Source organism: Mastigocoleus testarum BC008 (assembly GCF_001456025.1).
GTDB lineage: Bacteria > Cyanobacteriota > Cyanobacteriia > Cyanobacteriales > Nostocaceae > Mastigocoleus > Mastigocoleus testarum.
Genome location: NZ_LMTZ01000110.1, coordinates 1 through 99,202, shown reverse-complemented (window position 1 = coordinate 99,202; position 99,202 = coordinate 1). Strand labels below are relative to the sequence as shown.

Annotated in this window: 74 protein-coding genes; 40 read left to right on the top strand and 34 right to left on the bottom strand. The window is 36.4% G+C overall.

What is annotated here, in order from left to right; all coding sequences use genetic code 11:
* Positions 1 to 110: 110 nt before the first annotated feature.
* Complete coding sequence (locus BC008_RS27485; RefSeq protein ID WP_036268704.1) at positions 111 to 887, bottom strand: FkbM family methyltransferase; 777 nt, start codon at positions 885 to 887, stop codon at positions 111 to 113.
* A gap of 269 nt (positions 888 to 1,156) precedes the next feature.
* Here BC008_RS27485 and BC008_RS27480 point away from each other — a divergent pair, with 269 nt between their 5' ends.
* The 5 genes from BC008_RS27480 (at position 1,157) to BC008_RS27460 (ending at position 9,373) form a co-directional block, all read left to right on the top strand.
* Complete coding sequence (locus BC008_RS27480) at positions 1,157 to 2,377, top strand: glycosyltransferase family 4 protein (protein ID WP_036268706.1); 1,221 nt, start codon at positions 1,157 to 1,159, stop codon at positions 2,375 to 2,377.
* Positions 2,378 to 2,446: 69 nt separating this feature from the next.
* The gene (locus BC008_RS27475; RefSeq protein ID WP_027846646.1) at positions 2,447 to 3,796 is read left to right on the top strand and encodes an oligosaccharide flippase family protein; all 1,350 of its coding nucleotides are present in this window, start codon (positions 2,447 to 2,449) and stop codon (positions 3,794 to 3,796) included.
* 1,590 nt (positions 3,797 to 5,386) lie between these two features.
* Positions 5,387 to 6,412: a hypothetical protein gene (locus tag BC008_RS27470; protein ID WP_027845325.1), complete on the top strand. Its 1,026-nt coding sequence runs from the start codon at positions 5,387 to 5,389 to the stop codon at positions 6,410 to 6,412.
* 460 nt (positions 6,413 to 6,872) lie between these two features.
* Positions 6,873 to 7,934, top strand: coding sequence for a glycosyltransferase family 4 protein (locus tag BC008_RS27465; protein WP_027845324.1), 1,062 nt, complete (start codon positions 6,873 to 6,875; stop codon positions 7,932 to 7,934).
* A 365-nt stretch (positions 7,935 to 8,299) separates the two neighbouring features.
* On the top strand, positions 8,300 to 9,373 hold the full coding sequence (locus BC008_RS27460) for an acyltransferase family protein (RefSeq protein ID WP_082650513.1): 1,074 nt from the start codon (positions 8,300 to 8,302) through the stop codon (positions 9,371 to 9,373).
* 317 nt (positions 9,374 to 9,690) lie between these two features.
* Here BC008_RS27460 and BC008_RS27455 read toward each other — a convergent pair whose 3' ends face one another.
* The 5 genes from BC008_RS27455 to argZ all read right to left on the bottom strand — a co-directional run bounded on the left by BC008_RS27455 (position 9,691) and on the right by argZ (position 14,965).
* Positions 9,691 to 10,197, bottom strand: coding sequence for a DUF2085 domain-containing protein (locus BC008_RS27455; RefSeq protein ID WP_036267217.1), 507 nt, complete (start codon positions 10,195 to 10,197; stop codon positions 9,691 to 9,693).
* A 267-nt stretch (positions 10,198 to 10,464) separates the two neighbouring features.
* Positions 10,465 to 11,439, bottom strand: a complete 975-nt coding sequence (locus tag BC008_RS27450; protein ID WP_201026095.1) for a hypothetical protein — start codon at positions 11,437 to 11,439, stop codon at positions 10,465 to 10,467.
* A complete protein-coding gene (locus BC008_RS27445; RefSeq protein WP_027845321.1) occupies positions 11,436 to 12,035 on the bottom strand; it encodes a hypothetical protein in 600 nt (199 codons plus the stop codon). Before BC008_RS27445 ends, BC008_RS27450 begins: the two co-directional genes overlap by 4 nt.
* A gap of 67 nt (positions 12,036 to 12,102) precedes the next feature.
* Positions 12,103 to 12,372: a hypothetical protein gene (locus BC008_RS27440; protein ID WP_027845320.1), complete on the bottom strand. Its 270-nt coding sequence runs from the start codon at positions 12,370 to 12,372 to the stop codon at positions 12,103 to 12,105.
* Between the two features lie 481 nt (positions 12,373 to 12,853).
* On the bottom strand, positions 12,854 to 14,965 hold the full coding sequence (gene argZ, locus BC008_RS27435; protein ID WP_027845319.1) for a bifunctional arginine dihydrolase/ornithine cyclodeaminase: 2,112 nt from the start codon (positions 14,963 to 14,965) through the stop codon (positions 12,854 to 12,856).
* A gap of 273 nt (positions 14,966 to 15,238) precedes the next feature.
* On the opposite strand from argZ, the gene BC008_RS27430 reads away from it, so the two are divergent.
* The 21 genes from BC008_RS27430 (at position 15,239) to BC008_RS27330 (ending at position 41,193) form a co-directional block, all read left to right on the top strand.
* Positions 15,239 to 15,439, top strand: a complete 201-nt coding sequence (locus BC008_RS27430; protein ID WP_058184057.1) for a hypothetical protein — start codon at positions 15,239 to 15,241, stop codon at positions 15,437 to 15,439.
* A 326-nt stretch (positions 15,440 to 15,765) separates the two neighbouring features.
* Positions 15,766 to 16,686 carry a ribonuclease D gene (locus BC008_RS27425; RefSeq protein WP_027846857.1) on the top strand — a complete coding sequence of 307 codons (921 nt, stop codon included), beginning with the start codon at positions 15,766 to 15,768 and terminating at the stop codon, positions 16,684 to 16,686.
* A gap of 545 nt (positions 16,687 to 17,231) precedes the next feature.
* Positions 17,232 to 18,074: a tetratricopeptide repeat protein gene (locus BC008_RS27420; RefSeq protein ID WP_027846856.1), complete on the top strand. Its 843-nt coding sequence runs from the start codon at positions 17,232 to 17,234 to the stop codon at positions 18,072 to 18,074.
* Positions 18,075 to 18,582: 508 nt separating this feature from the next.
* Complete coding sequence (locus BC008_RS27415) at positions 18,583 to 20,064, top strand: hypothetical protein (RefSeq protein WP_235595824.1); 1,482 nt, start codon at positions 18,583 to 18,585, stop codon at positions 20,062 to 20,064.
* Positions 20,065 to 20,310: 246 nt separating this feature from the next.
* Entirely contained in the window at positions 20,311 to 22,731 is a 2,421-nt protein-coding gene (locus BC008_RS27410; RefSeq protein WP_058183417.1) for a HEAT repeat domain-containing protein, read from the top strand.
* 202 nt (positions 22,732 to 22,933) lie between these two features.
* Positions 22,934 to 26,425: a CHAT domain-containing protein gene (locus BC008_RS27405; protein ID WP_058184056.1), complete on the top strand. Its 3,492-nt coding sequence runs from the start codon at positions 22,934 to 22,936 to the stop codon at positions 26,423 to 26,425.
* A gap of 107 nt (positions 26,426 to 26,532) precedes the next feature.
* Positions 26,533 to 30,948 (top strand): CHAT domain-containing protein, encoded by a 4,416-nt coding sequence (locus BC008_RS27400; RefSeq protein ID WP_058184055.1) that lies wholly within the window; start codon positions 26,533 to 26,535, stop codon positions 30,946 to 30,948.
* 16 nt (positions 30,949 to 30,964) lie between these two features.
* Complete coding sequence (locus BC008_RS27395) at positions 30,965 to 31,321, top strand: hypothetical protein (RefSeq protein ID WP_058184054.1); 357 nt, start codon at positions 30,965 to 30,967, stop codon at positions 31,319 to 31,321.
* Between the two features lie 164 nt (positions 31,322 to 31,485).
* Entirely contained in the window at positions 31,486 to 32,862 is a 1,377-nt protein-coding gene (locus tag BC008_RS27390) for a hypothetical protein (RefSeq protein ID WP_058184053.1), read from the top strand.
* 238 nt (positions 32,863 to 33,100) lie between these two features.
* Entirely contained in the window at positions 33,101 to 34,627 is a 1,527-nt protein-coding gene (locus BC008_RS27385; RefSeq protein ID WP_036266698.1) for a sensor histidine kinase, read from the top strand.
* Positions 34,615 to 35,292 (top strand): response regulator, encoded by a 678-nt coding sequence (locus tag BC008_RS27380; RefSeq protein WP_027844869.1) that lies wholly within the window; start codon positions 34,615 to 34,617, stop codon positions 35,290 to 35,292. Before BC008_RS27385 ends, BC008_RS27380 begins: the two co-directional genes overlap by 13 nt.
* Before the next feature lie 271 nt (positions 35,293 to 35,563).
* Positions 35,564 to 35,902, top strand: a complete 339-nt coding sequence (locus BC008_RS27375) for a hypothetical protein (RefSeq protein WP_058184052.1) — start codon at positions 35,564 to 35,566, stop codon at positions 35,900 to 35,902.
* A gap of 114 nt (positions 35,903 to 36,016) precedes the next feature.
* Positions 36,017 to 37,174, top strand: a complete 1,158-nt coding sequence (locus BC008_RS27370) for an LptF/LptG family permease (RefSeq protein WP_027844868.1) — start codon at positions 36,017 to 36,019, stop codon at positions 37,172 to 37,174.
* A gap of 184 nt (positions 37,175 to 37,358) precedes the next feature.
* Positions 37,359 to 37,607 carry a hypothetical protein gene (locus tag BC008_RS27365; RefSeq protein ID WP_058184051.1) on the top strand — a complete coding sequence of 83 codons (249 nt, stop codon included), beginning with the start codon at positions 37,359 to 37,361 and terminating at the stop codon, positions 37,605 to 37,607.
* 168 nt (positions 37,608 to 37,775) lie between these two features.
* The gene (locus BC008_RS27360; RefSeq protein ID WP_027844867.1) at positions 37,776 to 38,078 is read left to right on the top strand and encodes a hypothetical protein; all 303 of its coding nucleotides are present in this window, start codon (positions 37,776 to 37,778) and stop codon (positions 38,076 to 38,078) included.
* A gap of 62 nt (positions 38,079 to 38,140) precedes the next feature.
* Entirely contained in the window at positions 38,141 to 38,425 is a 285-nt protein-coding gene (locus BC008_RS27355) for a hypothetical protein (RefSeq protein WP_058184050.1), read from the top strand.
* Positions 38,426 to 39,105: 680 nt separating this feature from the next.
* Complete coding sequence (locus BC008_RS27350) at positions 39,106 to 39,372, top strand: hypothetical protein (protein WP_027844865.1); 267 nt, start codon at positions 39,106 to 39,108, stop codon at positions 39,370 to 39,372.
* Between the two features lie 319 nt (positions 39,373 to 39,691).
* On the top strand, positions 39,692 to 39,991 hold the full coding sequence (locus tag BC008_RS27345; RefSeq protein ID WP_027844864.1) for a hypothetical protein: 300 nt from the start codon (positions 39,692 to 39,694) through the stop codon (positions 39,989 to 39,991).
* A gap of 40 nt (positions 39,992 to 40,031) precedes the next feature.
* Positions 40,032 to 40,268: a hypothetical protein gene (locus BC008_RS27340; protein ID WP_027844863.1), complete on the top strand. Its 237-nt coding sequence runs from the start codon at positions 40,032 to 40,034 to the stop codon at positions 40,266 to 40,268.
* Between the two features lie 89 nt (positions 40,269 to 40,357).
* On the top strand, positions 40,358 to 40,654 hold the full coding sequence (locus tag BC008_RS27335; protein WP_027844862.1) for a hypothetical protein: 297 nt from the start codon (positions 40,358 to 40,360) through the stop codon (positions 40,652 to 40,654).
* 203 nt (positions 40,655 to 40,857) lie between these two features.
* Positions 40,858 to 41,193, top strand: a complete 336-nt coding sequence (locus BC008_RS27330; RefSeq protein ID WP_036266695.1) for a hypothetical protein — start codon at positions 40,858 to 40,860, stop codon at positions 41,191 to 41,193.
* A gap of 129 nt (positions 41,194 to 41,322) precedes the next feature.
* Here the strand turns inward: BC008_RS27330 and BC008_RS52505 are convergent, their stop codons facing one another.
* The 8 genes from BC008_RS52505 to BC008_RS27290 form a co-directional block, all read right to left on the bottom strand.
* Positions 41,323 to 43,143, bottom strand: a complete 1,821-nt coding sequence (locus BC008_RS52505; RefSeq protein ID WP_027844861.1) for a S8 family serine peptidase — start codon at positions 43,141 to 43,143, stop codon at positions 41,323 to 41,325.
* A 576-nt stretch (positions 43,144 to 43,719) separates the two neighbouring features.
* Positions 43,720 to 44,058, bottom strand: coding sequence for a hypothetical protein (locus tag BC008_RS49725; protein ID WP_027844860.1), 339 nt, complete (start codon positions 44,056 to 44,058; stop codon positions 43,720 to 43,722).
* A gap of 582 nt (positions 44,059 to 44,640) precedes the next feature.
* Positions 44,641 to 44,892, bottom strand: coding sequence for a hypothetical protein (locus tag BC008_RS27315; RefSeq protein WP_027841883.1), 252 nt, complete (start codon positions 44,890 to 44,892; stop codon positions 44,641 to 44,643).
* A 602-nt stretch (positions 44,893 to 45,494) separates the two neighbouring features.
* Complete coding sequence (locus BC008_RS27310; RefSeq protein ID WP_058184048.1) at positions 45,495 to 46,283, bottom strand: peptidylprolyl isomerase; 789 nt, start codon at positions 46,281 to 46,283, stop codon at positions 45,495 to 45,497.
* Between the two features lie 125 nt (positions 46,284 to 46,408).
* Positions 46,409 to 47,836, bottom strand: coding sequence for an HlyD family efflux transporter periplasmic adaptor subunit (locus tag BC008_RS27305; RefSeq protein ID WP_027841884.1), 1,428 nt, complete (start codon positions 47,834 to 47,836; stop codon positions 46,409 to 46,411).
* 108 nt (positions 47,837 to 47,944) lie between these two features.
* The gene (locus BC008_RS27300; RefSeq protein ID WP_036264896.1) at positions 47,945 to 51,145 is read right to left on the bottom strand and encodes a peptidase domain-containing ABC transporter; all 3,201 of its coding nucleotides are present in this window, start codon (positions 51,143 to 51,145) and stop codon (positions 47,945 to 47,947) included.
* Between the two features lie 65 nt (positions 51,146 to 51,210).
* A complete protein-coding gene (locus BC008_RS27295) occupies positions 51,211 to 51,777 on the bottom strand; it encodes a helix-turn-helix domain-containing protein (RefSeq protein ID WP_235595944.1) in 567 nt (188 codons plus the stop codon).
* Between the two features lie 860 nt (positions 51,778 to 52,637).
* The gene (locus BC008_RS27290) at positions 52,638 to 53,222 is read right to left on the bottom strand and encodes a hypothetical protein (protein WP_201026184.1); all 585 of its coding nucleotides are present in this window, start codon (positions 53,220 to 53,222) and stop codon (positions 52,638 to 52,640) included.
* Between the two features lie 130 nt (positions 53,223 to 53,352).
* Here BC008_RS27290 and BC008_RS49720 point away from each other — a divergent pair, with 130 nt between their 5' ends.
* Both BC008_RS49720 and purB read left to right on the top strand, forming a co-directional pair.
* Positions 53,353 to 53,499 carry a hypothetical protein gene (locus BC008_RS49720; protein WP_161938163.1) on the top strand — a complete coding sequence of 49 codons (147 nt, stop codon included), beginning with the start codon at positions 53,353 to 53,355 and terminating at the stop codon, positions 53,497 to 53,499.
* 36 nt (positions 53,500 to 53,535) lie between these two features.
* Positions 53,536 to 54,831: an adenylosuccinate lyase gene (gene purB / locus BC008_RS27285; protein ID WP_027841887.1), complete on the top strand. Its 1,296-nt coding sequence runs from the start codon at positions 53,536 to 53,538 to the stop codon at positions 54,829 to 54,831.
* Positions 54,832 to 55,158: 327 nt separating this feature from the next.
* On the opposite strand, the gene BC008_RS27280 is transcribed toward purB, so the two are convergent.
* Both BC008_RS27280 and BC008_RS27275 read right to left on the bottom strand, forming a co-directional pair.
* On the bottom strand, positions 55,159 to 56,889 hold the full coding sequence (locus tag BC008_RS27280) for a diflavin flavoprotein (RefSeq protein WP_027841888.1): 1,731 nt from the start codon (positions 56,887 to 56,889) through the stop codon (positions 55,159 to 55,161).
* A 262-nt stretch (positions 56,890 to 57,151) separates the two neighbouring features.
* Complete coding sequence (locus BC008_RS27275; protein ID WP_027841889.1) at positions 57,152 to 58,876, bottom strand: diflavin flavoprotein; 1,725 nt, start codon at positions 58,874 to 58,876, stop codon at positions 57,152 to 57,154.
* Between the two features lie 307 nt (positions 58,877 to 59,183).
* On the opposite strand from BC008_RS27275, the gene BC008_RS27270 reads away from it, so the two are divergent.
* Positions 59,184 to 59,930: an SDR family oxidoreductase gene (locus BC008_RS27270; RefSeq protein WP_027841890.1), complete on the top strand. Its 747-nt coding sequence runs from the start codon at positions 59,184 to 59,186 to the stop codon at positions 59,928 to 59,930.
* 24 nt (positions 59,931 to 59,954) lie between these two features.
* On the opposite strand, the gene BC008_RS27265 is transcribed toward BC008_RS27270, so the two are convergent.
* Positions 59,955 to 61,367: an MATE family efflux transporter gene (locus BC008_RS27265; protein ID WP_027841891.1), complete on the bottom strand. Its 1,413-nt coding sequence runs from the start codon at positions 61,365 to 61,367 to the stop codon at positions 59,955 to 59,957.
* Positions 61,368 to 61,640: 273 nt separating this feature from the next.
* Between BC008_RS27265 and BC008_RS52805 the strand changes: the two genes are divergently transcribed.
* Positions 61,641 to 61,790 (top strand): GNAT family protein, encoded by a 150-nt coding sequence (locus BC008_RS52805; protein ID WP_407657082.1) that lies wholly within the window; start codon positions 61,641 to 61,643, stop codon positions 61,788 to 61,790.
* A 49-nt stretch (positions 61,791 to 61,839) separates the two neighbouring features.
* Here the strand turns inward: BC008_RS52805 and BC008_RS27260 are convergent, their stop codons facing one another.
* Positions 61,840 to 62,505 (bottom strand): SDR family oxidoreductase, encoded by a 666-nt coding sequence (locus BC008_RS27260; RefSeq protein ID WP_027841892.1) that lies wholly within the window; start codon positions 62,503 to 62,505, stop codon positions 61,840 to 61,842.
* Positions 62,506 to 63,046: 541 nt separating this feature from the next.
* Between BC008_RS27260 and BC008_RS27255 the strand changes: the two genes are divergently transcribed.
* Positions 63,047 to 63,295, top strand: a complete 249-nt coding sequence (locus BC008_RS27255; RefSeq protein ID WP_027841893.1) for a hypothetical protein — start codon at positions 63,047 to 63,049, stop codon at positions 63,293 to 63,295.
* A gap of 120 nt (positions 63,296 to 63,415) precedes the next feature.
* Here the strand turns inward: BC008_RS27255 and BC008_RS27250 are convergent, their stop codons facing one another.
* Both BC008_RS27250 and BC008_RS27245 read right to left on the bottom strand, forming a co-directional pair.
* A complete protein-coding gene (locus BC008_RS27250; RefSeq protein WP_027841894.1) occupies positions 63,416 to 64,234 on the bottom strand; it encodes a peroxiredoxin-like family protein in 819 nt (272 codons plus the stop codon).
* 72 nt (positions 64,235 to 64,306) lie between these two features.
* Positions 64,307 to 64,942, bottom strand: a complete 636-nt coding sequence (locus BC008_RS27245) for a TetR/AcrR family transcriptional regulator (RefSeq protein WP_027841895.1) — start codon at positions 64,940 to 64,942, stop codon at positions 64,307 to 64,309.
* A gap of 267 nt (positions 64,943 to 65,209) precedes the next feature.
* Here BC008_RS27245 and BC008_RS27240 point away from each other — a divergent pair, with 267 nt between their 5' ends.
* Positions 65,210 to 66,640: a flavin monoamine oxidase family protein gene (locus tag BC008_RS27240; protein ID WP_153009670.1), complete on the top strand. Its 1,431-nt coding sequence runs from the start codon at positions 65,210 to 65,212 to the stop codon at positions 66,638 to 66,640.
* A 45-nt stretch (positions 66,641 to 66,685) separates the two neighbouring features.
* Here the strand turns inward: BC008_RS27240 and BC008_RS27235 are convergent, their stop codons facing one another.
* From BC008_RS27235 to BC008_RS27225, 3 genes are all read right to left on the bottom strand, one after another.
* Entirely contained in the window at positions 66,686 to 67,288 is a 603-nt protein-coding gene (locus BC008_RS27235; protein ID WP_027841897.1) for a hypothetical protein, read from the bottom strand.
* Positions 67,289 to 67,418: 130 nt separating this feature from the next.
* Positions 67,419 to 68,981, bottom strand: coding sequence for a cytochrome P450 (locus BC008_RS27230; RefSeq protein ID WP_161938162.1), 1,563 nt, complete (start codon positions 68,979 to 68,981; stop codon positions 67,419 to 67,421).
* Positions 68,982 to 69,537: 556 nt separating this feature from the next.
* Positions 69,538 to 69,984, bottom strand: a complete 447-nt coding sequence (locus BC008_RS27225) for an Hsp20/alpha crystallin family protein (protein WP_027841899.1) — start codon at positions 69,982 to 69,984, stop codon at positions 69,538 to 69,540.
* A 491-nt stretch (positions 69,985 to 70,475) separates the two neighbouring features.
* On the opposite strand from BC008_RS27225, the gene BC008_RS27220 reads away from it, so the two are divergent.
* Together BC008_RS27220 and arfB are read left to right on the top strand one after the other, a co-directional pair.
* On the top strand, positions 70,476 to 70,934 hold the full coding sequence (locus tag BC008_RS27220) for a DUF1499 domain-containing protein (RefSeq protein WP_027841900.1): 459 nt from the start codon (positions 70,476 to 70,478) through the stop codon (positions 70,932 to 70,934).
* 747 nt (positions 70,935 to 71,681) lie between these two features.
* The gene (gene arfB, locus BC008_RS27215; protein WP_027841901.1) at positions 71,682 to 72,098 is read left to right on the top strand and encodes an alternative ribosome rescue aminoacyl-tRNA hydrolase ArfB; all 417 of its coding nucleotides are present in this window, start codon (positions 71,682 to 71,684) and stop codon (positions 72,096 to 72,098) included.
* 16 nt (positions 72,099 to 72,114) lie between these two features.
* On the opposite strand, the gene BC008_RS27210 is transcribed toward arfB, so the two are convergent.
* Complete coding sequence (locus BC008_RS27210) at positions 72,115 to 72,723, bottom strand: Uma2 family endonuclease (protein WP_027841902.1); 609 nt, start codon at positions 72,721 to 72,723, stop codon at positions 72,115 to 72,117.
* A 71-nt stretch (positions 72,724 to 72,794) separates the two neighbouring features.
* Entirely contained in the window at positions 72,795 to 73,139 is a 345-nt protein-coding gene (locus tag BC008_RS27205) for a 2Fe-2S iron-sulfur cluster-binding protein (RefSeq protein WP_027841903.1), read from the bottom strand.
* A 207-nt stretch (positions 73,140 to 73,346) separates the two neighbouring features.
* Between BC008_RS27205 and BC008_RS27200 the strand changes: the two genes are divergently transcribed.
* On the top strand, positions 73,347 to 73,640 hold the full coding sequence (locus BC008_RS27200; protein WP_036264898.1) for a peptidoglycan-binding domain-containing protein: 294 nt from the start codon (positions 73,347 to 73,349) through the stop codon (positions 73,638 to 73,640).
* Between the two features lie 343 nt (positions 73,641 to 73,983).
* Here BC008_RS27200 and BC008_RS27195 read toward each other — a convergent pair whose 3' ends face one another.
* Both BC008_RS27195 and BC008_RS27190 read right to left on the bottom strand, forming a co-directional pair.
* Positions 73,984 to 74,436: a YlqD family protein gene (locus tag BC008_RS27195; protein ID WP_027841905.1), complete on the bottom strand. Its 453-nt coding sequence runs from the start codon at positions 74,434 to 74,436 to the stop codon at positions 73,984 to 73,986.
* A gap of 42 nt (positions 74,437 to 74,478) precedes the next feature.
* Positions 74,479 to 76,452 carry an AMP-dependent synthetase/ligase gene (locus BC008_RS27190; RefSeq protein ID WP_027841906.1) on the bottom strand — a complete coding sequence of 658 codons (1,974 nt, stop codon included), beginning with the start codon at positions 76,450 to 76,452 and terminating at the stop codon, positions 74,479 to 74,481.
* Positions 76,453 to 77,325: 873 nt separating this feature from the next.
* Here BC008_RS27190 and BC008_RS27185 point away from each other — a divergent pair.
* Positions 77,326 to 78,138 carry a hypothetical protein gene (locus BC008_RS27185; protein WP_153009669.1) on the top strand — a complete coding sequence of 271 codons (813 nt, stop codon included), beginning with the start codon at positions 77,326 to 77,328 and terminating at the stop codon, positions 78,136 to 78,138.
* 324 nt (positions 78,139 to 78,462) lie between these two features.
* Here BC008_RS27185 and purF read toward each other — a convergent pair whose 3' ends face one another.
* The 4 genes from purF to BC008_RS27165 form a co-directional block, all read right to left on the bottom strand.
* Positions 78,463 to 80,016: an amidophosphoribosyltransferase gene (gene purF / locus BC008_RS27180; RefSeq protein ID WP_027841907.1), complete on the bottom strand. Its 1,554-nt coding sequence runs from the start codon at positions 80,014 to 80,016 to the stop codon at positions 78,463 to 78,465.
* 384 nt (positions 80,017 to 80,400) lie between these two features.
* On the bottom strand, positions 80,401 to 82,800 hold the full coding sequence (purL, locus tag BC008_RS27175) for a phosphoribosylformylglycinamidine synthase subunit PurL (protein WP_027841908.1): 2,400 nt from the start codon (positions 82,798 to 82,800) through the stop codon (positions 80,401 to 80,403).
* A gap of 362 nt (positions 82,801 to 83,162) precedes the next feature.
* Entirely contained in the window at positions 83,163 to 84,245 is a 1,083-nt protein-coding gene (gene psbA, locus BC008_RS27170) for a photosystem II q(b) protein (protein WP_058184047.1), read from the bottom strand.
* Between the two features lie 379 nt (positions 84,246 to 84,624).
* A complete protein-coding gene (locus tag BC008_RS27165; protein WP_027846063.1) occupies positions 84,625 to 85,554 on the bottom strand; it encodes a hypothetical protein in 930 nt (309 codons plus the stop codon).
* Positions 85,555 to 86,114: 560 nt separating this feature from the next.
* Between BC008_RS27165 and BC008_RS27160 the strand changes: the two genes are divergently transcribed.
* From BC008_RS27160 to BC008_RS27145, 4 genes are all read left to right on the top strand, one after another.
* Complete coding sequence (locus tag BC008_RS27160; RefSeq protein ID WP_058184046.1) at positions 86,115 to 91,706, top strand: nSTAND1 domain-containing NTPase; 5,592 nt, start codon at positions 86,115 to 86,117, stop codon at positions 91,704 to 91,706.
* Between the two features lie 124 nt (positions 91,707 to 91,830).
* Positions 91,831 to 92,178 carry a hypothetical protein gene (locus BC008_RS27155; RefSeq protein ID WP_027845849.1) on the top strand — a complete coding sequence of 116 codons (348 nt, stop codon included), beginning with the start codon at positions 91,831 to 91,833 and terminating at the stop codon, positions 92,176 to 92,178.
* Between the two features lie 90 nt (positions 92,179 to 92,268).
* The gene (locus BC008_RS27150; RefSeq protein WP_027845848.1) at positions 92,269 to 92,853 is read left to right on the top strand and encodes a hypothetical protein; all 585 of its coding nucleotides are present in this window, start codon (positions 92,269 to 92,271) and stop codon (positions 92,851 to 92,853) included.
* 255 nt (positions 92,854 to 93,108) lie between these two features.
* A complete protein-coding gene (locus BC008_RS27145) occupies positions 93,109 to 95,940 on the top strand; it encodes a LuxR C-terminal-related transcriptional regulator (RefSeq protein ID WP_058184045.1) in 2,832 nt (943 codons plus the stop codon).
* A gap of 174 nt (positions 95,941 to 96,114) precedes the next feature.
* Here BC008_RS27145 and BC008_RS27140 read toward each other — a convergent pair whose 3' ends face one another.
* The 3 genes from BC008_RS27140 to BC008_RS27130 all read right to left on the bottom strand — a co-directional run bounded on the left by BC008_RS27140 (position 96,115) and on the right by BC008_RS27130 (position 99,106).
* On the bottom strand, positions 96,115 to 96,960 hold the full coding sequence (locus tag BC008_RS27140; protein WP_027845846.1) for an RpnC/YadD family protein: 846 nt from the start codon (positions 96,958 to 96,960) through the stop codon (positions 96,115 to 96,117).
* Between the two features lie 240 nt (positions 96,961 to 97,200).
* Positions 97,201 to 98,349: a S1 family peptidase gene (locus tag BC008_RS27135; protein ID WP_027845845.1), complete on the bottom strand. Its 1,149-nt coding sequence runs from the start codon at positions 98,347 to 98,349 to the stop codon at positions 97,201 to 97,203.
* Positions 98,350 to 98,572: 223 nt separating this feature from the next.
* Positions 98,573 to 99,106: a carboxymuconolactone decarboxylase family protein gene (locus BC008_RS27130; protein ID WP_036267647.1), complete on the bottom strand. Its 534-nt coding sequence runs from the start codon at positions 99,104 to 99,106 to the stop codon at positions 98,573 to 98,575.
* Between the last annotated feature and the right edge of the window lie 96 nt (positions 99,107 to 99,202).

Genomic DNA, 99,202 nt, shown 5'->3' with positions numbered 1-99,202 from the left:
CAAGCTATGATTTTATCCTTGAAGCTCTATTTTATGAAGCATTATTATATGCATCTTCATAGAGAATTGGTATAATAGGAGTGTGAGTTCCTTAATTTATTCGGCTTCATTTAATTTTTTTTAAATGCCAAAAAATTAAATGCTTTGAACGGATATTGCATGGCTTGAAAGAAATCCTCATAAGATAGAGATTCATTATCAACTAGCCAATCTTTGATTAAATACACTGAGTAGGAATGCTCCTTTACCAAAAATTCATAAATATCTTTAGGTCTAATGTCAAAGGCAGTTAATCCACTTTGCGTACATTCAAATAGTATCGGAGGATGAAAGTCTTCTAATATTCTTGGTGCACCACGTAATGCGGCAAGTTCTCCACCTTCAACATCTATTTTGATAAAGTGAATAGGGCGGTCTTGGGGTACTATGTTATCCAAGCGCTGACATTTAACTTGTAAGTGCTCCACTTTTCCATTGCTTTTATGTAGTCGTAGTCCACTGTAACCAGAACGATGCGGTTGTACAAAAAACTCTTGTTCTCCTGTTGTATCGCTAAGGGCAATTTGCATGATTTCAACATCGGGAAATTTTTTCCGTAACCAGTTCGCTTTATAAGGAATTGGCTCGATTGCAATATGATTACCTTGGGGTGAAATCTTTCTGATACTTGCTAGTACGGAGCCAAGGTGACAACCAACATCGATACAATTTGATGAACTGCTAATTATCTTTTTCAGTAATTGTTCAATGCGGGCTGACTCTAGGTAAAGCTCTTTGAGCTCTGGATGTTTTCGCCGCTGCAGCGATAACGTTAAGAGACGAGCAAACCGAGCACTTGACTCCAATGGAGTATCAATAACCAGATGGGCTAAATACTCTTTAAACATACAAAACCTAATATATTTTGTAGAACTTTACTAAAAATACAAACAAATACAATCGAGTACGTTCTAGAATCCAATATGAGTTACTGATTCTTGCAAAAGAATAGCTACACGGCAAATAACCGTATTGTAATAAGTTGTCAGTAAGCAAATATTTCAACTTAATGCCGAGCGTATTATAAAACTATATGGCTTTTAATTGTAAGCACTAAGTCAACTTAAATGTGGAGAAAGAGGGAAGAATAGCCTAATGTGTGCATCTAAAGGTGATGATGAAAATAGCTTATTTAGTTAATCAATATCCTAAAGTCAGCCATAGTTTTATTCGTCGGGAAATTGCTGCTGTTGAAAAATCAGGATTAACAGTAGAAAGATTTTCGGTCAGACAATGCGAGTCCGAACTCATAGACCCCGATGATAAAAGTGAATTTCAAAAAACAAAAATTATTTTAAATGCCGGTGCTAAAGGCTTATTGATACAGCTATTTACAGTAGCCCTCAAAGCTCCTATTCCTTGGTTGAAATCTTTATGGTTAGCAATAAACATTGGTAGAAGCTCACAGCGAGGCATTTTTTACCATTTCATCTACTTTGCTGAAGCCTGTGTTTTACTTGGGTGGCTGCAAAAGGCAGATATTGACCATCTTCACGTCCATTTTGGAACCAACTCAGCCACAGTTGCGATGTTATGTAATGCTTTGGGTGGTCCCCCCTATAGTTTTACGGTTCACGGTCCAGAAGAATTTGATCGAATTAAGGATTTAGCGATCGCACAAAAGATTAATCGAGCAAGCTTTGTTGTTGCTATTTGCTCTTTTGGTAAAAGTCAGCTTTATCGGTGGTGCGACTATAAGCAATGGTCAAAAATTCATGTTGTTCATTGTGGAGTCGATGAAAACTTTTTGAATCAAACAGTTAAGGATATTTCCCCTGAACCACATTTAACCTGTGTTGGGCGCTTATGCGAACAGAAGGGACAGTTACTATTATTGCAAGCAGTGGGCCAATTGTCACAGGAAGGTAAAAAGTGCAAATTAACTTTGGTCGGTGATGGGGAACTGCGACCGGAAGTTGAAGCCTTAATTGCAGAATATGGATTGGAAGAACAGGTGACAATTACTGGATGGGCTAGCGGTGAAGAAGTCAAAAATCATATTGCGAATGCTCGAGTTTTAGTGTTACCAAGTTTTGCAGAAGGCTTACCAGTTGTGATTATGGAAGCATTAGCATTGGGACGTCCGGTCATCAGTACTTATGTTGCAGGTATTCCAGAACTGGTGAATCATGGGGTTAATGGTTGGTTAGTTCCAGCAGGTTCCATAGAAGAACTTAAGAACGCCATTCGAAGTGCTCTGGTGTTACCAGCAGAAGATTTGGCAAAAATGGGTCGAGCAGGATCGGAGTCAGTATTTCTCAGACACAATATTGGACGAGAAGCTGATAAATTAGTTGAACTATTCCATTCTTATTCCAAAACACTCGGCAATCTCTGAGCAATCAATGATGGGTAAGTAACAATAAAACCAGAGCTTTAACTGGTCAGATAACTATAACAACAAAATATGACATCGATTAAAAAGCTTGCCTATAAAGGCGCATTTTGGACAATAGCTGGTTTTGGATTCTCCCAAGGTCTCAGATTTGTTAATAATATTATTTTGACTCGCCTACTAGTACCGGAATTTTTCGGTCTGATGGCTGTTGTCAACACATTATTAATTAGTTTAGAGCTATTTTCCGATGTTGGTATCGGTCAGAGCATTGTTTCTAACTCCAAAGGTGAAGAACCTGAATTTTTGAATACTGCTTGGACAATTCAAATTATTCGGGGCTTTGTTTTATGGTTAATTTGCTTAGTTATTACCGTACCTGCTGCTCAGTTTTACGAAGATGAGCGGTTGTTGTGGTTACTTCCGTTTGTTGGTTTTTCTTCAGTTTTGTCTGGTTTTGCTTCCACCAATTTATCCGTACTTAACCGACAGTTGGCTTTGGACAAACTAATGCTATTTGACCTGAGCGCCCAGGTTTTTTCAATGGGTGTAATGTTGGCTTTAGCTTGGTACAAACCAAACATTTGGTCTTTGGCTATTGGTGGAGTTTCTTTGCACCTATTTCGAATGGTGGTTTCACATCAATTAAGTAACAAGTTTCGTAACCGCATTTGTTGGGATAAAAGAGCCCTTAAAGAGATTTTATCTTTTGGAAGATGGATGTTTGTGGCAACAGCATTAATGTTTCTTGCAGAACAAGCTGACCGTCTAATTTTAGGTAAGTTACTATCTTTCCAAATGTTGGGTGTTTATACGGTAGCTTATACTTTGGCTGCGATGCCACGAGAAATCATTAAAAAACTAGGTAACCGAGTTATTTTCCCGACGATTTCGAGACATAAGGATCTACCCAGAGCAACTCTAAGAGCAAAAATTCTCTATCAGCGCCGCAAAATACTGATAGGATTTGCACTATTTTTAGCCGGTCTGGTAAGTGTCGGGGATTTAGTTATTAAGGGACTCTACGACGATAGGTATATTCAAGCTACTTGGATGATGCCAATTTTATGTACAGGTATTTGGTTTTCTGTTTTATTTTATACTAACAGTTCTGCTTTGCTAGCAATTGGTAAACCTTTATATTCAGCCCAAAGTAATTTTGTTAGGTTTCTCATGATTAGCTTTGGATTACCTTTAGCATTTAACTTTGTTGGTAGCTTGGGAGTAATAGTTGTAATTGCTATGAGTGATTTACCGTTGTATTTGGTGAATATATACGGTCTTTGGCAAGAAAAGCTTTTATGCATTATCCAGGATATTTGGGCGACAGCTCTTTTTGTCGGAACCCTTACTCTGCTTATATTAATTCGGATGTATTTGGGTTTGGGCTTACCGATTCAAGCAATCCCAGGATTCAGTTGAATTCTCATCAATAATAAGAATTTTAGCCCTGAAAATAAAAATTACAATATATTACCAATTGGATAAATCCAAATATTCTAAATATATATGAAATGCTGGGTCGTGATAGACCCATTTTTTTAGACCCATTTTTTTTAACAAGCAGCCTACCTTTTCTTTTCGTTCAAGTAGGTATAGCTCTTCTGCGCTTACACCGGAAGACATTGGCTAATGTCCGGGTTAATTACCCCTTTTTAGAATGAGAGAGGGAAGTGTGGGAAGTATGGGGAAAAATCCCAAAGAATATAAAGGGGTTTTAAAAATCGAACTTGGTATAAGATCCAATACCTATAGCTAGCTAAGAAAAGCTAAAACTCGTAGCTTTTAGCGCATTTACGACGTTAGCGGATCTGTAGGACAAACAAACGAGATTTACCAATTTCCTAACCTTATTGCGTAGTCCATAAAATATCTAGGAATGCTTGAAGTCACATACTTGAAGATTTATATATTTAAAATGTTTACAGTATTTTTTATAATGAATTAATATTTACTTGTAAATATATTCCTGCATATAACTTGATTTATGTTTATATACTTACCCTTTGAGTAAAAAATAAAACTATTATGGAAACAAGTAATAGCAACTTCATAAATTATTTTCTGTTTAAATCCGCTCAACTAGCTTGATTTGAATTCAATCAACAAAATACTTATTTAAGGATGATTTAGATTAATTGCTTGAAGTCAGTAATTAAATTTACATGATAAATCAAAGAGAAAAATGAAAATAAATTAGCGCTAAAGTGCCTGATATTTACAGCTTGACAAATATTTCAAAATAAGAGCTAGTCGGTAATTCCTATCCGATAAGTTGACTAAAAATTTAACAAATAGAGAAAAATAGTGTACTATGCAACTCAATAAGGTACTGAACAATGTTACTAACTAAAAAGTACACTCACAGTAACATTAATTACTTGTGTAAATAGTGACTGCGATTATTATTTCTATGTCAGTAAACTTTCTAGTAATACCTTGTCACTAATATTGTTTACCCAATCATTCAATAAGCATTGATATTAACTTCCGAGATAGTCATGTTATGAATTTTAGGAGTCCAATGTTATTCCTGAAAACAGATAACACTTGAAAGTTCTATTTGTTAGAAATTATTTATTCAGGATTGTATTGATTTGGGACTACGTAGCATTACGTTTTTTGTTATGACATTTACTGCTTAATTACTACCTCCTTTTTGGAGAATTGGGATATCTCAAGCAATAAGTCTAATGGCATATACTTAAAATTTCTTCGTATATCGAACTTGATTATATATAGTTTGCTATGGGAGTTTGAAGTTGAAATAAGTAAAGACCTTACTTATATCTTTGAACTACTCACATAACGAATAGAAAATCAAAATTCATATTTGATTTAAATTCTGTAGTACAAAGCGTCCAAAAAAATACCTTCATAACACTTGTGCATACTTTTAATAAAATTCCGATGATAAAAAATCAAGATCATACGAGCTAAGTTAGCCCTGTCGCTAGAAATAAATTTTAGACTCACTACAAAAAGCACCAAGTATTTTGTAAGGGAATTATCATGCTAAAAATACCAACTTTATCCAAATGGTCTTATATTCAGTGGAATAGATCTGTCAAAAAACCCATTGATGGTTACACGATTTTACTTCCAGTCCCTGGTGATTTACCGGTCTTCCTAAAAATTGCTTTAGAAGTATCTGCTACTCAGGACTCTGAAGGTCTAGTTGAAACTCTTGTAATCCCTGATCGTAAAGTGAGTGGTTTTACTGAATGTTTTAATGAATGGAAAACAAAATTTGATATCAGTCCAATTCGTTTAATTAATCCTAATCCTATAGAACAGCTAATTTCTCTTTATCAAAACAATCCCCACAATAATCATTGGTTACAAATTATTAGAGGTATAAATGCGAGTGTTAGTACTCATGCTTTATTGCATGATGCTGATTTATTTGTTACCAAAGATGATTTTATGAAAACTCACTACCAGACTTGTGTTCAACGTAATTTGATGTGTTTAGGAGTTAGTCCCGTATGGGATTGCTGGTATAAAGAACAGGGGATAGATCATCTAACTGCAACTTGGGAAATAATATTTGATATTAGCTGGGCACGTCAATTCCAACCTTGGAAACATCGAGGTCATAACGATGTAATTAACGGTAAAGCACATACATTTGATACAATGCTTTACCCCCAATGTCAAACAGAACCCGATAAAATAGATCGTCACAAACAGGAATGGGGATTTATCCATTTTAACTATGTAATTTGCACCTACCGTTGGTTTCAAAAGAGTAATGGTCCTTTTGAAGACGATTATTTCCGAATTTTGTTAATTAGATTGTTAATTGATGTATTCGATCCATCAGAGTGGTCATATTCTGTGCCAACTTTAGATGTGTTAGAAAAAGGTATTACAGATAAATCGAATCGAGTTACTTACTGTGGTAAATATACTGCAGAACATTATTCAGAATTTCGTTCCAAGTTAGAGAAATTAATCACAAGTGGAATTATAGATGGACAAAAGGCTCATATTCTGCACAAGAGTATCCGTAATTTCGATCTTGCCTTTGGTTGATATTTTCAAATTTTATTTGTCAAATTTTGTTATTTATTATGTGCAAAGGTTTGATTAATAGTTGATAACTTAGAAGATGTCTATAAATAATGTGTATAAATAAACTCTAAAGAAGGGTGTGTTGGATATGAAGATAATGTTTTTTTAGTTACCTTTATCACCGCGCCATAACGCACTAGCATATAATATTAATATACAAGCGATCGTAATCAACAATATCTGTAAAATTAACGATGATACGATGATTTAAAATTACTATATCTGGTTGCGAGTCTGCGGTCAGATTATAGTAAATTATTTTTATGTTTAAAGTTAATTAAATATAATTTCACAAAAGAAAATTTATATAAAGTCTGTTTTTACAGGCAAAGACTTTACATTTTCTTTTTACAAAAATAGACTCTAGAACTTATTATTAGCAGAATAATATAATGCTCAATAAATCAGCTAGGAAATCGTTTTGAAATACCATATTGCACTTAGCCGGCAGTTTGACCTCGAGGGGATACATCAAAATGCCCAAGCAGGAAAACGCCCTTGCCACGTAATGTGGGATATAAGTCAAACTTTAAGAGCAACTGTTTATCAACCAGGTACAGAAGAGGTTTTACCTCTAGATAAGGTACGCGCCAAGGTTATCAGTAGTCCACAACATTGGGCACTAGCACGTCGATTAGCGCACAATCTTGGAAGCAAAGATGTAATTTTCTGTGCTGGTGAGGATGTGGGATTTCCAGTTGCAACTCTTTGTAGCAGTAAGCAAGAGAAACCAAAGATAATAGTTTTTGTTCACAATGTCAACCGTCCAAGATCTCGTTTCGCGTTAAAAATGCTGGAGATGAGTAAACGTGTTGATTTGTTTATGACTTACACTCCTTCTCAAGCAAATTTTCTGAGTGAATATCTGAATTTGCCACAAAATCGCATCTGCTTGTTTTTAGAACAACCTACGGATATATCTTTCTTTAAACCTGGATCGATTTCTCAGAATAAACGACGCCCTTTGATTGCTAGTGGAGGACTAGAAAAACGCGACTATTGTACTTTAGCTAAAGCAACCCACGATTTGGATCTTGATGTCAAAATTTGTGCGGTTTCACCGAATGCAGCTGCGTGCAAGCGAGCTTTCCCGGAAGTTTTACCGGGTAACATGTCTTGTCATGCTTATGATTGGGGAGACTTATTGCAACTTTATCGCGATTGCGATCTAGCTGTTGTAAGTTTGTTTGAAAACAATTATCAAGCTGGATTAACTACTATGTTTGAAGCACTTGCTTGTCGTCGACCTGTTGTCATTACTCGTTGTCCGGGAATCATCCAAGACCTGATTGACAGTGGAGTAGTGCTTGGGGTTGATGCTGAAGATGACGAACAATTACGCCAAGTGATTCTCAAGTTACTAAATAACCCCAAACAAGCCCGAGTCCAAGCCGAACGAGGCTATCAACTGATGATAGAAAAATATAACCACCGTAAATATGTTCAATCTTTCGTGGAACAAATTACTGCCTTTGAAAAGTAAAGTCCTAAAGTAATGCAAATTTATATTTGATTTTTATTTTTTAATTTTTTCGTAAACCAAAAATTATAGTTTCTTCGGTAATGCATTTTGTGTAATCGGTATCGATTTCATGCTTTGTATTACTTTTGTGCTTTATGTAATTTTCATATTTTATGTAATACGATGATTCTATAATCAGCTTCGAGACTAAAAAACGCTTTACTTACCAACGATAAGAAACTGAAAAAAGAAACTGAAAAGTAATTAAATAAAGGTTTTTAATTTAATAGTTATCTTACTTCGTAATCCTGTATCTCATAGTATTGGATTCTCATAAGTTGGTTTTGTTTGCCTTATTAGTTGATAAAGTAAATTGATTTTTTTACATGGCTCGGGAAGCATCTTCAAGAGAATTAGCATCATCACAGTTCAATTCGGGAAAACAACGGAAACAAAAACGTTTGCTCTGGGTTGATTATGCAAAAGGTATTGGTATTTTTTTAGTTGCAGTTGGACATGTCCTCAGGGGTTTAATTAACAGTTCAATTATTCCTAATTCTCCAACCTTAGAATTTATCGATCACTGGATTTATGCTTTTCATATGCCCCTATTCTTTTTTATTTCGGGCTTGTTTGTTCAGCGATCATTATCTAAACCGTTTAAAACGTTTATCCTAGATAAAGTTTATGTAATAGCCTATCCGTATTTTGTTTGGTCCATATTCCAAAGTATACTGCAGTACATAGCATCCAATTATACGAACAGTGATTTATCCCTTACTGATATTTGGAAAATAGTTTATCAACCCCAAATGCAGTTTTGGTTTCTTTATACACTGTTTGTAATTATGCTGTTGTATGGCGTGTTATATAAGCTGAAAGTAACGCCCGCAGTCTTTTTTGCCATCTCTGTTGGGGTGTATTGCTTGCATGTTTTGGATGTGAGTTTTGGACCCTGGGGTATATTATATTTAGCACGTCGTTATGCCTTATATTTGGCGCTGGGAATAATTATCGGTAAATATATAGATCATCATGATTTACTTGCTGCGAAAAATCGATTGAGTCATCTTATATTGTGGTCAATTGCTTTAGGTGGGTATTTAGCATTAGGTATAGCTACAAGCTTTAGGATGACTGAAAATATCGCAACTGTTCCTTTGGTCGCAGCTGTTGGAATTCTTGCTTCGGTTGTTTTGGCAAATATCTTGGCGAACTTAAGTATCTTACCTTTCCTTTCTAGATGGGGAACTTTATCTCTAGAAATTTTTGTCGCCCATAGCATTTTTGCATCTGTTTTAAGAATAATTTTGAGCAAAGGCTTTGGACTGAATGAACCGATCGCCCATATAGTTTTGGGAGTTGCTATCAGTATCTATGCACCAATTGCTTTAAATGATATTTGTCAAAAGCTTAATTTCCAATATTTGTTCACTCTACGCCAACTAAAAGCCAGATAACTACATGCATATCTATCAATATAGTTTTATTGATTGTATTTAGGTATGGAAAAATTGAAAAATTGAAACTTTTAACTAGCATATTTTTAAACCCTTACACAGCAGAGCTTTTAGCCAAAGTCATAAAATGCGCTAGTTTCATTTGCTGGGAGGGGTTTTAATTAATTTTGCTGTGCTAAAGCCCCACTCTGTTAACGCCAAAGGCGCAGTCTGTTTTAACTTATGTCCTACGGACACGCGCTTAGTCTAACGTCGACGCCATAAAAGCTCTAGCTGCGCTACCTACAGTACGCTAATGACTTCCCCTCTTAGAGCGCTCACTTCTGATTATTATGTAATATTGGCATAGTGAATAACCCCCAGGCTAAACCTGTAATTAAACCGAATAAGAACACCACGTAATTATTAAAGTTCCACCACCCAAACACTTCTGCTGCTAGTTCTAAGGGATACGCCATCATTAAGGTGCTAGCTCCTGCTGCACCAATCCATCCGTATTGATGTAACCAATAAAAACCCTGACCTCTTGTAGGTATATACTGCAAGCGTGTAAGTAATAAGCCGGTGATAGTTCCGTAACAGCGCATACATACAGCCATAAGGAAAGGAGATTTAAGAGCTATCCCCATTTCTGGTTGTGGGCACACGTGATGACCCATAAAATAAATAATCTCTGCAATTATGGGTAACTTTGTCACACCTGAAGCAGCTAGAAAAGGAGCAGCCAGAGGACCAACTACCATACCCGTTAGGAGAAAATCTGCGATAAAGCTAACCCAGTTAACGGTTTCTATTTGCTTTCTGAAAGTTATTCCCTGCAGCATTTTTGGTTTGAGTAAAATTTAAATTCTATTTTTTAAAAATTTTAACAGTTTATGGAAAATTGTTAAGGAAGTTGAACCAAATTTACCATTTATTTCCTATCCATCTGATACCAATTTAGAAAAATAATGAGACAGATAGATTTATGTAGAGACGTTGCAATGATTTATTGAGTTGGTATAATGCCTAAGTCTCCGTCAATTTATTGCGGAGAGTGGCTCAAGCTAAAAAATTAAGCTGCGGTGCTAAAGCACAGCTACAAACTTGGGTCAATATCTCAACATCAGATTTTCCCAGGGAAGACGGGCTAACTGTAGTAGTCCAAATAAGCAAAGATAGGTCGTTCGTACCCGGATATGCTTAGCAGGACACTGAGCTAACCCCATAATTACCAAGACATAAGCAAATCCTAGTACTGGTAGCAAGAAGTAGGTGGTAACAATGAACAGTATTAGTAACCAATCTCGAAAACGGGATAGCCAATGGATTCTCCCTAGCAGAAACGCAACTGCTACTATCCCTTCAATGAAAAGTGTCCAATAGGAAGCTGCTAACGTAAAAATTCTTAGTCTTTGACTAGTACCTAAAGTTACCTTCGCTCCTTCTTGGGGAATTAGCTTCAATGTAGATTCCAAAAGCTGATTTTGTGATAAAACGTCTGGGTTGAGTCCCCCAATAAATGTTGCGATCGCTTCAACACGACCATCGGTAAGAAAGGTATAGTGCAAAAATGACCCGTCCCAATATTCTCCAGCTAAAATTTTCCAACCAGTGGCGAACAAAAATGTTAGACCGATTAAAATACCGCCATTCCAAGCTAAGACACGGTCAGGATTTTTACTAGAAACCCCAATAGCACAAGCAAGACACCAGTAGCTAATCAAGAATTGATGATTATCAATCCACAACCAATCAGTGGCGTTCACCCACCATATCATTCCACAAATAATTACCCACATCCACCGATCAGTAAGTAAGGGAGGTGAGATTAACATCAAGCCACAAATTACTCGTAAGGGAACGTCTAGGATGACACTACTAGAACCGTAGAGTAGAAATAGGAGGATGGTCAAACGTAGAACGAGCAGATAGCGCGGCTGATTGAGGAGGTCGTCTAAGATGGACTTGACCCGTGTAGCAGCTATAAGTGCAGCGCTGTTAAAACCTTGGAAGATTGGATTAAGGTAACGGACAGCAAAGCCACGGATATGACTTCTTTTTTGTCCAACTTGTTGATGGTTCATGACCAATTTCCAGCTTCTACAGGTTCACCTAAAGGTTCAGCTAACAAGCGATTGTGATTTCTATCAAACCGCAAAGACCACCATTGGAGGCGAATTGCTTTTAAGGTTTTGACTGAATCATTTAATAAAATTGGATCTTCAGGCGTTTTGAGGCGATAGATCGGTTGGTTCTTTAGCAAGATCCCACTAACCTGAATAGCAAATTTCGGGTTTTCTCTCCGCAGTCGTTCAAGGGTAGTTTGACGTTGGACGTTTTGAGGTACAAATTTTTCCGATATCAACTCAGATGCAATTTGTTCTAAATGAATCTGTCTGGGTAGGGAGAGGATGCGACGAATTGTTGAGTTATCCAAGGAATCCAAAGCATCTAAACGTATCAATTGACCACCTTCAGCTAAACCTTCAGCTGCTAACACTCGCATGGAAGGAGAATCGACTGCTGCAAACATACCAAAACCACCACCTTTCCACGGTGATAGATTAGCTGTGTGGGCGAGATAAAATTGCAGCAAAGCCACCAGAATTAAAATTGTAGGAACTAAAAAGCGCTCTAAAAACCAAGTACCTCGATTGTTGGTGTCTTTGAGAGGCAACATAATGAAATGATAGTTATCATATTCTCAAATTTATTCTCAAAAAATTTATTCTCAATTTTTTTCAATACTATTCAAAGGATTCTTCTCGGTTCTCTCTGAACTCATCTCTTCGCTCTTTTCGGTTTTCTCGTCGCTCTTTTCTGTACTCCCGTCCCTCTTTTCGCCGTTCTCGTAGCTCACCTTGTTCAAAATTTTCCCATTTTTCCTCGCTCTCACCTTTAAAATCTATAAAATGAGGTTTGTTTCCCTTAACCTTTATTATTCTTGCATACCCAACGTAGGGAGCAATTAGGAGCACAGACACGGAAATAATTGCCAATAAAATAAATCGCGTCATGGGTTTTTTCTCTCAAAAGTTCAGAGTTTAAGAGTTCAGCTTTAAGAGTTCAGTTTCAAAAACTTAAAAAAAGAATCTATTAACTACTAACAACTCCCCAGAGTACTTTTGTTAAACCAAAAAAATTCGCCACAATTACAATGAACCCCGTAAAGCTATAGTCTCGGTTACATCTTGATAAGGTGCAAGCAGCATCTAAAATTACTAGGCTGATGCTGTCCGACTAGATACAATCTAACACGTTCTTGTTGTCTTTTGCCTGGGACTTTAAAGTTTTATTTTATACAACAAAGTAACAAGTCAAAAATATAAACATAAATATTTTGTAGAGCAGACCAGGAGGGGCTGGTTTTCCCCTCCAACAAAATAAACTGACGCTCACAAAATCAAAATGTAGGATTTTATAAGCTTTCGAGCGCAAGTTTATTGGGAGACGTCCCAGAGTTGGAGACCTCATATCGGAACGTCCCTAGAAGCAAATTTAAATCACCTCAGCAGTGTAAGGACTCGTCAACTTATCTAACTGCTGTACCAACAAACTCAGGAATAAACCTACATCTGTCACCACACCAACAGATTCTACTGAACCGCGATCGCTTAATTTTGTTACTACTGCTGGGTTAATATCTACACAAACCATTTTTACTCCTGCAGGTGTCATATTACCCACACCAATAGAGTGCAACATGGTGGACAACATTAAAATCATTTCTGTCCCCTCGAGCAATTCGGCATACTCAGTTTGTGCTTTGATTAGATCCATTTGGGTATCCGGTAGGGGACCATCATCGCGAATAGAACCAGCCAGGCAAAAAGGTACATTATTTTTTACACACTCATACATTACGCCATTGGGAATAACTCCGGCTTCTACTGCTTTAGCGATGCTACCGTGAGCGCGAATTGTATTGATTGCTTTGAGGTGATGGCGATGTCCGCCTCGTACCGCTATACCCCGACTCATATCCACGCCAAGGGATGTTCCCATTATCGATTGTTCGATATCGTGAACGGCGATCGCATTTCCACCGAGTAAAGCTTGGACATATCCTTCTCGGATCAAATGAGATAAATGTTCGCCACCACCTGTGTGGATTACTACTGGTCCTGCTGTGACAACTACTTTACCACCAGTGTCTCTGATTTTACGCAATTCCCAAGCAACTTGTTCCACAACTAATTCTACGCGACGTTCGCTGGAAACACCTGCCGACATAAAACTGAATTCTTCTGCATTACGTTTTTCCCGAGATTCAGTTTTGCGAATGGTACGGATTCCTTGGACATCTACAACTACTTCTTCCCCTACTTCTAAATCTCGAAGAATTTTACATTTAGCGACTAGACCTTTTGGGGTTTGAGTAACTGCGATCGCGCCATCCATACGCTGATTTTTTACCTTTACCCATTCACCATTGATTCGAACTTCTGTAGGATAAATGGTACTAACATAAAAATCATCTGGTGCTACGCCATTTTGCTCGACAGGTTGGAGCTTTGCGTCGCGTTCATCTTCCGGTAAGTTCACCGCACCCAAATCAATTAGGTGGGAGAAAATAGTTTCCATAACCTCATGGGAAGGTGCAGAAACACTTACTTGTGCATCCGACGTACTTTGTCTTTGCTCTCCCAAATGGAAATTTAAAACTTTGAAACTGCCACCATTGTCTACAATCAAATCTAAAGCACGGTTAATTAAACCAGAATCAAGTAAATGTCCCTGCATACGGATAATGCGACTTTCTACTTGGGTGGTAGCATGAATTTCTTCACGAACTGGTTCAGTTACTCGTAGTGTTAAACATTTTGCTGCACCACCAGCTTTCAAAAATTCAGTTAATGGAGTTTCAATTACTTGAAAATTAACTTCGGCTAAACGTGCTTTGAGATTATCCGAAGCTTTATTCATGATGACAATGCTTTCTACGTTCACCGCATTGCAAGCAAAATTTATCGCATCTGCTTCTTTAATTGCAATGCGTTTTTCCGGTGCGACTCGCATTTCAATTAAGCGGTTGGAATAGGAGTCAAAAGCGCCGGGATAATAAAGCAAGTAGCCATTTGCTAAGGGACAAAAACAAGTGTCGAGATGATAAAATCTTTCGTCAATGAGTCGTAAGGATAATACTTCAATATCAAGCCACTTAGCTAAATATGGGTGGGAGTCTAACTCCGAACGAAAACCATAACCCGCCCATAGCCAACGTCCTTCTCGATCTAAAAGTGCATCTCCCGCACCTTCAAAGGGTAAATCTTGGGGTAATTCGTGGACCGTAAAACCGTTATTTTCAAACCATTTCTTAAAATGGGGTTCCTCTCCCTGGCGCTCTTTATGTAAAAAGCGACTTAAAACTGCGTTTTCACCTAACACCAATCCAGCATTAGCTGTAAATACCATATCAGGCCAACCTTTTTCCGGTGGGACCAAGTCAACTATCGCCTTATCCTTGAGAACATGGTAAAGTTTCTGCCACTGTTCCACAGCGCGTTGTTGCGATGACTTGTGAATATTCCCTTCCATCCAAGGGTTAATGACATAGTCAACATCATAGTGTTCGGGAGAACACATTAAAAAGCGAATCGGCGAACTCATAAAAGTTGAACCAGAATATTTGATTGCTACGATTTTCCAATGTATACAGAGTGACGCAGATGTAATTTAACTAGCAAGTATTGCTTTAGTTACACTGCGGGCAGTTACGACTGATACAAAACATGTTCTATTTTACGATCGGGAGAACTCCAACTAGTAATGTATTCTCTGAATAAAAAGAAAACTTGAGAAATTATAAAAATTGTTGATGAAGAGTTATAAATTAGCGCTCATCTATTGCAGAATTGTGTGCGGTAGCTGACCGCTTTTCTAATGTTTAGAAAGAAGTCAGAAGTCAGGAGTCAGAAGTCAGGAGTCAGAAGTCAGGGGTCAGGAGTCAGAAGTCAGGGATCAGGGTCAGAAGTCAGGAGTCAGAAGTCAGGAGTCAGAAGTCAGGAGTCAGAAGTCAGAAGTCAGAAGTCAGGGATCAGGGTCAAGAGTCAGAAGTCAGGGGTCAGGAGTCAGGAGTCGTAGAGACGTAGCATGCTACGTCTCTACAGAAGTCAGGAGTCATAATGAATCCGATTTTAATTATCCTTTTTAAGAATGGGAAGAGTGTAGGAAATCTGGGGGAGTGCGAAAGGTACGGGAGAAATTCCCAGAGATGAAGGGAATACATACTGGGGATCGAAAAACATATAACATTTATGGATTAAACCGAAGTATTTACACGCACATGAAAATTTAAAAAAAATACATAAATGGGATAATTAGTATCAAAATCTACTCAATAATAGCAATAAGAAAATGTTAATGTGAACAATCGACTGCGCTGTAATTAATTCTTATAAACTCCTAAAATGCCATATCTAACATCAGCCAGTGAAATCCGTTCTCTGATTACAAAATATACTCATTCAAAAACTTTATGGATGGATACGGAAGTTGCTGATTACCAGAGTCGAAATCCCAAATTATCCCTAATTCAAATCTTGGATAATGCCAACGATCTGAGTGGTAAATGTACTTATATTTTAGATGTGTTGAATAAAACAGAATTAGTTGATGAGTTTATAGAACTCGTGATGCTAAATCCCGCAGTCGAAAAAGTATTTCATAATGCTAGCTACGATTTAAGATTTTTAGGGAAAAAGAAAGCTAAAAACGTTACCTGTACCTATCAATTAGCCAAAAAAATTCCTTACTACATTTTACCGCTGCCTAATTATAGACTTGAAACTTTAGCGGTAAAACTTTGTAATTTTCAAGATGTAGATAAAGAACAACAAAGTAGTGATTGGGGACAAAGACCACTCAGTGAAGAGCAAATAGAATACGCTTATCTTGACTGTATCTATTTGGCTCAAGTTCATTTACGCTTGCAGGAATTAATGGAACAAATATCACCTAGTCCTGCTAGCGAAGATTTACTCTCATTGGGTGAACGATATATCCAAGTCGAAGAACAACTCAAACTCCTAAAGTCAGAATACGAACACTTGCAAGAGCGCATGAAATCAGCAATGCAAGAACAAAATTTGTCGGAAACAGCCCATCTTCAATTACTTGATTACGAACGCACTACAATGAAAGTGCAATTTCAAGAACTGGTTAAATTTGTCGAAAATCAAGCAATTAATTTAGATTTTCCGATAAATTTAACGCAAAAATTGCAAAAAGATTTAGGGATTAATCTTGAACAATTACCCCTACAGATAGACAAAACTAGTCATTTTCGTCTGAAGCCAAAAAATCAAGACAGCCAATCTGAAGATGATTAAGGGAAGAATAATTAAAAATTACTAGTAACCCTATTACTAGTCACCCTAGGCTTGCAATTAAAATTACAATTTTCCCTTTTTAATTCTTATATATATTTGCTTTATTTCCACAGCACTATACTATGTCGTTCCTAAATCATCCATAAAAATTGAGTTTGTACGTAGATTTTGTGGAACTTTCCTACGGATATTACATGTTCAAAAATAAAATAATAACGCCATAGTAATTTATGGATTAATTATGGTATATATTACTAGGAAATAAATCATAAATAAATCAAGTAATTAAAAAATGTTTTTGTATTCCTATATACTTATGTCTTAACTATTTATCGTTTTGTCTGAAATTTTACTTTAAATGAGATTTATTCAAACGAAAATCTCTGCAAATAATAAAAATATAAATTACTTATTATAAATAAACTCAGACATTTTTATTTGCTTAAAGCTATCTGAATTATTACTCCATAACTAAAAAATAAATCTAATAGATATAAATATTGTGTGTAGATATATTTATTTATATTGAAAAAAATATATTGAAAATGAAATTATATTATTCAGGGTATAAATTAATTTATTGTAGAAAAATATTTTGCCTAGCTGCATCAATATTATTTGTTGCTAGTGCATCTGTTTCTTGTAGTAAAACTGAGGATGTTTTAGTAACCGAAATCGAACTAAATAAGCCTTCAAGTCCTAGAGTTCCACGCGGTAGCGCAACGGAATTCTACGTTCAAGGTAAGTATAAGCATGTTAGAGGGGACTTAAAAGGTGCGATCGCATCTTACAATGAGGCAATTAAGCTTCAACCTGACTATGGCGCAGTCTACAATAGTCGCGGACTTACCAATTTTGATTTGGGTAATAAAAAAGAGGCGATCGCAGACTATAGTTTAGCGATTCGTATCAATCCGTACGATGCAGAAGCATTTAATAACCGAGGAAATGCTTATGCGGCTCAGGGAAATAATCAAAAAGCTTTCAGGGATTACACCACAGCGATTAAACTGAATCCCAACTATGCAGAAGCTTATAATAACCGAGGTAATGCTCGGGCGTCTCAGAGAAATAGAAAAGAGGCGATTGCAGATTATACTAAAGCGATCGAAATAAATCCCACTTATGCAGTTGCTTACAATAACCGTGGAAATGCACATGCTGCTTTGGGAACCATAAGTAAAGCGATAGAAGATTACAATCAAGCTGTACGTCTCAGTCCGAATTTTGCTGCAGCTTATAACAATCGAGGTAATGCTTATGGGGTGAAGGGAGAGAAACAAAAAGCGATTAAAGATTTACAGCAAGCTGCGAATTTATTTGAAAAACAAAATAACCAACCACTCTACGAACGGGTACAGGTTAATATTAGGGATTTGCAGTCTTAAGGATGAGTAAGAAGTCAGGAGTCAGGAGTTAGGAGTAAGAAGTCAGGAGTCAGGAGTCAGGAGTTGGGATTTGGGAGTAAGATGCTTTTTACACCTATTTTATAGCTAGATCCTGTAGAGAATAACTACTTGACACTTTTATAGTATTTTTGTACTATATAGATATGAGTTTGAGATGGGGGTGTAAGAAAAAGTGGAGTTGTGTTTTTTGCTCCTGTACCCCTACATATTTTTTGTTTGTGATATTTGTTCTCATACAAGATAAGTCACTTTTGTAGGGATGCAGAAATGAACTAGCAGAGTGAGGAATATTGCAACGTAATTTTTAGTCATAATTTATTCCTCATGAATTATTTCTCATAAGTTATTGATAAAGTCATGCACTATGGTTGTGAGAATGAATCAGATTTTTCAGCCATTTCACAACTGAAGACAAAGCTTTAAAAACTAAATATTGCAAAACCAAATAGTACAAATTACTTCATACTCTGACTGGGTAGAGATTGTTATGGTTAAGAATTCATCAAAAAATGCGGTTACTGACTTGGTCGAAAATCAGGTTGCAGAAAATCAGGTTGCAGAAAATCAGATTGCAGAAAATCAAGTCATAAAATATCAAGATAAGTCTCTTCAAATCTCGATTGTTGAGGTGATGGAAATTTTAGAAAAATATCGTGAACGGATTATTCTCAATATTACTAAATTACGAGAAGATTATTGTAGACAAACTGTGAAGCGGTTTATCGGTTATCGTGATAAAGATGGTAATTTAACTGAACCTTGGTTAAAAACAAAGCCCATTGATAATAGCAATTATGTTGATATGGGAAAATTTGTCATTAACCATAATACAGCTACGATTAATCTTTTGGTAGAACAGAGAGTTCATCTAATTAAAGCAGAGGATGAAACTATCGCGCTCGAAGTTGCAGGTTTGCTATTAAACGATCTGAAGACTTTCAATAATTATACTATTGTGAAAAATGGGCAAGTAAATGTTAGATCGCTACAAGTCAAAATTAGTAGTAAAAAGCTCTTTGACTTACTGCAAAGAAAGGGTGTACTAAAAAAGGATAATCTACCTGCGACAACATTTGATTTTGATAGTGAGTATACGATCAAACTTGATGGTTTACCAATAGTACCTTTAAAGCAGAAAAAGCGTAAAATCGATGGTTTATTCCAGCGGTTAGCAGAAATCAAAGTGATTTCTAGTATTCTTTCTGCTTGTTTAAAAACTAATTTGGATACTTTTGTCCCAGAACAGTTAACAGAACTGCAAAAAAATTATATTTCTCCCAACCTGTATCTTAATTTTCCGAAAACGAAATCTTTCGAGTTTTTAGATATTCGTAAGAGCCAGAGAATTGATATTGGTAGCAAAGAAATTCTCAATTTATTTAAATTGTATTCTGCAAATAAATTCCTGGAGAGAAGATATCAAGTTTACAATACAGAAACTGGGGAGATTTTATCTAAACCTAACTTTAATATTCTGTTTGAAAACAATATCGCATGTCGTCAAAAATCTATATCATCTCGGATGAAAATTACAAAAGTAGATGATTTCATGAAGCCAATCTTTGATGACTTTATAGGAATAGAAGATAACGGTAAGACTACTGCTATTTTGTCTAAAGTTGGTGCGAAGGATTTGATGCGGTTGCTACAAAAAAGAAATCAAGGTAAATCAATTGACAAGCAGGAAATACTTGTTGCAATGAGAAAAGCACAAACTCAATTGAAGCAATATGCAGAAAAGATTTACCGAGATAAAATTTCTCCTTTAGTATTACATGTGGGTTCCACTGGAGTGTTACCAAAAGGAATGAGAACTGCGGCTTTAACTGCAACTGAATTAGCCACGAAATATCCAGACTTACAGTTCTCTTCAGCAGAGAAGGAAGGAATATTTTTTGAAGTTGGTGAAAGTATTATCAGCATTTATAACAAGGATGAATATTATCCTGTTAAACCTGTTGAAGTTTAGATTATTAGGATTTATTCCTGGCTTTGGTAACAAATAATTTTCATCTAGATAATCAATAAAACACTGGGTGGGTTACAGATAAAATTGGTAATCCACCCTACAATTATTAAAATTTACAGTAAAATTTGTCATTGATAAAAAGATTTAAATTAGGTATTTATTTTGTAGGTAATAAGTATAAAAAAATGTTTAATTATTAATGTATTTTCATTACTATGGAAAGAATGGATATACAGGGTAATGTTAATGATTAAAAACACTTGGAAAGACTTTATAACAAGGATTTATTTGAGCATAAATTTCATTGGTGGTTTAGTATTCATATTTATTATATTATTATTATCGGCTGAAAATACTTTGGCAAAAAAGCCCCAAGAGATAGAAATTATTAATTTGGTTGAAAAATTAGATGCAGATAATAAAACCGAACGAGAAAAAAGTATTAAAATATTAAAAGGAATTGAAAAATATGCAGTTCCCCAAGTAGTAGATACTATTTTAAAAGAAAATAATTCACAAGTTAGACTAAAGCTAAAAAATATAATTCATACTATTAGTGATCGCGTTGTAGATACTTTAATTCAAGCTTTAAAAAATCCAAGTTCACAGGTACGTCGTAGAGCAATTATTTTACTTAGAGATAAAAATTGGCGACTAAAATCAAAAAATTCAGATACCGCATCAATATTTGTCAATCTCCTCAAGGACAAAGATGCAAAAATACGGGGTGGTGCAGCTGAAATATTGGGAAGATTTGGAGAACAAGCTGAACCTGCGGTTCCAGAATTGATTAAGCTTCTGAGGGATTGGGATGTGATGGTACGTTATAGTGCTGCGAGTACCTTAGGAAAAATTCGTGAGAAAGCTGCACCAAGTGTCCCTCAGTTGATTGCACTGCTCAAAGATGAAAATATTATAGTGCGTTATGGTGCTGCAATCGCTTTAGGAGAAATAGGAGAAAAAGCTGCACCTGCAATTTCCCAATTGATAGAGTTGCTTCAAGACTCTGATGGAGATGTTCGTTCTAGTGCTGCTGATACCTTAGGAGAATTCCGAGAAAAAGCCCTAAAGGCTGTAATACCATTAACTAAATTACTTCAAGACTCCGATCCCTATGTTCGTTCTAACGCTGCTGAAACCTTGGGAGAAATCGGGAAAGAAGCTAAACCTGCAATTCCAGAGTTAATTAAACTTTTCAAAGATAAAGATCCCAAGGTTCGTTCCAGTGCTGCTAATGCTGTAGGAAAAATTGGAGAGTCAGCAACACAAAGCATTCCCCAATTAATTAAACTTCTCAAGGATAAAGATCCAGGTGTGCGTGGAACTGCTGCTAGTACTTTGGGAAAATTTGGAATTCAAGCGAAACAAAGCGTACCCCAATTAGTTCCACTTCTCAAAGATAAAAATTCATATGTTCGTTCCAGTGTTGCTATTGGGTTGGGAGGAATCGGAGAGTCAGCAGCAAAAAGTGTTCCTCAACTAATTGAACTTCTCAAAGATAAGGATTTAATCGTACGCTACAGTGCTGTTAATGGTTTGAGGGGTATGGGAAAACAAGCTGCACCTGCTTTATCTCCCCTAACTCCAATGCTTCAAGATCGGGATGCTATCATCCGTTCGAGTGCAGCAAATGTTCTGGGGAAAATTGGTGAATCAGCAACACTGGTACTACCACAACTAATTCAACTATTGGAAGATGAAAATGTAGTTGTTCGCTCCAATGGTGCTGCTGCGGTAGAGAATATTGCATCCATTATTAGGGATAAAGCGGTGAACAATCGCATATCTCTATCGGAATTAAATCAAGTCGTTCCTCACTTAAACAAAGCTGCAAGAATAATCCAAGAACCTGCAAATAATTTCTCCAATCGCTCCATATATAGTTTGCAAAAGCCTTTGCTATTTCTCCAAGAAAAAAGAAATGACCTCTTTTGGAAATGGTTGATTTCCCATCCTTTTATTTTAGGTTCATCATCTTATCTTTTCTTCTTTCTATCTTTGTGGTTGATTATTTACTGGTTAAGTCCTCTATCTTTACTGAAAATCAACAAGTTTTTGCAACGCTACGAGTTTCGACTTCCCAAGCAAATTGGTGGTGCATATATGCGTTCTCGGGATTTACTCTTGTTTAGTTTGTTTAAATCTCGACGTCGAATCATGAGTGCGTGGGTTAGGAAAAATATTATTCCTTCCCAGAAACAACTCAAACAAGCCCAGAAATTAGAAATAACTCAAGTTGAAGCAGATAAAAATATACATGTACCGGCGCTGAAAATTCCTAGGGTCGCTAACTTAAATGAACAGGATTCAATTAATTTTGAGTTGATGTTGTCATACCTCAACGAGTTCAATGACAATGTGGTTGAGAATCAATCGGATAATCATAACATTCATCAAGATGCGAAAACTATTGCTTGGGAATGTTTTAGACAGAATGATAAGCCAGAACCGATTACACGGGAAACTGCGTTAAATGCTTTGGGTGGAAATGATGCGGAAAGTCGGTTAAATCATTTGGAACATCACCTGAATTTGATTCGTAGTAGTGGTGAGAAGAAAGATTTAATTAGTTTTGTTATCAATCCTTTGGCGGAATATTTGGCTGGTTTGCATCAGCTGGAAGTTAGTGGCGATCGGTCTGTAGAGTACGTGCAAAGCGATCGCTAATGGTAAGTTACATCATGTCATTGCGAACGAAGTGTCAGCGCAGGGTCTCCCAAAGGGAGAAAGCAATCACCAGGGTTTGGGATTGTCCACTAATTTCCAGGGACGTCTTCGATGAACATTTGCAGTGAAAACGTTATATGAAATCCGAAATTCGTCGTAGAGGAAATGAATAAGATTAAGGTGTATTCATTTCCGTGCTGATATGAAGGAACAGCGTCAGGAAGCTTATCTGCAATTTTTAATGGAAGCGTTGCAAGCGACAGCAGAAAGTAACGGTAATGCAAAGATTGTTTACCCATTACTTAAAGCAAATATAGATAAACTCAATCATATTTTCGCTGAAATGTTGCGGTATTGGGTAAATTATAAATTTGAGCAAGTAGAAGCGAATAAGACAGAATATATCGTAGTATTTATTGGTGAGTTTAGTAATCTAATTCAGCAGTTTCCTCTGGGTGATAAAGCTAGCAACATGGAAATTGCGATCACAGGTTATGAAAGCTTACTTAATCCCTACACCCGTCAAGCTTTCCCCCGAAAATGGGGTTTAATCCAAAATAATTTGGGCATTGCTTACTGTAGAAGAATAGTAGGAGATCGGAGAGAAAATATTGAAAAAGCTATCGATTTCCACAATGCCGCTTTACAAGTTCAAACACGCCAAGCTTTCCCCCAAGATTGGGCTCGAACCCAAAATAATTTGGGGCTTGCTTATGCTGACAGAATATTAGGAGATCAGAGAGAAAATATTGAAAAAGCTATTGGTTCTTACAATGCTGCTTTGCAAGTCTACACCCGCAAGGCTTTCCCCCAAGATTGGGCAATGACCCAAAATAATTTGGGGCTTGCTTATGCTGACAGAATATTAGGAGATCAGAGAGAAAATATTGAAAAAGCTATTGGTTCTTACAATGCTGCTTTGCAAGTCTACACCCACCAAGCTTTTCCCCAAGATTGGGCAATGATCCAAGATAATTTGGGGATTGCTTATGCTGACAGAATATTAGGAGATCAGAGAGAAAATATTGAAAAAGCTATTGGTTCTTACAATGCTGCTTTGCAAGTCTACACCCACCAAGCTTTTCCCCAAGATTGGGCAATGATCCAAGATAATTTGGGGATTGCTTATGCTGACAGAATATTAGGAGATCGGAGAGAAAATATTGAAAAAGCCATTGATTCCTACAATGCTGCTTTACAAGTCTACACCCACCAAGTTTTTCCCCAAGATTGGGCAAAAACGCAAAATAATTTAGGCAGTGCCTACATAAATAGAATCAAGGGGGATAAAGCCGAAAATGTTGAAAAAGCCATTCAAATATTCAATTCTGCTTTGCTAGTTAGAACCCACGAAGCTTCCCCCAAGGATTGGGCAATGACTCAAAATAATTTAGGCGTAGGTTACTGTGAGAGAATAGTAGGAGATCGGGGAGAAAATATTGAGAAAGCCATCCAATCATACAATACCGCACTACAAGTCTACACCCACAAAGCTTTTCCTCAAGATTGGGCAAAGACGCAAAATAATTTAGGCAGTGCCTACATAAACAGAATCAAGGGGGATAAAGCCGAAAATGTTGAAAAAGCCATTCAAATATTCAATTCTGTTTTACTAGTTAGAATCCGTGAAGCTTCCCCCAAGGATTGGGCAATGACTCAAAATAATTTAGGCATAGGTTACTGTGAGAGAATAGTAGGAAATCGGGGAGAAAATATTGAGAAAGCCATCCAATCATACGATACCGCACTACAAGTCTACACCCGTAAAGCTTTTCCTCAAGATTGGGCAAAGACGCAAAATAATTTAGGCAGTACCTACATAAACAGAATCAAGGGGGATAAAGCCGAAAATGTTGAAAAAGCCATTCAAATATTCAATTCTGCTTTGCTAGTTAGAACTCGTAAAGCTTTCCCCAAGGATTGGGCTGCAACACAAAATAATTTAGCTACTGCTTACAGTGAAAGAATCAAAGGAGAGAAGGCAGGAAATATTGAAAAAGCCATTCAAGCATTCCATGCTGCCTTGCAAGTTAGAACTCATGAAGCTTTTCCTCAAAATTACGCAGAAACCTTATTCAACCTGGGCATGATTTACCAAGATGGAAGTAGATTTACTTCTGCTTACAATACCTATAAATCTGCCATTTCGACAGTAGAGTTATTGGGGGGTGAAGTTATTTATGGTGAAGAAACCAAACGCAAGCAAGTTGAGGAGTGGAATAAACTTTATCAGCGCATCGTAGAGGTGTGCTTGGAATTGGGAGAAGATAACCAAGCAGTAGAATATATCGAACGTAGTAAAACACGTAACTTAGTTGAACTTATCCTCGAACGCGATTCTAAAACTATTTTTCCGTCAGAAGTTGTCACTCAATTAGAACAACTGCGAGATGAAATAGCTAAGGGACAGTATAAAATCCAAAATGGTACAACCGACAATACTACAGCCTTAGCTCAATATATTCAAGAGTTACGACAACAAAAGAATAATTTACAAGAGAGGTATTTACCTGTTGGTTCAAGTTTCAATTTTGAGAAATTCCAAACAACTTTAAAAGAAAATACAGCTGTCATTGAGTGGTACATTACGAATGAAGGTTTGGAGACTTTTATAATTACTTGTGATACCGTCAAAAGATTGAACTCATATACATCCACTCATGAATTACAAGATTTAGAAAATTGGATTAATGAGTATTTAAATGCATATAACAATAATAAAATCGAGTGGATAAGTGGTCTCGATTCTCGTCTAACTCAACTTGCGACAATTTTACAAATAGAAGATATCCTGAAGCTAATACCAGAAAATTGTTCGCGTCTTGTCCTTATTCCCTATCGTTTCCTACACCTTTTTCCTCTTCATGCATTACCTTTAGCTGGTGGTAGTTTTTTGTGCGATTGCTTCTCAGATGGTGTAAGTTACGCTCCTAGTTGTCAGCTTCTACAACAAATAAATTTAAGACAACGCCCTAATTTTAAATCCTTATTTGCTGTTCAAAACCCTACAGAAGATTTACTCTATACCGATTTAGAAGTAGAAACTATTTCATCCCTGTTTAGTGAAAAAGAAGTTTTACAGAAAAAACAAGCAACTCAAACCGCTTTATCTCAAGCTTCCTCTCAACTTCAAGAAGCGAATTATCTCCATTTTTCCTGTCACGGTACATTTAACGTCATTTCACCTCAAGATTCTTGTTTATTATTAGCAGGTGCAAATAAAACCGATGAATTAGATTTAAGTAAATGTTTAACTTTAGGTAATTTATTTGAACGAAATTTCAACCTTAGTCAATGTCGTCTTGTCGTCCTTTCTGCTTGCGAAACTGGCTTAATTGATTTCCAGAATACCAGTGATGAATACATCGGTTTACCTAGTGGTTTTCTATATGCTGGTAGCTCAAGTGTAGTAAGTAGTTTATGGACTGTAAGCGATTTATCAACGTCTTTTTTGATGATTAAATTCATTCAAAATCTCAAAGCAGTAGAAAATATTTCTGTACCTGTCGCCTTGAATCAAGCTCAAGCTTGGCTGAGAAATGCAACTAAGGAAAATTTACAGGAATGGGCGAGTAATTTACCTTTAGATGCTACAAAGAAAGGAAAAATACGCCGTCAGCTTAGAAAAATAGATTTAGAAAAACCGTTTAATTCACCTTTTCATTGGGCTGCATTTACTGCAATTGGGAAATAGAAAAATTATTAATTATGATGTTTGATCGCAGATCCTTTGAGATAACATCCGAAATCTAGGGTAAGGAAACTGAATAACATTAATGTGTATTCATTTCCCTACTGACCATGGACGAACAGCGTCAGGAAGCTTATCTTAACCTAATTCAACAATTGCTGAGTTGTTCTATTACAGAACAAGCGAAAATTTTACAGAGAAATCTAGATTTACTTGATGCTGATTTTTTGCAGTTTGTGGAATCTATGGCGGAGATGATGTCGGAGAAAGGCGATGAAAATACCGCCAACTGGTTGGGAAGTTTGGGAAATGCACTACAAACGGTATTGAATCCAAATGTCAACTCCTCCCCGAGAACCGAACAAGTTTATGTACAATTTTTACAAGAAATTTTACGAGCAATACTAAAAAGTAAAAATGCTGGGAAGGTTATTTACCCATTACTTGCAGCAAATACAGATAAACTTGACAATGTTTTCGCTGGAATCTTACGACTTTGGGGAACAAGTTTCTTTGAACAAGAAGAAGCAGATGCTGCTGAATCTCTTGCTTGGGTTATTTTTTATTTTGGTAATTTGATTCAGGAGTTTCCTCTGGGTGATAAAGCTACCAATATAGAAATTGCGATCGCTAGCTATGAAACAGTCCTGCAAGTCTACACCCGTGAAGCTTTCCCCGAAGATTTGGCTCGAACCCAATATAATTTAGGCAATACTTACAGTGACAGAATAGTAGGAAATAAAGCCGACAACATTGAAAAAGCTATTAATTCCTACAATCGTGCATTACAAGTCTACACTCACAAAGCTTTTCCCCAACATTGGGCAATGACCCAATATAATTTAGGCAATGCTTACAGTAAGAGAATAGTAGAAGATAAAGCACAAAACATTGAAAAAGCTATTAATTCCTACAATAGTGCATTGCAAGTCTACACCCAACAAGCTTTTCCCCAACATTGGGTTCAGATCCAGAATAATTTAGGTAATGCTTATAGTAACAGAATAGTAGGAGATAAAGCCGAAAATATAGAAAAAGCCATTGATTCCTACAATCGTGTATTGCTAGTTAGAACCCGTCAAGCTTCCCCCCAGGGTTGGGCGATGACCCAATATAATTTAGCCAATGCTTACAGTGACAGAATAGTAGGAGATAAAAGCGAAAATATAGAAAAAGCCATTGATTCCTACAATTGTGCTTTGCTATTCCTTTCTAGTGAAACTTTACCCCAAGATTGGGCTGAAACCCAATATAATTTAGGCAATGCTTACAGCAACAGAATAGTAGGAGATAAAGCACAAAACATTGAAAAAGCTATTGATTCCTACAATCGTGCATTGCTAGTTATAACCCAGGAATCTTCTCCGCAAAATTGGGCTGGAATCCACAATAATTTAGGTAATGTCTACTGTAACAAAATAGTAGGAGATAAAGTCGAAAATATCGAAAAAGCCATTGATTCCTGCAATCGTGCATTGCAAGTCTACACACGTGAAGCTTTTCCTCAACAATGGGCTAGTACCCAAAATAATTTAGGCAATGCTTACAGTAAAAGAATAGTAGGAGATAAAAGCGAAAATATAGAAAAAGCCATTGATTCCTACAATCGTGCATTGCAAGTCTACACCCAACAAGCTTTCCTCCAACAATGGGCTAGGACCCACAATAATTTAGGTGCTGCTTATAGTAACAGAATAGTAGGAGATTTCGCCGAAAACATTGAACAAGCCATTGATTGCTACAATCGTGCATTGCAAGTCTACACTCAAGAAGCTTTTCCCCAAGATTGGGCGACTACCCAAAATAATTTAGGTACTGCATACGATAACAGAATAGTAGGGGATAAAGCACAAAATATTGAAAAAGCAATTGATTCCTACAATGCTGCTTTGCTAGTTATAACCCGTGAAGTTTCTCCCCAAAAATGGGCGATGACCCAACATAATTTAGGTACTGCTTACTGGGGCAGAATATTAGCAGATAAAGCACAAAACATTGAAAAAGCCATTGATTACTACAATGCTGCTTTGCAAATTTACACCCAAGAAGCTTTCCCCCACGATTGGGCTCGGACTCAAAATAACTTAGCCGTTGCTTACAGACATAGAATAGCAGGAGATAAAGCCGAAAACATTGAAAAAGTAATTGATTTGTCCAATCGTGTTTTGCTAGTTATAACCTGCGAAGCTTTTCCCCAAGATTGGGCGATTACCCAAATTACTTTAGGTAATGCTTATAGGGAAAGAATAATAGGAGATAAAGCACAAAACATTGAAAAAGCAATTGATTCGTGTAATCTTGCATTGCAAGTCTATACTCAGGAAGCTTTTCCCCACAATTGGGCGACTACCCAAAATAATTTAGGTGCTGCTTACAACGAGAGAATAGTAGGAAATAAAGCACAAAACATTGAAAAAGCCATTGATTCCTACAATCGTGCATTGCAAGTCCACACCCAGAAAGCTTTTCCCCAACAATGGGCTTTAACCCAAAATAATTTAGGTGCTGCTTATAGGGAAAGAATAATAGGAGATAAAGCACAAAACATTGAAAAAGCCATTGATTCGTGCAATCATGCATTGCAAGTTTACACCCGTGAAGCTTTCCCCCACAATTGGGCTTTAACCCAAAATAATTTAGGTGTTGCTTATGGTAAGAGAATAGTAGGAGAGAAAGCCGAAAGCATTGAAAAAATAATTGATTCGTGTGATCGTGCTTTGTTAGTTATTACCCAGGAAGCTTTTCCCCAAGATTGGGCTTTGATCCAATCTAATTTAGGCAGTGCTTACTGGGAGAGGATAATAGGAGATAAAGCCGAAAACATTGAAAAAGCTATTGATTACTACAATCGTGCTTTACAAGTCTACACCCGTGAAGCTTTCCCTCAAAAGCATGCAGAAACTTTAGAAAACCTGGGTATAGTTTACCAAGATGCAGGTAGGTTTACTTTTGCTTACAATACCTGTGAATCAGCTATTGCGATCGTAGAGTTATTGCGAGGTGAAATTATTTCTGGTGAAGAAAGCAAACGGAAGCAAGCCGAGAAATGGAATAAACTTTATCGTCGCATGGTGGAAGTATGTTTGGAGTTAGGAGAAGATACCCAAGCAATTGAATATATTGAACGTAGCAAAACCCGTAACCTAGTTGAACTTATCCTCGAACGCGATTCTAAAACCATTTTTTCCCTAGAAGTTGTTATTCAATTAGATCGACTCAGAGATGAAATAGCCAAGGGACAAGATAGAATCCAAAATGGTACAGCTAAAAATTTTACGGCTTTAGCCCAACATCTGCAGGAATTACGACAACAAAGGAAGAGCTTACAGGATAAGTCTTTACCTGTTGGTTCGAATTTCAGTTTCAATGAATTTCAAGCAACTTTAGATAGAAATACAGCCGTTATTGAGTGGTACATTACCGGTACAAGCTTGGAAACTTTTGTTATTAGCTGTAATAATCTTCAAAAGTTGCAACTATCTTTATCCACTAATGAATTGCAAACTTTAATAGACTGGGTGAATAAGTATCTATCAGGATATTATCAAAACAAAACCGAGTGGATAAATACTCTCGATTCTCGCCTCAATTATCTTGCTCAAATTTTACATATAGAAGATATCCTCAAGCTAATATCAGAAAATTATTCTCGTCTTATCCTCATTCCCCATAACTACCTACATCTCTTCCCACTTCATGCACTACCTTTAGCTAACGGTGGTTTCTTATGCGACCGCTTCTCAGATGGTGTAAGTTATGCACCCAGTTGTCAACTACTGCAACAAATAAATTTAAGACAACGCCCTAATTTTAAATCCTTATTCGCTGTTCAAAACCCTACAGAAGATTTACTCTATACCGATTTAGAAGTAGAAACTATTTCATCCCTGTTTAGTGAAAAAGAAGTTTTACAAAAAAAGCAAGCAACTCAAACTGCTTTATCTCAAGCTTCCTCTCAACTTCAAGAAGCGAATTATCTCCACTTTTCCTGTCACGTTACATTTAACTTCATTTCACCTGAAAATTCTTGTTTGCTATTAGCAGGAGGCTATGAAGATAGTAAATTAGATTTAAGTAAATGTCTGACTTTAGGTAATTTATTTGAACAAGATTTCAACCTGAATCAGTGTCGCCTTGTCGTCCTTTCTGCTTGTGAAACTGGCTTAATTGATTTCCAGAATACCAGTGATGAATACATCGGTTTACCTAGTGGTTTTCTATATGCTGGTAGCTCAAGTGTAGTAAGTAGTTTATGGACAGTAAGCGATTTATCAACATCTTTTTTAATGATTAAATTTATTCAAAATCTAAAAAACTTAGAAGATATCTCTGTACCTGTCGCCTTGAATAAAGCTCAAGCTTGGCTGAGAAATGCAACTCATGAGGATTTACAGGAATGGGCGAGTAATTTACCTTTAGATACTACAAAGAAAGGAAAAATACGCCGTCAGCTTAGAAAAATAGATTTAGAAAAACCGTTTAATTCACCTTTTCATTGGGCTGCATTTACCGCAATTGGAAAATAGGAGGATAATTAATATAATGTCTGATTATGAATTAAATATTAACAATTTTATTTTTTTACTAAAAAATCAGCCGAACTTATTTTCGAAAAAAGAAAAAGCTGAAACATTCCAATTAATAAATTCTCAATCTGATGATATGAAATCCCTTTCTAATGCAATTTCAGATTGGTGTGCAGAACATCCACGCATTGATGATGCTTTAGCAGACCTTGAGGAAATTACTACAAATGAAGTCACTTCAAGAGGACCGGGAAGCACTAAAGTTAATTCTAAGATTCCTAAATATCAACTGGATAAAAGAACTTTACTTAACGCAATTCAACAAAGTTCAGCGACTGAAGTGGATGAGAAGAAAAATAACGGTAAAATTTGATTTGCAAATTCGATAGTTCACCTGCAGTTGCAAACCGCAGACTAATAGCATAAGTCTTATAAATAAGACTAGAAAAACCTTAGTCCATTTAAATGGACTTCTGCTATTAGACTTGGACTGTAAGTCCAAGGCGGTTATTATATACGACTTATAATCACAAAATAATGGATTATCCAAAAGTAAAGGTTGCTTATCCCAAACTCACACTTTACGCCTTTCATCTACGCCATAACCTAGCCCAAGGTCACAAAAATTCACTCGAAAATGCTGCTCATCTGTGGCGAAAATGTCAAGAAATAGGTAAAATTTTGGGAATTCCTAAACTGGAGAATTTACCACTAGATAATAAGGGGAAAATATCAGATGAAGATATTATAACTTTTACAGCGATTAAACATGAAAATAATCTTCATTTAAGTGGAGAAGTTAACCGTTTAGAAATTCACGATACTTACGCTCTAGATTTAACTTTCCGCTGTAAACATCCAGAAGTAGAAACTAATAATTTAAAAATATTAAATCAAAATAACTGTTTACTTCCAACTAATATTGATGCTTCCTTAGGGCAAACTTTAGTCTTTTTTGCTCAACCTGTAGGAATAATTGATAACTATTACAGGTATGCTGATACTTGTGTAAAAGCTTTAATATCTGAAGATAAATTCAAGCAATTAGAACTTTCATGTCAGGAACAGGGAAAATTATTAAATAGCCCTATATTTGAATATAACAATAATGCTGTTAATCCTAGAGAACAGTGCCATATTTTAATTTGGTTAAACATAAACCCACAAACTACAGACTTAGAAGAAGCTGGGGAATATTATTATCCTTTAATTGATATTTTGAACTGCCGTAGTAAAATTATGTACGCCCATTCACAAGCTAGGTGGTGTTATCAACAAGCAATAACATTTTATAGCAAGTTGGAAGAGAGAGTAAATAAATTTAATCTAGTAAAAAGTAAACCTATAGCTGAAAAGTTAAAAGAATTTGAGCAATGGTTAGATGAAATACCAAAAACATCTTTTAATTATGCTCGCTACCTCAGGGATTTAGAGTTACATAAAAATACCATTAAAACTAATGTTAAAAACTATAAATTATATCTAGGCAAAATGAAACAAATTTGGCTCGAAGATGATTTAGATTTTTTATCTAACTTTGTGGAGCTAGCTGAAGATACCTTTATTGAACAAATTAATACAGACCTAGCTTATCTGACTTCCGGTCAAAATCTATTTGAGCAACTGATCGAATCTATTCGCGGAATTGTTGAAATCGAACAAACTAGACGCGACCGTTCCTTAGAAAAAACAGTACAAATAGTTGGTATCGGTTTGGGTGGTGGTGCGATCGCTTCAGGAATCATCACCCAACATATCGATAAACCCTTTGCACCAACAATTAATTTTAAATATCCAGTTCATCCCATTGTATCTTCCTTGTTTTGGAGCGTACTAGCTACTGGAGTTTGTCTTTTATTGGGTTGGTGGTTAACTGTGTGGAGAGAAAATAAAGCTTCTAGCTCTAAAAAATGAACGGGGCTTGAAATTATCTCATACTTAAGCAAAAAGTTTGAATTTATCTGTTAAATATACTTCTTAAGTATATTTTTTTAGCATTCGCCAATAATGTAGCTTTATCAATAATCAGCTCCAATCTGGTTTTTTAAATATTTTTAATTTGCACCAATTTGGTATTTTAGTTCCCTTTTCTTGGGAAGATATTAAATATATCCAAGTATCTTTATGATTTTTATTATCTTAGTCAGCAATCATGTTACCTTCTTTTAAGCTGCCTTTCCTTAAAACTCACTTATTTGCGCCACTCTACACCAGTCTTGCAATATTAACAGTCCTATTACTAGGACAGGAAGCTGTAAGTTTTATGGTAGAAGCTTCCGAACAACAAAATGTCAATTTAGTCAATCGCCGTCAAGAAATAAAACGTGAAGGAGAACATCTACTAGGAGCAATTTTAGAAGAGAAGATTGCCTTAAGAGATTACGTCATGAATCGTGATGATTCCAGTTTAAAAAGTTATCGCAGAGGAGAAGATAAGTTTCGCAATAGCATAGCTAGTTTGTCAGAGTTAGTGCAAGAAGATTCCTTCCAGATTAAACAAATAGATGAAATTAGAACCTTTTACGCTCGTTGGAAAGTTCAATTAACTCAAAAAGTCTTCGATGGTTCTTTAAATTTGAATGATTTAGTTAAACAAGACTCTGTGGAACCCTTAAGAGTCTCTGTTAGGAGTATACTCGACTATGAAAAAAAGCTTTTGACACAACATCAGCAAAAGTTGAATCTACTAAATCAAATCGATATGGGTTTAAGGGGATTTAATATCATTGTGGTTCTAGCAGGAGTTGGAATAAATATCTTACTAATGCGCCGAAGAATTGAATTTCCTTTAAAGCAGTTAACCGAGGTCGGTCAATCCTGGGGAGCAGGAAAATTAGATACTCAATTCAACTATTTATCTCCCGACGAAATCGGTAGACTGACTGAAGTACTCAATGCTATGGCTCGAGATATTGGTACTCGTCAGGAACGCATTCAACAACGCAACCAACATTTAGAAGATTTAATCGGCACATTATCTCACGATTTACGCACTCCGCTCTTAGCAAATCGCAGTACGCTAGATGCAATATTGGGAGGTGCATTTGGTCCCGTCAACGACACCTTAAAAGAGTTATTAAAAGAATACCGCCTGGCTAATAACGATTTACTTAAACTTCTCGAAACTCTATTGGACATTAGCCGTTACGAAGCTGGACTGAGTCAAATTCTCAATCGAGAACCATTAAATTGGGAAAAACTTTTCGGTCGTGTTATATCTTCAAATCACGCTGTAACCAAAAAAAAGTGTCAGTTATTACAAAAGATTCCACCATCATTACCAGTAGTTTACGGCGACATTGTCGAAATCAGACGAGTATTACAAAATTTACTTGATAATGCAGTGCAGGTGAGCGAACCGGGTAAAAGAGTATGTCTTGAAGTCAAAGCGATCAATTCCCAACAAGTTGAGGTCTGCGTTCATGACGAAGGTCCTGGAATACCTGATCGCGACAAAGACAAATTATTTTATCGTTTTGTTCAGGGACGAGGTCGAAAAGGAAAAGCAGGTTTAGGACTTTACCTCTGTCGCCAAATCGTAGAAGCTCATAAAGGAACTATTCGGGTCGAAAGTAAGGTTGGTAAAGGAACTAGGTTTTGTTTCACTCTACCAGTACAAGAAGTGCGATCCAGGTCGGATTTAAAACAAAAACAAGAAGAAACAACATGTCTGAAGTGAGAGAAAATTCACCTATTCGCGTTCTCCTTGCAGAGGATCATAATCTCATACGTCTGGGTTTGAAAGGACAATTTAGCTTAGAAAAAGAGTTTGAGGTTGTTGGGGAAGCTAAAAATGGACAAGAAGCCATTCAATTGACCAATGAAATCAACCCAGATGTGGTGCTGATGGATATCGATATGCCGGTAGTTGATGGTATCACAGCTACCCAGGAAATTAAAAATGGGGCTAATCCTCCTCGGGTTATAGCCCTAAGTGCTTTTGGTGAAGACAGTCAAGTAATTGCAATGCTTGCAGCTGGAGCAGATGGTTACTGTCTCAAAACTATTGAATGGCCTCAATTGCTAGCAGTTATACGCTTAATTCAAGGTGGTGGAACTTACCTCGACCCTCAAATTGCTTACAAAGTAGCTATTATGCTTAAATCAACGGTCACTCCTTCACCAAAACCTGCTATCGGTGACTCTCCAGTTCCTGTATTGAGCGATCGCGAACGAGAAGTACTACAAATGATTAGTGAAGGAATGTCAAACCCAGAAATTTCCAAGCAACTATATCTTTCTTTGGGAACAGTTAAATCTTATGTGCGGAATATTCTTAATAAATTAAGTGTGGACGATCGCGTTCAAGCAGCAGCAAAAGCAGTAAGAGAGGGATTAATTTAAATTTAAGTTCGATCGCAAAAAAGAATTTCACAACCATATCTTAGAAGAATCCATTTCTCAGAGCAAATGATTTTTTGGCATTGGCGATTAATTATTTTTTCAAATATGTAATGCCTATTTTTTCTACTGCTTTTGTACTATGATATATTTTGCTTTAAATGCTAGCAAGGCATAAAATTATATAGTCATTTACTATAACCATGTGCTATGGCGAAAGTTTTGATAGAGCGAAAGTTTTGATATTCTCAATTCTATTGTTTCGAGGGATATAATGAGGAAAATATTTGTAGTAGTATTTATATCTATAATCCTAGCTTCTTGTAGCGGTGGCACTTCAAGTAATAGTAAAAGAACTACTCGCAGTACAAATACAGTCAGTAGTAGCAATCAAATTGTAACTAATGATGGCTCATCCGTACAACCTGCTAATGGGGATGCCGTTCTTCAAGTGAATGGCGCTCTTATTGGACCAGATTCTAATGGTAAGCCTGTTATTCTTGAAGATCCTAACGGTGATACTACCCTTACTGAAAATCCTGACGGTACTTTCACTGTTACTAATGGTTCTGGTGGTACAACTATATTTACTAGTAATCCTTTCTCCCCTTGACTGTCCCAACAGCAATTCTTGATTTTTGATGTTTTCACAATTTAATTGATTCGTAAAATTAAATATTGCTTTGAGAAAGAAAAATATACTTTACTTTCTCAAAGTTAATTTTTTATGATAAAGAGACTAGTAGATTTGTTTTTTAGAATTAATTTTAGGATTACTCTTTTAGATCGATACATTATTAAAGAGCTAATTCCAAAATTCTTTTTCAGTGTCGTTATTTGCTCTATTGTTGCAGAAGTCGTAGGTATATCTTTTGAAGAAATCAAATTTGCAATTGAGGAAGATTTATCTACTGCGATCGCAGTATATACTCATTGGTTAAAACTACCGGCTTTTATTTGCATTGTTCTACCATTTACTTTATTAATCTCTAATCTTCTTGTTTATCAGAAGTTATCTAGTAAAAATGAAATTATTGCTCTACAAAGTATTGGAATTAGCTTGTATCGTCTCAGCATTCCTTCATTGGCGATCGCCTGTGTTGCAATGATATTTATGTTTACTATTCAGGAAGTGATTGTTCCTCCTGCAAATTACGAAGCAGCGATAAATCTAGAGCGGGAATTAAATGTAGATCGGACTCAACTAGCTAAATATAACAAAAAGGAAATTATCTATCAGGAATTTGAAACTGAAGAAAATCGTAAACATTTAAAAATACTATTTTTCGCTGAGCGTTTTGATGGGAAAAAAATGCTCGAAATTACCTTACTTAAATTTAAAAATAAACAACTCAGACAAATAATACTTGCTCGTTCCGCACAATGGGATAAAAAACAACAAAAATGGCAATTATTTTCTGGTGTTTCGAATATATTGAATCCAGAGGGTGATTATATTAGTACCCGTAAATTCGAACAATTACCCTTGAATTTAGGCAGAAAAGTTTTTGATTATGCTAGTGACGATCGCGATCATCGTGAGATGAATATTATTGAACTATATCGCAGATTAGCACTTGTGAGAGATACCGCAAATACTAAAAAAGTTCGTGAAATCGAAATTAGTATTCAACAAAGGTATGCTGCACCAGTTTCTTGTATGATATTTACCCTGCTTGGTTCAGCTTTGGGAATAAACTCAAAAAGAAAAGCAAAATATAACAGCTTTACTGTTGCAGCAATTGTTATTGTAGTTTATTGCTGTGCTCAATTTGTGAGTACAACTTTAAGTGTTTCACAGGCGATTTCAATATTTTGGGGAGTTTGGTTTCCCAATTTATTAGGTTTATCTATTGGTTATTTTATACTAATGCGCAAGAATTAAAAATAGTCAATAAAATCAAGACATAAAAAGGAATATTATGTCCTAAAAATAGAGATTTTATTATTGACTTATTATGAGAATAACTAGACATTAATAAGTATCAGAGGTTTGCTTTTTCACGAAATTATTTGTGAAACAAAGCATTTATATATTTGACTCAATTGTATTAAAGAGGTTTAAATTAATGTCTGCACTTCAAATTTCTCAATTAGCACCTGTAAATGCTTTGAATGAACTAGATGTGTTAGATCAAGAATCTGTAAATGGTGGTTTCTTCCTTTCATTATCGTATTCAGGTGGTACAAAGCTGACAAGAATAACCGAATTAAAGAATGTGTTTAGTGGAGGTAATCCACCTAATCTAAAAAATCAGGTAGTAGCTACTGGTGGTTCTACCGTAGTTATTGACAGTTCTATTCCTTTACCCGGATAAGTTTAGCTAATAAATTGTTAGGAAATATTCGAATTGCTGTTTTCGTTGATTTTTAAGACAGTATGTGACAAATTTTCATCAAAAGATATTCTTGATTCAATATCTTTTGATGAGTAAAATTTAATCAAATTTATTTCATTCGTTAGTTAACTGAGAGCAAATCAAATAATGATCAAATTTCAAGAATTAGATTTGAATCCAAATAATTTTTTGAATGAGTTAAATATATTAGCTCAAAGCAAAATTAATGGAGGCTTAAAGGCAACAAACTCTATGAGATTATATGACAATGGAACTGTTTCTGCGATGAATGTGGTTCATTTTGAGGCTGGCGATATTAATAAAGTCGTTAATCAAGTGAACGCACCTCCAGGAAGTTTTGTTTATCTTCCCTATAAAGATAATGGCAATGTACTTAATCAAGTTAATGCTAGTGGTTCTGATACTATGGTAATTTTGCAAGGATTCTAGTTGTCATTCCAATCATATCTAGCTTCATGAGCAAACATCTTCAATTCACAAGGAATAATATCATGGTTATGCACATTTATAATCTAGATAGAAACAGCTTTCCGTATGAACTAGATAATTTAAAACAGGAAGAAGTAAAAGGAGGTTTTAGTGGAGATAAAACTACTGAGTTTCATGCTACAAAAATTCCTTTTACAGATGGATTCAGTCTTAGTATCAACGGCGAGGTAGTTGCTAGTTTAGATTTTAAGCCTTTTGGTTTGAATGTTATTTTAAGCCGCAAAAATAATAACCAAGTTTTAACCTCTGGTAATTCTCAAGTAACGATTGATGGACAAAAGTTCTAAGTAAAATCAATCAAGGCTGTAATATTGATTCCTCTAGCCTGCCCATAATTATTTGTTGACAGGAAAAATAACTAATTTTTTATTTTATATAACTAGATGCTTCTAAAATGGCTATCTAGTTTTTTAATATTTGTTCATATAAAAATTATTCTCTAGTTGCTTAATAATTCCCGCTTCGCCCATTTTTTTTTGAAGTTAGAGAAATAGCCAAAAAGCAGAAAAGTCTATTTACTGTAAGGGTTTGAAATATTTATAATAATTTTTCTCAAACAATCACCCAACTCTAAAAACTCTATTTTTATCTAATCTGATAATTAAGGTGGAGTAGTGGATCTTTGTTATAATCAAACACCTTGATTAAATCGTTGAGCTTTTTTCTAACTCGATTTTAAATGGGCGAACCGTGAGTAATAACATGATATAACAAGGAAAATTCAAATAATTATTGTGAGCAAATTGTACATTATGCTTAAAAAATATCATAATATGCATAATTAAAGAGTTGCATAAAATAAGTTATAGCTCAATTTATATCAATCGGGAAAAGACATAATATCACTATTTTTTGTCTTATTCATTTTAAATAAATTATTGATTAATCAGTTTTTAATTAATAGAATTAAGTTAATTACATCAGAGGTGTAGTTAATCAAATATTTAATGAATGGAGTAAGTAGTTAATGGCTGATATTAAATTGACTCAACTAGTTTCTAGAACTGAAGAATTGACACCAAATGAATCTCATGCAATCATCGGTGGAAATTTTATCAAGACAATTACTGGAATTACTCAAATAGGAACAGGAATATTATCATTACATGCAGGATTAAATACTCTACAAAGTGGCAATACACAGCAGCCTAATGCTCCTAGTGGTGGTAGCAACCCAACTCAAATTTTGGCTTATCAGGAGTTTTTTGCACCCGATACTATTGCTGGGATTTAAAACCGCATAACAAAGAGGTAAAAGCTTTCTAGTTTATTAATTTTGTAATTTTACCTAAGCCTAATTTGCGAATTCATGCATTGAATCATAGAAAATTATCGTCAAAATAACTACTAATTATTTGACTGAGTTATTAGTTACATGAGCTTATAAAAGCTTACCATGATTGCGTTCTACTTCGCCACATCGGAGGGAGGTGAACGCCTTCATCCTACTGTAATTATAGTGTGGGTATACAAGCTAACTATTAACAGCAATATTCCTTTTTTATTAGTAGTTAAAATGTTTACATTGCTGAGTGAATAAAGGAGGTATTTTAATGTCAAAGATTCTAATCGAACCTTTGAACTTCAAGAACCATGATCATTTATTTCAGTTACATCGTTTGGAAACAAGGCAGGATAATTTGTCTAAAATAGATGATGCAATTCTTAAGCAAGTTTATGGTGGTGGTAGATTACCAGATGCGAATGAATTAGCAGTTATAGTCGCTTTAAGAAATACAGACCCATCACGCATCTTGACAGGTGCTATTTTGGACGATAAATCAATATCCATCAATATCGCGGTATTCGAAGCAGGTAGTTCTGGGAACACTAGTCATCAAATCAACGGATAAAGTATTTGTCTAGTTAATTAATCAAAATTAAGAGGTAAGTATGATGGCAAAACTTCAAATTGCTCATCTAAATTTTAATGAGTATGCTATTAGTCTAAATCACCAGATACAAAGACAAGTAAAAGGTGGATTTAACACTGAATTGTTTAACTTACTGGAACAAAACAAAGAAAATATAGTGGGTTCTTATGGAGATATTCCAAATGCAAATGCTTTTATGTTTAATATTCAGATAGATATTGGTTCTAATAATCAGATCTATCAATCTCCCGTTTAATTTCCAGATAGTTAACTCAAAAATTGTTAAAGTCAGGGCTTAACTATTTACAGAGTAATATTCAATACAATCATAGTGAGAGCAAAACAATGGCAACACTTCAAATTAAACAATTAATAAACTCAACAGTCCAAATTACTAGTAAACAACAACAAGAAGTACATGGTGGTGGTGCAAGCGAACTTTTGGAAGGATATGCAAATGGAAGTTACCGCTTGGAACAATCAGGTTCACTATTTAATTTTGTAGATGCTCCAGGGAATAAAGTTGGTACTCTCATCAACAAGGGTGGTTATAATTTTTTCATACACAAAGGTAGTATTGAAGCTGTCAAAGGTGGGAGTATAGATTCAGTTCTAAATGTTGGTGCAATATCGAGGTTTTGATAAAAAAAAACTCTAATAAAGTTTTCAGGGAACAGTGAACAGGTCGTTCTTCTCTCCTGTTCCCTGTTCCCTTCTTGTTGAAAACTAATCAAGATAAGCATAAAAACTTTCTCCCCCTCTAAGTATTAGGTAGATAATATAATTTTTTAGGTAGATAATATAATTTTTAATGTAAAAGTTACGTAGTTATTACACCATAACAAATGAAAAAGTATATATTATTTTTGCCATTCGTTTTTGTTAGTGTTTTTGTTGTTATAGTTTCATCGGTTTTTCTACCTCAGATTAAAGTAGAAATCACTATACAGCCTCAATCTCAATCAATTGTTAAAGCTGATAAACCAGACAATTCAGTTAAAAATAAAGCACACTGCATATTTTTATATCAAGAAAGAAACGTAGATAAGATTATTGACAAGATCAATAAATATTACGATCGGGGATATCGCCTCAAAGGTTTTTCTGCTACATCTACTGGTACGGGATTAACAGGAGTAGGAGACACGATCACATTTTATGCTCCTGTTTGTAAAGAGTAATAACTAAAAAACGGGGAATAATTCTGGTGTAGAAAGTTATTTTTTCTTTATTTAAACGAATACAACTAACGCAACCGATAACAAGAATTTGGTATCAGTTGCGTTAATTTGTGTGGAAATAAGGAACCACTAAATATATGAAATATTAAGATTATCGCTCGCCTTTACATCAAAAAGTAATGCCAGCGTATTGTCTCCACTATTGACAAAAGTGAAATTATCGTCTGATGTAGAAAAAGTAATATCTGATTTATCTGCTATCCCAGAAATTGCTAAAGTGTCATTATCTATCTCAAAATCAGATATCAGTGCAGTTCCATTATTATCTAGCACAAAAGTATCTTTTTCTTCTCCACCTATAAGCAAGTTGTAACCTTCACCTCCAACGAGGACATCATTACCACTTAGCCCTAATAAAATATCGTTTCCTTCTTCACCAACAAGATAGTCATTACCTCCATATCCCAACAAAGTATCATTTCCTTTCTGTCCGTAAAAATTCTCTGCTTCAGAAGTACCTATGAGCAAATCGCTACTTTCGGAGCCTGTATACTTGCTGCTAAAAGAGTTTATGACCGCTTGGTCGGCTTGAACTAGGGGTGCATTTGTCTGCGTTGAGGAGAGTTGCAATCCTGTTTCTTGTAGCACTGAACGCACCACTTCAGGAGAAAGATTTTCTGCTCCTCCAGCCCTTTCTAACATCAAAGCTATTATTCCTGCGACATGAGGAGCTGCTGCTGAAGTACCTCTAAATGGATTAAAGGAAGTTTCAGTATCAAAATTAGTTACAACACCATCGGTTGCAAACACCTGAGGCTTTTCTCTGAAAATTGGTTGAGAAAGTTTTTGACCTTCTGAATCAAATAAAATAGGTGCGCCACCAGTACTGGAATACTTTCTAGGTTCTAAAGGATTTTCAATATCAGATGCACCTACAGCAATAACACCTCGAGCATTAGCTGGTCCAAAGACCGTAGAATTGATTGTGTTTTCATCAATATATTCATAATCCGTATTCCGATCAGAACCATTAGCGGTACTAATCCACTTGATTTGGTTAGATGAAGAAGTAGAATCAGCCTGTTTAGCAATTAAAAGATATAGTTCCTCATCTGGTTGAGCAGAATAAGTAAGAAGTTGTCGTAACGGATCGTCTAATGCCTCTTTAGAAGGAATAGTAGAGACACTTAATATATTATTTTCATTGGGAAGCTCTGGACTAGAGAGTAAAAACATCTCATATCCTGAGTTCGTATTATCTATTGGTTCATCCCAAGTAAGAAGTGGCTGAATAGTACTTCCTTTCTTAGATACTCGAATGTCTTGAAATAAATCAACGTTATTTCCTGGGTCAAAATCATGAGCTTCAAAAGTCGTATCGCCAATAGAAAAAGTGGTACTGGGACGAAACTTACTTTCGTAAGATATATTGGCATTATTACCAGCTGCAGAAACATAGACAATCCCTTCAGAAACAGCCTTATCTATGGTCTGTGCTGCTTTTCCATCTTGATAAATTGTAGTGGCAAACTGAGCATCATCAACGATGATATCTACATCAGCAGCAACAAGTGCATTAACTGCATTTGCATAACTTGAATCATTAGTATCGATAGAATTTTTACCTTCACCACCAATAAAGGTATGAAAATATAACTCAGCACCTGGTGCCATATCATGAACGATTTGGGCTAAGGCTCGACCTTCGTCATCTGCAAATGGAGAATCTTGTCCAATATCTTGAAGAATTTGAATGGGTGTAGTTCTTTCATCTGGATTTTCTGCTCCAGGTAAATCACCAGTGATTACATCATCTGAAAGTGTTTTTTGTGAATTAAAACTGGTAGAAATAATTCCTATTTTTATTCCCGTACCATCAACATTAAAAAGCTGGCGAGCAATATTAGCTTTTAATGCTTTATCGCCTTCTGTTATTATTTTGCCACTCATTTGAATATTTTTAACTAGACTATAGTTTGTAAAAATAAAATATTTGCCGCTAATCGAAATTTATTTTTAGATAGATAATCAGTTACCATAGTAAAATATTTTTGATTTCTCCTTGGGAAATGATTCAAACAATTGATAAGGGCTGAATAAAATAGTAATTTCAGCATTTCCAGCTATAGTGCCGGCGTTGCATATTTTCAGGATGATAAGCAGATTTGCATAAGCTGAAACAATTGATAAATAAGGAGAAATTTTTTTGCGTATATTTGAATCATCTCGTATTGATGCAACGCCATAGTGTCTCTACTAATGACAAATGGGAAACCAATGGTCGCAACAAATACCATTTGTTTATTTTCATAAGATAGTTTTTCAAATTCTTCATTATTTATATTTAATCAAGACTTACACATTCGTAACGTTAGCATTTAGCTTACTGTAGTGTTACGGATCCCAAATTAAGTATTTTGGCTTAGCCACTTTCTTGCATCGTAATAACTGTAATTATGTTGTCCGTGCGTAAGTCTTATTAGTTAACAGTTTTATGAAGCTATCTCAATTTTTTTAATATGTTGGCTAACTGTTTTGTTTTTTAGAAAATAATTGGGTATAAAAAAGTACGATTAATTTTGACAGAATAGGAGCAACCAGTCCAAAGCTTACTGTAAAAAGAATAATCATCTGAATTGGTTTATTCTCTTTCAGAGCAAAAGCATAAAATATTAGACCCAAAAAAAGTCCCAATGTGAAAATTGAGATTGTATATTTACTTAAAATTTTTCTGATGTTTATGGTGCGATTTTTGACAATAAATATTTCAAATACATCGTCGATAACACTAGACAAAATAGCACAAAAGCATCCGCCAGTGATTGCAAACACTATAATATTATTTGACTCTGCTAAATGGAACATTATTAATTTATCCTCTATTTATTTCTGAAATAATGCTAATCATAACCTTTAATATTAAGCAACACTTCAGTATTTGTTAACTCAGTTTTGTGTGAGAAACCTCTAGCATAAGCTTCTTGGCATTTAGTAGCATTACAGGCATTGAATTATTCAATTTAAATGTGCTTCAGCTTAACTAGAGGTTGTTTTTTGAGTTTATAGCAGAATTTAGAAGCCAGGAGTAGAATCCGCTTTATAACTGACTTTCAGTTTTTGAACTGTACCCCACTTAGTTGGAATCCGCTACATGTTACTTAGGGTTTGCTGAATAAAACTGAAACCTATAACAGACAAGCTTTTTAAGCTTTTTTGTGCCAAACAAGTGCAGGGAAATAATGTTTATAGTCTCAAAAACCTTGCACTTTATTCCCTGACATCCCTGGGTAAATTAGAAACCAAGGGACGAAACTAATATTTTGCAAGCTATGTGGCTTCTAGATTCGCGAAACTCTACTTTTTCAGCAAGCCCTACTTAAATTCTCAAAAATATTCAAAATTTAGGGATTGCAAACCTCAAATTTTTATTTTTTTAGGATAAATGGTTTAACCTTCAAGAGCAGCGCCTTTAGGACCGCCAAATGCAGCACCAATACCAGTTGCAATCCCTATTTTGCCTAGACTACTAGTCCAAAATTTTCCGTTAATTGCTGATGGGTCGTACCAACCATTTACACCGACATCCCAAACAGTATTAGCTACACCAGCTACAAAGCCTGCAGCTCCGCCATAAAGTTTCTCTGTCTCCTCTTCTGTTAGTTCAACATTACTTGGTTTCAAATTTGTAAGTTCTAGCATTTATTTATTTCCTAATATTTTTTCTGCTTTTACGTCACAGCAAAACTTGTCTTACTGTTATTAATCATGGTCATTTATTTGGAATAAAAAATCAATATGTTTAAGCATATAAAAAAGACATATGATAATTACTTTTTGTCCGAATAAATAGCAAATAAAATAGACCAGATTTAAAATATAAACAAGGTGATTTCATTAACTTCTAACTTGCACATTTTAAAACCCTTATATAGTAAAACTTTCAGCTAAAGTCAAAAAAATGTGCTAGTTTCATTCATTGGGAGGGAGATTTAGTACTTTTGACTTATGTCCTACGGACACGCGATGCTAATGATTTTTGACTTTTGACTTTCCCTCCTGGGGCGCTCATATCTTGCACCTCTAAGTAAAAACCCATGTAAATTCAAAATAAGCGCGATAAAGCTACCTAATTTTTAGTATCTTTTATCGTTAAATCAAGGCTTTCAGATTTTTACTGAGTAATACAATTGCATCAATTTTTGTTGGTGCAAGATGCGAGTTAATGAAGTTAAAAGTAAATAAACCCCCTTGAGGGGGCTGATGGTGAGAGTAAAAATACCAATTATTGGTAATAATAAAACTTAAACAGGAGTTTTGCAGGGAGAAGTAGAAACTTGGTTATGCTTCTTAGAAGAATCACAATTAATTTCAACTTCAAATTTTCCAACTTGTTGCTTAAGCCAATTACTAAACAAATCAGTCAAAATACTTTGACGCAAAGTTTCATCCAATTTAGATTCAATAACTTCTTCCACTCTAATCAAATGCACTCCCTCAGCAGTAATAATTGGTTTGAGAATTTGGGGAGGATTCGCAGCAAGAACAGCAGCGGAAATTTTTGGTTTTAAATCTTTGCGGTATATTACTCCTTTATATCCTCCTTTTCGGCGTAATTCTGTATCGGTAATATATTGGTAAGCTGCTTCAAAAAAACTAATTTCCTCTTCACTCAAAGCATAAAATAATTCCCTAGCTATATCTACATCATCTAAAACGATTTCGTACATTGCAACTCGAGCATAATCTTGTTGAAATTCCAGAAAATAAGGCTCAACTTGATGAGCAAAAAGATGTTGAGCTAACTTAGAAGAAAGAATATTAGCAGAAATTAATTCTTCAAATTCATCCAAAGATATATGATGTCTGTGTAGCCATGACCAGGTATCATCAACGCTATGGAGTTGATTCATTAATCGCCAAGTATCTGCTGCTTCCTGAAGTTCATTTGGCTCGATTTTTATATCAGCTTCTTTGGCTGTACGAGTAACAATTTCGCGATGCAAAAACCTTTCAACTGTGGCTGGTATTTGACAGGAAATTCGCACTTGGTTAAAAAGGTCTTGTGGGGAAAGAGTTAAAATTTCTGACACGATCGGTCTCCTTGTTATGAATTTTGGGAATAGAGAACAGGGAACAGGTAATAGGAAAAAGAGAATAAATAATTTCAAATAATCTTAGATAGCTACTGCTATAAAATGTGAATTAAAAATCCGAATTAAAGTTCTAAACCATTCTCATGGAGTTTTTGAAATGGCTCGAGAACAAAATCAATTAAGCGACGCTGTCGAACTATTACCTCTGCTGTAGCGGTTTGACCTGGTCTTAAAGGAATACGTTTGTTTTGGACTTGAATATAAGTTTGTTTTAGTTCGATGTCTAAATCATATGCAGCTATTTGACCACTCTGCGTATTTGTCACTTTAGTAGTAGGAGAAATATTAATTAATTTTCCTTCAAATACACCGTAATCTTGAAATGGGTAAGCATCAAACTTCAGCTTGACTGACATTCCTTTTTCCAAAGAACCACTTTCTGTGGTGTTCATTTGAGCTTTAAGAATTAGGGGCGATCGTTTCGGAGCAACCTCCGCGATCGCATCTCCTGGATTTACAACTGCTCCAGGTTTGGGAATTGATAATTGAAAAATTGAACCACTAGCTGGTGCTTTAACTATCCTTTGTTCTAACTGATAATTTAAAGCATCTATTTGGTTATAATTTTCTTTGATTTGAGATTCAAGGGTTTCTATTTTTGTTTCTGATTCTTCTAGCTGTTCTTGGCTTCGGATTAAAGTTATTTTGTGGGAAGCAAGTAAACTCTGATAGTTTTCTTCTTGTTCTTCTAGACGAAGTTTAGCTTGTGCAATATTGGAATTAGCTTGCTGGAGTAATCCTTTTCTTTCCTGAGCTAGGTCTTCTTTATCAACTACTTGAATTTCGGCTACTATTCCTTCTTCTTTGGCTTTACTGAAACGCTGTACTTCTTTAATTGCCTCATTATATCTGGTCTGAGCTAAGTTTTTGGCTGTTTGACTATACTCCAGACTTTGTCGAGCTTCATCTATTTGGATTTGTTTTTCTAGCTGTTGAGCTTTGTTTTGTTCTTTCTGACTGTTAACTGCTAGAACTAGTTGATTTTCCAAAACTTTTAACTGAGTTAATTCTTTCTTTTGACCTTCTAGTCTTATTTCAATTTGCTTTAGTTCGCTCTTGACTGGTTCGGATTCAAGTTCTAATAAGGGTTGTTGTTTTTGTACTAATTGACCTTCTTTGACAAAAACTTCGGCGATGGTTCCTGAAACTGGTGAATCCACTGTAAAAACTTTACCTTGAGGTTCTAATCTCCCCCTAGCATTCCCTGTCTCATCAACTTGAGAAAACATCGCCCAAGGTAAAACAACTCCGATAAAAACCATGAGAAAATAAAGTAATCCTCGCGTCCAAACTCGAGGTAAGGTATCAATTATTTCTCGAGTTAGAGAAGACCAGTCATTATTAGAATGTTGAGAAATAGAAGATTTAGCACTAGAAGATTTAGAATTAGAAGATTTAGAATTAGAAGACTTAGATAATTTAGCTTCTGTTAAAGATGAATTATTCCCAGTACTAGAATTATTGGAATAGTTATGTTTAATATCAGCCATTTTTTCCCCTTCAAGCTAGAATTTAGTCCGTTTACTTCAGCAGTAGATCAAAGAACGAAATCACAAAAACAAATAAACGCAAACAAATAAATACAAGTTAAATAATTGCTAACTAACAACGGCGAGTTGTTTCTGATTGAGGTAAAAGTATTGACCTCGTTTTTCCATTAGCTGTTCGTGGGTACCGCTTTCAACCAAAACACCTTTGTTTAAGACCAAAATTAAATCTGCGTTTCTGATTGTGGAAAGGCGATGAGCAATTACCAATGTTGTTCGATCTTTGAGAATTGTATTGAGATTATTTTGAATAATTCTTTCTGACTCAGTATCCAGGTGAGAAGTCGCTTCATCAAGGATTAGCAACCGGGGATTTCCTAGAAGAGCGCGGGCGATCGCTAATCGTTGTTTTTGTCCTCCAGATAGCATTCCACCCCCTTCACCAATCTGGGTTTCGTAACCCATCGGTAATTCTTTGATAAATTCATGGGCTCCTGCTTGGTTTGCTGCTTCTATTACTTCTTCTAAGCTTGCTTCTGGAAAAGCAATACTAATATTTTCACGAATCGTACCACCAAAAAGGAAGGTATCTTGATCTACCACACCAACTTGCTGTCTCAAGGAGGCTAAGGAAATACTACTCATGTCATAACCGTCAATTAAAATATTTCCTTCGGTGGGAAGATAGAAGCCTAAACAGAGCTTAGAAAGAGTTGTTTTTCCCGAACCACTACGCCCGACTAAAGCTATTGTCTGTCCTGGTTTTGCTTCAAAGGAAATGTTTTCTAGATTGTTAATTTCGCTGTCTGGATTGTAGCGGAAAGTAACTTGTTCGAAGCGAATGTGACCTTCTAGAGGTGGGAGAGACTGATGAATTTCCTCTTGCAGATCTTCTTCCGGTTTACTATCAATAATATCGTTAATGCGCTCGATCGCGATCGTGATTTCCTGCAATTCATTCCACACAAAGGTCAGTCTTTGAAATGGACTAATAACATTACCCATTAACATATTAAAAGCGACTAATTGCCCAATGCTTAGTTCACCTTGGATTACTTGCCAAACTCCAAACCATAATAATAATGTAGTAACTAGGGTCTGAATCGTAGAGCTAAATATAGATAGGGTATTACCAATTATTTGTCCTGAAAAAGATTTTTTTATGGACTTAGCAAATAGTTCTTCCCAATGCCAACGTACAGTTTGTTCTACTGCTAATGATTTAATTGTGCGAATACCAGTTAAAGATTGAATCAGATATTTGGTCTGTTCGTTAGAAGCAGCGAATATTTCCTGGGAAATTTTTCGTAGAAAGGGTGTGGCAACTAGTGCTAGTAAGATAAATGGGGGTACGATTACCAAGACTAACAGTGCTAATTTCCAGCTATACCAGAACATTAACCCGGTATAAACAAACATGGTCAACATATCCAACAAAATGGATAGGGTTTCCCCAGTTAAAAATTGCTGGATTTTATGGTTTTCCTGGACGCGGGAAATAATATCGCCAACATAGCGAGATTCAAAAAATTCTAGGGGTAAACGTAAAGTATGATTAATAAATCCGACAATTAGGGCAATATCAATTCGATTCGCCACATGATCTAAAAGATACTGTCGCAATCCCGTCATGGCGATTTTAAAGAAGCCAAAGAGAAGCAATCCCAATCCTATGGCGTTTAATGTCAAGGTACTGCGTTGTACCACCACTCGATCTAGGAGTAATTGGGTAAAAACTGGTGTAATTAGTCCCAAAACCTGAATAAAGACAGAAGCCAAAAATATTTCCAACAATACTAGTCGGTGAGGCTTAACTAACTCGATAAATTGCCAAAAAGGAAGATTGCTTTGTTCAGCTTCTTTTAATAATGCTGTAGGTTGAAGTAATAAGGTATAACCAGTCCAACCAGTTTCAAATTCTGCGCGAGTCAGATTGCGCTGACCGATCGCGGGATCGCCGACAATTACATGAGTACGAGTCACTTCGTAAACAACGATATAGTGTTTACCTTCCCAATGGGCGATGGCTGGTAAACTTTGTTGCTCTAATTGCAGAAGGTTAGTTTTAACTGGTCGGGTTGTAAAACCAATACTTTCTGCTGCAAGAACTAAACCACGTAATGATGCACCGTTGCGGTCAGCATGGGAAATTTCTCGCAGACGATTGATGCTAAAACGTTTACCCCAATACTGACCAATCATTACTAAGGAGGCTGCACCACAGTCTGAACTACTTTGCTGTTGAAAGAAGGGATAGCGTCGGGTAATACGCTGTAATAGGTGACCTACTTGTAATTTGGGACTGGGAAAATATGCTTGGCTAATTTTTTTACCTGGTTGTCCCCTTACTATTTCTTGCTGATTTTTTTTCGAACTTTTAACTTTAGGACTTTGAATCTTAGGTGTCTGAATTTTTGGTATTTGAGGCTTGGCTCTTTGGAGGTTAGATTTTTGAGGTCCAGATCTTTCAGGCTTATACCTTCGAATATGAGATGTTGTAATCTGGGATCGGGGATTAAGGTTTTTTCTATAATTTGCTATATCTGCACTACCCTGCAATTGGATTTGAGATCCTTCGGTATTAGAAGAAATTACTTGAGCTAGCTGGGGTAGGTAATTGAGTACTATCTCCCATTGTTCTGGGTTGAGACTATATATTTCCGTAGGTTGAGTAACTTCCCAATAGCCATTCTGTTGAATGGGAGCATCAATACTACCTTGATTTAGAATATTTCCGGAAGTATGTGTTAGTTCCCCCCGTCGAATCAACCATAGCTTTTGATTGTTAAGACCTTCTGGAAGCTTACCCTGAGGTAGTTCATGTTTTTCTAGGAGAGATAATACTTCTACTAATCCAGGGTGTTTATGTAGGGGAGCAAGTTGAGGACATAGTAACAAAAAATCTCTGATTACCGCTTGGTGATAAAGATGTTCGTTTATTTCATGATACTTTTCATTGAGATTTTGTAATAATTTACTCGAAAGATAAGCGAGTTTAAGATTAAGAGAAGCTCTGGCTGAATAAGACTGAAATGATACTTCAGAAAACAAAGTATTTTCACCAAAGGAATCTCCCTCATCCAAAGTGAAAAGCAACTCCTGACAATCGTCTACCAACCTTACCTTGCCATTAAGTATTATATATATACCTGCTTGGGCTTCAGTACTTTGCCAAAACTGTTTTCCCGGAAGTGGTTGTTGGATTTCGATTTTTTTCAGACAGCGATCGAAATCAGAGTCAGTAAGCAGTGAACCAAGTGTATGAGCTAGCTGTTGTCCATCAACAGACATAATAAGTGAATTTTGAACCATAAGACCTTTAACCGTAAAATCTTGAACTATAGTTAAAATCTCAACCTTGAACTACAATTAGAACTTCAACCGAAAAAATTTAATTGCCACATTTGATTGGATCCAGATGCGCAAATAGATGGTAGTTCTTGTAATAAGAGACTTGAGTTATCTTTGCTGTTATCAGTTGTCAAACCCTTAACAGATTTAGAACGAGTAGAAAGTCCCATTTGTTTGAGCAGACGATTAACATGACGAGCAGTAACTTCAATTCCTAGCTCCTTGTTTAAATGCTTGCTCAACCACTGTCCCGTCCAACGCTCAAATGAATAACCATAATCGCGAGGACTGTTGCTTACCAATTCTTTTAATCGCTCCAGGTATTCCTCACTCGTAACTTTAGGACGACCGACCGGACAATCATCCCAATTGTGTGCTTGACCTGAACGCGCTTGTGCGATCCAATATCGAGTAGTTTCCTGAGTACACCCTAAAGTTTTGCTAATTTGGGCTTTGGTATAACCCATATCTGCAAGCAACATAATTTGAATACGACAACGATATTTCGGATGTAGATTGGTTTGTAAGTTTTTCTCGAGCAGTTTTCGTTGAAAAGGGGTTAAGTATTTGCTAATATTTTTTGTGTTTTCCACCGTAATTCCTCCCGATCAAAATTTATTTACTAGTTTGATTTCATGACAAAATTTCTTACCCAAAGAAGTAAGTCAAAATATGATTTACTAAATCTCACAGAGCTATGAATTTTCAAAAGACTCTAACTGAGATGAAATCGTTTGCAAACCGGATAAATCATGATACAAACAAATTTAGAAAATAAACCTATATAATTGATCTACTCGGGTTGCAATAATAAATATTTTTAAGTCTTCTTTAGGACTTTATTTAAAATTGAAAATTTACAGTAGCTTTTGACTCTAATTTATTTTGACTATTATTTATTAATAAGTGTTTAGACAAAATTAATTGTATTTTCTGTCCTGTTAAATTTATTTTCGCTAAAAGTATAATAATCCCGTTACTATCGAATGGTTGTCTCAAACCATCCAGATGGATCTTTATGGGATATCATCCACTAGGCTAATTAATACTGAATTAATATATGTATTAGCAAAGCGCGATCGCTTTATATATAGGACTTACGCAAAATTAACGTAATTACGTCATTACGTGTGACTAACGTCACGCTGTGCTAACAGCTACGCTGCGGGCTAGCGTTAGCGACGTAATCTCCTGAGACGCTGGGATTGCTATCTCCTAAACGGAGACGCTACGCTAACCCTACACTGTGTTCCGGTCGCAATGACAAATCTATGTCCGTAGGACACGCTGTGCTAACGTTGCGTAAGTCCTGATATAAAATGTTTGTAGAGACATAGCAATGCTATATCTCTATACTTGGTTTCATATTTATTTCTTTTGATCTAAATTTTGCGTTAGTTAAATCGACTGATTTTGTGCTCAAAGGATATATATTTTCTTTCTTTCAAGTACATTAGCCAGCAAAATTATACGGAAAAGATGAATAGTGAAGATCGATAAGCAACTTTCCATCTTTATTCTTTTTATACCCAAAAGTAAAATCTACTTTTATTTCTTGACCATTACGAACATCAGTAAAGTAATAATCCCCCATTGCTAAAGCATAATCATAATGAACAACTACCCCTGCGTTTTCGAATCGAACTTTACTCCAAGGTTGAAGTGCAAATCCATGGTCTTCAGGGACAATACCTTGGACAAAATACGATATTGCTTCTTCCTTTGTTAAACGAAACTCTTCTTTAGCAGCTTTTGTTGGTTTAAATAAAACAGTACCTTCGTCATAACCATACAGCGTCTCAATAATCTCTGCAGCTAAAACTCTGTAGTCTTCTCCATTTATATATGCTTTACTGATCGCAACAATTCCATCACCCCAAGCTTTTTGGGCGTTAATCACATCTTCTCGAGAAATATCACCAGTTTGAATTTCAGTTTGTTCTGATACGAGTATTTTAGATGAATTAGTAGTTAATACTGAACCTAATATTGCCATTACTCCTTGTGGTGTAAGTTTTGTGTTTTGATGACTACTCATTTTTCTATTGACTCTTAAAGTAATAAAGGTAATAAAAGTTTTTCATTACCTGTTGACTTTAGTTTCGTCTGAAACATGCTGCTTTTATCACTACCAGCTAGATATTTCAACCCGGTCAACCGGATACTTATTGGGTATCATCCACCCGGTTGTGGAAAGTATGGGAGGTGTGGGAAGTTTAGGAGATGTGGGAAAAAATGCTAATAACTATAAATTTTTTTCCGAGCTAAAAACTTTACCCGATCTAAAACCAGGACTTTGGCCGCGTTTACGGTAAAATATGACCGTTGGGAACTATAATACATGGCGGACTGTGATTGAGCGTTATACCCTGCCCGAAATGGGGCACTTATGGACTGATAGCTACAAGTTTACAACTTGGTTGAAAGTGGAAATTGCTGTTTGTGAGGCACAAGCCGAACTTGGTTATATTCCCCAGGAAGCTGTTAAAGAAATAAAAGCAAAGGCAGATTTTGACCCCGAGCGGGTATTAGAAATTGAAGCTGAAGTCCGCCATGATGTCATAGCATTCTTAACCAATGTAAATGAATATGTAGGCGATGCGGGGCGTTACATTCATTTGGGAATGACTAGCTCTGATGTGCTTGATACTGCACTGGGATTACAAATGGTCGCTAGTCTAGACTTAATTATCCAAAGACTGGAAGATTTAATAGTTGCAATTCGCCGCAAAGCAACAGAACATCGTTACACAATAATGATTGGGCGTTCCCACGGAATTCACGCCGAACCAATTACTTTTGGTTTTAAGCTAGCGGGATGGTTAGCGGAAGCTTTGCGCCATCAAGAACGTCTGCAAACATTACGTAAAACAATTGCTGTAGGTAAAATTTCTGGTGCGGTGGGTACCTACGCAAACATTGAACCACGGGTAGAAGCCATTGCTTGCGAACTACTTGGCTTAACTCCTGATACTGCATCGACACAGGTCATTTCCCGCGATCGCCATGCTGATTTTATCCAACAATTAGCTTTAATTGCTGCTTCAATCGAAAGATTTGCAGTGGAAATTCGTAATTTACAAAAAACCGACGTTTTGGAAGTTGAAGAATATTTTTCTAAGGGACAAAAGGGTTCTTCAGCAATGCCCCATAAGCGTAACCCAATTCGTTCCGAAAGACTAACGGGAATGGCAAGAATTATTAGAAGCCATGCAGTAGCAGCAGTTGAAAATGTGGCATTATGGCACGAGCGAGATATTTCCCACAGTTCCGTTGAGAGGGTGATTTTGCCGGATGCTTGCATTTTGACCCATTTCATGTTGGTGGAAATGACTAAATTGATGGAAAATTTGTTAGTCTATCCAGACAACATGGCACGGAATATGAACTGTTACGGCGGTGTAGTTTTCAGTCAACGAGTAATGTTGAGCTTAGTGGAAAAAGGAATTAGCCGCGAAGAAGCATATAAAATAGTCCAAGAAAATGCTCATGCAGCTTGGAATCAACCACAAGGTAATTTCCGCGACTTGGTCAACCGCGATACTCGCATTACCGATAAATTATCTGTTGCAGAGATTGAAGCTTGTTTCGATCCGCAACATCATTTGCAACATTTAGATCGAGTTTACGAAAGATTAGGCATATAAAAAGTCAAAAGTCATTAGCATAGCGTGTCCGTAGGACATAAGTAAAAAGTCAAAAATAAGAAATTAACTCAAGTTGTTAATGAAATTGTAGGGTTTGTTATGGCTTGTAAAGAATCTGGTAATTCGAGCAAATAAAAATTAGCCATAACGCGCTGCAGGATTATAAAGTTTGTACTGGACAAAGGACTACTTCCTAACACAGTTACGTATGTATTTTATATAGTGGTGCGTTACAGCGCAGCGATAAAGGTGACCTAAAAAAGATATTCTTTTGCGCGCCTAACACACCCTACTTGCGACTCCTTACTCCTTCTCCTTACTCATTACTTAATAATGCGTCCCTGTTTTCCGATAATGCACAGCTGTAACACCATCATTATTCAGAACTTGACCGTTATCTACAGTTGCATATACTAACCAATGGTCGCCAACTTCCATCCGGTCTTTGACAGAACATTCAATATATGCCAAAGAATCCTTTAGATAGGGAATACCATTTTCCGCTTCTTCGGTTGCAACATCTGCAAAACGGTCTTGTCCGGGAGAAAAGGGTTTAAGAAAATGTTTCATTAACCCAAGATGATTACCTTCTTGCAAAACATTAAGGACAAAGGAATTTCCAGAATGCATCAAAGTTTCTACGGCGCGGTCTTTTGCAACAGCAACGGTCAAACCAGGGGGAGTAAAGCTAGCTTGGGAAACCCAAGATGCTAACATCGCACCGGACATTTCTCCTTGCTTCGCGGTAACGACACACAGAGAACCAATAACTCGCCCTACTGCTTGTTCGACGTTACTTGCAGGTTGAATTTTTGCCCGAACTTTCTTGACTTTTTTCAAAGCTTGGGCGAAGTCAGTTCCTGCTTCTTCACAGGTTTGCAGGGTATGGTCATTAGGTTTAAATTTAACTCTAATTGCATCAAACCCAAATTTATAACCCGCATCTTTAAGTTTGCTTTCAATGATATCTACTGCTTCACCGCTCCAACCAAAGGAACCGAATACCCCAGCTAGTTTATTTTTTGTTGCAGTGGATAAAACAATACCCAAAGCTGTTTGCACTGGTGTTGGTGCGTGACCCCCCAGAGTTGGAGAACCAATTACAAAACCTGCAGATTTTTCGATCGCAGTGCGAATTTCTTCTGGATCGGCAAATTCACAATTAATTGATTCTACACTAACACCGGATTTTGTAATTCCACGGGCGATCGCTTGGGCTATAGTAGCAGTATTACCGTAAGCTGAAGCGTAAATTAGAACAACGCTGGTATCCTGTGCTGTCTGTTGTTTACTCCACTGACGATAAGATTTAGTAAGTTCGATTAAACCGTAACGTACTAAAGGACCATGTCCCGGAGCGTAAAGTCGAGCCGGAAATTCAGATAACTTATCCAGTGCTTTTTCTACTTGACGGGCGTGGGGTGCCATTAAACAATCAAAATAATAGCGCCGGTCTTCTTGAAATGCTTGCCAACCTTCGTCAAATACTTGGTCACCGCATATATGTGCGCCGAATAATTTATCAGAGAACAGAATCTCTGTTCGGGAATCATAGGTGCAAAGTTCGTCAGGATAGCGAGGATTTGGGGTCGGAATGAAGCTCAATTGATGACCTTGACCCAAATCGAGGATTTCATCTCCTCGCATTACCTTAAGCGGTAAATCTTTTGTTTCAGAAGAATCTTCAGTTGCAAAAGCTTTGCGCAAACTTATTGCACCGGGGTTAGAGCAAATAAAAGTTATTTGGGGTGAAATTTCCCACAAGGCTTTTAAAGTTACCGCCCGATTGGGATTTACGTGACCGATAATTACATAGTCAATTTTTGTAATATCAATTCTCGACTTTAGTCCATCTAGAAAAATTTCTGTAAAAGTTTCTCCCGGAGGGTCGATTAAAGCAACTTTATCACTCTCTATTAAATATGTATTAGCAGTAGTTCCCTTAGCAAGGGCATATTCAATTTCAAATCTTAACCTTGCCCAGCTGCGCGATCGCAATACTCTGGTATTAGTACCAACTGGGAAAACTTGAACGTCACGAGGCTTCATATCAGTTATCAGTTATCAGTTATCAGTTGTCAGTTGTCAGTTGTCAGTTGTCAGTTATCAGGTATCAGTTATCAGTTTATGGCTAACGCCACGCCCTTACGGGCTACAGTTAATGCGCTGTCGCGCACGCAATACCTACGGTACGCTTCCGCTAGGTGCTAACAGTTTATGGCTAACGCCACACCCTTACGGGCTACAGTTATCAATTACCTGTTTCCTGTTAACTGTTTCCTGTTAACTGTTAACTGATAACTGTTAACTGATAACTGATTTAGTAATGATTTCCTACTTTGCGATGGTGAACTGCTGTTAAAGCATCAGGTTTGGCGACTCTTCCATTGGAAATAGTGCTAAATATCACCCAGTGGTCGCCACAATCCATTCTACAGGCTACTTCGCATTCCATATATGCTAATGCATCAGCAAGAATTGGCGAACCATTCCCAGCAGTTTGAGTTCTGACACCTTCGAAACGGTCAGCACCAGGTAAGAAACGCTTGAGGAAATGTTTCATTAAACCTTGGTAATTACCTTCTTCTAAAACGTTGAGGATAAATGTATCGCCAACCTGCATGAGGGATTCAATCGCCCTATCTTTCGCAACAGCAATGGAAACTCCTAAGGGTTTGAAACTGGCTTGATTTACCCAGGATGCTAACATGGCACTTTTAACATCGCCTTTCTTCGCGGTAATAATATACAATCCACCACTGAGTCTTCCCAAAGCTTTGTCAAGGTCAGCATCTAAAGATTTCATTTTTTTGATGCTTTTCTTGATGGTTACTAACTGTGCTAGGTCAGTACCTGATTCCTCACAGAGTTTATCAGTGTTTTCAGTGGGCGTTTCTTTAATTTGGATCGGTTGGAAAGCTGTTTTTAGACCCAAATCTCGGAACTTGTTCAGTATGGGATAAACAGGTTCATCGTCACCACCACCGGTTTCAAATACACCTACGGCTTGTTTTTCTTTCGCAGAACCTAAAATTGTACTTAGAGCAGCTTGAATGTTAGAAGAACCAGAAGCTGGAGTCATTCCCAGGACAATTCCAGCACAACGTCCGACTAATTCTCTTAACTCTTGTAAATCAACTTCGCCACCCAAGTCTATCATTTCCACTGCTACACCAGTTTTAGTAATACCTGTAGCAATACCTGCTGCTAATCGATCACTGTAACCGTATTCAGAAACAAAAAATATCCCAACTGTGGTTTCTGCTTTGGTTTTATTTTGACTCCAATTCCGGTAGCGTTCCACTAGCTCATCAACATTGTGCCATAAAAGTGGACCGTGACCTGTGGCGATCGCGCCAATGGTTTCCAACTGTCCCATCCGCTTTAAAGCAGACATTACGGATCGGGAGTTAGGAGCCATCAAGCACTCATAATAAAACTTATAATCTGGTGATATTGCTTCTAAATCCTCGTCATAAGTTGCATCAGAGCAATAATGCATCCCAAAAGCATCGCAAGTGTAGAGAATTTGGGTTTTATGGTCGTAACTAAAGATTGTATCTGGCCAATGCAAGTTTGGCGCAATCACAAATTCGATTTCGTGTCCATTTCCTAAATCGATGCGATCGCTATTTTTAACGATTTGTTTTTTAAATGGCTGATGTACGAGATTTTCTAAAAATTGAATTGCAACTTTTGAACCGACAACGGTAATATCCGGCGCAAGTTGTAAAACATCTTTAACTAAACCACTGTGATCGGGTTCCGTGTGGCTGATAATTAAATAATCAATATCTTTAGGATCTATTAGTCCTTTAAGGGTATCGAGATAAAGCTGACGAAATTTCTCGTGAGAGGTATCTACTAAAGCTATCTTTTCACCACGAATGAGAAACGAGTTATATGTAGTACCATTTTGCAAGCCAAACTCGATATCAAAACGGTCTCTATCCCAGTCCAGAGAACGAATTGTCGTAGTGTCATTAGCAATATCGGTAGTTTGTATAGTAAGTCTTTTTTCGCTTTTGTCTGTGAGTACTACCATAACTCGTCTCCTATTAAATAAGTATTTATTCCTCCAATCTTATTCTGGCACGAGTTATTTGTAACGTTTGATTAAATTTTCTATGGATCGGTTAAGAAAGTTAAAACAAAGAGTTATGGGGATTGGGGATTGGGGACTGGGTAATGGTGATGGTTAATGTATATTAGTCGCTTGTACATTCTCCAATTTTCGTTAGTATATAGTCGTGTTTCTAAATGCATAGTATTTGTTCTTATTTTGCAAAAAAAAAGACCGATTGGTCTGTAAATTGCTGTGATTTTTCACATTAATTAGAGGGAGAAAAGTAATGAGTGATTTTTGTGGTCAGGTTGCTCTGGTAACGGGAGCATCGCGAGGTGTTGGTGCAAGCATTGCTCGAATGTTAGCTTCTGCTGGGGCTGATGTGGTAATCAACTACCGTAGCAAAAGTCATCGGGCGTTTGAAGTCGCTGATGCTGTTCGTACAAATGGTCGTAAAGCTCTGCTTGCTCAGGCTGATATTACTGACGAGAGTGAAATGAACCAGATGATGAAGTTAGTAGAGAAGGAATTTGGTCGTCTAAATCTACTTTTCCTCAACGCAAGTGGTGGAATGGAGAAGAATAAGCCTGATGATTATGCAATGCAAATTAATCTTACCGCCCAGTCTCGTGCTGTTGACTTATTCTTACCCCTCATACCAGTAGGTGGACGCATTGTTTTTATTACCAGTCACCTTGCTCATTTTTATGGTCAAAAGCCTGGTTACCCAATGTATGAACCAGTAGCAAAAAGCAAAAAAGCTGGTGAAGAAGCTCTGCGTAATCGCATTCCAGAATTAACAACCAAAGGAATTAAACTAGTTGTAGTTAGTGGTGACTTCATTGAAGGTACTATTACTCCTAAGTTAATGCAGCGCAAACACCCGGATTTACTCGAAAATCGCCGCAAAAGTGCAGGTTCTTTACCCAATATTGAAGATTTTGCTCGTGCTATTGTTAATGCGGCAATGGATAGCAACTTAGAAAGTGGAGCAACTGTTTTTGTAGGAAATACTGAGTGGGAAACTGTTTGAGAAACTATTTATTGGTCATCCTTGTTAGATCTTACTCTTTTGTTTGATTAGACCAAAACTACCAGTAAGTTTGCGAAAACGCCACATAAAAACTCCAGATGCAACGGTCACACCAATCGATTGTCCAATCCACAAACCTACACCACCCAAACCGAACTGAAATCCTAATAAATAGCCGGTGGTTAACCCAATTCCCCAAAATACTGCAATATTTAGCAACATTGGTATGCGAGTATCCTGCAATCCGTACAACGCTCCCATAGTTGTCTTTTGTACTCCATCAAATACTTGAACGAAAGCAGCGACTGTCAGTATCGATGTGGCAATTTTGACTATATTTGCATTTTCTGGATTATTTACATCCACATATAAACCAATTATTTGTTCTGGATAGGTAAATAGCATAACTCCAGTAAACGCCATGAAAATAGCCGCCATAGAAATGCTTACATATCCCGAATGTTTTGCACTTCCGATATTTTGCTGTCCCAACCACTGACCAACTCGAGCGGTTGTAGCATAAGACATTCCCAGGGGAACCATAAAAATGATCATAATGGTTTGCAAAACTATTTGATGTGCTGCGAGTACATCAGTCCCCAACACACCCATTAAGTAAGTTACTACTACGAATAATCCAAACTCGAAAGCGATCGCAATAGCCATAGGTACGCCAATTGCTACTAATTTCCGAATCATTGGAAGTCGAACTGGAAGTTGAACTTGGGGTTTGAATCTACATAAATCTGCAAAGATGCGGTAAGTTTGCAATTGTTTGTGTCCCATAATGTAGAACACCAAAGCTAGAAACATTAACCACAGACTAACAGCACTTGATAAACCCAAACCTGCTAGTTCCATCCGAGGAAATCCAAATTTACCAAACCCCAAAATGTAATTACCAAGAATATTGATAAATGTTCCCCCAATTACTATTATCATCACTGGAGCTGCTTGAGAAATTCCAGAGAGAACACCTCGAAGCATTGCAAAGCCTAAAGCCGGGAAAAACCCCCATAATATAATGTCTAAATATTGGTTTGCTAAGGTAACGGTGGTTGGTGATTGTCCAAGTTTACCCATCAAACTATCAAAACCCCCCACCATTAACATTGTAGGAATACTAAGTATTATGGATAACACCATACCCTGTCGAGCTATTAGTCCAACTCGTTTTTTGTGACCCGCTCCAAAAGCTTCAGCCACAAGGGGACTTACACCCATAACAACTCCACTTACAATACCCAAAAACATTTGAAAGGTTAAAGCTGCTAATCCTCCTGCCGCAAGAATTTCTGCTCCTAAATGCCCCATCATGATAGAATCGGCAAAACCTGTTGCAGATTGAGCTACTTGGGCGCTGACTAAGGGAACAGCTATTTGGAGAAATCCTTTGATTTCACCACGGATTTTAGATTTGATAGGTAATGAAGTCATGATTAAGTATTGAGAATAATTGCGATTCCTTGAGGGTTGATTAACAGTTTTATTTGTATGTAACCCAGGAAAACGCAAAATTAAGCCTGGAATATTTGTTTGTATAATTAGAATTTACGAAAATATACTAAGGAAATCTCTCTAAATTTTGCTCAACTGTTAAAATCTTGCGATTGATTTTGATAGAGTAGTGCGGTCAACTAATTTTACTTTACAATTTTCAACTACTCAGCAATCACAACATGCTAGAAATCCAAAAACTTACGTCATTTAATGGAGTTTATTGAGGAGTTTGCTCGTCAAGAAAACTGCAAAGTTATTGCACTATCATCAGGTTTCGAACGAAAAAACGCTCATCGCTTTTACGAGGAGCGCATGAATTATCAGAAGCGTGCTTATGCGTTTAAAAAATCTTTGCAATAGGGTTTCAAAATTATTTTTTCCAATTTAAATAATGGCAAGCGATAAAAAATTACCAAGGTAATACTTCGCCATTAGCATGCCAGAAGGTTCCGGTGTTGTCCATATTTAACTCATCAATACGAGCTAACAATCCCTTCACTGACGTCTCAGTAGTAATTCCAGAATTGGTAAAATTAGTCATACGTGTCTTAACTAATCCTGGATGAAGGATTGCAACAGGGATACCTTTCGATTTCAAATCTTCGGATAATGATTTACCAGCCATTGACATAGCAACTTTCGACATTCGATAACCATACTGACCGCCGGAAGTATTATCATCAATAGAACCCATGCGGCTAGTCATCATAATGACTTTTGAACCCGACTTTAAGTTAGGAAGCAAAGCTTGAGTCAAACGTAACGGACCAATTGCATTAACTTCAAACTGTCTGCGAATGCTTTCAAAATCTAAGTTATCCAGACCCATTCGCTCTACAATACCAGCATTATTAATTAAAACATCAATTGGCTTGCCATCCAGTCGTTTAAGCAGGTTAGCAACTGAAGATTCATCTGTAATATCAATATCTGTTTCTACTCGTATACCTAAATTCTTTAATTCATCTGATGCTGAACGACATACAGCAATTACATCATCACCTCGTTCTTTGAGCTGATGACAGTATTCTAAGCCTATGCCTCGATTTGCTCCAGTCACTAGATAGGTTGCCATATTGATGTTTTTCCCTGACTTACAGCTTTAGAGTATCAAGTTTTGGGGCTTATTCCTTATCGTTAATAAACGTAGTCACGTGCTTGCAGATATAGTATGGTGCTCTATTGGTATGCAAAGACAAAAAAAGGATTGTAGCTTTTAGCAGAAAAGGTTTACACATTTTAAATATTTAGAGAAATCCAAAAAATAAATCTGAGTTTGTAGATTTATTAAAATTTATTCAAGTCAAAGTCATTATGAGTATATCTTTATTTAAATAAGTCATAACGACTTCGTTTTTGCGTAATACTGGTAAACGCCTTTCTTGTGACGTTATTGAGCAGCTATTTTTAGCTTGATATGTTGAATTATTTTTGCTACATCCCCATAGCTAATATTGAGGTACTAAAAATGACAAATAAAAAATGGACAATTATAAAGATTAACTATCAATTTGGCTGCTGGGGAAACAAAGATATTACAAGCATATGTTTAAACTCGTAAACCAGTAATACAAAAACGCAATAAGTCATAACATTTAAAATGATTGAACAAGCAGATGGGAACAACAAAAATATTTAGAAATGAAACTAAAGATGCAGTTGAAAAAATGCCAGAACTGCTACTTCAACTCAAAAGTATATTTTTCATTGGCTTAAATATTATTATTTTAATCAACAATCCTACACTTGTATGCGCAAAATCTAATAATCCAATCAATTGGAAACTAAAAGAAGTAACCTTAGAACAGAAAAAACTACCTAATAGAGGAACTCCTAAAACTATTGATGGAGCAGGAAGCAGGTAGCTATTCCCATGTAGTGGAGCCTGATATTACATTAAATCCGATTGGTAAAACCCACTTATAATGTAAGGAATAGTTACCTGAAAAAATAAGGTGAAAAATACAATCTACTCGTGCACTATTTCACAAAAACGATAAAGGGTCGCTCATATTTTCCGCAAAACCAAGAATACCGCGATCGCGATGTTCGTACAGTAAATTCCCCTGCAAATCAAACAGAAAAGTTCCTCCCCGTTGAGTCAAATAAGCTGAGTTGGGAACATAGGTATTCCAATTACTTAAAACTTCGCTCATATTTCGCAAGCGCAGAGTTGCAAGTTCAAAAGGACGTTGAAAACCTTTTCCTCCTGCAAACTTGAAAAATGAACCTTTGATTGCTGGTAAAGGTGTACCTTCCACAACTTCTTCATCACCAATTAACTGAGGAGATTGACGATCGCCCTTATAACCCCGAAATACTTCTGCTAAAGTTCCTGGACTACCAATTCCTGCACACATCAGCATAAAATTTAACCAAGCATTTTGTCCATCTGAAAATAAAGGAAGTTTTGCAGATAAACCGGGATAAAGTCCTAATGAGGCGTGAATTTTGGCTTCAGGATCGACAAATAATGATTCCTGGGGGAAACCGGTATACTCGCAAAACTTTAAACCAGAATTGCGATCGCCAATTCCAACAGCGCGAATAGCTATTTCCTTAGCTTGCAATTTTTCTTTTTCTCTTTGCAACCACCAAGCATATTCCAGGTTATCAAAATCCCCCAATTGGGACCAAATTAACACCAGGGTTTGGGGAGCGTTAGAACAATTATTCAAAATTGGCTGAATTTCTCCATCACTAATTCGTAAGCATTGAGTTTGCTTCAAGATAGAGTAGGTATTTTGAGGATTTTTATCTTGAGGGTTTTTATCTCGAGAATTTGAGTTAGTTTGGGGATTCATTTTTTGGTGTATCTAGAATTTCAGGGGATATGCAAAAAAAGTTCAATTTTGCAACTCAAATATTTTTGCAACTCAGTCATTTGGAAAATAGATTTTTAGGTAAGCAACAAGCAGCTTTTTTTCTTCTGCTCTTAATTTTGCTCTTAAGGTTTCATCAGCTTGTGAAGAGACGAATTCAAGAACACAGCAAGCTTCAACGGTTACCATTGAAATTAACTTGATTTGTTCGGGTTCCATTTCTGGAGCGCGAGCAGCAAAAAACGCTTCAAAATAAGGTTCTATCTCACGGTTAATATTTTCCACTATCGCCGTAGCTGTGGGTGAAAAATGATAGTCCAGCAATACCGCACGAAAACCTGGTTGCGATAAAAAATCATCGTAATAAGTATCAATAATCTGATCGATTACCGAACTAATTGGTAGATCGCAGTTCAGAGAACCTAACATCTCACTGAAAACTTCCCGCACCCGATCCATGTAAAAGCTAGCTAAAGCTTGAAAAATCGCTGCTTTATCTGGGAAGAAACGGTACAACGACCCTACAGAAGTTTTTGCTTGTTTTGCGATCGCAGTAGTAGAAGCAGCCTCATAACCCACCTTACCAAAAACCCGAGCTGCTGCTTCGAGAATTTGAGTAACTCTTTTCTGACTGCGGGACTGCTGAGGTAAACGCCTAAGGCGATCGGTATCTTGGGGAATTTCGAGCATATTCTCAACTCAGATATAGCGCTACGCGCAAGTAAAAGGTAAAAAGTAAAAACAGACCGCGCCCGTAGGGCGACAAAAAGCCTAATACGTATGGCTTTTAGGGTTAATACATGTCCTAACGTAACTTCGTAGTGCTAGAAATCAGCAAAACAAGCTTTACTTAATTGTATTAAACACGAAACTTTTTTCATATATTGACAAACGTGAAAGTTTTTTCGTATTTTAAAAAGTGAAAGTTTTTTCGTGTTTTGTTTCTGGTATCAAATAATGAAGCGTCGTCAATTGATGTACAGTGTCTTCTCTGCTTCCACTGTTGCAGTAGGCTCTCAATTTGTTAGATCTCAACCTGGAAGAGCTAGTCGAATGGAAATTCAAAAGATATCTACAAAAACGGACTATGAAGTTATCATCATCGGTGCGGGTGCAGCAGGTTTAGCAGCAGCGCGTTCTCTTCAAGATGCTGGACGTGAAGTTCTGGTACTGGAAGCTCGCGATCGCATAGGTGGGAGGATATATACTGACTACAGCTTTGCATTCCATCCCATTGAACGGGGTGCAGAATATATTCAGGGCGAAAATGTCATTACCTGGAAAGGGATAAAGCAATATGGGCTAAAAACTCTCCCTGTTTTTGAAGATATTAAGCATGCTTTCACATACTTTAACGGGAAATACTTATCTGTGAAGCAGCTATATAAAGACTCTAAACTACAAGCTTTAGACTTTCTCGTTTCAAGAGATTCAGAACTCTTTGAGTTAGCCGAACAATGGGTAAAAGCGGGTAAACCAGATACCACAGCAGCAAAATTACTAGCTGCAAATAATGTCCGCTTTTCTCCGGAATCCTATCGATTAGTAGATAATTCCTTCAGTAGTGAATACGCTGCAAGTCTGCAACAGTTAGGTGTTTACGGTCTCTTGGAAGCAAACTATGAAGGGGATGGCGATCGCAGTTTCCGTGTGAAAAAGGGGTATTCTCATCTGCTCAAACTGTTTGCAAATGACTTGAACATTCGTCACTCTACTCCAATAAGCAAAATCATTTGGAACTCAGATAGAGTTCAATTGCAAACTGATAAAAATGAGACTTTCACAGCCAAAAAAGTGATAATTACAGTTCCATTAGCTTTATTGCAATCAAACGCGATCGTATTCGAACCGGTGTTACCTCCTGAAAAACGGGCTGCGATCAATGGACTGGGTATTGCTCATGTTACTAAACTAATTTTGAAATTTGACAAGCCTTTTTGGTCTAAAGAGACTGAACTCATTTTGACAACCCTGGATACTCAAATGTGGTGGCGATCGGGTTGGGGTCGAAAAAAAGAAGCACCTGTATTAACGGCTTACACTGGAGCGACAAATGCAATTAATTTTAGTAAGATGGGTCGCGATGCTGCTATCGATGCAGGCTTAAGAGATTTAGAGAAAATCTTTAAAATTCCACTTAAGCGTAGGCTGACTGATGCACTATTTATAGACTTTAGAACCGATCCTTATTCCCAAATGGCTTACTCCTATGTTCCTGTAGGTGGAACTGGCTTGAGGAAGAAACTTGCTCAACCCGTTGACAATATTCTATTTTTTGCAGGGGAAGCAACTAATGTAAATCGTCCTTCAACAGTACATGGAGCAATTGGAAGTGGTTTAAGAGTAGCCCGGGAAGTATTGGGTATAAAATCGAGTATGGTGAATTAGTATTTTGAATTCGAGTATATGTACGAATTGTTGATCTATCTTGAATTAGATAAGTTGAAAAGGTTCAAACCAAGCAAAATTTAAATGCCCAACGGTTATAAAATCAATCACAATGTGCATAGCAATAATAGCCATTATTGCCCGATGTCTCCATGCCAACCACATCCAAATTAAGGACATTGTGCCTAATCCTAAAGCCATAATCACAGTAACTGGTTTATGGGATGGAAGGACTTGAACCCAAAATAAAGCATGGATAAGCCCTGAGAATATTGCATAACTAATATATCCAAAAGTAAAAGTTAATTTTGGTTTTGAAGGTGTGATTTTTATCGCTACATAGCAACCTAATAAAAACCAAAAAATAAACATAAATTGTTCTAAAATACCATTCAAAATAGAGAATGTTATTAAGTTGGAAATGTTGTAACTACCGGTTTCATATTTGCGTGTAAATAAAACATAAGCAATAGATACAGCAAGAGTTACGAGCCATCCCAAAATCATAAAAATTACGTAACCTTTATCTTGAGATGATTCCGAATCAGGACTAAGCAATGAGTAGATATATTTCCTGTTACTAATTACTAAAATCATTGCTAATAAACAAAACAACCAATAAACCCAAAGACTTGTCTCTATCATCATATTTTTAGCCTGATAATTAAAGTTATTTAGCTTGTTGATTTAAAAAACCAAAACTAAAAGATAAATAAATACTAATACCCCAAATTAAGAATTAATAGTTATCAGAAATAGTTCTGTGATGTTAGCAATGCTAGCGACGACTAATCAACATTTCCACTCCTTGTTTGGGAAACATGGAAATAAACAGTCCAAATTTTCCTAGTTCTAAATCAGGATTAAAATCGGGTACTACTTCAAATTTAAATCTGTAGAGTAGGATTGCTAACACAACTTTCATCTCATAGATCGCGAAATGCTCTCCGAGACATCTTCTTGCACCATCACCAAATGTTAGCGGTTCAAAGATATCAGCATTATTAGCATTTTCGCCCCATACATCTTTCCCAAGAGAAACCAACTGTTTCATCGGACATTTATTTGATGCTTCTTGGGGGCTAGCAATTGCATCATTATAAGCTTCTTGGGTTTTCTCCATGTACCGTTCAGGACAGAATTGCTCTGGAGACTCTCCAAAATAAAGGGAATCCAAATGCAATGGTATGAGGGAAATACCAACCACTTGAGATGCAGGAATTGACCAACCGTCTAACACATCCTCATTCTTACTAATACGTTGTAATCCAGCCATTGGAGGACATAAACGCAGCGATTCTTTGATTACACAATCCAGATATTCAAGAGAAAGCAACCCATTTTCTGTCAATTGTCCTTCTTCCCGTCCCATCACTTTGTCTATCTCTGCTTGAGCATTAGCTAGCTTTTCAGGGTCTTGAGCTAAAAGATATAGAGAAAGAGATACACTTGTAGCAACAGTTTCATGTCCATTAACAATAATTGCAAGTAGGTTATCTCGTACCTCTTTATCTGTTAAAGGTGACATATTATCTTCTACAAAATCCGTTGCTTTGAGTAACAAATCCAGTAAATTATATTCACAAGGATTTAATTGTTGGTGTATCTTTCTTCTACTAAGAATTAACTCACTGAGGAAATTATCAACAGCATGAAATGCTTTGTGGAGTTTATGATTGGATGATAAAGGAAGATATTTCCACCACAAAGTAAATTGATGTACCGGTCGAGTACTTTGATTCACAATATACTGGATATTCTCAAAGAATTCATCAGCTTTCCCCTCAAGGGCTGTAAAGTCATGACCGATCGCAACTTTCCCTACAATATCCAAAAACAAACATAGTAGTTCTGGGTAAATGTCAAATTTTACTTTTGGTTCAGAAGAGGTAGTGTGTATGTCCCATTTAGTTGCAAGCTTTTCTGAATAGGAAACAAAGATTTTGTGAAATGTCGTAATACGCTTTTTAGAAAATACTTCGTTCATCAATAAACGATGACGTTTCCAATTATCTCCACTATTTGTAAGAACGCTGTCACCAAAAAGCCGCTGAATTAGAGAATTAGGTGGAAATTTCTTGTAATTTTTCTGATTTTTAATCAGAACTTGGTAAGCCATCTGGTAATTACTAATAGATATTTGCTGACGCCATAGCCAGAAAATTTGCACAATTTCGCCGAATTCTTTGTGGAATAAATTATAAGCAGATAGACGATTTTCTGTATTATAAATGTCAACAAGATTGCCCAATAAAATTCTGGGGTCTTTTCCTGGGACAACCTCTCCACTCAGATGATAAACCTGATTACGTGCAATAAATACCAGTCGAAAGTACCACAAGTGTATTAAGAAATATACTAGAAAAATTATACTTACTAAAAGTGTTAAAATTAACAACATCTTTGTCAATCTATATTCATTTTATATAATATATTGTGATTAATCTACGTAAATAATTTATTACGAATTTGGAACAAAAGTATAAAAAGCTTTTTTACGGGTGCTTGAATTTTACTGTCAGTCCCCTGCAAATGTATTTACCTATACTTTTTATGAGTGATGTTCGGTACCTATAATTCTATTTGGAATTATGGATATCCATTAAAAAACTCACCACTTAATATCATTTGATAGTATCTACGCTATTACAAAACTATTACAAAAATTATGAATAAGTAGTTTGCAAAATAATATGTATAGAGAATTGAGATGAAAGATATTTAGTAATAATTAAAAATAATTTTACTTAAATTTTTTACTATTTATTTGTTTATAACAATATAAATTAAGAGACAAAAAAACCAGTTGTTCTATTGAACAACTGGGCTAGTATTTATACAACCACATTACAGAATATAAGAATTTACGCAGAAATTCTTAACCAAGATTATAAAGCTTAATTCTGTTCTAAATTAACTCTAACTACTTTATTCTTTTCTTCAGTAGTTTTAGGAAGTGTAAGATTCAAAATACCATCCTTATATTCAGCAGTAACTTTAGTATTTTGAATTCGAGTATTTAGAGGAATTACACGATAGAACTTGCCATAGGAAAATTCACTTCTAGTATTTCCATCATCCTCTGTTTTAGTTTCAGATTTACGTTCGCCACTAATAGAAACAGAGTCTTCCATCACTTGAATGTCTAGGTCTTTTGCTTCCATACCTGGAACTTCAAGCTTTAGATGAAGTGCATCATCAGTTTCTGTGAGTTCGGCTGCTGGAGTTTTAGTAAAATTAGTTAATTCTCTGAAGTTTACTGGAATTAAATCATCAAATAAGCGGTTAAAGCTACGTTCTAAACTTTGAAATTCATTACTTGGGTTATAGCGTACCAATCTCATATTTATACTCCCTCTATTTGCTTACAGAATCTTTAGTTATTTCAAATTTAATTTCTTGCTTCGATTACTATATTAGGGATAATTAATAGTATGGTAAATTCGGTTTTTCGCACTTAATAATTGATGATTTCCGAACGATTAAAATGGTCTTAAATCATTACGGTTAATAGGAATATTATTAGTACGGTTTACCCTAAACAGCTTATGGAAATTACGCTAAGATTTGTTTATTTCTGCTACTAATTGTTTCTAGTAAATCGCGGCGGAAATAAGTGACCCGTTTATAAAAGGTCAAATCTAGAAAGAATAGTAATTTTGACTTAGTGTTCTACGGACACGCTATGCTAATGACCTTGCGCGTAGCGCTATAATTCCACTTCTTGTGAGGTTTTTCCAAATACTTGCAGTAATTAAAACGAAAAATTTATGACCCCAAAATAACCGAGAATGGGAAAGTAAATTTTATTTGTTCCTATCGGAGTAAAGTTATAATGTCTCGCTCGCTCGCAATTGCTTTGGGAATATTCCTAGCCATAACAAGCTTTTTAATACCTTCTAATGCAGTTTTGGCTGCTAGTTTAGGAGTAAATAACGGTCATCTTGCTGCTTGTCCAGCTTCTCCGAACTGCGTTGTCAGTCAAGACGGTGATGCAAAACATGCTATTGACCCAATCACTTATCATGTGGATCGCGAGCAAGCAAAAGAAACTTTACTCAAAGTTCTTACCGTTGTTCCCCGTACAGAAGTTATTGAAAAAACAGATAGTTACATCCACGCTCTTTCTAAAAGTCGGATTTTCAAATTTGTTGATGACGTAGAATTTTATTTTCCAGACGATGAGAAAGTAATTCATATGCGATCAGCTTCTCGGGTCGGGGAGTCAGATCTTGGAGTTAATCGCAGAAGGATGGAGCAAATCCGTCTAGCTATGCAGGATTTGGATATTTAAATTTGACGTTTGAATTTTCGCGATGTAGTGAATGTATATGTAGAGACGTACTATGTATGGTACGTCTTTTCTATGAGTCAAAGCTCACTTTCATTTACAATATCGTCATTTTTCAAGCAGGCGATCGCTCGATTAGTTAAACCCACATGGGAATCTTATTTTTGATTTATTTGAACTACTTTTTAGCGGAAATCAAAACCCTTTTTTATCATCCTTCAAGAGTTTACGTTTAAGAACTTTACGAAATGAATACTTAAAGCAATGGAAACCTTACGAACCAATCAATCGTTTGTTAGAAGCTTGGGAACTCACTAAACCATTATATATCACCAGATTACTAACTGTTTAGAACCAAGAGAAAAACAAGGATTCAGTAATGCTTTGAGATATTTTCTCAGAGAAATTTTGAAGCATCCAATTGAAAAAGCGACAAAATAATTGATTGTGTCAAATCACATTTCGATGGAAGTCACTTCAGCAGCGAAGTTTAATAGCTAGCAAGTTTACAGTTTTCAATATGAGATGGGAAAAGCAAATCAGGATTTGTTGTTAAATGTACTACAATAATAATCTGCAACGTACTACAATAATTGTTAGCTATTGTTATTTCGAGAATATTTTAGGCACGTATTACTGCTTGAAACAGGATTAGTTTGGAAATTTTCTCCAGATTAGCCATCAAAAAAATCTTATATCTCAAAATCTTATATCCCAAAATCCTATATTCCAAAATCTTATATACAAATTATGCTGCAAATTTCTAACAAAGTTATTATTCCGGACAACGAAATTGAAATTAGTGCAATTCGCTCCCAAGGTGCGGGTGGTCAAAATGTGAATAAGGTTGCTACTGCGATTCATTTACGTTTTGACATTCAAGCTTCGTCACTACCCGATGATTATAAAGAGAAGCTTTTAAAGTTGAATGATAAACGTATTACCCAAGATGGAATTATTGTAATTAAAGCTCAAGAATATAGAAGTCAGCTAAAAAATCGAGAAGATGCACTTTCTAGATTAAAAGAATTGATAAAGAGTGCAATGGTAGTTAAGAAAAAGCGTAAACCTACTAAACCAACAACAAGTTCTCAACAAAAACGCCTTGATTCCAAAACTAAGCGAAGTCAGATTAAATCTAATCGGAGAAAGATTGATGATGAGTAGTAAACAAGCTTTTCAACTATAGAATCTGATTTTCGCTTTTGAATATCACATCCTCGTAAATTAAAGATAATTGACAGCGAAAGTTAACACTATCAAATTCTACTTCTATATCTTTTACTTCTGAGGTAGTTTCGTCAATGATGTAGGGAGTCAATTCCCATTTTCCACGTTCATTAATGCGGTAACACTCTACACTCATTTTCTCTGCATCAATGAGAATATATTCTTTGAGAGTTTCTATCCGGCGATAATGAGCAAATTTACTCCCACGGTCATAAGCTTCAGTTCCAGGAGATAAGACCTCTACAATCAAGCAGGGAAATTGTACTATTTTGCGGGCGCTTTGGTCGCGTCGGTCACAGGTTACCATTACATCAGGATAATGGTAAGGACCAATCTCTGATATTCCAAGTTTGGCATCCGCCATAAATACTTTACAGCCTTTACCTCGTAAATAGTTTTTTAGTGCAGATGCTAAATTTAGAGCAATGGAATTATGAGCAAGAGTTCCTCCTGTCATAGCGAAAACTTCGCCATTGACATACTCATATTTTGTAAGTTGCTGTTCTTCCCATTCCAGATATTCTTGGGGAGACATAAATGGTAGGGACGCGCTAGCAATCATAATAGTTTTTCCCTAAAGCTCTTTATAAATCCATTTATAGCGGATTATGAATTCTTAGAGATTATGAATTCTTAAATATCACTTTCTGCTGTCCACACAACTTCGGAACCTTGTCCCCAAAAGCCATCATATTTGGTCACGCGGATATCTTCAGTAACCTTAATTTGACAAGCTAAACGGCGATCGCTACTAGAAGAATGGGGAGGAAGTCCCAATCTTGCTTTTTCCTTCCAGTTTTTTTCAGAGGTTAACCCTTCCACTACAACCGCACAAGTACCACAGCTACCAATACCCATACAGTTAATAATTTTCGATTTACCGTTGTAAAGTTCAATATCATTTTCTAGTAAGACTTTACGTAGATTACGATCGCGATCGCATGTAAAAGTTTTTCCTTGAGCGTTTATTTTAGGCATTTATTATTATCCTGAATCAAAGACTATAATTCCCCAAATTATTTATATTTTTAAAATTATTTATGATTTTACATCTATAGCCAATTTTATCCTAAAAAAATAAAACTGCATAAGTTCAAACTAGTGACTATTATATCTCTACAGTTCAGGATAGTAAGTGCAAAGCATTTCACTACCTAATAAGTTAATAAAACAAGAGAGATTACCATGACATTACCTAATTTAAAAAACGGGGATAATGGAGACGATGTTCGTTTTCTCGAACAATTATTATCTTCACTTTTTTGGTTTGGTCAAACACCTGGCAAACCCAAGCTTGTTAGTAGTTTAATAGACTTTGATGCTCAATATGATAGTCAAACAGCAGATATCGTAAGTGAGTTTCAAAATAACTATAATATAACTTTTCCTGCGCCTGCTCCTAATATAACAGTAGATGGAAAAGTTGGTCCTCAGACATGGAAAGCTTTAGGGGATGCTATTTTCCGTTATACCTATTAAGAATTAAATACTCGCAAAAAGTTCAAACCGGTTAAGGAATTATTTAAAAATAAGTTGGGCGAGCTACACGTTCAACTTATTCTTGTATTGATGATTTTGTTAAGAGCGAATTGACTAAGTGAAGATAATTTTACTTCTTGTAATATTCTGACAGTGTTAGTTTTTAATCATAAACCTTTAAGAACGCAGATCAAAAAGATAAAAGACATCTGGAAAGTAAATTAAATAACGAAGAGACGCCCGGAAAGGACGTCTCTACTACTATTCGACAGCAAACAGAAAAATTTTAATTTTCCATCTAAACTGTCAATTAAAAAAAACGATATTCGAAAGTGATTTGAAATTAGATATCGCCACGAATTTCTTCGACAATACCATCACGTAAAACGATTTCTACCTGCATTTTGCTAATCAGGTTATCGCCCTTCTCGACCCTGTAAAAACCTTCTAACTGAAATTGGTTAACTTCTTGATCTAACTCTAGCAATTGTACTTGCTGGAGATTTTGTAAACTTTGGTTTTTCTGTTCTAGTAATTCACTTTTCTTTTGATTTACTTGTGTTTGAATATTTTCAATCTGTTGTGCTGTTTGGGGTCCGGGTGGTTGCAGACTCTGCTTTTGGACTTCGGCGATCGCTCGTTGTCCTTGGACGTCAAGCTGCTCTAACTGCTGGTCAGTTTGGGTAATCTGAGTTTGCAATTGCTGTTGTACTTCTTCTTTCCATAAAGGAGTAACAATTGCTTTGACGTTAACAATGCGTTTGAGAATTAGTTGCTGAGATTTGGAGACGTCCATAAAAGTTTCGCGTTCACTCAATTAGGTTGTTCAGAGATATTATCAGGCAAACATCTGCTCAATCGTATCGTGATAATGTTCTACCACAACATGTCGTCGAATTTTCAGTGTTTGTGTCATCATGCCATTTTCTTTGGAAAATGGCTCTAAGATTAGTTTGAATCGTACAATGCGATCGTCGCCTCGATAACCGGGACGATTCCGCACTTCCCGATTCAGTTCTTCCCTGAATAAATCCTGGATCATTCTACCCTCCAGGTTAATTTTCTGACTGCTTTCCTCCGTAACATTGTCTTCTGGTAAACATAGTTCTAAATCTTGATTTTTTGCCCATTGCTCCAGTGTTTCTAGATTTGGGACAATTAAAGCACCAATAAATTTTTTATCTTGTCCCACAAGCATTATTTGGTCAATATATGGCGATCGCAGACAAGCATCTTCAATTGGTTGGGGTTCGATATTTTCTCCGTTGGTTAATACAATTGTATCTTTTGCCCTTCCAGTCAAAACTAAGTCTTGATAGGAGGTTACCCAACCGAGATCGCCACTATTAAACCATCCTTCAGTATCAATTGCTTTTGCTGTTGCTTCAGGATTTTGATAATAGCCTTGCATGATTTGGGGACCCCGCAATAATACTAAACCCTGTTTTCCTATTGGTAAAGCTTGGCGGGTTTCGGGGTCTACGATTTTAGTTTCTGTCCCCGGTATGGGCTTTCCTGAGGAGCCACGTAAATTAGTCCTGTGACGTCGCGCGTGGGTTACAGGAGAAGTTTCTGTTAAACCATAACCAACTAAAATTTCTACACCAATAATTTCAAAAAAATTATCGATATGTTTGGGAAGTGCACCACCACCACTAATCATTTGCTTGATTCTTCCCCCAGTGGCTTCCCGAACTTTTTTATAAATAAGCTGTCCTGCTAAAACGTGCATGGGATAAAGCGCAGATGCTTGTCCAATGGCTGTTAAACGCTGGGAAAATGAACTGTTGAGATGATCTAAGCTTAATTGCTGAGTAATTCGCTGTGCTTGGATATATTTCTCGCTAATATTCAAAAACTTACTAATCGAACCTTGCTTTTCAGCTGGTTGTTCGCGAAATTGTTTTTGTACTCCTTCGTAAATTGATTCTAATAAACGGGGTACGCAAACAACGTAATGGGGCTTAAATTCTTTCAAATCTTTCTTGATCGAACGCAAATTTGTATAAACTTGCTTACAACCTTGAGAAAGTAAGAAATATTCTGCACTACGCTCGTAAACGTGCCAAGTAGGAAGAATACTTAAGATGGTATCTCCAACTTCTGGCTGAACTACTACTCCCAAATTTCTGACTTGATGGAGTAAATTACCATGGGAAAGCATTACTCCCTTAGGTTTACCCGTAGTTCCAGAAGTATACATTAAGGTTGCTAAATCTTCGTACTTTTTTTTGACTGGTTGTAGTTTTGTCTTCGCACCAAGTTCGAGCAACTGAGTAAAGTTTAATACTCTTACATTATCGTTCGCAGGAGGGGTTTCATCTGAAAGTAAAATTACCTTGTCTATAGGTAAATCTGTCAGACCTTCGTACAGTTTTTCAAAAGTCTTGACGTCTTCTACTATCAACCCTGTACTTTCACTATTCCCAAGAATGTAGAGTAATTCTTCTCGGTCTGCTTGACAACTGCGTACAGCATTAACTGCTCCAGCTGTCATTATCCCTTGATCTGCTATTAGCCAACGGGGACTATTATCTGCTATCAAAGAAACGCAGTCCCCTGCTTTGACTCCTAAACCCTGTAAACCGCTAGCAAATGACTGAATTTTCTCAAATAATTCAGCATAAGTGAAAGTCACTCCCGAATCTATATGGGGAGCATGTAAAGCAACATTATCGCCAAATTTCTTGACTGCTAAAGACCAAATCTCCGGTAAAGCATCTACATGAGAATAATCTACCAAACGCTTGAAATAGGTACGTTCTTCTTTAGAGATTTTGGCAACTGGAGAAGATGTAGATGTTTCCAACATAACTCATTACCTAAACTTCAAGTCAAATTATGAATCAGTATATGTTTACAGCATATTGCTCTATGGGGGTATAAATTACCAAGTTAGAGCGACACCTTATACATTTAAATTTTATGTAAATTTCTATGCCAATATTGATTACAAATAATAGTGATGTAATTCCGGGCTGAGATTTTAAATTCTTATTTTTTCAAATTTTAATTTTTTTTGATACGTTAGATCATTACTAAAACGTCAAAATGCGATTCAATACAAGATTTGAATACTATTTATTTGTCGTCAGCTTCCTATCGGTTTAAAAGATACGTTTGGAAAGTATCGTTTATTGCCCAAAATCATTGTTTATATCCCCCAACACCCTTAAAAAGGGGGTAAAAGTCCTCCAATCCATTGTACGCACTGCGTGAACGGAGAATTTGAAGGAAACCAAGATATATTAGGTAAATAATATGACTTTTTAAACATCCTCTAATTGTGCTTCTCTCCCTCGAGTAAGAAAATTTCAATCTTAATTTTTGACATATTATTCTAATCTGTGCTTTTTTAAGTATAAAGGACACTACATATCACAAATTTTCAACTAATAAATAATAATTAATAATCCATTTACAGACAGACATAATATTTATCATTAGTAAGAAAAATCTAATGATGTTGTTATCCATCTTGTAGATGTATTACAATAATTTTGTTGTGCAAGATTTTTGTTTTTCTTAATGTTCTGGCGCTAGGTCTATAAAGGTCAGATAACTAAAGCTTCTTACTTTTTATACCCCACAAGGCATTTATGTCACATATCAATTCTTATCTCAACAGGTTAATAACTGTTGAGGGACAAAATTTTGCGTGTAGAGAATAATGAAATTAAGATTCATGAATGATTTGAAATCCAGATCCGGCGATCGACATAGTGAAATTTTGCCAATTAATAACCTGTTATTAACTGAAAAAATGGAATCTATCCTCAGTCGTCGAATTAAATCAAAGCGCAGGGTAGCTTCTCTAGATTTTTTAGATCGAATACATCGTTTTGAAGTTTGTGAACATCCAGTGATCGCAAATCGAATGTATGCGTCTTTGCTCAGTGGAAAACTCACAAAAGAAGGATTTCAAGCATTTTTCAATGATTACTACCACGCTTCATCTTGTGGTCTATTTTTAGCAATGCGTCAGTCACTAAATGCATACGATAACAACGACTGGCGTAGTTATATCAAAAATATGCTGTTGGAAGAAACTCATCCTCGTTTGCATTCTGACTTGCTCAAAGAATTTATAGAAGATTGCGATTTGGAAGTAAACCAATTTCCCAAGGTAGGGGAGAAATTTATTAACGATATGTTGAAGGGTTTTACAAGCGATATTTATTTCGCTTTGGGATACTCTTTAGCGATTGAAGTCGAAGGTGCATATGAAATCGACCTAATCCAAGAAAGTTGTTCTTCTCTTTTCTCAGAGCAATTAGAAAATACGATTTGGTTTGATATTCACTTGGACTCTACTGGTGAGGAGGAACATGCTAACCATGCAGTAGAAACAATCGAAAAGATAGTCCATAGTGAATCGGATTTGCAAAAGCTATATCAAGGATTTATCAAGGGTTGTGATGACACTTTCAATTTTATGGAGTCTTTATTTGAATATGTTGATTCTCTAGTTGGAGCAAAAACAGAGATTTTTGTATAGAGCAGTATAGGACTACGTGCAAGTCAAATTTTTAGCACTCATAGTTTTAGCGTTTATAAATTTCTTAACCTAATTACGTAGCCCTATAATACTAATACTCGACTCTCAAACTGATGCTCCCTTTAAAAATTTAGAGGTGCGTTGCGGTGCTCCTAAAAGTTATTTTTAATAACTCAAATTTATGCACCTAACACACTCTCATAGTATCTAAGTCTCGATCGGTTTCAATTATATTGCGAGGACTTTGATTAAAGTAGTCCGGGTAATGATTGATCATAATTCTCAATTACCCATTACCCATTACCTATTACCTGTTACCAATCCTCAAACCGCTGTTTCTTCCAACATCAACTTAGAAGCTTTAAGTCGATCAGGAACAGGAACCGGATAATCCCCAGTAAAGCAAGCAGAGCAAAAAGTGTTAGTATCTTCTTGAGTTGCTTTGAGCATTCCTTCCCAACTCAAATAAGCAAGACTATCCACCCCAATTTGTTCGCTAATCTCTTCGACCGATTTTGTCGCAGCAATTAATTGATCCTGGGTATCGGTATCTATCCCATAAAAACAAGGATGGGTCACAGGTGGAGAAGAAATACGCATATGTACTTCTGACACCCCTGCATCCCGCAAAGCTTTGACTAATTTCCGACTGGTAGTACCCCGAACAATGGAATCATCCACAATTACTACCCGTTTACCGTCAAGGACATCCTTAAGAGGGTTAAGTTTCATTCGAATACCAGATTCGCGCATACTCTGGGTCGGTTGAATAAAAGTACGCCCAACATAACGATTTTTAATTAAACCTTCGCTGTAGGGAATACCGCTAGCTTCAGAAAAACCAATTGCAGCAGGAATTCCAGAATCTGGAACGCCAAAGACAAAATCTGCATCTACAGCAGACTCCGCAGCTAGTTGTTTTCCTAATCGCAATCGATAGCTATACAAAGTTTCATTGTGCATCATACTATCAGGGCGGGCAAAGTAAATCATTTCAAAAATGCATAACTTACGTTGCTCTTGCTTGTTCCAGTGGTAAGAAGCTAAACCTTCCTCAGTAATCCAAACTAGCTCTCCTGGTTGCACATCTCGCAAAAATTCTGCCCCAATTATATCCAAACCGCAAGTTTCAGAAGCCAGAACATACCGCACCGGATTTCCGGGTAAGGTACCAATTACTAAAGGACGAATCCCATTGGGATCCCGCGTACCCATTACACCTTCTGGAGTTCCAATAACTAAACTAAAAGCCCCTTTACATCGCTTTAAAGCTCGAACCGTTCCTTCTAACCAATCTAAATTTTTATCTTTATTAATTTCTTGAGCGATCGCTAAAGCAATCATTTCTGAGTCAGTAGTGGTGACTAGGTTATGATTATCTTCCAGTAATTGCGATCGCAAATCTAATGTATTGACTAAGTTCCCGTTATGCGCTAAAGCAATTTTACCCAAACGGGTTTCAACTACAGCAGGTTGGGCGTTAGCTTTGTGACTCGAACCAGTAGTTGAGTAACGAGTGTGACCAACGCCAATATTACCAGGCAGTTCATCTAAAATAGATTCATTAAAAACTTGGGAAACTAAGCCCATATCCTTATGTAAATGGACTTTCTGAGATTCAAAGGTTGCAATTCCAGCAGATTCCTGACCCCGGTGTTGTAGGGCATATAATCCAAAATAAGTAAGCCTAGCTACATCTTGTTCTGGTGCATAGATACCAAAAACACCACAAGCTTCTTCCGGTTTATCGGGACGTTCTTGTTGGTGTATGATTTGTTGCTCTTCTGTAATTTTTGGATTTTCTGTAACTTGCTGCGATTCTGAGAGATTATGAGAGTTATGCAATTGTTCTTTAGCGGTAGATGGACGGGGAATCATGCTAGCTCTGCTCCTGTTCTGGATGTCAAGTCAATAAATGGGAGTACTGAATCAAATAAATGCAAACAATTTAAAAAAAACTTAACCTTCCATTAAAACAGTATCGCAATCATGGTCACCATAAACAAGTAAATTTGAAATTAGGCAAATATTTATACTTAGATGATAATTGGTAATTGGTGATGAGTAATGAGTAATGTTAGCGCAGCTAGCGTCAGCGTACCGTAGGTAATGACCTTGCGGTCACGCTTTGCTAATGCAGGGCGCGACAGCGCACAGTAATGAGTAATTTATTGATTAAAGCTGATAACTGTTAACTGATAACTGTTAACTGAATAATGGGTAATGGGTTAATTCATTTTCCCATACCCAATATGCGATCGCCTAGCTTGCAGGTGTAGTATCTTCTATACTTTTAAGTGCTATACGGTTGGGGATTGAATTGTAATAATGATTGCTCATTTTTTCGATACCAGCCTGAATTAAGGTTTGTTTATCGGCGTTTAAAACTCGCAAACCAATATCGCAATCTGCTACTGTGCCCAATTTCTGCCAATTTTGTCCAAGATTTTCTTGCAAGTAAGATTCCCAAGTTTCTTGTTGGTTCGCAGATACAGAAACGATAATTCTCGCCCCACCTTCAGCAAAAAGTATTTCATCCCAACGTGTAGAGTTATCAGGAGCAATTTCTAAGGTAATTTCTGCACCCAACTTACTATTAATACAGCATTCTGCAAGGGCGACAACTAAACCACCCTCAGCACAATCGTGAGCCGAATGGATCCAGCCCACATCGATACCATGACGGCAAGCTTGCTGAACCTTCCTTTCTAATTCAAAATCTACTTGCGGGGGTCTTCCAGCAACAATATGATGAATAGCTGCCAAATATTCCGATCCCCCAAGGGTAAGTTTGGGATCTCTTTGGCTGTTAGTTGGTAATCCCAGAAGATATATCAAGTCACCAACTTCACCCCATGCTTGGCTGCAAGTTTTAGTTAAATCTGGTATTAATCCTACCATTCCCACCACAGGAGTGGGATAAATTGCTTGGGGATTACCATCAGCATCTAAAGTTTCGTTGTACAAAGAAACATTTCCGCCGGTAACAGGTGTTGACAATTCTTGACAACCTTCTGCTAAACCACGGCAAGATAATGCTAATTGCCAATAACCAATGGCTGTTTCGGGGCTACCAAAATTTAAGTTATCGGTCACTGCTAAGGGTTGGGCTCCTACACAACTCAAATTCCGAGCAGCTTCGGCGACAACAGCTTTTGCACCTTCGTAAGGGTCGAGATACACATAGCGAGAATTACAATCTACTGTTGCTGCAACTCCACTTGGGGTTACCTCCGCATCTGGGGATGAAGAATCATTATTTTTTTCTAAGGGACGCAGGCGAATAACAGCAGCATCTGCGCCTCCAGGTAATTTTACGGTATTATTTTGTACTTGATGGTCATACTGACGATAAACCCAACTTTTGGATGCGATGTTAGGAGTATCTAAAAGAGCTAACAATACTTGATTCCAGGTATGTCTTTCTTCTTCAATTTTGATCCCGGATACCGTGCAATGTGGTAAGGAATTAACATCCCATTCCCAGGCTTTGACTGCATATTCTGGTGTTTCTGCTGGTAATTCTCGATGATATAAAGGTGTATTTTCTGCTAATGCATCGGCGGGAATTTCTGCTGCAACTTCACCTTCAAACAGAATTTTTACTATTGGTTCGGAAATTACTTCCCCTGCAACTACTGCATGAAGTCCCCAGCGCTGAAAAATATCAATTAATTCTTGCTCTCTTCCTCTCTGTGCTACAAATAGCATTCTTTCTTGGGATTCGGAAAGCAAATATTCATAGGGAGTCATTCCGAATTCGCGTACCGGTATTTTATCTAAGTCGAATTCAACACCGACCCCACCTTTCGCCGCCATTTCTGACGTAGAACAGGTAATACCGGCTGCTCCCATATCCTGTGCTGCAACAACTGCACCGGTTTTAAATGCTTCCAAACAAGCTTCAATTAAAGATTTTTCTAAGAAAGGATCTCCTACTTGTACTGCTGGGCGATCATCCATTGATGAAATAGTAAGTTCAGCGCTGGCGAAACTAGCTCCACCCATACCATCACGACCGGTGGTCGAACCAACATATAATACTGGGTTACCGACCCCAGATGCACCAGATTTAACGATTTCTGGTGTTTCCATTAACCCCAAAGCCATTGCATTAACTAAAGGATTACCGGAATAAGCAGGATCGAAGTACACTTCACCGCCAACGGTAGGTACTCCCACAGAGTTACCATAATGGGCAATACCTGCAACTACTCCATGAAACAATCTTTGGTTCTTAACATCTTCAAGGGAACCAAAGCGCAAAGAGTTGAGGACTGCGATCGGACGAGCGCCCATGGTAAAAATATCTCTAAGTATACCGCCTACACCTGTAGCTGCACCTTGAAATGGTTCTACTGCGGAAGGGTGATTATGGGATTCAATTTTAAATGCTAGTTGTAGCCCATTACCTAAATCGACCACACCAGCGTTTTCTCCAGGTCCAACTAAGATGCGATCGCCAGTTGTGGGAAATTGTTTGAGCAGAGGGCGCGAGTTCTTATAACAACAATGTTCGGACCACATGACCCCAAACATTCCCAGTTCGGCTTTATTGGGGTGTCGTCCAAGTCGCCGGACTATTTCTTGATATTCTTCAGGTTTTAAACCTTCTTTAGCAATCTGTTCAGGAGAAAAAGGTGAAGGGGATGTGGCGGTCATAGGACTAGTGCAACAAGGGAATGAATAATTATTTTATCGACTTAATTGTACAAATAAGCATTTATTTTTTTATTTAGAGTTATCAGTTATCATTTGTCAGGAGTTAGGAGTTAGGAGTTAGGAGTTAGGAGTTAGGAGTCAGGAGTTGGGAGTTAGGAGTTAGGAGTTGGGAGTTGGGAGTCAGGAGTCAGGAGTCAGGAGATGACTTTTGAGTTTTAAATTTTGACTTTTCCAACAAAAAAGCACCCCCCTTGACCTGAGAGGCACTTTTTATTTGGCTAGATGAATTAGCTAGATAAATTAGCTAAATATCTACAACAAGTTAACCAAGATTGAGTGAATTCAGACCAACTTAACTAAGATTAACCATTAATAGCGGGAGCACTCACAGCTACAGGAGTTACTTCGCCAGATGCTAAATCTAATGGGAAGTTGTGGGCGTTACGCTCGTGCATTACTTCCATACCTAAGTTAGCTCGGTTAATAACGTCTGCCCAAGTGGGGATTACATGACCGCTAGAGTCAATTACAGACTGGTTAAAATTGAAACCATTTAGGTTGAACGCCATGGTACTAACACCCAAGGCAGTGAACCAAATTCCAACTACAGGCCAAGCTGCTAAGAAGAAGTGTAAGGAACGGCTATTATTGAAGGACGCATATTGGAAGATTAGACGACCAAAGTAACCGTGTGCAGCTACGATGTTGTAGGTTTCTTCTTCTTGTCCAAATTTGTAACCGTAGTTGAGAGACTCAGTTTCAGTGGTTTCACGTACCAAGGATGAGGTTACCAAGGAACCGTGCATTGCACTAAACAAAGCACCACCGAATACTCCTGCTACACCCAATTGATGGAAAGGATGCATCAAGATATTGTGCTCGGCTTGGAACACAATCATGAAGTTGAAGGTACCGCTGATACCCAAAGGCATTCCATCAGAGAAGGAACCTTGTCCTAATGGATAGATCAAGAATACTGCGGTTGCTGCGGATACAGGTGCAGAGTATGCAACGCATATCCAGGGGCGCATACCTAGGCGGAAAGAAAGTTCCCACTGACGACCCAAGTAGCAGAATACTCCGATCAAGAAGTGGAAAACGATCAACTGATAAGGACCACCGTTATACAACCACTCATCTAGGGAAGCTGCTTCCCAGATAGGGTAGAAGTGTAAACCGATAGCATTAGAAGAAGGTACGATCGCACCGGAAATAATGTTATTTCCGTAAATTAAGGAACCGGCGACGGGCTCGCGAATACCGTCAATGTCTACTGGAGGAGCTGCAATAAATGCGATAATGAAACAAGTTGTTGCAGCTAACAACGTAGGAATCATCAATACGCCAAACCAGCCGACATAAAGACGATTGTCGGTACTAGTAATCCATTCGCAAAAACGTTCCCATAGAGAACCGCTGCCACGTGTCCGTAATGTGGTTGTCATGTTTCTATGATTGCTTTGAGATATCTAGATACATTTTAGGCTAGCTATTTATGCTTGTGTCCGATCAAGTAACACTTTTTTACTTATTTTCAACTATTGAAAAATTTGATTGATTTATACAAATAATTATTTTCACTTATGTGGAACCCATTTGGGATCTGTCTAAGCAGTCGCCAATCTATCTTCTGAACATCAGTCTGACAAAAAGGTCAACCCCCTTCGGGGGAATTCAAAATATGGCTAAACGCCATGTAATATCTGCGGGTACGCTTAGAACGCCACGTACGGTAAAGCCGAACGCTAGGCGCTAACAAAATTCAAAATTATTACCCCATCGATAGGTCGAGGGGCTTGAAATACGGAGCGAGAGGAAAGTTATCTAATTTGGAGATGTAACCTCAAAATCGCGATAGAATACCTGCCAGTTATCTTTACTCTGTAACAGTTTCCACACTTCGTTTAAATGCTTACCTTCCCATTCCAAAGCTGGATTTTCTGGATCGGGATTTAGCCAAGGTAGATCTAAAGCGTTATCGATTAAAATGCCAATATATTCTTCTTTACCCTCTGCATTAAATTTGATATCTTCTAGCATTGCACCTTGTTGGGGCATTAAATTAGCTTTATCTACTAGCTGATAATTAGGCGCTATAGCTTGAGAAGGAGCGACTAAATATTTAGTGGTATTACCTTGGATGTCTTGTCCGCGATTGAATAATAACAGATAACTTCCTGGAGAATCTACGTCAATTTCTAGACTTAGGGGAGTATCAACGGGAAGAGTTTCTTTTGATGGAGCTTGAGGGATTACCATTCCTTTAGAAGAGTATTCTAAAGTGATTTCGCTAAATCGAATCCATTTTTTGTTAGTTTGCGCTTGTTGTTTCCAACTATCCCAAATATAGTCTTGCAACCAATGGGGATATTTATCTTCCCATAACCATTTATAAGTTATTTCCCAAGGAGCATCTTCGTTACTCGACATTCTTCCCCTTGTTCCTTGCAGTTGACTCTGTGTTATCCCATCTTGCTCCATTTCTTCTTGATAGGTTTTGTATATTTTTTTAATAACTTCTGCAATGTGCTGAGCAATTGAACTTTGATAATCACCACCAATTTTCTTTGCAACTAAATCAGCAATATTTTTTTTGGGTTTGCGTTCCGACCCTGCTTTGTCTTCATACTTGTGAGGATAATTCTTATTGTCTGGATTAAATCGATGCTTAAAAGTACACTCTTGTACTAGCGCATTTCCTGAGAATATTTCATCCGCTATATGGTTTAAGAAAATTTCTGACAAATAATCCATAGAATTTATGTAAAAATCTAATTATTTGGTTTGATTTCAGTTGGTTCTATTGTAGGAGGTTATAAATAATAAAAATGCCAAAAATCAATGAATTTATTTAAATTTATTTTCATTTATTTTTACTTATTTCCATCTATTTAAATTAATTTGTAAATAATAAATTTAATATTAGCTGGCTTACTATAAAGTAAAAAAATTATTAATAACGTTTATTAAATATTCTGAAAATATAATAAAAAAACAATATAGACACAAGTAGATTATCGAGATGTATACCATAATTACTTTATCCTTATGTCGCCTATATCACGTACTTTATATAAAATTTTTATTAATTCATCAATAAATAACACTCTTTCATTTCATATATTTGATAATTATCTGTATAAAATTATATATTATTGTAATTGATTGTGTATTCAAAATAAAATCTATTAAAATTAAATTATATTTTTGGTTATTTAATTTAAAACCAGTGTTAAATATTGATTTTGTAGGTATTTATTGATTTGATTATTCTCCTTTGTGGGAAATATTTCCTTAAATGTTGAAGGCTCAAAATGTCAGTAATAGGATCTAATAAAGAAAAATCAGAACAAAGTACAGCAAAACTCTGGGTAGTGTTAGTCGGAGTTAACCAGTATGAAGATAGTCAAATTACTAAGCTCAGTTATTGTGCGAATGACTGTAAAGAGTTAGCAAAAGCTTTAAAAATAGCTACTCAACAGTTTCAAGAAACAGAAATTATTGCTCTTTACGATGGTGGAGAAAAATCTCCAAAACGTTCGGAAATTATTAGTAGTATTGAACAGTTTAGTTCTGCTAAACCAGAGGATACAGTTTTATTTTATTTTTCAGGACATGGTTATTTAGATTCTGAGAATCGACCAGTTGTGTGTGTTGCGGATACTAAATTAGAAGATTTAACAGGAACAGGGTTAAAGATAGATATTCTGTTAAATGAATTGAGGAAATGTAAAGCACAACGTCAACTTGTTTGGTTAGATGCTTGTCAGGAACAACAGCAGGATAACAACAGAATTAGACAAAATCCTACTGGTCAACTGTTAGCAGTTTTGAAACAACAAGCAGAACAAAGCCAAAATTTTTATGCGATGCTTTCTTGCGATCGCCACGAACGTTCTTGGGAATTTCCTGAGTTAGAACACGGTTTATTTACTTACTGTCTTATTGAAGGTTTACGGGGAAAAGCTGCTAATCCTAAGGGTAATATTGATGCGGACAGTTTATTTCATTATGTCGATCGCAGCAGTAAAAAGTTTATTAAATATAAGATAAATCCTGTAGATAAAGAAAGTCTTTCTAAAGGGATGGATATGGGTATTAATATTTCTAAACCCACTATTCCAAAAGTTAAACGACTTCCTCAAAACACTTCTCAAACTCCCCAAAGAATTGTTAAAGATAGTGGAGAGCTAATTATTGGATTAGCATCTACTCCTTCTGCTAATAAAAGAGCTTTGATTATTGATGATTTATCTTCTTCAAAAGCTGATATTACTCTAGGTAGGATATTACAAGCAAGAGGAGGTTTTGCAGTTACAGTTCATAACTGTTTTATTAAAGATAAGCAGAAGCGAAACATTCAGCAGATTATTAGTAGTGATTTACATAAAAAAAGTAATAAAACCCTTCTGTTATATTTAGCAGGAACAATTGAATCTACTGACTCAGAAACATACGAGTTAGTTTGCGATACACAAAGCGTTAAGTCTCGTACTTATCCCAATACCAGAATAGATCTTAATTGGCTCGCTCAACAGTTACAAGATTCTCCTGCTAAAGAAATTATTATAATTGCTGATATTTTAGACACAAGTGGGACTACTAAAAGTTTAATTGAAATCTTACAGCCCAGCCAGAATAAATCTTTATGTTTGATTACAGCAACTACTTCTAGACCTAATAATAAAAAGCTTCTCGGTCAGTTAATAAGCATCTTAGAAAGCGCAGAAGAATCAGAAAACGAATTTTGGGTCTCGGAGTTAATTACTCAATTACAAAAGTGGCGTGAATTTCAAGCAACTATTAATACTGATTTAAATTTTTGGTTTTCGGGTTCTACTGAAGTAATGGAGATTCTTTCTGTAGAAGTACAACGCTCCAATAATGAAGTATTTGAAATTGATGTATGTCCCTACAAGAGTTTAGAAGCTTTTACCCAAGATGATGCTTACTTTTTTCATGGTCGAGAAGAATTAACCGCAGAGATTATCAAGAAATTACAATCTACTTCTTTCTTAGCTGTGGTAGGAGCTTCGGGTAGTGGTAAATCTTCTGTTGTTAGAGCGGGAGTTATACCTCAATTACTAACGGAAGGGTTACTTGATTCTGAATCAATCTGTCAAACTTGGGTGATGCTTCCTGGAGATAATCCTTTGACAGCTTTAGCGAAAACTTTAGCACCAGATAACCCAGATTTTTTAGAAGGGGTATTACATTTAGGAGTTGATTCTTTGGTGGGATGGTTGCGTCAACAACCTAAATCAATATCGGTGTTAGCGATCGATCAGTTTGAAGAGTTATTTACGCTAACAGCAGAAACAGACCGTCTTTATTTTCTCAATCTTATTTTAGGTGCAATTAAACAAGCTGGAGACCGTTTTAAAATAATTATCACTCTTAGAAGTGATTTTCTTAATGAATGCTTGGGAATGAGTGAACTAGCTCCTTTAATTAGTAAATCTCAGGTATTAGTTCCATCTTGTCGTCTAGAAGATAAGCAATACCGCGAAATTATTGTCCAACCCTCACGGAAAGTTGGTTTGGAAGTAGAAAATGGTTTAGTAGCTCTTCTGCTGGAAGAATTAAAAGAAGGAAGTTTACCTTTGTTACAGTATGCTTTAGAAGAATTATGGCAGAAGCACAGCCGAGGAAAGTTAACTGTTAAGGATTATCAGCAATATATTGGTAAATTGGGTAAATTTCTCAGTAATAAAGCCTATGAAACTTATAATAATCTGAATGAAGCTCAAAAAGAATGCGCTCAGTCAATTTTTCTGTCTTTAGTCTTTTTAGCCAAAGAACAGGATGATAGCAGTAAAGACACCCGTCGTCGCTTACCGATATCGGATTTGTTGGTTGATAAGTATAAGAATGTCTTGGATTCTACCTTGCAAGCTTTGACTGATGCGCGATTGATTGTAGTGAGTGGGGAAGAAAATAACTTTTCTCTAGTTAATGGTAAGGAGAATCAGCAAAAAAGTGATTTAGCTGTAGCTGCTTTGGTTGAAGAAGAAACTAATAATAGTCAAAACAAAGATAAAGTAACAGTAGAAATCGCTCACGAAATTTTGTTACGAGATTGGGAAGCGCTGAAATGTTGGTTAGAGGAGAATCGGGAAAAATATCGTTTAATTAGAGAGCTGAATCAAAAAGCTGATGAATGGAAGCGAGATGGTTTCCTCTTGTCCAAAGATGCTTTAGGAAAATATGAAGAGTTTTATGTTAACTATGCTGATGAACTTTCTACTGAAGTTCATAAATTTGTAAAACTATCTATTGAAAAACGCGATTCTCTTAAACAGCAAGAAGAAGCACGCAGAAAAAAAGAATTAGAACAAGAAAAAAAAGCTCGTATCAATGCTCAAAGATTTGTATGGACTTTGTTAGGTGGTTTGGTAGTTTCATCAGGGTTAACTGGACTTGCTACTTCACAATGGCATAATTCCAGAATTAACGAAATTAATTCTTTAAGTAATACTGCTGAAGCATTATTAGCATCAAATCAGGAATTAGATGCATTGGTGACTGGGTTAAAGGCGGGAAGAAAGATTAAAAATAGTTTTTTTGCAGTTGATAATAAAACTGAAATTAAGCTTATGGGTGGACTGCAAAAAGTTTTTGAACGAGTCAAAGAGTTTAACCGATTAGAAGGTCATGCAAGAACTGTTAAAAGAGTAGTATTTAGTCCCGATGGTCAAACCATTGCTTCTGCGAGTGAAGATAACATAGTCAAGCTTTGGAACTTACAAGGACAATTACTTTATACTCTCAAGGGTCATACCAATAGTGTTGTTAACATAGTATTTAGTCCCGATGGTCAAACTATTGCTTCTGCTAGTAGCGACAACACAGTCAAATTATGGAATCTTCAAGGACAATTACTTCATACTTTTCAAGGTCATACTACTAGCAATGATAGCTTCGTACTTTTCTATTTTGTTGAAATATTATTTAGTCCAGATGGCAAAACTATTATTTCTGCTAGTTGGGATGGAACACTTAAATCGTGGAACTTAAAAGGACAATTACTTCATACTTTTGAGAGTACTCGTCATAGCATTATTAATCATGTAACATTCAGTCCTGATGGTCAAACTATTGCTTATTTCAGCGAGGATAAAACAGTGAAACTTCGGGACTTGCAGGGAAAATTACTTCGTACTATTGAAATTAATACTAATGATTTCGAAGTTCATTACGTAGTATTTAGTCCAGATGGTCAAACCATTGCTTCTGTTAGTAAGGATAAAAGACTCAAATTGTGGAACTTACAAGGGCAATTACTCCATACTCCTGAGGGCTTTCGCTATGGTGTTGAATATGTAGTATTTAGCCCAGATGGTCAAACTATTGCTTCTGTTAATAAGGATAAAAGACTCGAACTGTGGAATTTACAAGGGCAATTACTTTATACTTCTGATACTCATATTGGTCCTGTTAATGGCGCAATGTTTAGTCCAGATGGTCAAACCATTGCTTCTGTCGGTGATAAAACACTCAAACTATGGGACAGGCACGGAAAGTTACTTTATACTTTTTATACATTTGAAGATTATACTAATGGTATCTTTGACCTAGTATTTAGTCCAGATGGTCGAACGATTGCCTCGGCTAGTAGGAATAGCGTTGTCAAACTATGGAATCTGCAAGAGAAATTAATTCCTACTCTTGATGGTCATGCAAAAAGGGTCACTGGCGTAGTATTTAATCCCAATAGTCAAATTGTCGCTTCTATTAGTTGGGATAACACGGTCAAATTGTGGAATCAACAAGGAAAGTTACTCCATACTTTAACAGACCACAATCCTGATACCAACAATATAGGTTTTATTAATAGCGCAGAGTTCAGTCCCGATGGTCAAACTATTGTTTTTGTTGATAAAGATAAAACTATCCAGTTGTGGAATTGGCAAGGGGAATTATTTCATACCCTGGAGAATTCTACTGATAGTGTAACTTGCATAACATTTAGTCCAGATAGTCAAATGATTGCTTCTGCCAGATCATCTTTTAATAATGATGCGGAGCATACAGTAAAATTATGGAATCGGCAAGGACAATTACTTCATACTCTTAAAGGTCATACTAAATATGTAAATGATGTAGCATTTAGTCCAGATGGTCAAACTATCGCTTCTGCTAGTGCAGATAACACAGTCAAACTGTGGAACTTGCAAGGAAAATTACTTCATACTCTTAAGGGTCATACAGGTAGTGTTAAAGGGGTAGTATTTAGTCCAGATGGTCAAACTATTGCTTCTGCTAGTAGGGATAAAATACTCAAACTCTGGAATGTGCAAGGGCAATTAATTCATACTTTTAAGGGTTTTCGTTATGGTATTGAAAATGTAGTATTTAGTCCAGATGGTCAAACTATTGCTTCTGCTAGTTGGGATGGAACACTTAAACTTTGGAATCGGAAAAAACAATCTCCTAACAGTCTCGAAGACTATACTCACAATGTTGATGATAAACCTACTGTAGTATTTAGTGCAGATGGTCAAACTATTGCTTCTACTAGTAGACTCGATACAGTAAAACTTTGGAATAGGCAAGGGCAATTACTTCATACTTTCAAAAATAATGGTAGCGTTAAAAGTGTAGTATTTAGCCCAGATAGTCAAATTATTGCTTTTGCTAGTGAAGACACAGTAAAGTTTTTAGACAGGCAAGGGCAATTACTTCATACCTTCAAAGGTCATACTGGTTTTATTAACAGTGTAGTATTTAGTCCAGATGGTCAAACTATTGCTTCTGCTAGTAACGATAATACAGTCAAACTCTGGAGCTTAGATTTAGACGACGTAATGACACGGGGTTGCGACTGGGTACGAGACTATTTAACCAATAACCCCAACATCAGCGAAGAAGATCGAAAAATCTGCGACGGTATTGGTAACGAATAAACAATACTTCCCAATTAACAAGTAAACCTTCTACAACATTTATTTTTATTTATTTATCCTAAGTTTACCTTTATTTTGGGGCGGTCTTACCATGCTTTAAGTTCAACAAAGCAAAGTAAAACCAATGAAATTCCAAAAGCAATTAAGTCAATTAATTAGCTCTGATGACATAATCAATAACCTACCCCAAATAGAAATTTTTTCTTGTGCGATAGATCGCAATCACCTTCACAGACGCTTACAGCAAAGGGCGATTAATTGGGACATGGTTAAACTGACAATAGCTTACGGTAAATTCCAATATCATTCCCACGCTAAAACCTGGACGCTATTAGATAAAAGCTTAAAGTATACGCCCTACGAAATATTTATCGATAAATTGAGAGGGCTAAGAATTATTGCTGCAAACTACTACTCAGATGACATTCTCAAACTTAGCACGGCTTACTGGGCATACGACTTGAAAAGGTAATTTCTCGGATTTATTTGTATTTATTTGAATGCAATTTATCTTTATCTAGCACCACACTACTATGCAGGTATTGAAAGATTAAAGAGTGAAATGAAGAAAATAATTGCAAGTATCGCAGCATTAGGTTTATGGATTCATTCTTCAGGCGTTGCTAATGCAAAGCAAGCGACCGCACCAATTGTTTCTAAAAATACTGCTAATAATAGCCTGACAAATAATAGTAGTAATATCTCTAACGCTTCCTTGTCTTATAGCTCCAATGACGAACAATTAATCGCTCAGTCTGTTGCACGTTTAAACTTCAGTTGGCGTATTGCACCCTTTGAACTTGCTGCAGTAGGAATGAGTATTATTCTTAAAGGAAAGAAAAGTGATTTTGATGCACTCGCGCGACTTCTAGCTTCAGGACACGACCTTTACGTGGTGAGAGTTAGGCTACATAACACTGGGAACCTTCCTTTAAGAGTCTATCCCCAAAATATCAAAGTTTATTATCGGAACGGATCGACCAGTGTAATACCCGTACCAGATTATCGTTTCTTGCAACCGGATATACTACGACCTGGCTACTACATAGATAAACCTGTGCTTTTTATCGCACCGAGTGGTTTAAACCTTCTAAGAGATGTCCGAATGGGATACAGAGATAGCTCTATCCGAGTCATTAATAATTAGTTTCCTGTTAATGGTGTTTTATGTTCGGGGTTTTTACAGGAATTCATAGCTTTTTATGATTAGGGTGCTGTTAATTTGGATAAAACAAATGGTGTGTTGTGGGACGATTAATTAGCACTTACAAAAAATATATACTCATACGTTTAACAGGTCTTACGCCTACAATCCACTAAAATAAAATTTATGCTCACACGAAGTTGAGAAAATATGTAATCGTAGAGAAGATAAAAATGAGTAGCTAATTAAATAATCCCCATGGTGTCACATTCGCTGTTAGCAACTAAATTTTTTGTACCATCAATCAAATCTAATTTAGTTAAACGCGATCGCTTAGTCACATATCTCGATCGAGGAACCAAGGGAAAATTAACTTTAATTTCTGCTCCAGCAGGGTTTGGTAAAACTACCTTATTGATAGAATGGCTCAGCCAAACAAAATTACCACATACTTGGTTATCTTTAGATAAGCGCGATAATGACCCCATCAGATTTTGGACTTATTTTGTCGCAGCGCTACAAAAATTACGACCGGAGTTAGGAGAAGCAACACTAGCTTTATTGCAGTCTCCTGAAACTGATTTTGAGTTTTTTCTCACTCCATTAATCAATGAAATTTCTGCTCTGGAAACAGATATTTTGTTAGTTTTGGATGATTACCATGAAATTGCAGTTCCAAGAATTCATCAAGCTCTCACTTTTTTATTGAATCATTTACCGCCCTTTTTTCACTTGGTTATTGCAAGTCGTTCCGACCCACCGTTACCGTTAGCGCGTTTGCGAGCTAAAGCGCAATTAAGTGAAATTCGAGCTAGAGAACTACGTTTTACTGTTGATGAAGCAACATTTTTCGCCCGTGAGGTGATGAAACTAAATTTGTCTGCAGAACAAGTAGCAGTTTTGCAGGACAAAGCGGAAGGATGGATTGCTGGGTTACAAATGGCTGCTTTTTCCTTACAAGAATGTTCTGATGTATCCACTTGGATTGACTCATTACAAGGTAGTCAACGTTATATTTGGGATTATTTGACAGAGGAAGTTTTAGAACAACAACCAGAAGACCTCAAATCTTTTTTATTAAAAACTTCAATTCTGGATCGTTTGTGTGGTTCTCTTTGTGATGCGGTTCTGCAAACAGAAGATAGTACAGAAAAGCTAAGTTATTTAGATCGAATCAATTTATTTGTTGTTTCCCTGGATGAAAATCGTTGCTGGTATCGCTACCATCATCTTTTTGGGGAACTGCTATGTCATTATTTACAAAAACAAGAACCTGGGGAAATCTGCGAGTATCATTGTCGTGCTGCTCGATGGTACGAACAACAACAGCTAATGGATGAAGCATTCAAACATGCTTTAGCAGCGCAAAACTGGGAATTAGCCGCAGATTTAGTAGAAAAAGAAGCTTGTCAGCGATTTATAGATTCAGATACTTCCACTCTTTTAACTCATCTACAAGCAATACCTAACGAAATAATTTGTCTTAGTCCTTGGCTTTGTATGTATTATGCTTGGACGCTGTGGTTTACTTCTGGTGATGTTGCTGGAGCGCGACAATATCTTGAAGATGCAAAACTAGCGGTAAACAATAAACCCTTATCTAAGGAAAAAACCAGTTGGACAAATCATCCATCAGCGAATGAATTTGATGATTTTTGGGCGAGTACAGCTACACTTAAAAGTTATTTATCCCACGAAAAGGATATAACCGAAGCAATACATCTGGCAAAAAAAGCTCTCAAAATTATACCTGAATATAATTATTGGTTGCGATCGCTAGCTTTAATGAATTTAGGTGGAAGCTACTATTTTATTGATGACTTTGAGCAAGCAGAACCGGTTTTAGTAGAAGCAATAGAAGTAAGCACTCATTGCAAACAAGTAGATAAGATTAAGGCGCAGTATATTGATCGCACCGCCGAATCTGCAGTTACTTCATTATGTTTGCGCTCAGAACTCAAAGAATTACATGGAGAATTTTCAAGTGCTGTCGCTATTTGTCAAGAAGCACTAGATATAGTGACAAAACGTCGTTGGTTAGAAAATGCACCAGGAATTTTTGCTCAAACGGTAATGGGTAAACTGCTGTGGAAGCAAAATAAACTTGAACAAGCAAGCAACTATCTTACTCAAGGTAAAGACCGTAGCAGTCCTTTAAAAAAATCAGCTTTTGCCACTATACGCCGGATTTATCTTGCATTAGTACGTCAAGCTCAAGGGAATTTTACAGCTGCATGGGAAGCGATCGAGGAAGCAGAACAAATAGAGCGAAGTCGTCAGCAGGGTTTTAATTTTGAGTTCCGTACCTTTCTTACCCTTGATGTAGTAAAAGTTAGGTTATGGTTAGCTCAAGGAAATCTTGATGAGGCTGTAACTTGGATGCAGTCAAAAGGATTAGGAATAGATGACAAGCTGACTTACAATTCCGAACTTGATTATATTGCTCTAGCTAGAATTTTCATTGCTCAAGAAAATTGGAAAAAAGCACTACATTTACTTAAACGACTCCAAAAGTCAACCGAATCAAATCAACGTATAGCCAGAACTATTGAAGTTTTAATCTTACAAATCGTTATTTATCAAGCTCAGAATCAAGTGGATCTTAGCTTAAATCAACTCGAATATGCTTTATCTTTAGTCCATCCCCAAGGATATCTGCGTTTATTTTTAGATGTAGGGGAATCCATGAGAGAACTTTTGCATTGTGCTGCAAAACGAGATATTTACCCTAATTATGTCAATTGGTTGCTAATAGCTTTTGGTCATTTAGAAGAAAACACAAAAATTAAATCCCAATCCATATCTCAAATTCAAACTAAATCCCAAGTTCAAACTGAATCTCAAATTCAAAATAAATCTCAACTTCAAACCAAATCTCAATCTAAATTTTTAGTTGAACCATTAAGCGATCGGGAATTAGAAATATTACAATACATAGCATTGGGTCATTCTAATCAAAATATTGCTGAAAAACTGTTTATTAGTCTTGCTACTGTAAAATGGCATAGCAGTAATATTTACAGCAAGTTAGGAGTGAAAAATCGCAACCAAGCTGTAGTGCGAGCTAGAGAGTTAGGGATTTTAGGATAAAGATTGCTAAGTGAAGTTATGGGAATGAAATTTCTGGGGTGTTGGATTTAACTTCGGATTGAAGTATTACCTTAGGCATATGCACAGAAAAATAAACCCAGTAATATGCCAATGAGATATTTGGCATAATCATCAACAGAAAATGCCAAAATAAAATCAATCAGCAACTATTGATTACAAAACTTGCTTTATTTCCTCAAGATTATTTGCTAAGACAATACTCCGCAAAATTTCTTGCAATCGCTCTAAGTCACTAATTTGAGAAATTTGGGGTATTAACTCTAATCCCTCACTACCAAACTTTGCTTCTAAAGTTGTCCGGATACTCGATACTATTCCTTGTGCTTCTCCTCGTAATTCTCCCTCACGTAATATTTCTTCATACCAAGGCGATTCGCGTAAAACTCCCATATCCCACCTCATGATGTCTTTTACTAAGGCACTCTCTAACACAAAGGTAGCAAAAAATGCTAAAACTGTTTCCAATTGATTTAACTGTTCATCCCGACGCAAAATTTGTAATGCTTCTTTAATTTTAAACTCATTATCTCCTCCTTTCAGAATTGGTACAAATGGGAGTAATGATGGTAAGTGCTGTTGAAAAGCAACATCAACATCTACTTCCCACAAGTTAATTACGCGATAATCTTGAATTGCTTTTAACCCAGCAATATCTGATGTAAAACTAGTAGGTATTTCCACATCAGTTGTTTGCAAAATATTAATTAATACTGGATAAGTTGGTAATTCATATTTTTCTTCTGCTAGCGCTGCATATGCACGTATTCGTCGTGGCATTTTCGGACTATAACGCAATTGCAATTCATTTAAAACTAGGAACTCTCCATAATCTGGACTACTAGCACGAATTAAAACATCACTTTCTCTACTTATCCATTGAAATTCCCCAGACAAAATTTCATTTACTTTAATGTTAGGAATATTTGTCACCCATTGCACCCAAGTATCAGGTGCAAGGCTAATTAATTTTTTTGTACTCGTATCTGCTGGTTTGGGCATTTGTATCGATGCACTTTTTTCAAAAATTAATCCTACCTTTTATTGATGAAAAAGTGAATTAATTCTATTATAAATTACTGAAAAAAAGGATTTTACAAATAAAATTACAAATAAAATTTTGCAACATAATAATCAATTGTGCATCAATTAACTAATTCTAATAATTTAATTATCTGCAAAATTTATATTTTATATTTTGTATCTTTAGTTAACATTAATACTTACTATTTCAAAATAATTTTATTGCCGAAAATAGCGTACTTTTTCTCCTGTAAAAATGGGATTTCCGTTATCTATGATGGTAAATATGGCTTCGTTATCTGAAATCCACTTAATACTACCCTTACTCAATAGACCCAAGCTATCAGTTTGATAGAGAATACCGTTAGAATATCGCCAAATTCCTTGATCTCGCATGCTTTGTAAACCAATTTTTTGTAATGATGTGTATGTTCGATCTGGTTTTAAAGTAACGCTAATTTGAATTTGCTGACCATATTTAACTATGCTTCCATTCCATGTACCAATCAGTCGCTGAAAATTATTTGCTCTTGGTTTTTGTAAAGGCTTTTTCTGAGATAAGGGAGATTTTATTGATGACCCAGCCACAGAGGAGCCTAAATCAATTCTTGCTCTAGTCGCTAATTTTTCAGCAGTGTTAATGGGAATTCCAAACAAAGTAGGAGAACTTGTTCTAATATCAACGTCTGTTAAACCATATATTCCAATTAGTCGAGCATTATTATCTAATATGGGACTTCCACTCATTCCTGGTTGTGGTTCGCCACTGTAAATTAATTCATAACCATTTTTAACATCAGAAGGTGAAAGGAAACCAATCAAATTTTCCGAATAAAAGCGATAAATACGCTCTCTTGCTAGTTTTTGTGATGCAGAATAACCAGCAATATATACGGTTTGTCCTTCAACTAACTTATCAGAGTTCCCCCTTTGGACAACAGGATATTGTTTATTACTGGTAAAGTAAGCAACAGCTAAATCTGCGCCTCTCACTTCTTTGGATGAGGAAATCGAATGAGATTTGCCATCTGCAGTTTTAATTGAGTATTTGCCTGCTTCTTCTACTACGTGCCAATTTGTTAAAACAGTGTAAGTGTTTCCCGAACGTGCAACAATAACTCCAGAACCACTATTTTTCCCATCAATGCGTACTGTAAACTCTTTAGCACGAATGCTAATCTGCTGTGAAGTTAATGCCTGAGCAAGTTTAGGAGTTTGACTATTATTAGCAATATGCTTTCCTGATATTTTTTGCAAAGGCAGTATTGAATTAAAACTGAAAGCATCATCAGATGCTACTACCAAAGCTGCTGGTAAAATAATGGATACAATAATACTTACTTTACGGCTCGACTTTAGCCAAGACACAAAGAATTTATTTCTCACAAATATTACTTTGACTAAGTGTTAATTGGTAGTAATTATTTTATGTATGCTAGCAGACTCGTTTTTGGATTTTATCAAGAAAGTGTTTTTTCTTAATATTCTGCAATTTTTGGTTTGGGATTTTTGGTTATGCGATTTTTCATTTTTCATCATTCCAGATCTAAAATTGCGCTATGCCATTATTTTTTCAAAGTAAATTTTACTATCAATTAAAAGGTTCTATAAAAGTATCATAACCTTGGGTATTAATACCTTTAGCCATTGCTGTTAATTGTTTTTTACTGGGTGATTTTAATCCGTAACCATCTGCCAGGCGGTTCATGAAATTAAATAAAGCACAAACACCAAGAGCATCTTCTATGGCTTGTTCGTCCCAACCAGCTTCTAAAAGTGCATCTACATCAGCTTGAGTGGTTTTGCTAGGACTGAGGGTAACTTTATGTACGAATGCAAGTACTGGGCGCATACGCTCCTCAACCGGTGCAGTGTTGATATCTGTGAGGATCGCTTCTAGCAATTTTGGGTCGACATTAAGGTCAGCAGCGATCGCTTGGTGGGAACCATAACAAAAATCACAACCATTTAAACCTGAGACATAGGCTGCAATCAATTCTCGTTCCCCCGCACTGAAAGCAGATTCTCCCCGCATTATATTTTGAATTAGTTGGGTCAGAGGAAAATAGCGCTTTGGATTGTGCTGAAAAACTTCGATAATATTCTTATATTTGAAAAAAGCCATAAACCTTATCTTATAGCAATCGCCAGCTTAGTTAGGACGTAAGGTAAGATAGATCGAGAAGTGATTAGTCTGGACAATTCCAATGGCAAGGTCTTA

Bases quoted from the DNA above. Each gene is read 5' to 3' on its own strand.
- BC008_RS27185 (WP_153009669.1), top strand. From the start codon at position 77,326: ATGAATGATTTGAAATCCAGATCCGGCGATCGACATAGTGAAATTTTG.
- BC008_RS27155 (WP_027845849.1), top strand. From the start codon at position 91,831: ATGAAATTCCAAAAGCAATTAAGTCAATTAATTAGCTCTGATGACATA.
- BC008_RS27235 (WP_027841897.1), bottom strand. From the start codon at position 67,288: ATGATGATAGAGACAAGTCTTTGGGTTTATTGGTTGTTTTGTTTATTA.
- BC008_RS27480 (WP_036268706.1), top strand. From the start codon at position 1,157: ATGAAAATAGCTTATTTAGTTAATCAATATCCTAAAGTCAGCCATAGT.
- BC008_RS27375 (WP_058184052.1), top strand. From the start codon at position 35,564: ATGAGGAAAATATTTGTAGTAGTATTTATATCTATAATCCTAGCTTCT.
- BC008_RS49725 (WP_027844860.1), bottom strand. From the start codon at position 44,058: ATGTTCCATTTAGCAGAGTCAAATAATATTATAGTGTTTGCAATCACT.
- BC008_RS27400 (WP_058184055.1), top strand. From the start codon at position 26,533: ATGGACGAACAGCGTCAGGAAGCTTATCTTAACCTAATTCAACAATTG.
- BC008_RS27195 (WP_027841905.1), bottom strand. From the start codon at position 74,436: ATGGACGTCTCCAAATCTCAGCAACTAATTCTCAAACGCATTGTTAAC.
- BC008_RS27345 (WP_027844864.1), top strand. From the start codon at position 39,692: ATGTCAAAGATTCTAATCGAACCTTTGAACTTCAAGAACCATGATCAT.
- BC008_RS27245 (WP_027841895.1), bottom strand. From the start codon at position 64,942: ATGCTCGAAATTCCCCAAGATACCGATCGCCTTAGGCGTTTACCTCAG.
- BC008_RS27305 (WP_027841884.1), bottom strand. From the start codon at position 47,836: ATGGCTGATATTAAACATAACTATTCCAATAATTCTAGTACTGGGAAT.
- BC008_RS27330 (WP_036266695.1), top strand. From the start codon at position 40,858: ATGAAAAAGTATATATTATTTTTGCCATTCGTTTTTGTTAGTGTTTTT.
- BC008_RS27290 (WP_201026184.1), bottom strand. From the start codon at position 53,222: ATGAGTAGTCATCAAAACACAAAACTTACACCACAAGGAGTAATGGCA.
- BC008_RS27425 (WP_027846857.1), top strand. From the start codon at position 15,766: ATGCCATATCTAACATCAGCCAGTGAAATCCGTTCTCTGATTACAAAA.
- BC008_RS27445 (WP_027845321.1), bottom strand. From the start codon at position 12,035: ATGTTGCCTCTCAAAGACACCAACAATCGAGGTACTTGGTTTTTAGAG.
- BC008_RS52805 (WP_407657082.1), top strand. From the start codon at position 61,641: ATGGAGTTTATTGAGGAGTTTGCTCGTCAAGAAAACTGCAAAGTTATT.
- BC008_RS27275 (WP_027841889.1), bottom strand. From the start codon at position 58,876: ATGGTAGTACTCACAGACAAAAGCGAAAAAAGACTTACTATACAAACT.
- BC008_RS27420 (WP_027846856.1), top strand. From the start codon at position 17,232: ATGAAATTATATTATTCAGGGTATAAATTAATTTATTGTAGAAAAATA.
- BC008_RS27240 (WP_153009670.1), top strand. From the start codon at position 65,210: ATGAAGCGTCGTCAATTGATGTACAGTGTCTTCTCTGCTTCCACTGTT.
- purF (WP_027841907.1), bottom strand. From the start codon at position 80,016: ATGATTCCCCGTCCATCTACCGCTAAAGAACAATTGCATAACTCTCAT.
- argZ (WP_027845319.1), bottom strand. From the start codon at position 14,965: ATGAGTTCGCCGATTCGCTTTTTAATGTGTTCTCCCGAACACTATGAT.
- BC008_RS27205 (WP_027841903.1), bottom strand. From the start codon at position 73,139: ATGCCTAAAATAAACGCTCAAGGAAAAACTTTTACATGCGATCGCGAT.
- BC008_RS27220 (WP_027841900.1), top strand. From the start codon at position 70,476: ATGTCTCGCTCGCTCGCAATTGCTTTGGGAATATTCCTAGCCATAACA.
- BC008_RS27270 (WP_027841890.1), top strand. From the start codon at position 59,184: ATGAGTGATTTTTGTGGTCAGGTTGCTCTGGTAACGGGAGCATCGCGA.
- BC008_RS27190 (WP_027841906.1), bottom strand. From the start codon at position 76,452: ATGTTGGAAACATCTACATCTTCTCCAGTTGCCAAAATCTCTAAAGAA.
- BC008_RS27410 (WP_058183417.1), top strand. From the start codon at position 20,311: ATGATTAAAAACACTTGGAAAGACTTTATAACAAGGATTTATTTGAGC.
- BC008_RS27475 (WP_027846646.1), top strand. From the start codon at position 2,447: ATGACATCGATTAAAAAGCTTGCCTATAAAGGCGCATTTTGGACAATA.
- BC008_RS27360 (WP_027844867.1), top strand. From the start codon at position 37,776: ATGATCAAATTTCAAGAATTAGATTTGAATCCAAATAATTTTTTGAAT.
- BC008_RS27395 (WP_058184054.1), top strand. From the start codon at position 30,965: ATGTCTGATTATGAATTAAATATTAACAATTTTATTTTTTTACTAAAA.
- BC008_RS27390 (WP_058184053.1), top strand. From the start codon at position 31,486: ATGGATTATCCAAAAGTAAAGGTTGCTTATCCCAAACTCACACTTTAC.
- BC008_RS27200 (WP_036264898.1), top strand. From the start codon at position 73,347: ATGACATTACCTAATTTAAAAAACGGGGATAATGGAGACGATGTTCGT.
- BC008_RS27140 (WP_027845846.1), bottom strand. From the start codon at position 96,960: ATGCCCAAACCAGCAGATACGAGTACAAAAAAATTAATTAGCCTTGCA.
- BC008_RS27450 (WP_201026095.1), bottom strand. From the start codon at position 11,439: ATGAACCATCAACAAGTTGGACAAAAAAGAAGTCATATCCGTGGCTTT.
- BC008_RS27250 (WP_027841894.1), bottom strand. From the start codon at position 64,234: ATGAATCCCCAAACTAACTCAAATTCTCGAGATAAAAACCCTCAAGAT.
- BC008_RS27145 (WP_058184045.1), top strand. From the start codon at position 93,109: ATGGTGTCACATTCGCTGTTAGCAACTAAATTTTTTGTACCATCAATC.
- BC008_RS27350 (WP_027844865.1), top strand. From the start codon at position 39,106: ATGGCTGATATTAAATTGACTCAACTAGTTTCTAGAACTGAAGAATTG.
- BC008_RS27405 (WP_058184056.1), top strand. From the start codon at position 22,934: ATGAAGGAACAGCGTCAGGAAGCTTATCTGCAATTTTTAATGGAAGCG.
- BC008_RS27225 (WP_027841899.1), bottom strand. From the start codon at position 69,984: ATGAGATTGGTACGCTATAACCCAAGTAATGAATTTCAAAGTTTAGAA.
- BC008_RS27335 (WP_027844862.1), top strand. From the start codon at position 40,358: ATGGCAACACTTCAAATTAAACAATTAATAAACTCAACAGTCCAAATT.
- BC008_RS27365 (WP_058184051.1), top strand. From the start codon at position 37,359: ATGTCTGCACTTCAAATTTCTCAATTAGCACCTGTAAATGCTTTGAAT.
- arfB (WP_027841901.1), top strand. From the start codon at position 71,682: ATGCTGCAAATTTCTAACAAAGTTATTATTCCGGACAACGAAATTGAA.
- BC008_RS27355 (WP_058184050.1), top strand. From the start codon at position 38,141: ATGGTTATGCACATTTATAATCTAGATAGAAACAGCTTTCCGTATGAA.
- BC008_RS27315 (WP_027841883.1), bottom strand. From the start codon at position 44,892: ATGCTAGAACTTACAAATTTGAAACCAAGTAATGTTGAACTAACAGAA.
- BC008_RS27380 (WP_027844869.1), top strand. From the start codon at position 34,615: ATGTCTGAAGTGAGAGAAAATTCACCTATTCGCGTTCTCCTTGCAGAG.
- BC008_RS27470 (WP_027845325.1), top strand. From the start codon at position 5,387: ATGCTAAAAATACCAACTTTATCCAAATGGTCTTATATTCAGTGGAAT.
- BC008_RS27150 (WP_027845848.1), top strand. From the start codon at position 92,269: ATGAAGAAAATAATTGCAAGTATCGCAGCATTAGGTTTATGGATTCAT.
- BC008_RS27440 (WP_027845320.1), bottom strand. From the start codon at position 12,372: ATGACGCGATTTATTTTATTGGCAATTATTTCCGTGTCTGTGCTCCTA.
- BC008_RS27340 (WP_027844863.1), top strand. From the start codon at position 40,032: ATGATGGCAAAACTTCAAATTGCTCATCTAAATTTTAATGAGTATGCT.
- BC008_RS27265 (WP_027841891.1), bottom strand. From the start codon at position 61,367: ATGACTTCATTACCTATCAAATCTAAAATCCGTGGTGAAATCAAAGGA.
- BC008_RS27385 (WP_036266698.1), top strand. From the start codon at position 33,101: ATGTTACCTTCTTTTAAGCTGCCTTTCCTTAAAACTCACTTATTTGCG.
- BC008_RS27255 (WP_027841893.1), top strand. From the start codon at position 63,047: ATGGGAACAACAAAAATATTTAGAAATGAAACTAAAGATGCAGTTGAA.
- BC008_RS27300 (WP_036264896.1), bottom strand. From the start codon at position 51,145: ATGGTTCAAAATTCACTTATTATGTCTGTTGATGGACAACAGCTAGCT.
- BC008_RS27485 (WP_036268704.1), bottom strand. From the start codon at position 887: ATGTTTAAAGAGTATTTAGCCCATCTGGTTATTGATACTCCATTGGAG.
- BC008_RS27430 (WP_058184057.1), top strand. From the start codon at position 15,239: ATGTTTAGAAAGAAGTCAGAAGTCAGGAGTCAGAAGTCAGGAGTCAGA.
- BC008_RS52505 (WP_027844861.1), bottom strand. From the start codon at position 43,143: ATGAGTGGCAAAATAATAACAGAAGGCGATAAAGCATTAAAAGCTAAT.
- BC008_RS27160 (WP_058184046.1), top strand. From the start codon at position 86,115: ATGTCAGTAATAGGATCTAATAAAGAAAAATCAGAACAAAGTACAGCA.
- psbA (WP_058184047.1), bottom strand. From the start codon at position 84,245: ATGACAACCACATTACGGACACGTGGCAGCGGTTCTCTATGGGAACGT.
- BC008_RS27165 (WP_027846063.1), bottom strand. From the start codon at position 85,554: ATGGATTATTTGTCAGAAATTTTCTTAAACCATATAGCGGATGAAATA.
- purL (WP_027841908.1), bottom strand. From the start codon at position 82,800: ATGACCGCCACATCCCCTTCACCTTTTTCTCCTGAACAGATTGCTAAA.
- BC008_RS27370 (WP_027844868.1), top strand. From the start codon at position 36,017: ATGATAAAGAGACTAGTAGATTTGTTTTTTAGAATTAATTTTAGGATT.
- BC008_RS27210 (WP_027841902.1), bottom strand. From the start codon at position 72,723: ATGATTGCTAGCGCGTCCCTACCATTTATGTCTCCCCAAGAATATCTG.
- BC008_RS27260 (WP_027841892.1), bottom strand. From the start codon at position 62,505: ATGGCAACCTATCTAGTGACTGGAGCAAATCGAGGCATAGGCTTAGAA.
- BC008_RS27460 (WP_082650513.1), top strand. From the start codon at position 8,300: ATGGCTCGGGAAGCATCTTCAAGAGAATTAGCATCATCACAGTTCAAT.
- BC008_RS27455 (WP_036267217.1), bottom strand. From the start codon at position 10,197: ATGCTGCAGGGAATAACTTTCAGAAAGCAAATAGAAACCGTTAACTGG.
- BC008_RS27415 (WP_235595824.1), top strand. From the start codon at position 18,583: ATGGTTAAGAATTCATCAAAAAATGCGGTTACTGACTTGGTCGAAAAT.
- BC008_RS27130 (WP_036267647.1), bottom strand. From the start codon at position 99,106: ATGGCTTTTTTCAAATATAAGAATATTATCGAAGTTTTTCAGCACAAT.